Source organism: Acinetobacter sp. IK40, from assembly GCF_035615075.1.
Lineage (GTDB): Bacteria > Pseudomonadota > Gammaproteobacteria > Pseudomonadales > Moraxellaceae > Acinetobacter > Acinetobacter courvalinii.
The window spans coordinates 288,358-402,723 of the sequence record NZ_JANBOE010000002.1 but is presented as its reverse complement, the minus strand read 5'-3'; the positions used below and the strand labels follow the sequence as shown (position 1 = coordinate 402,723).

Here is a 114,366-nt window from a genome sequence, read left to right as displayed (position 1 = left end):
CCAGAAATTATTGCAGCAGGCACAGCAAAAAGATCCCGTTCTGCAGCAAAAATTATGGCTGTGTGAGGAGACGCAATGGTGGTCTTATTTGCCGGAAAAACAAGATGATCGAAGTGCGGACAATGAATGGCTGTTTGTAGAGAAGCCGACCCATCTGGCAGCTCAACGCCGTCATATTCCAGTTGAACTGTTGCAACAGCCTTATCAACTGATTCCGATGGCCAGTCTAGGACACACCATTTCAGGGCAACCTGCCGTGTTTGATTATATTTTGCAGCTGCAGCAGCTGGAAAATCATCAGGAACATGTGCTTGAGCAATTTGCCCAATTATGTGCCTGCTTCTTTGAGGTGAATTTACGTCTGTTCCGTCTCGGCTTGATGGGTGAAATTCATGGTCAGAACCTGTGTCTGGTGCTTAAACATGGTCAATTTGATGGCCTGATGTTCAGAGATCACGATTCATTGCGTATTTACCTGCCGTGGCTGCTGCACAATGGTCTGGATGATCCAGATTATTTAAGCCCGCATGATTTTAGAAATACGCTTTATCACGACTCGGTTGAAGCCTTGCTGTTTTATATCCAGACGCTGGGGATTCAGATCAATTTAGGTTGCATAGTCGAGGCGTTAGCAAAATATTATCAGATTGCAGTAGATCAACTCTGGCTTGTCTTGGCTGAACAATTACAGCAGGTGCTAAACAGTCTGGATATTGAACCTGAAATTCTCAGTCAGTTACAGGCCTTACTGTTTGAGTCACCAAACTGGCCTTATAAACAGCTGATCCGGCCTTTGCTTGAGCAGGATACCCGTATTGGCAGTATGCCGTCAGGAATCGGGGAGACCCGAAACCCGCTTTGGCATGTTTTAGCTCGATCTGCATAAACTGTAATGAAGATGTGTCGCCATTTTAAAGCAGAGTTGGAAACTTCTTTTTCAGTGCTGCAACAGCATCTGAAACTGGAAATACATTGTTCCAATAAGCAGTCAATCACACTTGCTGACCTGTTCGACGACTCGATCTGTCGGCAGGTGCTGCAGGATTTTGCGACACGTATTCATGCCAAAAACCAGAGATGTGCTACCTCATTATTTATCAAATACTGGGCCACGCTCTGGGTGTTGCCTTTTTTATACTGTCAGGCGGCATCGCTTCCTTTTGTGAAATGGCAACCTTCGATCTTTATCGTAGAGCTACCTGAAACATGGAACTGGGAGCGACGAATCCAACTGGCTGATTCGGCGGGTTACGCCTGTCACAGCATGTCTCTGCCGGAGCTTGATGCCATGTTGCTACAGTTCAATGGCCTGTTACAGCAGATTGCCCGCGTGGGGCGTGTGTCGTATGCCTTGCTCTGGGAAAATATTGCTGTGCGCATGCTGCAGTTTTATCGTTCCTTAGCAGCGCAGCAAGATTTAGACAATGACATGCGTATCTGGTTGCAACAGCAACAACAGCGGTTAAAAGCAAAATCGGCACAAAGTTTTAACCTGCCGGAAAATCCCTTTCTCAAGTTATGCAATAACTGGCATCCCGAATACAACACCTATATGCGACAAAAGTGCTGCTTCTATTTTCAACTGGAGGAAGCAGGTGGGGAGCTATGCCGAAATTGTCCCTTGCAGCTGAAAAAAACAACAGAGATGAAATCATGAATCAAGTTATCCAGCCCGAATGGCTGGTTCAAGCCTATAAAAACATTGCCACCTCGACCATAGGGCATGTACTGGATTTGGGACATGTCCCACAGATTTTTCCGATGTCTCCACAACAGCATCTGGTAGGTCTGGTCAGAACCGTGCGCTTGCAATCCAAGAATGCCAGTCAGTTGCGACAGGTATTGCTGAGCTGCCGGGCCAATGAAGTACTTCTCATTGACGCCAGATGTGACTTGCAACGGGCATGCTGGGGAGAGCAGAGAAGTGTCGCTGCGATTCATTGTGGTTTGGCTGGTGTCGTGGTGTTGGGTGCGGTCACGGATCGTCAGGCACTACTGCAGCTCAAATTGCCGGTTTTCGCTCAATCCGTGAGTTGTCTCACCACACGAAATGAAGGGGAAAGTTTGGTCGAAATGGATATCGGCATCGAGCTCAATCAGTTTACGGTGCAATCCGGTGACTTGCTGATTGGTGATGCAGATGGAGTTTTTATCTTAAAATCAGACATGGCGGAAGCCTATCTGGAACAGTTCCAGCAACTGGAGCAGGCAGAAAAAAACAGGAAAAACATTTTTTTTAAACAAGAGAAGAAAGAAGATTATTATTTTTAATAAAAATCATTCTCATTAAAAATTAAATTTAGTATGATGACGTGCCTTTTGGATATTTTTGAGTGATAGAAGGGCTCTGGAGAAAAGAGAAAATGAAAGTCAATAATGAGTTTAGGGCAAAACAAGTACTGTTTAAAATGACACCATGTTGCCTTGCTGTTCTGGCCATGTTTGCACAGCATGCCCATGCTGAAACTGCTGTATCGGGGGATATTGCAGTAAGCGCAGCGCCCACACAGAAGCCTGTTGCACAATTAGAAAAGATTGTCGTCACAGCAACGCGTACACCAAAAAATATTGCAGAAATTGCCGGTACGGTTCAGACCATTGACCGTCAGCAGATTACGCAACAGGCAACCGCGGGACGTAAGGTTGCCGATGTTTTGGCACAGCTGGTACCGTCTTTGGCACCCAGCAGTGGGACCACCAGTAATTATGGTCAAACCATGCGTGGCCGCAATGTACTGGTCATGATTGATGGGGTATCACAAACCGGTTCACGTGATGTCTCCCGTCAGTTGAACAGTATTAGCCCAAGCATGATTGAGCGGATTGAAGTAATCTCTGGTGCAACCAGTATCTATGGTTCTGGCGCAACGGGCGGCATTATCAATATTATTACCAAACGTGCAGATACTTCAAAGCCACTCAGCTTTGAAAGTAAAGTGGGAATTACCTCTTCAGATACTTTCCGTGGGGATGGATTGGCGTATGAAGTTGGACAATCGGTGTCGTTTAAACAGGGCAATGTTGATGGTTTCCTCGGGGCAAACTTTACCAGTCGTGGTTCTCAGTTTGATGGCGATGGTGACCGCATTTCTCTGAGTCCTTGGCAAGGGAGTACCATGGACAGCGATACGATTGATGTCAACGGACGTTTGAATGTTAATCTGACCGATCAGCAAAGCCTGAGCTTTGGTGCACAATACTATAAAGATAAGCAAGATACAGATTACGGCCCGGACTATTCATATTTGCCGACCACGGGCACAAGTAATGATATGGGTACACCAAGCTATAAAGCCATTAAAGGTTTAAAGCTGAGTAATCCGCTATTTACTGAACGCTATGCAGTGAATTCACAATATCAGAATCAAGATTTCCTAGGTCAGGTATTGAATGTGGAAGCCTACTATCGAAATGAAAAATCAAGATTTTTCCCGTATGGCTTAACCACTAAATCAGTTAAGACGGTAAACCAGTCGCAATCTGAAATCGAAGTTGCAGGCCTGCGTTCGACCATGCAATCAGACTTTAATATTGCCGATCGAGCGCTGAAATTAACCTATGGCCTTGATTATGACTGGGAAAAAGACAAGCAATATATTGATATTCTGGCAACCGAATATCCTTATTTAGTCTATACCCCAACAGGTCAGCGTAAAGGTTATGGGCCAAACACCGAGATCCAGAATATTGGTGCTTTTGCCCAAGGTGACTATGCTATTAATGATCAGTTGAATATTCAGGCCGGTGTTCGTTATCAATATATTCAAGCAGATACTGACGCATATATTCCAAGCCGTGAGTCGAACATGGTGCCAGCAGGTTCGACCCATGATGATAAACCGCTATTTAATTTAGGTGCGGTGTATAAACTGAATGATGCACAGCAAGTCTATGCAAACTTCTCACAAGGTTTTAGCTTCCCAGATGTGCAACGCATGCTGCGTGATGTATCGACCTTTACGGTTTCAACTTCGAACTTGCAACCAATTACGGTGAACAGTTATGAGTTGGGCTGGCGTTTAAATCAGGATGATGGTTTAAATCTGGGTTTAACAGGTTTCTATAATAGCTCTGATAAAACTGTTCAGTTTAATAACCGGGCAGCTAAAATTGTCGATACGGACCAGCGTGTTTATGGAGCGGAGGTCTCTGTAAGTTATCCATTCATGGATAATTACAAAGTGGGCGGAACACTGGGCTATACCCGTGGTCAATATAAAGATGCTGCAAACCAGTGGCATGAACTTAATTCATTTGCAGTCGCGCCAGTAAAAGGGACTTTATTTGCTGAATGGGACAACGATGAAGGTTATGGTTTGCGTGTACAGATGCAGGCCATTAAAGGCAGCAACAAGGCTTATAATGATGATCGTGACTTAGCTGCGCGTGCCAATGCCAGTCAAGACGATGCATTTAAAGCAGCTGTGAAGGCCGATGCCAATACCGCGGCAAAAATTAAGGGCTACGCCACTATGGATGTTTTGGGACATGTGCCTGCCGGAAAAGGTCGTGTAGATTTTGGGGTATATAATGTGTGGGGTCTGCAATACAACACGGTATTTGCCCAGCAGGCAGCGGTTTCAAATGGTAACCCATTATTGGCCATTCCTGCGGAAGGCCGGACCTATGGTTTAAGTTATACCATCAGCTATTAATTGGAACATCGGAAGAAATATCTGTGCATATGCAGATATTTCTTCATTTTATTTTGGCTTTTACAGATCAAGGCAATACCGATGCGCCGTACAGAACAACAAGAACCTTTTAACTTAACTTATCGCAGCGTTTTTTTTATCTGCCTGGCTGCCTATTGTTATAGTTCCTGGCTCAGTCTGGTTTTAACGGATTGGCTCCCTTTTGCCAAAGCTGAAAATGTCTATTTTGCAGTTTTTCTCAGTTTCATCTTTTTTATCTTTTACGTGATATTGACCAGTGCAATCGTGTCTAGACGCTGGTTCTGGATCATCAATAGCTCAGGCATCTTATTACTGGCAAGCTACTGGCTCATGCGCAAGTGGGGAGTCGGTTAAGATGAATTTTCGTCAAATACAGGCCATTCTGCATCGCTGGTTTGGCATTATGGTGTTATGGGGCATCTTTTTTATTTTCTTAACCGGGTCGATTGCCTATTTTCGTACAGAAATTAATGTCTGGGCACAACCTGAGGCGCTCAGCCAGATTCAGAGCCTACCCACTCCCCAGACTTCGGCACAAACGGCATTTAACTATCTTAACCAGCACGCCGCTGATGCAAAAAGATGGCGTGTGACCGTTGCCAGTGAACGTATGCCGGTCAATCTGCTCCAATGGCAGGACCAGACAGGCAAACACCAACAGCTACAAAATCCCGTAACAGGGCAGTTACTCCAACCCGTACGCCAGTCCTTGGCCGGCGATTTCTTTTTTAAATTGCATTACACCTTATATCCTCTGCCGAGCAAGATCGGCAGTTTCATTGTGGCGATTGTCGCCCTGATCTTATTAATCAGTTTGATTACGGGGGTGATCACGCATAAAAAGATCATTAAAGAATTTTTTGTGTTTCGTGCCTTTAAAGGCCAGCGTTCCTTGCTTGATCTGCATCATATAACAGGAGTGATTACATTTCCTTTTTATCTGGTGATGGCATTTACCGGGCTACTGATTTTATTTTATCTGGTCTTGCCGTGGGGGCTATCCAAACACTATGCACAAGACGGTATACCCCAGTTCTATAATGAGATGCAGTTTGTAAAGATGGCAAAACCGCAACCGTCCTCGTCTCAGCACAACATGCAGCCATTTGAACGCTTTATTCAACAATTGCCCGCGCAGGCACAAACAGGCGCAATACTCGATAAATTTGAAGTACAGAAACCGAATACGCCAGAGGCGATGATCACCTTTGATTATAATTATAAAAATATTATCACCTTAAATACGCCACAATATATTTTTGCAGCCCATACTGCCGAGCCACTGGCTCAACCCCGAAACTTATCTGCCATTGCTCAACTGGCTTCATCTTCTTACGGAATTCATCTGGGTTATTTCGCCTCGTACTGGATGCGTTTGATCCTGTCGGTGATGGGAATTATGGGATGTGTAATGTTGGCCGCAGGTGCCTTGCTGTGGCAGAAAAAACGCATGAAAGAAGCGCATGCTTTTAGCTATAAGCTGGTCCAGCATCTCAACTTTTTTACCTTCCTTGGGCTGCCGCTGGCCTGCGCCAGTTATCTATTGGCAGGACGATTGTTGCCTGCAGCATTTGAACCGAGAGAGAGTTATGAAGTCTCTGCCTTTTATCTCACCTGGTTGTTGAGCTTGCTTATCAGTTTGCTGCTGCGTACCCGAACGGCTATGTTACTGGTATTGGCAATGACAGCAGCGGTTCTCTTCTTGATTCCTATCAGTAGTTTTGTGAGGGTACCAGAGGCTGCTTTATGGCAGAGTCTCAGCCATTCGCGTTGGTCACTGGCTGGGGTAGATTTGGTGCTGCTCGTGATGGGTGGGCTTTATCTCGGTGCAATTCATTTTTATCTGTCCAGATTTAAACCTGCAGGAGCCTCAACATGAGTTTTGCAGCACTTTGCTCGGCCTTGGTTGCTTTTATACAAGGCTGCATGCTGAGTCAGTATGGACAGAAGCAACTGCAATATGCATGGTTGAATGCAAGCAGGAGAAAGTTGTTGGGTTTTTCGGCCATCATTTTTCTAGCATGTTCTTTGGGACTGAACTGTTGGTCTGAAGGCAGCTCAATTGGGCCACTCAGCTGGGTATTTGTGATCTTACCCGCAGCCTTCTTTTTGCAGGTGCTGGGTTTTTATCTGTTTAGAAAATACTTTGTACAGATCTGGTGCTGTGCAATGCTGGCTGCGCTTATTTTTAGCTTAACTGGCAATTAAATATGTAGCGTATTCAATGGCTAAGGGTTGTTTTAACGATTTTTTACCAGATTCCGTTCATTAACAAAAAACAAGAAAAACAACAGTTGTTGTCTTAATAAAATTGATTATCATTATCATCTAATATTAAAGGCAAGGAATATCTGCATGCTTACATTGTCACAAAAACTTCCTGATTATTTTGAGTATTATGAAGACGGGACACAATATTACTTACGCCAAGTTCAATATCCGCAGGATATTCCTTTATTGCATCAATGGATGCATGAACCCCATGTGATTCCACAGTGGCAACTGAACAAGACTGAACTTGAGCTGCAGGTCTACTTTGACAAAATGTTGGCCGATGACCATCAACGCTTACTGATTGTCGGTGTCGATGGTAAAGATGTGGGTTATACCGAAATTTATGAAGGGAAGCGTGATCGTTTAGGTCGTTACTATGAAGGTGATGATAATGATCTGGGCTGGCATTTACTGTTCGGTGATAAGTCGGTTTTTGGTAAAGGCTTTTTAAGACCAACCATCCGTTTATTGAGTTTCTATATTTTTGAAAATTCGCCTGCACACAAAATTGTAGGGGAGCCAGACCACACGGTAAAACCTTATGCAGCGGTTGTTGCTGATCTTTGTTATGAAAGTCAGCGTCTCATCCCGATGCCTGAAAAAACAGCCATGCTCTATTACTGTTTTAGAGAAACGTTTTACGACAAGTTTGGCGAGTATTATACCAATTCACAACAGCATAGCCAGCAGCAGACTCAAGATTTAAGCCTGACTTAAACTGAATTTAAGCTTTAAATTGAAGATAAGCCTCAACGGATGTTGAGGTTTTTTTATGTAGAAAACATCATTTTAAAAATAAACAATATATTGATATATAAAATTAAAAAGTATTTTTGATGAATAAAACAACATATTGTTATTTGCTGAATTTACGAATATCATAACTAAATTACGAATAAAGTAATAATGGATTGAAAAATTATAGTTAAAGCAACATGGAGAAGGAATCACCATGAAAGAAGTTGCATTAAATGATTTGATTGACCAGCAACGTGTCGGACCTTATCAAAAATTTATTCTATTTACCTGCTTATTGCTGATGATCATGGATGGCTATGACATTCAGGCCATGGCCTATGCCGCGCCGATGATTATCGAGGCGTGGGGTGTCGAAAAAACCATGTTGGGTGTGGTGTTTAGCGCCAGTTTGTTTGGATTGTTTGTGGGTTCATTTGTTTTAAGTTCACTGTCGGACCGTTATGGTCGCCGTCCGATCTTGTTGATCTCAACGTTAGTATTCTCTGTACTGATGTTATGGACACCCCATGTTGCCAATATTGAACAACTTGCGGTCATACGTTTTATTACGGGCATTTTCTTAGGCGGCATCATGCCGAATGCCATGGCCTATAGCTCTGAAATTGTGCCCAATAAATATCGTATTTTGACCATGATGGTAATTTCTTGTGGTTATACAGTCGGTGCCATGCTGGGTGGAGGAATTTCTGCTTTACTTACGCCCATAGGCGGATGGCAGGCCATTTTTTATTTTGGCGGTATTATACCGTTATTCATTTTCTTTATCATGCTGTTTAAGTTACCGGAATCACTGTATTTCTTAGGTGAAAATAAAAAGAATGAGCAAACGATTCTATTCTGGCTGAAGAAGTTTTATCCGGCATTGGAACTCAACACAGCAACTCAAATAATTGGCAATAGCGGCCCTAAAATCAAAAAATCACCTTTGGAATTATTTAAAAATAAGCGTGCTTTTTTTACCTACTCGATCTGGGTGATCAGTATCTTGAATATGATCAGTCTGTATTTCCTTGCCAACTGGTTACCGACCTTATCCAAAGAGTCAGGACTCTCCTTGAATCATGCCCTGATGATTGGTTCAACCTTGCAACTGGGCGGGACCATTGGCAGTATTGTAATGGGCTTAAAAATTGACAAGATCGGTTTTTATAAGGTTTTAGTTCCTGCCTTTCTGGTCGCCACTGTCAGTGTGGCTTTGATTGGTTATTCGGTTACTCATATTGCCTTGCTCTATGTGGTTATTTTTATTGCCGGCTTTGCCATTGTCGGCGGACAACCCGCCATTAATGCCTTGTCTGCCAGCTATTATCCAGTTTCATTGCGCACTACAGGTGTGGGCTGGAGTATTGGCATTGCCCGATTAGGCTCAGTGATCGGGCCTTTATTCGGTGGATATCTGGCTAAATCACTGATCATCACTCATTTATTTGTGATTGCAGCAGTTCCATCTGTCTGTGTGATTGTGATGTTACTGGTTCAAGCCAAATATCGGGTAGAGGTCTGAATTTTGAGGCCGCCAGGTGCGCTTTTTATTTCCCAACTGAATCCAGTTATTTGGAGCAGGATTAAATCTTCATCACTCATAAGTAATATTCGACGTTCTGTATCTCATGGTTGAGTGGTGATTGTTTTGGTGGATGTCATCTTATAAAACAAGTTGAATAAAAAACGATCACTATTTTGTAGCAGATGCAAGTAATCTTTACAAATTTAGTCAACAATACGCCGAAAAAAAATAACTTTAGGTTGATTTTTGATCAAATTTATTTCATTTGTTTACCATCGCCAATTTGTCATGTTTTTTTGGTTAACCTAAGGAACGCAAGAACAAAACAAAGGAGTAAAGATGCTGATTTTTCACGATTATCCTGTTCAGGGAGCACTTTTTGATATGGATGGCACAATGTTTGATACTGAGCGATTACGCTTTCAGACATTAAAACAGGCCTCTCAAGAGCTCATTGGACAGGAATTTTCCGATGAATATTTAATGCAGTGTCTTGGACTCAGTGCACAAACAGCCGAACAGCTTGCCCAGCGCTTTTATGGGGAGGATGTTCCGTATAAAGCCATCCGAAAACGAGCAGATGAACTTGAACTAGAATCGGTTCGTCATAATGGTGTACCCATTAAGAAAGGTCTGATTCAGGTACTGGAACGACTACGCAAATCTGGCCTGCGTATGGCTGTAGCAACATCCAGTCGCCGGGCAATTGCCGAAGAATATCTGATCAATGCCAATGTCTATAAATTTTTTGATCTGCTGGTCTGTGGTGATGAAGTCGAAAAAGGCAAACCGCATCCTGAAATTTTTATCAAAGCCGCACAAAAATTAAATTTGCAACCGCAACAATGTCTGATGTTTGAGGATTCGGAAAACGGGATCTGTTCAGCCTGTGATGCGGGCGGCATCACGATTTTATTTAAAGACATCAAAGAACCGAATGACAGCATGCTGGCCAAGGCAAATTTCTATTATCAGGATATGTATGAATGCCTGAATGCGCTGGACCAGTATATTCCTGAAATGGGCATGCCGCAGTTGCAAGAACCATTTCCGCAAAGTATCAATCAACTCACTGTCGGGATTCATGGTTTTGGCGCCATTGGTGGCGGTTATATCGCACAGGTATTGTCACATTGGGATGGGTTTACCCGACCCCAGCGTATTCTCGCTTCGACCAGAAACCGATTATATCTGGAATCGGTCAACAGCTTCGGTAGTTACAGTATTCGTTATGGACAGTCCTCCTATGATGAACGGATTGAAAATCTGACGGTGATTGATGCTGACAATGAACAGCACATGCTGGAGATGTATATGCATTCCAGCCTGATCGCGCTGTGTTTGCCTGAACAGGCCATTGCATCCGAAGCTAGAACAATTGCGAGGGGATTATTGGCACGCTTCATGTCGCAGGATACGCAGCAGCATGAGCCGATTACCTTTTTGATTATTCTGAATAAAGTCTGTGCAAAATATCTGGTCCTGAAAAATATCCGTGAAGCTTTGCTTGAAATCACCGATGAGGATATCGCAGAGCACATTCTTAGTGAGCACTATTTTTGCGATACCGTGGTCAACCGAATGGTTGCCAAGCTTTCCGATCAAGCCTTATATCGTCAGCTGAATATCAAGCATCGTTTATTCAAACAATACCAATCTGACCTGAATGAAGAAGCCATCGAGCTTTCAGATGAAACCGCACTGACCGAGAAACAGGAACAGCAAATGACTGACTGTTTATCGGATATGCGTGGACAGTTTCAGGCGGGGCAGTTTTTGCAGAATATGGATCTGATTCTGTTCCATAGCGAAACCGATATGCCGATTTATGTGGAAAACCGTAGTCCGATCTTGAGTAAAATGCGGCAAATGATTCTGGTGGAGCAAATTTCTGATATCCAGATCATTAAAAACCGTTTGTGGAACGGCTGCCATGCCATGACCGCCTGGTATGCCAGCATGCATGGTCATGACATGATCGGGATTGCACTGGCTGATGCCAAGATCAAGAAATATGTGGAACAGCTGGTTGAGGAAGTCAAACTTGGTTTAGCCAATATTGTGCCCAATCAGGCCAAAGAGCTGGACCGGATGGCGGAAAGCTTTCTGCATTCCTGTCGCTCAGCCTATAAAGATACTTGTGAACGGGTGGCACGCGATCCGCTTAGAAAACTAAGCTTTAATGAACGCGTATTCGGTAGTCTGGAAAATCATATCCAGCAGCAATTGCCTTATCAAAAGATTGTGCAAGGTGCAATCTATGGATATGTCTATGCCTTAAAACAGCTAGAAATTGAGGAGCTGGAGATTGTGCAGCATATTGGTAAAAATATTGAAATGATGGATATTAATACCAGTCAAAAGAAAGCAGTATTAGATATGCTGTATCAAGGTATTCAGGCAGAATTGCATGACGATACCTTTCGCTATGATCTAAATGAAAACCAAGCCAAGTCTGCGCTGGTTTAGCATTGCAATCCATAGACAAGCCAAGATCGTGAGCGCTAACACAGCTTTAAACCTATAAAGTTGTGTTAGCTTTACGGCGCTAGCTTTGTCAAGTTGAACGTTGGGCCAGATCATTTAACTGACCGCGTATGCAGATATGCTTGATTGACGTTATTCCTAATAAAAACTGTGACAATATTGAAAGAGATGCACAAGTATTCCATTTTTTCCTAAGCTTATGTTTTAATCCTAAAATCTATATTCTTGACTGCATATTGTTGTGTTATTGCAATCCGCTACCCAAATGTGTCCGACCATAGTTCGGGATTATCCGGAATGGCATCTGGGACGTTCAGACTATGCACTTTGGTATATTGAAGTTGATCAGCCTGAGCTGATTCAATATTTAGATGAAATTCAAACCCGGTTTTCAGACCTGCTTCTGCCGAAACAACAACGTCAATATCATATTACCTTATTCGTCTGCGGTTTCTTGCAGCCTGCTGTTAAACAATACAATGACGATTTTCAGATACAACAATTACAACAGCAGATTAAACTGCTTGAAGCATTACCGCTCACAGCTTTTCAGCTGGAAATTACACACATTGATAGCTTTAGCAGTGCCTTGTTCTTACAGATCCAAGATCAGCAGGGCGTACTGGGCCAAATTCGTCAACAATTTGCTCAAGTCTCAGCAGAGATCGCAGCACTTGAATATTGTCCGCATATCACTTTAGGTTTGTATCGTGAAGCGTGGCCGAGTGATAGAGTATTGCAGCGGATACAACAACTTCCGCTCAAAAGCATCAAGATTCAGGTCAAAAAACTGACTTTCGGCTATTATAAGGCACAGATTTTACAAGGATTACTGTATCCTTATCAGCAAATTGAACTAGGTTAGATATGTTGCAACTGATTTTAGGTGGGGCACGCTCAGGTAAAAGCCGTTTGGCAGAACAAATCGCCAAGGATTCGGGGTTATCCGTCATTTATATGGCGACGGCGCAAGCCTTAGATGAAGAAATGCAGCAGCGTATTAAGCATCATCAACAACAACGTCCAGCTCATTGGCAAGTGCTTGAAGAACCGATTTATCTTGCCGACCGGCTTTTGCAATTGGACCAGCCCAATCAGCTGATTTTGGTGGATTGTCTGACTTTATGGTTGACCAATCTATTGTTGGCTGAAGATCACGCCTTGCAGCAGCTACAGATGCAAAAATTATTCGAGGTCTTACCGCAACTCCACTCGCAAATTGTTCTGGTCAGTAATGAAACCGGGCTTGGGGTTGTACCAATGGGGGAAATCAGCCGTCGTTTTGTCGATGAAGCAGGGCGCTTGCATCAGACTCTGGGTCAACTCGCCCACAAAGTCATGTTTTGTGTCGCAGGCTTTCCAATGATTTTAAAAGATGAGAAATAACATGACTGAACAAGTGCAATGGTTTTTAGTAGCAGTACAACAACCAGATTTAGATGCCAAACAACAAGCTGAACAACGTCAACTGCAATTGACCAAACCTACAGGGGCTTTGGGGCAACTTGAGCAGCTAGCCATTCAATTGGCGAGCTTACAGGGCACGGGACATCCTCAGATTCAACAGCCTTGGATTACGATTTTTGCAGGCGATCATGGGGTGGTTGCAGAAAATATTTCGGCTTATCCGCAAGCGGTAACCCGTCAGATGCTGCAAAATTTTGCCTCAGGTGGTGCAGCCATCAGTGTTATTGCCAAACATCATCATGCACATTTACAAGTGGTGGATTGTGGTACGGTGGGTGAAGCCTATGAATATGTTGGTGTTGAACGGCATTGTATTCGTGCAGGCACAGCCAATTTTGCCCAACAAGCTGCAATGACGGAACAGGAATGCTTAGCAGCCTTGCAACTGGGTAAAGACAGTGTGGATCGCGCCAAAGCTCAAGCTGCCGATATTTTTATTGCAGGTGAAATGGGGATTGGAAATACCTGTTCAGCTTCAGCACTGGCGTGTTTATTGTTGAATGAAGATGCTGCCCAACTGACGGGTGTGGGTACAGGCATTACGAATCAGCAACTACAACATAAGATCAATGTGATTGATCAAGCGGTGAAGCGGCATCAAGTAAATGTTACCGGCGATGCTTTAAAAATCTTGGCTGCAGTTGGTGGTCTGGAAATTGCTGCAATGACGGGGGCTTATATCCGTTGTGCACAACTTGGTTTGCCAATCGTGGTGGATGGTTTTATCAGCTCGGTTGCCGCTTTATGCGCGGTACGCATCCAACCGCAAAGTCGAGCATGGATGTTATTTGGACATCAATCGGCTGAATATGGTCATCAGCGTGTGCTAAAAGCCTTAGAAGCTCAGCCTATTTTAAATATGAATTTGCGTCTTGGCGAAGGCAGTGGTGCAGGAGCCGCACTGTCGATGCTGCAGCTGGCTTGTGTGTTGCATAACCAAATGGCGACCTTTGCTGAAGCTGCTGTGACCGGTGATAAAGTTGCACCTTGATTTACTGCGGCATGGTGAAACCACGCTGAGCCATACCTTGCGTGGGCATCTCGATGATGCCTTGACTGAACAGGGTTGGTTGCAAATGCAATCCACCATTCAGCAGTATCTTGATGCTCAGGTACACTGGGATGTGATCATCAGCTCGCCCTTGCAACGCTGCCAAAACTTTGCGGCAGCATTAGCCGAACAACTCGAATTGCCCTTATTACTCAAGGCTGAAATCAAGGAAATGTATTTTGGTGATTGGGAGGGCGTTTCTACCCAAACTATTTATGAAAATGGGCCTGAGTTATTAGCAAATTTCTGGCAATTTCCAACGCAATATCATGCCCCTAATGGAGAGTCATTGCATCAATTCCAGCAACGTGTCCTGCATGGTTTTAATGAAATTTATGTTCAAATGCAGCAACACAACTGGAACAAGGCATTGATTGTGACACACGGCGGGGTGATTAAGTTGCTGACTTGTCTGGCCCGTCAGCAAAAGCTGGATGATCTATTAACCATGCCCGCAGAGTTAGGCAAATTGTATGCTTTAAATCTAACTCAGGTTGATGCTCAACTTCATTTTTCTGAACGGACAGCAACTTAGTAGTCATAAAATCTTATTTTATTTCCAGTATTTGCTTGGTTGATGTAATCGAACTGTCATTGCCACTGCCTATGATACAGGACAATTTCTTGAGCAATAAATCGATCATCTATGAAGATATTATTAAAAAGCAGTATGTTATGCGCGAGTATTTTATTGGCAGCCTGCAATAACGATGACCAGCAACACTACCCGACATCCCCTGAAACCAGTAGCCCATTAAAATATTATCAAACTAAAAACCCTTATCAGCCTCAGCAAGACCTAAACAAATACCAAGCGACTCCACCAGGCTTTCAGCCAGTATTTACAGAACTGGTGGCTCGTCATGGCTCACGCGGTTTATCCAGCATGAAATATGATTTAGCACTCTATAACTTGTGGAAACAGGCCAAAGCTGAACAGGCACTCACGCCTTTGGGCGAAAAGCTGGGTGCAGATTTAGAAAGCATGATGAAAGCCAATATTCTGCTGGGTTATGGGGTAGAGGGCATTCGTCAGTTTGGCTATGGTAACGAATCCATGACCGGTATTCAGGAGCATCGTGGCATTGCAGATCGCTTATTAAAACGCTTACCCGATCTATTTAAAGCTGCCTCGACCCAACCAGCTTCAATTTTAGTGCAAAGTTCAGGCGTAGACCGTGCGGTGGACAGTGCAAAGTTCTTTACTGCTGAACTGATTCAACAGCAACCACAATTAAAGACTCACATTACCCCAATTTCATACACCAGTTTAGCCAGTAGCAACGTGCCATCGATTGAAGATGGCGGGATGGACCGTTTTAAGCTTTATTTTCATAGTTTGAATAAAGAACAAGATTTAGTACAGCCTTTATCAGCACAACAACAGGCCATTTACGATGCCAGTCAGGCGTATCAGCATTTTGAAGAAGATGATACAGATCTGGCCAATAAACTGGATGAACTTGCGAAAAATAGTCACGCTGAACAAGTGGCAAAGAGCGTATTGAATCCACTGTTCAAAGCAGAATTCATTCAAAAACTGGGGAACACAGGCTATATATTTAGCAATAACGGTTCATATAGCGTCACTTCACCTAAAGGTGAAATCATCACTGAAAAAGGTAAGGGCAAAAATAGTATTGCCAGTGCTGTGGATGCTGCAGCCTATGTATATGAGTTATATTCAATATCAGGCGGTATGAAAACTGAACTAAAAGGTGTTGATTTTGATCAGTATATGCCTGTAGATGCAGCAAAATTTTATGCTGAATATAATGATGCCAATGATTTTTATAGCAAAGGGCCAAGTTTTACTGAATCGAAAAACGTCACCAGTGCAATGGCTCAAGGTCTAAAGCAGGACCTATTTAAACAGGTTGATGCGATTGTGGATCAGCAGCAAGCACATCGTGCGGTATTACGTTTTGCGCATGCCGAAATCATCATTCCATTGGCGACTAGTTTAGAGTTGCACAACATGATGCAGCCTTTACCTTTACGTCAAACCTATAGCTACAATAACAACACTTGGCGAGGTGAGGTGGTGTCACCTATGGCAGCGAATTTACAATGGGATATTTATCAAGACAAGCAAGGCACAACCTTGGTGAAGATGTTCTATAACGAGAAAGAAACCTTATTTAAGTCGAGTTGTAACTACGCACGTTATAGCAACAACAGTTTTTATTATGATTATTTGAAGCTTAAACAATGTTATCAAATTCAATAATCTAAGATATTCGGTCTTTTCATTTGGGAATCGCTTGCTATTCCCAATTTTATTTCTTCATAATTCAGGCATGAAAACCCGTTGTCATTGAGAGGTTGCATGACACCTTTTTGGATTGCCTTGCAGTTTTTGACTGTTTTACCCATTGAACTCAAAACGATGCCAAGCGCAAAGCAGAATGGTCAGGCCATGCTGTTTTATCCTTTGGTGGGTGTATTACTTGGTCTCATTTTGTTTGCATTTGCCATGTTACTGGTAAAGCTTCCGATCATCTTGAGTGCAGCCCTGATTCTCGTACTCTGGATTTGGCTGACAGGTGGCTTACATCTGGATGGTTTAGCGGATACCGCAGACGCATGGGTCGGTGGATTTGGTGATCCTGAACGAACCTTGAATATCATGAAAGACCCTGCATGTGGCCCAATCGGGGTGCTGAGTTTAGTTGTGGTCTGCTTGCTAAAATTTGTGGCCTTATACGTTTTGCTTGAACAACACATGGCTGCTTTTTTAATTGTCTTGCCCATGCTTGGGCGCAGTGTGCCGCTGTTTTTATTCCTCACCACACCTTATATCCGTGCTCAAGGCTTAGGCCGTTCAATGACAGATTTCATGCCAAAAAAGCGACTTTGGATGGTTTTTGTCATTACAATTGCATTACTTTGTATGTTTAAGCAGCTTGGACTAATTGCTTTAGTGGTTTTTTTAGTGATGCTCTTTTATATGCGATCATTATTTATTAAACGAATCGGCGGGATTACTGGGGATACTGTAGGCGCTGCCATTGAGCTGGCTGAAACGGGCGTGCTCCTCAGTGCTGTGATTGCCTCGTTCTATATGATTTAAAAAATTAATTGCCTGAGGTGGCGTGATCCTCCTTAAAAGAAGGATCACTTGAATAATGTTAGCGTTTACGCAATTGAACCAGGAAGCCCAACACAGTGAGTAAGGCAACCAGTGCTGCAAGCGTGCCCAAGATGATATCTCGAAGCGTCTTATCTATCGGCAACCAAGTCCATTTATGCAAATAAGCAAAACTAAAGCCTTCCAAAGCATCCTGTTGCGTGACCTGAGCTGCAATCATGCCGCTGCTCGGTTCAATATACAGTCTGAGTTGATTCTCTAACTGAGTTTCAACCTTGATCACGGGTAAGCGTTTGTTGATAAACCCATATTCTCCTCCAAAACTTGTCACCCATGAGGCTTGTTGAACTTGTTCTGGTTGTAAAGCTAAATAGCTAGCAGCTAATTGTTTGCTTTGATTAAGAATATCAAGCGCTTTACCATTATCTACATCGACAAACTGAATCGCGGGAGCTGCTATATGAGATGCGTGATGATCATGCACTTTGCTTGCCGCGGTCATGCTGCCTTGTAAAGGGCTTTGTCCAATGGCTTGAATCATCCATGCAGCACGGGTATGTGTCTGGCTAAAGATGGTTGGAACCAGATCCAGACGCTGAATGGGCTGCTGAGTGACCTGCTGCCATGCTTCGGTACTTAAATCGGCAGTATGAAACACAGGTTGAATATTTTTTATATCAGGCTTTTTTTGCCAAATATGATAGAAACCACTGAGCACCCAAAGCAGAATAAACACGCTTAAACTGATACCTAAATAGCGATGTAGAAAACGGATCGGTTTTTGCCCTAGACGGTGATTACGCCGATTATGAATCTTAAAGAATAGGCCAATGCCCATAACAAGCATGCACAGTATGCCAATCAAGGCGATCTGCATGAGGACAGCTTGGCCCGTCCAGGCCTGATCACCCCAGGTCCAGGTATGACCTAAGCGGAAGATTTTTGCCATCCACATCTTTTGATCATTAGACAGCGTGGCCAGTCGTGCTTGTGCAGGATCAACATAAGCACGTAAACCATTTTGAAAATCAACACGCCAAACAGGCAGTAAACGATTGACACTTGGATAATCATCACTGAATGCGGTGATGATTTGGCTGGATACAATTTCCTGTTGAGAGAGTCCCGTGTACCAGCGTGCCAAACGCTCGGCATCTTGTTGTTCCGCATTACTTAGCAATTGGCCGGTCTGACTGTCATAGTATTCCGCCACCTTTTGATTGGGCTGTAATATGCGATAGACAGTATGCTGAGCTTCTAATTCAATTACCTGTAAGGCTGAAAATTGCGCGATTTGATGTTGCTTCAGAACATCCGTTGCTGCTAAGGCGTGTGTTAAATTCAGTTGTTGGGATGGTGGCATTCGTTTTACAGGCTGGGGTTGTGTTGCACTCATGATTGGATGCAACACACCTGTTAAAGACCAGAGTAAAACGAGAACGCCCAACACCATCCCAAAACTACGGTGCAATGACAGTAGTTTTTTCAGTTGTTTGGCATTCATTGCTTATTTCCCAAAATGGTAACTTAAACCTAATAAATAGGTTCGTGGTGCAGCGGGGGTATAACTGACTTGGTTATTACTAAATGAGGTACTTTCCGCATAATGCTGATCTGTGGCATTGAGAATTTGCCCATAGATTTCATAAGCATTTTTACGGTAATTGGCACGTAGGTTCAGCAAAGTATGACCATCGTACTTTTCCGTGTTGGCATCATTGATCCAGTAAGCGCCGACATAAACCGCTTCTGCAGAAAGTAATAGCTCAGGTATTGGCTTGATCTGATATTCAAGCGTACCAAATGTTTTCGGCGCACTCGGCATGGTGTTGCCGCTATAATCTAAAACACTCGACGGTTGAAACTGCTGATACTCATGTTTGGCCACACTGCCTGAGAGCTTTAAGCGCTGATCATATAAATCACTGAGCTTCCAGGTTCCTCCAATTTCAATTCCCTGATGTAAGGTTTTACCTGTGTTGCGTGGTTCGCGTGTGTTATCTGGCTTGGTATAGCTCATCACTTCATCTTCACCTTCTAAGCGATATAACGTGATTTCACCGTCTAAGCGATCATCCAGTAATTTAAAGCGCAGACCTGCATCGATATTATTAAATGTGGCTTCTTTCAAGTCCGGTGTCACCAGATTCGCACCATATAAACTGCTGACTTCGGGTGGTACAAAACCTTGTGACCAATTGCTATAAAGGTCAATCGCAGGCGTCAGGTTCCAGACAAAACCGAGTTGAGGACTGGCTTTATGAAAATCGCGTTTCTCATTCGGTGCGCCTGTGGTTTTTGACGGAGTTAATTTGTTTTCATAGTCATAACTGATCCAGTCATAGCGTGCACCACCGACGAGATTTAAAGTCGGTAACACTTGCCAATTGGCTTGTGCATAGACCGCCTGATTATTGACGTCTACATTAAAGTCACGTAAGCGCTGGCGTTGTTGATAACCGGTATAGACCAAGCTATTCGGGTCACGAAATACTTGGATATCATTGGTTCTGGCTTGGTTGGGAGAATGGTCAATCATTGCCCCAACAATCAGTTTGACCTGATCCAATGTTGCTGAATGCTGCGCATTTAAACCATAGGACTGAAAAGCGTTATAGGTGGTTTGTCCGCTATAAGTACCCGTCGGTTTGCCATTTTTAACATCGGTACGGATGTTATAACTTGGATTCTGTTCGGTAGTATTGTCTCGATAATACAAGGTGACTTGGCTTTGTTGCTGATTATTCCATTGATGGTTAATTTGAGAAGAAAGCCGCGTGGCATCCACTTCACGATAGGTAAAGGTTTGGTAGCTGTATCCTGGACGTTTGCGGTAATCATCCAGATTTAAGCTACCGGTCATATCCGCTTTTAAATGATTATAGCTGAAGATATTTTTGATTTGGGTGGCATCAGAGATGCGCCAGTCATGTCTGAGCGTCACACTCTGTTTATTGCTTTCAGCATGATCTTGCCAGCTATTACCACGATCACTGGCATAGGCTGAAACTCTTAAACCATGCTCGCCCCAGTCGCTATCAAAGGTATTGGATGCACCGATATCGACACGGCGATATCCTTCAGAACTGGCACTAATCCCAAGGTCGGCCGTGGGCGTAGCACTTGGAGCTTTGGTCAGAAAATTAAGGGTTCCGCCAATCGCATTGCTGCCATATAAGCTACTGGCAGGGCCGCGTAAAATTTCGATGCTATCAATGCCCGCCAGATTCACTTCATACAAGGCATTGTGGTTAAACACACCCACAGGGCGAATCGAGACACCATCTTCTAGATATTGATAAACGGCTGCTGTGGTCATCGGTTGGCGAATGGACATCATATGCTGTTCATTGCCCAAGTCGTTCATTAACACACCTGGAGTTTGATTCAGCACCTGTCCAATAAAGGTTGCATGTTTATCTTCGATGTCCTTGCTGTTAATTTTACTAATCGCAGCAGGGGTATTATTAATCGATTCACCTTCACGACTTGCGGTGACCACAATGGTGGCTAAGGTTTTGGTCGTATCAGGCAGTGCAGTTTCAGCAAAAGCAGCGGAACTATAGCCAACAGACAGGCACGCAGCCGTTAATACAGACAAACGGAATTGAGTATTCATGTTGAACTCTATAAAAAGCAAGAACTAAGGACGTACCAACGTTATTTACGGGGTACGAAGTAAAATTTGCGATTTATAAAGCGAGTGGCGGGGCTTGTTTGATTGGAAAAATATAGAAGATGCGGGTGATGTGCAGATCTTCTGTCCAAGAATGGCACAGGCAGCGAACGCGACTGAACCAAGCCAGTAGAAATATAATAATGAATGCAATCAGCGGGACGATCGCAGCAGCATCGAGGCCATGGGAACATAAAGGACAATACTTCATGATCTGGCTTGCAAGTGCAAAAACTTGCTGTGCATATTCACTCAGTTGGGCATGTTTGGCATGCTGGAGCTGCGGTCCGTGATGCATGTCATGCATGCCGTGTTGATGATGACCGGAATGGGTTTGAGACATCAACGAGACATGTTGAATTTCAGTGACCTGGCAATGGCTTGGCATTGCATAAAGTGCAGGTACGACGCCTGTATGGACCATCGTTGGTAAGAAGATATGCCAGAGTAAACATAGCAAAGTCACCGCGCCAAAATAGGCACGCCACTTAAGCAAATGTTGACGAAAACTGGACTTCATATCAGCGATACGTCGTAGGAGAAATGTGGCAGCAGTATAATGAAAATAAGAGGTTAGTTCAAAACATATCCGTGTAGTTCAAAACAAAAAACAGGCTCATAAGAGCCTGTTTTACATCTATTTAAAGATTAACGATTAGGTAAAACATCTTTTAATGCTTCATGCATTTCGAGTAGGGCTTTTTCTGTAGTTTCCCAGTCAATACAGCCATCAGTCACTGATTTACCATATTCAAGGTCAGATAGGTTTTCAGGAATATCCTGACGACCACCTTTTAAGTGACTCTCCACCATGATCCCAACAATTGATTTATTGCCATCAAGGATTTGTTCTGTAATGTTTTTCAACACCAAAGGTTGTAAGTACGGGTCTTTATTTGAATTGGCATGGCTGGTATCAATCATGATCTTGTTGCTGACTTTGGCTTTTGCCAACGCAGCTTCAGCTTCTGCAACTGAAGTGGCATCATAGTTCGGCTTGCCGTTACCGCCACGTAATACCACGTGTGCGTACGGGTTACCTTTGGTATTGATAATTGCAACCTGACCATTTTCATTCAGGCCCAAGAAGCTGTGACCATGTTTAACTGACTGCATCGCATTGGTTGCAACGGTTAAGCCGCCATCAGTACCATTTTTGAAGCCGACAGGAGATGAAAGGCCAGAAGACATTTCACGGTGAGTCTGGCTTTCAGTGGTACGTGCACCAATTGCAGACCATGAAATCAAGTCTTGATAATATTGTGGTGAGTTCGGATCAAGTGCTTCCGTCGCGCAAGGTAATCCTTTTTCATTCAAATCAATCAATAAGCCGCGACCAATATGCAAGCCTTTTTCAATATTGAAAGAGTCATTCATGTCAGGGTCATTGATTAAACCTTTCCAACCTACTGTGGTACGCGGTTTTTCAAAATAAACACGCATCACCAGATATAAAGTGTCTTTTACTTTTTCGCTAAGAACCTTAAGGCGATCAGCATATTCATGTGCAGCTTTAGGATCGTGGATTGAGCATGGGCCAATCACGACAAATAAACGTTTGTCATTGCCATCTAAAATGTTGCGTACAGTTGCACGTCCTTGTAACACAGTTTGAGACGCAGCCTCAGATAATGGAAGATCAGCTTTCAATTCTGCTGGTGTAATCAGCGTTTGAATGCTTTTAATGTTTACATCATCGATATCGGGCTGAGAAACTGGATTTGACTGTAGAGTATTCATTGCTGTCACAAATTCAATCGAAAAAAGAGGTTATTTTGTCTGCGAATATAGCATGAAATGCCGACCGGTTAACTAGCAATAACGATAATTTATGCAGAAAGCAGCGGCATTTGTTCGCTTAAACAATTGTTGTTGAATGACTTGTCTGCTGTACAACGACAGCCTGATGCATCTCAACTGGCTTCGGTTTGGCTTTTACCGGGTTCACAATAAAGTTCACGCCCAAAGCAAATAAGGTAATCCCTAAAATTTTACGAATCAGTCTTTCTGGCATACGTGAGCTGATTAAAGTCCCGACAATAATGGCCGGGATAGAACCGACCAATAACCACATCAACAGGCTAAAGTCGACATTACCTGAAGACATGTGGCTAAGGCCTGCAACTGCTGTCAGTAATACCGCATGAACCACGTCTGAACCAATGATACGGATCATGGGTAAATTCGGGAACATGAGGACCAATGCCATGATACCAAAGGCACCGGCACCCACAGATGACAGGGTAACAAAGATACCTAATACGATTCCCATAATGACAATGTAATGACGTTTGTGTTGCAAAGCATGTTGCTCGCTTTCCATATTCGCTTGCTCACGGTTACGGAAACGGTCAAACAGCTTTTCAATTTTTGTACGGAAAACAATTGAAATACCCGTCAACGTCAACATAAAGCCCAAGACCATGGTCAGCACAGCTTTATAATGCGTTGATTGGCTTAAGTAATGTTCGAGTACCCAAGACGTCGCAAATGATGCAGGAATACTGCCTAAGGCAAGCCAGAGGACAATAGGCCAGACAATATTCAGTTTTTTGGCATGAACAACTGAACCGCAGAATTTAGAGATTGAGGCATAAAGTAGATCGGTACCAATGGCAATATGAGGTTCGATCTTAAACAGACTGATCAGGATAGGGGTCATGAGTGAACCACCGCCGACACCTGTGATACCGACACAGAAGCCAACCAATACCCCAGCCATAATAAATTCTATAGGACCAAACATCGACAATATGCCTAATTATGCAAAAATCAGCATATCTTATGCTTTTTTGAGATAACTCGTTGTGATGAATAATGATTTGCTTATGCAAAAAAAAGCTAAAGAAACCTAATTTTCTGGTTTTTTAAGCCATCTTTATGCTGATCAGCTTGCATTCTGAACTGCGAGTGGTTTATTTTGAGACTTATACACGGATTGTATGTTTGATCATTTCGCTTATGTCTATTTTCCTTCGAAGTCTCATTTCATTGCTGATTGCTATGGGTTTGATCACCAATAGCTATGCGATGGCTGTGTCTATGAATGAGGTGAATCAACCTGTCGTAGAGCACGTCATTGCAAATCACGATGCAATGTCAGATTGTGGAATGTCTAGGATGACGGAGCATGACCGGATGGACAGTGGCAAAATGGATACATCACACTGTCAAAAGAGTCTGTGCTGTGTTGCTGCAACATTTGAATACAGCCATCATTCCATTGAACGAAGCATACAATCCATTAAAACAGCAAATTCAGCCTATGTAGATCAATTGACTTTAGGCATTTATCAGTTACCTTATCGCCCTCCAAATCATGTCCTGTTTTTATAAATTCAAATTTCTTATTGTTATTTCAAGGACATGACCATGTTTAATATTAAAACCGTATTGCTTTCAACACTATTATTGGCCATGACTGTACCTGCTTTTGCTGCAAGTGATTGCTGTAAAGAAAAACAGGCCACCACAAAAAAAAATTGCTGTGAAAAGATGAAATGTTGTGATGACAAAGATAAAACGGCTGCTCAGGAAGACCATAGCCATCACGGGCATTAATTTTTAGCCATAAAGCTATCCTTGGCAAAAGTTAAGGATAGCTGTTGTATCAAGATTATTTGAATTTTTTAGCCGGCTTAAGCTCATTAACCCACAACACCAATAAAAAAGTGACGGGGGTCGCGAAGATCCACCAACTGATAAATCCAATGGAACTGCCATAGGTGAGGCAGAGTAAACTACCTGCAATCAAAAAGCAGGCATAAGCTAAGACTCTCAACTGGGTTTTATAGCGAATGAAAACCTGTTGTTTGGCTTTAGTGATTTGCTTAGCGCTACATTTATACAGCAATAACATCCCGATCAGGGTCAATACAAGGCTCAACAGAATCATGCGTTGACCTCTTGTTGTTTCGCTAACTTAGTTTTGATTTTCTGGGCAGATTTGGCTTGAATCGGCTGAATATTTCTAAAAATAAACATGGCAAATAGGGCACAGACCAGTAGGAATAAATCAATCCGTAGAAATAGCCAGTAACTTGGCCAATCCGTAATGAGCTGGTGATTGATTAGATAAATCAGGTTATAGATCGGTAGAAGCAAGGCCACTAATCCAAAGATGAAAATCTGTGATTTCCATAAATATTGCTTTTGGGTGAATAAGGCGATGATAAAGCTTAATCCCCATACGCTAAAAAACGTATAAATTTCATAATTGGGTGAGGTGTCGCTCACCTGTACAAAGCGATTGGCAAATAGATAGCCCAGCATTGCGGTTGGAAGACCGACAAAAGCTGCAATATTTAAGCGGTCCACCAGATAGTAGCCCAAATGGAATTGATCAGATTTATTTTGAATCTGACGTTTTAAGCTCCATAACAATAGGCCAGACGCAATCATCAAACAACCTAAAATGCCTGAACAGAAGAAAGCAAAGCGTAATAACGGTTGTGCAAACGTCGCCATATGCAGCCCATAAACACCCGCATTTAAGGTTGCAACCGCACTTTCATTTCGGGTATTGGCCAATATCTTACCCTGTCCATCAAAGGTAATTTGTGCCTGATTCAAGGTAATCGAACGATCTTCCAATTGTTTAAAGGTAATGATGGCCTGGTCTGTATTAGGATTTTTGACCTCAATGGATGCTAAGGCTTGATCTCCCCATTGTTGTTTAACTTGTTCTAATACAGTGCCAATCGGCAACATCTCCGCCTTTTGCGGTTCAGCTTGATGAGGCGTGCTTTTTTCCGTGGTTCGAATCTCGGTAAAGTATTGAAAAGGATTGTCTGGATAAAGTTTCTGCATGCCCCACGGCAGATACAGATAAAAGAAAATCGCCAATCCGGTAAAGGTAATGGTCAGGAAAAAGGGCAGTGCCAGTACCGAACACACATTATGAAAGTCCAGCCAGGAACGCTGCGATTTAAAGGTTCTGAGGGTAAAGAAATCGGTAAAGATCTTTTTATGGGTAATGATGCCAGAGACCAAAGCGATCAGCATAATAAAGGCAGCAAGACAGGCAATCAGCCGTCCAACCATGATAGGAACGCCATACAGTTGAAAATGGAAGTTATAAAAGAAATCCCCGCCTTGGGTAGCCGACAATTTTAACTCTTGCCCTGTATTGGCATCCAGACTACGGCTTTCATAAGCCCCACTGGCTTGTTGCCAATACATTTTATTGACCGGTTCTTCATGATTGGCCACCTTGAGATACCATGATTTGGCATCCCCCGCATGCGTTTGCAGATAATTGGCCGCTGTAGTGATAGCGGTATCCTGATTGACTTGAACCTGCGCCAGTTGCGGTTGCATCCACAAATTAATCTGGTGACGATAGTACGAACTTGCTCCCATTAAAAAAATAGCAAACAAAAGCCAGCCAAAAATCAGACCCGTCCACGCATGTAACCATGCCATTGATTGGCGAACACCTTTATTTTGCATTTTTAATTTAAACCCACAGATAAGCCAAACATTGCGCCGGTCAACACCAGACTGGTCAAGCTGAGTTTCCACAGCGAATGTGCGCAAAAACTCAGAATGATAAAGCCCAGATAAAACAGAATCGAAATAAATGCGGCTAGATAGATTGCTTCTGCCTTGTCTAATATATGGCTAAATAATGAACCGAGTCCGAGGCTTAAATACATCATGCACAGATAACCCACTACAAAGCTCAGTACAAAGCGATAAAAAATGCTCAGTCGGTAGACAAGCGAAACAGATGCAGATTTAGCCATAACGGGTCTTGAAGCAAAAGGAGAGAGAAATAAATCACATATGGAAATGATTCTTGTTTATATTAAGTCTTCGTTCCATCTCAATCAATTCTTCATTCATCGTAAATCTAGATTGTGTTTTTAATAATAAATGTCATCTTAGATCGGAATTGATTTTCACCAATCATGAACAATTTGCATGGTTTGGGGTGATTCGATGTAAAATCATTCTGTTAGAATCATTTAAACATTTCTGTGGGGCGTGGGTCTTGTTAAAGCAAAAACTAAAAATTGGTATCGTGGTGGGGGAAGTTTCTGGAGATACTCTAGGCGTGAAACTCATGCGCAGTTTTCGCGAACAAGGCATCGATGTCGAATTTGAAGGGATTGGCGGTCCACAAATGATTGCGGAAGGTTTCCATAGCTATTATCCCATGGAAATCCTGTCGGTCATGGGAATTGTGGAAGTTCTCAAAGACCTGAAAAAATTATTTGCTGTGCGTGATGGTCTGGTCGAACGCTGGAGCGAGCATCCGGTTGATATATTTATTGGTATTGATGCGCCAGATTTTAATTTACGTTTGTCCAAAACCATTAAAGAAAAGAATTTACCGATAAAAACTGTGCAATATGTCAGTCCATCGGTATGGGCATGGCGGCAAGGCCGTGTACATGGCATTAAACGCAGTATTGATCTGGTCCTTTGTTTATTTCCATTTGAAAAAACCTTTTATGAAAATTATGAGGTTGCCGCTGCATTCGTCGGGCATCCTTTGGCGAAACAATTACCGTTAAAAAATCCAATTGCAGAAGCCAAACATCAACTGGGATTATCGGCACATATTACTCACATTGCGTTATTACCGGGTAGCCGCCGTGGTGAAATTGAACGATTACTGCCGCTATTGACGGGTGCTGCAGAAATCCTGCATCGCAAGCATCCTGAGCTCGAGTTTTTAATTCCTGCAATTAATGATGCGCGCAAGCATCAGATTGAACAGGGCATTCAAAATCTGGATGCGAGCCTGAAAGCTAAAATTCATGTGCTGGAAAATAGCGACGCAGAATCCAAGATTGGCCGTATGGTCATGAATGCCAGTGATATCGTGGCATTGGCTTCTGGTACGGCAACACTTGAAGCAATGCTATTGCATCGTCCAATGGTGACTTTTTATAAGTTGAACTGGCTGACCTATATCATTGCCAAATTGCTGGTCAAGATTCCCTATTATTCTTTGCCCAATATTATTGCCGGCAAAAAAGTGATTGAGGAGCTGATTCAGGCCGACGCAACACCTCAGCATTTAGCCACTGAAATTGAACGTCTTATGGATCATGAAACGGCGCATATTCAGATGATGCAACATTTAAGCATGCATAAGCAGTTGATCTCGGGGAATACCGAGGATCCGGTACAGGCAATTTTGAACTGTTTAAAAACTGGATAAACAAAAAAGGTGGCAATTAAGCCACCTTTTTATGATTCGGATTATGCGCGAAGAATGAGCTCATAGCCTGTGTACTTACGGATATTGATCACCCCAATATCCATTAATAAATACTGGCCTTTAATGCCTTGCAACACACCACGAATTTTAGGCGTTTTATCCAGATTCAGCGATTTAATCTTTTCAGGATAAGCTTCGACTGGATAAATAAATTCCTGCTGTTTTTCGTTCTCCAAAAACTCCAGATTTTCATTGAACTCAAGATTCTGGTTAAACTCCTCACGAATACTTTGAATCTTAGGTGCAAACTCTTCCAGAATCTGATCACGTTTTTCAATCAGGTTTAAGGGTTCAGCTTCACCTTTAAGGAGTTTACGCCAGTCGGTTTTATCTGCAATCTGGGTACCAAACAAGGTTTCCAGATGCCCTGACAGACGGCGCGACCCGACTTTTAAAATCGGTAGCGCCTGAGTTGCACCTTGATCCAGCCAGCGGGTCGGCATATTCACGATACGGGTGATGCCGATTTTCAAGGCGCTGGAGTTGGCTAAATAGACAATATGCGGCTGGAAGCAAACGCTATGGGCAAACTCATCTTCACGGCAGGTGCCCAAGTGATAATGGCAGGTTTCTGGCTTCATAATGCACAGGTCGCATTCGGCCTTGGTTTTAAAACATTTAAAACAATGTCCTTGTGAATAAGACTTCGGTGTTTTTGAGCCGCACGAGGTACAAAAGATATTCCCGGTCCATTCGATCTCGATTTCCTGTCCTAACACAAATGGCAGGTCAGTTTCTGTACGATCTAATATAAATTTATATTCAACATTTGCCTTGCTTGTTGATTGATCAGTTACACTATGCGTTTTGAGCGCTGCATGCATTTTATGACAAATGCCTTGTAGTTCCATGAATAAACTCTCATCTTTCTCAATCAAGGGTTGCAGTTATGGCTGAACAAAATGTCATCACTTCTATGCTAGACGATTTATCTCAAGAACAGCCCATTCATACTGCACTTTGTATCGGTCAGCAGATTGACCAAAATGCTTCAATTCAATGGCATTATTTTAACGTAACTGACTTTTTAAGTCTGCCATTTACGCAACGTTATGATTTAGGTTTTGTATTATTTGATACAGAAGAAATGCAAAATCTGACTGAAACGCAAAAAGCACAGCTGTTGGTGAAGTTACGTGACCTGATGGCAAAGCGAATCGTGGTGGTGAGCAAGCGTGAAGATGAAAAGCTGTTACGTTCGCTCGGGTTTACCCAGTTGATTGATAAGACGACGCATGACAGTGACTTTGCACTGTGGCAGTTTAATATTTTGACTTATAAGCATGTGCCGGACTGGTTCAATTCCAAATTCTGGGCCAATCCGGAAAACTGGGATAAATTCCGCTGGTAAATGCTTCATGCTGCGCTTTTAATCAGATCATTATTTCAGGGCAAAGCCTTGCAAAATTTAACAATTTATCTTTGTGCTGTATTTTCAAAGCAGCGTATGCTTTTGGGATAAATAATTCCAAAAGGAACGTTTAGGTTATGACAGATTTAACCAATATTGTTGAAATTTTAGCGAAGCAAGCTTTAGGCGGTGGTCAGCAACAGTCAGGTCAGGCTGGTGGTTTAGGTGGGATTTTAGGTTCGGTACTGGGTCAACTGGGTGGACAACAGCAGAATACGCAAAATCAGCAAGGTGGCTTAGGCGGTATTTTAGGTTCGGTGCTGGGTCAATTGGGCGGTGCCTCAGGTTCAACCCAAAGCAATGCAACCGGTGGCGGTAGTACAGCGCAAACTTTATTGATTGCCGTGTTACCTCTGGTTTTAGCCTGGATTCAAAAACAAGGTGGCTTACAAGGTGCCTTGGATAAGCTGAAAAATGCCGGTTTAAGTAATCAGGTACAAAGCTGGGTCGATCCACAACAGCAAAATGCCGAAGATGTTCCTGCGCAGAATATTCAAAGCTTATTTGATGATCAGGATGTTGAGCAGGTTGCTCAGCAAACCCAAGCGCCTAAACAGGCGATTTACGGTGCGATCGCTTCGGTTCTACCACAAGTGATTGATTCATTGACGCCTCAGGGCAGCAATACCAATCCTCAAGAAGCCAATCAGGATATTCAGCAAGTGCTGAATCTGGTCAGTGGTTTTTTAAAGAAATAATTTTTCCTTCAAAAAAAGCCTGCTTGATCTAAGCAGGCTTTTTTGTGGCGCAATGTTGATGAGTTCAGCTTCTATATCCACTGAAAATGGCTTAGTTTGAAATAAATGATGAATGACATTGTTGCTTTGAGCTTTCAGTCGTGAATGTGGGGCCATACACCGAGCTTGGTTCAGGGAACAGTTTGAGCAGTAAAGTATAAAGGAGTGCTGCGAGTACAATACTAATGGGTAGACTGAGATCCAGACCGTTAAATAAATGCCCCCAGATCCCGATAAACTGATCCGGTAAATGCACAAAGCATAAGCCAATCAGGGCACTTGGAATCCATGCAATGATGCCACGCCAGTTCCAGCCATGATGAAACCAATAGGCACCGCCTTTTATACCAGTTGCAAATACATGTAAATCATCATTTTTATAATACCCTCGACGCGATATAAATCCGATAATCATAATGATGATCCATGGACTGGTACACACCACAATCAGGGTGGCAAAAGTCATGACGCTTTGAGTCAGATTCGCTGCAAAACGGCCTATAAAAATAAACAGGATCGAGAGCAAGCCCACACAGATGGTCGCTTTAACACGGCTGAGGGTTTTTGGAAAAATACTCGACATATCCAAACCTGTACCATAGAGCGCCGTGGTGCCTGTAGATAAACCGCCAATCAGCGCAATCAGACATAAGGGGATAAAATACCAGGCCGGTGCAATCTGAATCAGCCCGCCAATGTAATTATTCTGCTGCATAAACATCGGTGCATGAGTTGCGACAATGGTGGCTGTCATAAGACCAAATAAAAAGGGAATAAGGGTTGCAAGCTGAGAAGCAAAAACTGCGACCATGATTTTGTGTGAAGATGTATCTTTCGGGATATAACGGGACCAGCCACCCAAAAAAGTTCCAAAGGAAATGGGATTGCTGAATGCAATCAATGACGCCCCAATAAAGGCAGCCCAAAATCCAGCTTGTCCCAATTGGATTTTTCCTGCATAGGCTGAATCGAATTGTTGAGAAAAAGCAAAAATACCTAAAAAGAACAATAGGCTTGAGGCAATCACCGCAATTCGGTTTACCAGTAGCATAAAACGGAAACCATAGATACAGATCACCAGTACCAGTAAGGCAAAGCCGCTATATACCAGTGCGTAAAGCCAGTTGCTTTGAGAAGAATGATCGAATAAGCGTTGCGTGGCCCCAATCAGCGCGTCACCGGAGCTCCAGACCGACAGTGAAAAAAATGCAATCGCGGTAAGTAAGGACAGGAAAGAACCGACAATTCTGCCGTGAACACCAAAATGCGCAGCTGAGGCTACGGCATTATTGGTTCCGGTACGCGCACCAAAAATTCCCATGGGTGCTAAGATACATGCACCAAATACAACGCCACATAAAATTGCCAATAAACCTGCCTGAAATGAAAGACCCAGCATAATCGGAAAACTTCCTAATACACAGGTCGAGAAGGTATTGGCACCGCCAAAACTCAGGCGGAACAGATCGAATGGTGTCGCCGTACGGGCATATGCGGGTATTTCTTCGATACCAAAACTTTCAATGTGTGTGATTGATTTAGAATTCTGTTTGTTCATATTGTTTTTCCTGCTTTATCTAAGGAACTTCCCTGGTCCTAAAATTTATAATTTAGGCGGCATCTCTTGAAACCTGCTGTTCCTGAGTCGCTAAAGAGCTATGCATTTGCTTCTTCCTGAGATGTGTAATGCCACAAATACCAATCAGAGAAAGCAAGGATAAAAAACTAAATAAAAGCGCCAAGGGTAACCATTCACCTGCATAACGTTGTGCAAGCAACGTTCCAATTAAGGGTGTAGTGCCACTTGTGATCGCTGCAATCATTTGATAGGAAATGGAAATACCGGAATAGCGTACTTGTGCAGGAAAAGCTTCAGCCATAAAACCTGCCACAACGGAATAGAGGGAAGACAGCGCAATCACGGCCAGGGTAATGCCTAAAACGATCAAATAAATATTTTTAGTGCTGACCAGCATGAACATGGGATAAGGAACGGCGATACATAAAATGGCCGCCCAGAATAAAAAACGATGCGAACCAATTTTGCTGGCATACCATGCAGCCACTGGCATCGCAATAAATTCAAATACAGTTACCCAAAATAAGGCATCCAGAATGGTTGGGCGACTGATGCCTACATATTGGGTGACATAGGTCATCATAAAGGTATTGGTAAAAAAGAAACCCGCGGTGCCGATCGTGATTGAGAGCCCTGCAAAAAGTACCTGAGGCCAGTAATGTTTGAGTAACTCTTTAATAGGGAACTTTACAATTTCCTGTTTTTCCTGAATTTGTTTAAATTCTGGTGACTCTTCAACACCTAAACGTATTGCAAGGCCGATCAACATAAAGACGAAACTGAGCAGGAAGGGAATACGCCAGCCCCAAGTGAATAAGTCCTGTTCATCTAATGAAGTAATGGCCCGAAAAACTAGCAGACAAAGGATCAGGCCCGCTGGACTACCCATTTGAGCAAAAGAAGCAAAAAAGGTTTTCTTGTGTGCAGGTGCATGCTCACTGGCCATTAATACTGCGCCGCCCCATTCACCACCTACGGAAAGTCCTTGTAAAAAGCGCAGTACAATTAACAGTACCGGTGCCCATATTCCAATATGGTGATAACTCGGAATCAAGCCGATTCCTGTAGTGGCCAAACCCATTAACAGCATGGTAAATAGCAGCATCTTTTTACGGCCCACTTTGTCGCCCAAATGTCCGAAAATGACCGCGGCCACAGGTCGGGCAATAAACCCAACCGCAAAAGTGGCAAATGCAGCCAGCGTACCGGTTACCGGGTCAGTTTCAGGAAAAAACACCAGACCCAGAACCAGTGCGGCGGCAGTGGCATAAACATAAAAGTCATAAAATTCGATGGTTGTACCCACGAAAGCTGCAGCAGCAGCCCGTTTTGATTGATCTATTTTCATCCTCTAAAATCCTTGAGTCTGTCTTTATCTGATTCCTATCTTTTGCGAATACAATTACTTATGTGTAGTAACTCCGGGTAGAACACATAACATTTCATACAGGAGATTGGCACCTAATAGAGAGGTATTGCCCGTCGTGTCATAAGGTGGAGAGACTTCAACCAGATCACATCCCACCAGATTTAAACCTTGGCAACCGCGGACAATTTCCATGGCCTGAATGGTGGTCAAGCCGCCAATTTCTGGTGTGCCTGTACCAGGTGCCCATGCAGGATCAATTCCGTCAATATCAAAGGAGAGATAGACCGGCCCGCCATCGACTTGCTGTCTGACTTCTTCCATCAACGGTGCAAGTGATTTGTGCCAGCATTCTTCGGCCTGTACCACGCGAAAACCTTGACGTCGGCTCCAGTTAAAATCATCTGCACTATAGCCTTGAGCCCGTAAGCCAATCTGGACAACGCGCTGGCAATCGAGTAAGCCTTCTTCGGCTGCACGGCGGAAGGTGGTGCCATGCGCGACTTTTTCGCCAAACATTTCATCATTGACATCGGCATGCGCATCAATATGAACGAGGCCAACAGGGCCATGCTTTTTATAGATAGATCTAAGAATGGGTAAGGTCAGGGTATGATCGCCGCCAAGTGTCAGGGGGATAATCGGATGTGCCAGAATACGATCATAATGTGCTTCAATAATGCGTACGGCTTCAGCCAAATTAAAGGTATTAATCGGAACGTCCCCAAGATCGGCGACATTCAACGACTCGAAAGGCGCAGCACCAGTTGCCATGTTATAAGGACGAATCATCACGGACTCAGCACGGATTTGACGTGGGCCAAAACGGGTACCGGACCGTAATGAGGTACCAATATCTAAAGGGATTCCGATAAAAGCTGCATCAAGGTCTGCAAGTTCTGCTTCATTGTCTACCACGGGCAGACGGAGCATGGAGGCAATCCCCCCGAAACGAGGCATTTCATTTCCACCAAGCGGTTGATTTAACGTCTTGTTCATGTATTTCTCCTTTTTCTTATTTATTCACCACCCGCAAACCGGGTTAAATCCTATTTTTAAAAAACTTAGTTCAGATTTTTCTAAACTAATCTGATCATGGATGTTTTAAAATAAGGCGAGGAAATAAGGAAAAATATGATGGAAGACGTGGCCTATTCTGATATTAAATTAATTCGGATTTTTGTCAGTGTGGTAAGGAATAAAGGCTTTGCCAATGCCCAGCAGGAGTTAAATCTTTCCACCTCTGCGATTAGTACCTATATGACTCAACTCGAACAAGTCGTAGGTTTTAAGTTATGTGAACGGGGACGTGGCGGCTTTTCATTAACAGAAAAAGGACAGATGTTTTTACAGGAGGCTAAGCGTATCCTGCATGAACTGGAGAACTTTTCCCGACACACGGCCCAGATTAAGGGAGAGTTAACCGGGACGCTACGAATCGGCATGTTGGATTGTATGGTAACCGATCAGAATATTCCTCTGGATCAGATGATTAGCCAGTTTTCAAAGCAATATCCGCAGATCTATATCAAAATCCAGGTGCAGTCGCCGTATGAATTGCAAATGGGGATTCTGGAAAACCGTTTTGACGTTGCGATTGGTTCATTCTTTATGAAAATGAATGGGGTCATGTATCAGCCTCTGCATCAAGAACAACAATGGTTATTTTGCAGTGATCAACATCCCATGTTCGCACAACAGAACCTGACTGCGGACGTTATCCGGCAGGGCAAAATGGTCAGTCGGGGATACTGGAGTCATACCGAATTGGCAAAACAGGGATTTAAGCATTCATTTGCGACAGTTGACTCCATGGAGGCTCAACTTATTTTAATTTTATCTGGACAATATATTGGTTATTTACCGGAACATTTTGCCCAGCACTGGGTGGAACAAAAACGTTTAAAAGTTTTACTACCCGCAAAGTTTGGTTATAACGCACCATTCTCGCTTATTTTTAGACGCGGTAGAACACAGGAGCAAGTGATTCAGAATTTTCGTAAAGTGGTAAAAAACTTTTTTAATGATCAGCCGGTCCGGTCCAAAAAATAAAAGGGCAGATCCATTGATTGCCCTTTTATTTTTATTGAAGAACTAACTTCAGATTAGAAGTTATATTCCATACCTAAACCGATGGTTGTTTTCTTATCATCTTTTACTAACCAATCACGTTTTTGTTGACCTACCACACCGTAGAAACGTGTTTGTTTGTTGATTTGATAGTCAGCACCTACACCATAAAGATCTTGTTTACGATCATCACGGCCATTAACTTCAGTTGTAGAAGAAATATATTCTGCTTTTAACTTCACCGGTGTTGAAGGGATGGTATAGGCTGCTGTTACACCATAGGCATCTTCTTGTAAGCCCTTGTATGAAACAGCTGGTGAGCCTACCATCACTGTATCATCTGTTGGTTGAGCTGTTTGCCATAATGCACCAAACACAAGACCTTCAACGCCAGCTGGTGTCAGGTCGACAGAACCTGTAACACGGATTGCATCAGAATAAACACTGTTGTCGCCGCTTAAGTCACTATAAGCATTGTATTTAGAAGCAACACCAAAGTTACCTGCAACTGCTGCTGCTAGACCCCAGTCTTTATTTTCATAAGTTAAAGAGGTTGACACACCATCGCCAAATCCATCACGGCTGCCTTTTTGGCCCTTAACATCGTTCTTAACAGCTGATGATTCTTCACCTTGCTGGAACATGATGTTAAATCCTAAACCACCCAGCAGTTTTTTATCTGTTTCAAAACCAATCACGTTCTTTAAACGATCTTCACCCACAAGAACTTTGGTCATATCCAATTCATTGTGATCGTTAAAAATATCCTGATTATTGCCGGCAGCAGTTTTGAAGTATGAGTCAAACTGACCTACTTTTAAGGTACCGATCCCATCAGATTTAAGACCTATAAAACGGTTACGGTTGCTGAACACATCACCGTCACCATCTGCACTTACTTGCCATTCAATCAAGTACACTGCAGAAAGTTTATCAGTCAGTTTTTCTTCACCTTTTACACCAATACGAGAAGCGTTTGAGTTTACTTTAGTTACGCTTTCGTCTTTAAAGCCATTTTTATCAATTTGATCCAAAGTCACATTGAGCTTACCATACAATGTTGGTGCTGCTTGCGCTGCGTTCATGGCTAAAGTTGCTACAGTAGCAGCAAGAAGCAATTTTTTCATTGATATTTCTCCAAAACACTTTTTTGTAAATGGCCGATGCCTTAGTTACTGTTATAAGCTTGCTTGTGTACATAAAGTTACACAGCTCACTGACTTGTATGCAGTATCGGTAAACTTTGTGACAGAGAAGTGAAAGAAAAATGACAGTTTGATGACGATTCATATTTGGTAATAATTATATTTCTTATTTATTTTTAAAGAGTTAGAAAATAAAAAAACGGAGTAATAACTCCGCTTTTGACTAAACTGACATTTAAAGCTCAGCTTTGATCTTTTCAGCAAATGCCTTGATTTTTTCCTGATCACCCATTTGTGCCGCATGGCGACCCAGCTCATGCACAGAACTTGGAATCAGGTGAAAGTGAACATGGGGCACGGTTTGACCCGCTGCAGCGCCAGACAGTTGCATCAGTACAATACCTTCAACATTCAGGGCTTTTTCAATCGCTCGTGCAACTTTTTGTACAACTTGAATGGTATAAGCCGCTGCTTCTGCAGGCAAGTCGAGTAGGGTAACTGCAGGAGTTTTTGGAATAACTAAAGCATGACCATCAGCTTGAGGCATGATATCCATGAATGCGAGTACCTGATCATCTTCATAGATTTTGATTGCAGGTAATTCACCACGCAAGATACGTGCGAAAATATTTTGGTCATCGTATGCCATGATTCATCCTTAAATAGGGAGTAGGTGCTTTAATATTGAAAATGCAGACTCTTGTTTAGAGTAAAGCGGAGTGCTTACACTCCGCGCAAACTTGCTTATTTACAGTTCAGTTCTTTTTGACGCGCTTTGATGTCATCTAGACGTTGCTGCTCTTTATCAGAGAATTTTGGCTTAGTGGTATGGCAGTTCTCGTTACCATATTTCGCTTTTGCATCAGCATCTTTAAAACAGAATCCTTTAGATGCATAGATGAGGTTATAGTCATCTTGTAACTTTTTACATTCTTGTTCTGGGGTTGCAGCGTGTACACTAACACCAGTAAGGGTAATTAGGCCTGCAAAAACTGCAACTGTTAACTTATTCATGAGGTGTTCCTCTAATCAAAAAGGTATAAACCAATGCTGTATGAGAATAGATTCATATGGCTCTTGGTCGCTACGTATATACCAATATAAGGTTTCTTAATAAAATTTCAATAAAACTCTATTATTTGAGTGTAATTTTACTCCACAATTTATCCTTATATTGATAAAAATCCTTTAATATCAATGGTTTTTATAAAATACCATATAAAATAAACAATTATGAGGATATTAATCGAACACTATTGCGCTTAACTGAGTGCTATATAGCTATTTTTGTTGAACTATTTAGATATTTACCCAGACACTGATGTATTAACAAATCTAATCCTAAATATTCAATGAATTATTTATTCAGATCACGATGAAAGGCTATAAAATCATTCAATCTATAGTCTCCAATCATCTGAAAAAATGATCTATCCGTGGATAAACTATTTGGATGACTTTACTAGGCATGAATTTAAAATATAAATCAACAAAAGAAAATTAATCTTAAAAAATGGCCTGAAAGGTCAATAAAAACTGAATTACCGAACACATTAATATCGAAATGAGAAGTTGCTGAATATTCAATCAAGAGATTATATCCGTTGTTATTTTGAACAGTGCTCATCTGACATGATGATGATACTCCCAAAGGCTGCGAGTACAGCCTTTGAAAGGAAAATGGTTAGGCAAGGAAGAGATACGTTACTGCCTTGATCGGGCTTAAGTCGCATTATATTGCGCATTACGAAAGTTGATACGCTGTTCTTTGCTGTAGCGCATTGTTTGGCTGTCAGCATTGCGTTTGATGGCACGATGGTAGTTGATAATCCTTTTCAGATTACTCTTGAGCCATTTCATGGCCAGTTCATTTGAGTGAATCGGGCGGGGCTGACTGTCTATAGTATCTTTGACCAGCACCGTATTCCAATCAAAAGGCGCAGCCTGAATACCTCCAAAAAACCCGGTATCAAATTCAGGAGTGTAGTTCAAAGAAACTTTGAGCAGATAAATTTTGGGCCCTAATCGGACATTGTAAAACCCATTTACATCTTTGCCCATATATTGGGCGAAAGGGGTTGTATAGAGTTGCTTTTGCATCACATGCTCCACAAAATAAATTTTGAGCGGTGTGAGTTTGAAAAATGATTGCTTAAAGAAAAATAAAGTAGGGAGAGAGGAATATATTTCAGAACTCACCTTATTGATATGGTGATGGGCTGGTCATATTTACAGCACTTTGTAGTGATAGTGCGTCATAACTTGTCGGTTAGATTTTATCCAGTTGATAGTAAAATTGTCGGGCTAAAACATTGAATTTGGAGTTACACATGGTCTAGGTCAATAGAAAGAAATTAAATTTTATCTAATTGAAATAAAAACAAAAACATTTCATATTTTGGGATTAAACAAATCTTATATGTCTATTTTTAGGCTATAATGATGCTATGCTCATTAAAATTAGTACGCTATTAAACATTCAATTTCATCAAGAAATTAAAAATGCTGACATATATTAAAAATAACCTTCCTGTTTTTATACTGCTAGTCATTGTTGTTGCTGGGTTGGGTTCTCCTTTTTTCACCGGAAGATGGATTCTGGCTCCCAGATTAGTGGAAGTGGATAGCGAGTGCTATGGTGTAGATGTTCCGCAAACGATTGAGTATTCTAAAGTACTTCATTTTTGTTCATGTATTCATACCATTGCCATTGAAGATAAAGCAGAAAAGTATCGATACTGCACTCATTCCATAGAAAAATAATACAATAGCGCTTAGGCAATGAAATAATTGGCTTGATGGTTTATCATAAGCTAAGTATTTATTTAAATTAGAGTTTATCTATGTATATTGTATTTATTATTTTAACGATATTTCTGGTCCTAGGCTGGATAGCGAAGATGACTAGAAAAAAATAAGCTTTGCTAGGAATCGACTAGGCAGTCAAAGTTTATATTGTGTAGCTGGGCTTTAAAGTTGCAGGCTTATTTGCATATTTTTGTTGATATGCGTCACACTTTGCTCTATATTCGCTGTGTTGTTTCATTATAACTAAACAACAATAACCCTCATTCAGCGCAAAAGAATAAAGGGCAAGCCTACTCCTCTGGAGTGGGCTTTTTTATTGATCAAAATAGACTAGAATATGGGGATGAAAAGATCCCGCCTTAAACCGACACCCGTCACCTCAAACTGGACCACCGAACAGGACTGTTTTCTGATTGAAAATAATGGCTTGCCTATGGAGAAATTAATTTTAGATTTACCTTTTTCGGAGGACGAAATTTGGGCACGTAAAGCAGTGCTGGGATTGGTCCGTAGACAGAGACAAATGCAAAGAATCTAAAATAAATAATTAATTTATCAGTATTTTTTTATTGTATATGCTATAACAGCTCTTTATCAGGGGATGGATATGGCAATTATCACATTAAGAGATATCGAGACAAATAATAACCTCCGGGTCAAGTCAGTGATTGATCCAGGGATCAAGTTTGACGCCAGTGGTAAATTTGAAATTATTAATAATATCAAATGGATGTTTGAATATACAGAACTTGAAGTGCCCACAGAATTTCATGATACTTTGAATCACGCCAAACTCGACCAATATGTAGGTTTGCAATATGTGATAATCAAGATTGAAACAAATTAATTACTGTGTTTTTCAACTTCTGCAAGGTGTATTTTTAACCGGGATAACCAAAAAGTCAGCTTGTTTATCAAATTATGCATTCGCTAAATTAGCCGCAAGCTTAGGGCCAAGGAAGTAATTTTATAAATCAGCAAGGCGAATGGTCGATATATACAATTTTCTATCCACCTGTGAATGTAACAAACTTATAGCAAATACAGTAAATCAGGCGCGCAGGCGCCTTTTTTATCGCTTAAACATACATTCTGAAGCATTGGTTACACAAATGATGTGTGTTCACTGTTGAAATCTCCTGATCAATTATTCAAGCATGACAGGGTGAGTATTAATAAAGGGTAGAGGTCATGATTGATGAAAATAAGCCTTTGAATTTTGATGACGATAATGAAGCGCTGGATTTTGAAGATGAAGAATTCATTGATGATAAAAAAGAGGATGAGTTATACAACAGCATTACCAAAGATGGTTCGAGTGTAGATCCGGCAGATGACGGTGAAAAACATATTCGTCCTGAAGATGGTGATCCGATTGAAATTGAGGAATAAACGGGTCCGCTTCGGCGGGTTTTTATTGGGTTATTTACCTCGCTAAGCTGTTGTTCATGTTGGGCGTGAACGGTAATGATAAAATTTTTAGTATTGAGCTGAAGCAAAAGATGGCGTCAAAGCGTGGAAAATGCAGCATGAAAACAATTTTTGATTATTTAAAAAAGATTTTTGATTACAGGTCAGTCCAACATCGTCATCACAATCCAAGTCAGGGTTCCAATATTGCTACAGCAGTGGATGTTGATGCATCAATTGGTGTGGCGGTCGATCTGGATCATTCGGAAAGATCTGTAAGTCAGGTGGGCGTTGATTTAATTACCGGTTTTGAAGACTTGAAATTAGCAGCCTATGATGATGGAACCGGGACATGGACCATTGGTTTTGGTACAACAGTTTATCCTGACGGCATTCGGGTCAAACCTGGTGATCATTGCAATAGAGAACAGGCAAAACTGTTTTTCCAGCATGATTTAAAACGTTTTCAGACTAGTGTAAATAATGCGGTGTTGGTCCCTTTATCTCAAAATCAATTTGATGCATTGGTTTCCCTCAGTTATAACATTGGCCAAAATGCGTTTAAGAACTCTACACTGCTCAAGTGTTTAAATACCGGAGATTATCAAGCCGCAGCAGAGCAGTTTCTCGTCTGGAATAAAGGCGGAGGACAAATTCTTAAGGGACTGGTACGCCGCCGTGAGGTGGAAAGGGCGCTTTTCCTAAAAGGATAAAATCAATTTTAGATCACCGATGTCAAACGTTCATATGGACTCTATGACTTCTCCCAAACCATGATATATTCCTTTGAATCTGTGGCTGTATCTAAGCTTTCATTTAAAATCCTGAACCCGTGGGCTTGATAGAATTTCACACTATTTTTATTGTCTTGATATACATTTAATTGCAGACGGTTTCTTATTTGTTGGGCGTATTGAATCAGTTGTCTGCCTATACCTTTGGCCTGATATTCAGGGGAGACAAAAATTGCGGCGACGGTATGGTCTAGCAATGCAATAAAACCATAAATATTGTGAATATCTTCAGCTAGATAAACTTCGGACATGGGCAGATAGTTGTCTTGCATTCTGGAACTATTACTTTGCCAATAATCTGCAGGAATAAAATGATGCGCCTTAATGGAAGCGGCTAGCCATATTTCTGTTAATACGCCGAAATCATGCGCGCTTGCTTTGCGAATCTTATACAACGTATTGCCTCTGCTAAAAGATATAAAAGGCTTTTTAGCATAACATAGCTTGAAAAATGCAATTTAATGGCATTAAAAAAGCCCTAAAAAAGGGCTTTATCAAATAAGCATTAATTGGTGGTGATTTTCATCAGTACCACACCAAATACGATTGAAGCTGCTGCCAGAAGACGTAACAAGCCCATCGGTTCATTTAAAAAGAATATTCCAATCAGGAATGCACCAACTGCACCAATTCCGACCCAAACGGTATAGGCTGTACCCAAAGGCAAGGTTTTCATTGCCACGGCGAGCAGTCCAAAACTCAGGATCATAAAAACAATGGTAACGATGCTTGGCGTGAGTTTGGTAAATCCTTCGGACATTTTCATGGAATATGCCCAGATGATTTCAAAGATACCCGCCAAAATAAGATAAGCCCAAGCCATTACAGACACCTCTTTAATAATATTTTTAGGTCGTCCTAAAGCTTGAAAAATGAAAAAAGAGGTCGTCCTCTTTGTTTTATATATAAGCACTTCTCAGAAAATGCTGCAAGTAATTTTGAATTAAAAAAGTGTTTCGATCCGTTAAATGGCATTCCTGATCAAGAATGCCATCTTGCTAAAAAAGTAGATTTATTTAAGACACATAGGCTTGTACATCGTACTCGGGTTCGCCGGCCAGAACCGCCACAAATTTCTCTACAGTTTCAGCCGTTAACAGGTAAGGATTAAACTCTTCTAAATGATATTTCATGAAAAAATCAGTAATATTTTGATTAATCGGTGAAAATTTCATAGACCATTGGGAGAAAAATTTATCTTCACATTCAATGTAGTAGAGAATTTCACAATTGACATGACGTTCATCTTTGACAATGCTGTTATAAAACAGGTCATCAATAGCTGTTTTTGCACCTTCCAGACATTGTACGAAATAACCATGACCATAATATAAAACGCCCGTAATATTATGGCGATAATTAAAGTCTACAGCCTCATCAAGGATTTCAATCAAAGTTGTTTTTAAGTTTGAGTCAATATTCTTAATTTTACTCACGTATAAAAGTCTGACAGACTCCATGACTGATATGCTCGTTTGTTAAGGATGAATACCTCTTATATAGAAAAAACAATGATTTGTATATTCTGTTGTGTAATGAACCGCAGTCTTTTGTAAGGATAAATTGACAAGCAAACACAGGTCTGAGCCGTTTTAAATTTCTAATGGGTTTTAAAGTTTCAGTGTCTTAAATGAAGCATTTTATAAAGAGTGGTTATAAGTTGTGCTTGAAATGAGGTGCTAGAAATTGTGATTTTTATAGTAATTGGTGGGATTCATGACAAAATTATGGCTTGCAGGAGTATTGGGACTAGGACTGGCTGGGTGTACCTCAATAGATTATGACGCTAATACCAAACCACCGATTGTGCCTAAAAATGAGGCACATAACACTTCCAAAGTGCCTGAGCACGGAATAATGACAGATCAGGACATACACAATGTACCAGAGCAGGCGGAATATAAGAGCAAGTACAGCATTAGTTTCTAAATCAAGATAGCCCAAAATCAAAACCTAATCTCCTTGAATCATAGGGTTTGAGGAGAGGCTGAGGTGTTCTTTGGATTAGTGGGTTGGTTGTTTTTTATAAGGTAAATTATTCAATGCATTGAATGTTCTCTATTTTAAAATGTTTAAGGTATTCTCTAGATTGTAGAAAAATAGGTTTTGCATCTGGTTGTTGTAAAAGTTTTGGGTAAAGGGAGAGGTATACAGCTAGAATTTTTTTTGCATCTGCTAAATAGTCACATTCAGCTTGAAATCTTTCTTGTTTACTTTTCGCTGCAATAATTCTTGATTCGTGTAGAGACTTAAACTTATCAACACGGGTTTTCATTCTCTTATCAAACTCGTTATTTGATACTCTTTCTCCATCTTTAAATAAGACAGACTCAATTTCCAGCCCATTCCATCCTAAAGTATTCTTAGCTTGTGCATACACTTTTTGTTGAGCATAGAGGGTGTTGGAAAAGATTAAACAAGAGAGGGTAATACTAACTCTAATTAAAATATTTATGGAATACAGCATTTTATATTCACTATCCTGTATCTGAATTTTTATGAAAACCTTTCATAAATAATGGGTGGGTATAAAATTTTATTATTTAATCATAACCTTAGAGATAAATATAATGAAAGAATTCTGTAAAAATAGTTTAGGTTATAAAAAAACTACTATTTCAACTCAACAGAATAATGCAGACGCTTTGATTGTGATTGATGTACAACGGGCATTTGTCACCGGTGCAGAAGCTGTTCCTGCATCTGAGTCATTGATTGCTGCCCTGGATCTTCTAATTGCTAAAGCGAGAGCTACAAATGCCCCCGTGATCTTTCTACAAAATGATGGGGACGTTGGATCGGTAGATGAGCCTTATCAAGCGGGTTGGGAATTATTTTTTGCGCCTCGGCCTAATGAATATGTGGTTCGAAAAAGTGAGGACAATGGTTTTGATGGAACATCACTCCAGCATATTCTGGATGAGTTGAAAATTCAGTCATTAGCCATGTGTGGTGTTTTATCAGAAATGTGTGTGGCTGCAACAGCCCGTGCTGCTTTAGCCAGAGGCTATTCGGTATTGTTGCCCCATGATGCCCATGCCACCTATGATGTGCCGGCTGGGCCCGGATCAGAAGCTGTTCCTGCTGCTATGGCGGCCAGAGCAGCGGAGTGGTCGCTGGGTGATGAAATCCGGATTTGTGCCTCGGTGGATGAGGTTGGTTTTATTAAAGGATGACTGAAACTAACTTTCTGTTTCACATAATACTTCTTGATGAATATCTATACTTTGAGCTGCAACCCAAGATGTTTTTTCACCTTTGTAGGGCTCAAGCTTATATAAAAATTTATCTCTATCTAATAATTCAATTTTATATATTTCTAATGACCATTTATCAATTGGATATTTATTAATACTATAAGGTTGGCATTTCGGTATATTATCAAGATTTTGAAATGAACAAATAATCGAATTTTCTGAAAAATCATGACAATAGTTCCAAAAGCCAGATTTCCCAGTCGGATAAATATGATGCGTATTTATCCATTGATTCTTTTGTTCGGGAGCTAAGTTTTTATTATTTAAATATAAGCTTCTTTCTACGGAATTGGAGTACTTAAATTCTGAAATACAAATTGCATCATCCAAGAAGCATGGTGTGGAAAATGAGGGAAATTTATATATCAAAAAACCTAAAGCTAATCCAAACAAAGACAGTATTATTTTTTTCATATTTTACCGTTTACCGATTCGGTTATTAGATTCAAATTCATTTTTAAAAACCGCTCAAAAGAGCGGTTTTAACTTTTCTTTTTTACTCTGAATTTTTCTCTTATTTCAGCGTAATTTTACTCCATGACTCATATAATTTTGCTGCTGCGGAGAAGTCGCTATTTGGCTCCGCAGTTAAATTTGCAGTTTGAATCAGGCTCTGAGTTAAAGCGAGCAGAGGTGCCGGTAATTTGGCATCCTTGACCAGATCCAGTGCAATACCAGTATCCTTTGCCAGTAATGGCAGACCAAAGGTCACTGGAAATTCACGGCTCAGGACACGTTGCGGGAAAATATTTTCGGTCACAAAGCTTTTACCGCTAGAAGCATTTACGCAGTTCAGTGCTGCATCCAGGTTCACACCATGCGCTTTTAAGGTACTGAAACCTTCGGTCACTGACCATAAATTTACGGCAAGCAGCATATTGTTAATGGCTTTTACCGCAAAACCAGCGCCAGGTTCACCGACGTGCTGAATCAATTTACCTAATGCTGCCATTGCAGGATAAGCACGTTCAAAAGCCTCCACATCGCCACCGACCATAAAGGTCAAGGTTGCATTTTCAGCACCGACTGTTTGACCACTGACAGGTGCATCCAGAAAATCAACATTTTGTGCTTTCAATTTTTCCACCAGACGGCGGGCTGAATCTGGTACGCCACTGGTGCAATCAATCCAGATTGAACCTGATTTAATCGCAACGCCTTCAATCAACTGCTCAACGTCATCGCTGGTGGGTAAGCAGGAAAATATAATGTCAGCCTGTACTGCCTGAGCAAGTTCTACTGCGGTGGTGCCATATTCTGCTGCATGTTGTTCTGCCTTGCTAAAATTTCGGTTCCAGACCAGAACTTTCTCAAAATATTTAGGAAGATGCGCCGCCATACGATAGCCCATAGCGCCTAAACCGATGAATGCAACAGATTGAGTCATACTTTACCTTTTTATTTGCGTCGATCGTTCGGCTAACCATGTGGTTAAAGTTGGCCAGAACTCAATTGAACTGTTTTGACTGGACATTAAACCTAAGTGTCCACCCGGGATAAGAGTAAACGTGACATCCTGACTGCTTGTCAACTGGGTCAGCGGAAAGGCAGACTCGGAAGTTACCAATTGATCACCTTTGCCTGCACCGACAAGAAGTGAGCAATTAATATTTTTAAGTTCGATGGTTTTGTTCTTGAGACGAATCGCGCCATGTTTTAAAGGATTTTGCAGCCAGACATTAAATAACATGTCCTGATTTACGCCGCCCGGGTAATCAATCATATTATTCAAGAAGTGACTGAGTGTGGCATCTTCCTGTACCAGTTTCAAATTATCCAGATTTTTCAACAACTGAATATTACCATCAATCCAGCCTTTAGGGTCCAATAGCTTGAATCCTAAAGAATTAAGGAAGCCTGGTGAATGGATCATCAGTTTGGGCAAACGGTTATAGATATAGTCTTTGATGGTTGGGTTACGGTTGGTGAGATAAGCCAAGGTTTTATACAGCTTGCCGATATAACCTGAAGCGTAACTGTCGATTGGGCTACCCAAAACCACCAGATTTTTCACCACACTTGGTTGATGGCGTGCGGTATAAAGCGTGACAAAGATGCCTGCCATACTCCAGCCATGCAGTGAAATTTTTTCCGATTGGGCATGCTGTTGAATAGCTTCAATACATTTTGGAATAAACTTATCAATAAAAGATAGAAAGTTAATCTGATAGTTTTTATAAGTAAGCTTACCCCAATCAATCAGATAGACATCAAAACCGCTGTCCTGAAAATGTTTGACCAATGAACGGTAAGGATACAGGTCATAGATATCCATATTAATCGCTAAGGGGGCAACAAAAACCAGTGGTTCCTTATAACGCTTATTCTCGGAAGCGTAGAAACGGACACGGGTTTGTTTAAATTGGGCAATCACTTGATACGGCGTTGATTGAGACAAAACCAGTTTGTCGGCATCGAATACACGCATAGCCAGATGTTTAAAATTTATTTTTTGCTGTTCCACAAGCGATTTCATCTTATAAAGTCTCGTCATGAGTCAAGATTGCACGAAGTCTAAGCGATAATTTCATCTTACGCCTTGACCTTAAATACCTTAGGCGATCAAAATATTGGCATATTTCCTCATTATGATCATAAGGCATACAAAACGATGAATCCAAGCGATGATTTAGAATACCAATTAGAAACACTGGCAATTCGCACAGGGCATGATCGTACCTCGGAAGGTGAACATAGTGAGCCGATCTTTTTAACCTCATCATTTGTGTGTGACAGTGCGGCGGATGCTGCTGCAAAATTCTCTGGACAAATTGCAGGTAATACCTATTCACGTTATACCAATCCCACCGTTCAGGCTTTTGAAAAGCGTTTAGCGGTTTTGGATGGTGCAGAACGTGCAGTTGCGACCAGTTCAGGTATGGCAGCAGTTCATGCAATGTGTATGGCCTATTTAAAAGCGGGCGACCATGTCATTTGTTCTCGCGCAGTATTTGGTTCAATCATTGCTTTATTTGAAAAATATGTGGCGAAATTTGCGGTTGAAGTGACCTTTGTGGATCTAGACGATCTTGAGGGCTGGAAACAGGCGATTCGTCCAAATACTCGTATCTTATTTATTGAAACGCCGTCTAATCCATTGGCACAAGTCGGTGATATGCAGGCGATTGCCGATATTGCCCATGCCAATGGTGCTTTATTTGCCGTTGATAACTGTTTCTGTACCCCTGTATTACAACAACCGATCAAGTTTGGTGCGGATTTAGTGCTTTATTCAGCAACCAAATATATTGATGGTCAGGGCCGTGCGCTTGGTGGTGCAGTGGTCGGTAAGCATGACTTGCTTGAAGAAGTAAACGGCGTGATTCGTACTTTGGGTAATTCAATGAGTCCGTTTAATGCATGGATTTTCTTGAAAGGCCTTGAAACGCTTAGCATTCGTATGAAAGCTCATTGTGAGAGTGCGCAAAAGCTGGCTGAATGGTTACATCAGCACGAAAAAGTGGAAAAAGTCTATTACGCAGGCTTACCAGATCATCCGGGACATGAACTCGCGAAAAAACAACAAAAAGGTTTTGGCGGTGTCGTATCCTTTGTGGTCAAAGGCGAACGTGAAGGCGCATGGACGGTGATCGATAATACGCGCTTCTTGTCGATTACCAGTAATCTGGGTGACGTTAAGTCAACAATTACACATCCAGCAACCACCTCGCATGGTAGAATGTCGGCAGAAGCTAAACAAGCTGCAGGAATTGAAGAAGGTTTAATTCGTGTGTCTGTTGGTTTAGAAGACATTGATGATATTATTCGCGACTTATCACGCGGTTTAGATTTAATTTAACGAGAGAAACTTATGAACATTAATATGCTCATGCAGCAAGCTCAGCGCATGCAAAAAGATATGGAAACTAATCTTAAAAAAGCCAAAGAAGAGCTTGCAAATACTGAAGTTCATGCGGAAGCAGGCGGTGGTTTAGTTAAAGTGACCATGACGTGCCGTAATGTCGTTAAGCGTATCGAAATTAGTCCTGACCTGTTACAAGACGAAGCAGACATGATTGAAGATTTGATTGCTGCAGCAATGAATGATGCTGCACGTCAGGCAGAAGCAATTTCAGAAGAAAAACTTCAAGGTGCAAACTCAGGTATGGGCTTACCACCAGGTTTATCTGGCCTATTCTAATTGAGTATTCCTCAAGCACTCGATCAAGGTGCTTGGGGAATCTTTTTTTCTACAAATAATCGAGTTAATTAGTGTTTAGTGAACGATTTGAACAACTGGTTCAAGCATTACGTATTCTGCCGAGTGTTGGCCCAAAATCAGCACAACGTATGGCATTGCATTTATTAATGAAAAATCGCGAAGGTGCCTTTGCACTGTCTTATGCTTTACATGAAGCTTCCAGCCATATTCATGAATGTCGTATTTGTCACTCTTTAACAGAACATGATGTCTGTGATATTTGTGCCTCGGTAGAACGTGATGAGCAATTGCTGTGTGTGGTTGAATCACCAGCAGATGTTATGGCGATTGAGCAAAGTGGCAGTTTCCGCGGTAAATATCATGTTTTGGGCGGACATTTGTCACCTCTAGATGGCATTGGCCCAGAAGAAATCGGGATTCCTTACCTGATTCAGCGTTTGAGCGAAGGACAGATTCAGGAAGTCATTCTGGCGACCAACGCGACAGTAGAAGGCCAGGCAACCGCACATTATCTGGTTGAAGCGACCAAACATTTACCGATTCAGATGACCCGAATTGCACAAGGCGTACCGCAAGGTGGTGAGCTGGAATATGTCGATAGTCATACCTTAAGTCAGGCTGTACACAACCGAATGCGCATGAAATAACAGCTTTCTTGGCATTTTCTTATATTTATTTTAAATTCATGCTGTTAATTTAAACAAATAATTAAATTTTACATTTTGTCTAACATTATCGTAGATCTATTTACGATGATTTGTGGCACTATGAGCTGGCGAAAAGGATTTTCGTTTTTTGATGAAATGGAGAGAGGAGTAATTTCATGTTTTATATGTGGAATACCAATTAAATTTTTTTGTATTTTGTTTTTTAGTTAAGCAATGCCTGATCTTGGTTAGATCACTCTATTGCGTATGGTTCTATATTATTTTACTTGAGCACACATGTTTCAGTTTATCCAGCAGCAACAAGATTTAGCTGTTCTCCTTAGCCAGATGGAACAGTGTTCTGTCTATGCACTTGATACCGAATTTATCAAGGTCGATACCTTATATCCCAAACTTGGTGTTTGCCAAATCAATTTAAATGGCCAGATTCTGTTACTGGACGGTGCGGCATTGGATCTGACCCATTTCTGGCCAAAGATTTTTGCTGCTCAACAGAACATTTTCCATGCCTGCAGTGAAGATATTGACTTGATCTATCATTATGCAGATCAGAAACCCTTGAATAATGTGTTTGACACCCAGGTCGCAATGGCATTTCTGGGGCATGGATTACAGGTCAGTTATCAGAATGCATTAAAGACCTGTCTCAATATCGATATTGAAAAAGACCAGACCCGTTCAGACTGGCTGGCAAGACCACTGTCGCAGGAGCAAATGAGCTATGCGGCAAATGATGTCATCTATTTAAGCAAGCTAGCAGATACCCTCAAAACCGACCTGAAAGCGAAAGGGCTGTATCAATACGTACTGGAAGACTGCCAGAATCTCACCAAAGAGATTGCAACGGAAACACCACTGCCAGAACTTTATACCGACATTGGTAACTACCGCCATTCACGCCGTGAGTTGATGCAACTGCAGCAGTTGAGTATCTGGCGAGAGCAGATTACCAAGGCCTTAAATCAGCCACGCAGCTTTATTCTTCGCAATGGTACCATGATTGATCTGGTTGAAAAAAATCCGCGGAATACCTTTCAGCTTGCCCAGATCAAGGATATCCGGCCGAATGTGATCCGTGAGCATGGTAAAACCATTCTGGATTTATTGAAATTCTTACCGCCTGAGAATGAATGGCCTTTACGCATGGCACGGCCGGTCAAGAGTAATTCAAAAGAAGTGGCACCTAAAATCGATGCTTTAATTGCTGATGTCGTACTTCAGACCGGAATCCCGAAAGAAGTATTGTTGCGTAAGAAATGGATGAACGCCATTTATGAACATGTGGTCTTTCATCGGGATGAGCAGAGCTTGCCGAATTATCTGATGGGCTGGCGTTATGATCTGCTGACTCAACCCTTAATTGCCTTATTGCGGGAAGATATTGAGTATCTGGCTACTCAGATGAAAATTGCCCGTTAGCGTTTTGAAAAAAGAGCTAAGTGATTAGCTCTTTTTTTGGGCCTTGATGATCAGCATCATGGGCCGTCTTCGTTCATCCTGCCAGCCCATCTTTTCAATCATTTCATTGCTAGGCAGTGGTTCAATCAGGGCGGTGATTTCAAAACCTGCTTTGAGTAAAGCCATGACATGGGTTTCGATGGTGCGGTGATATTTCACCATATGGGTACCCAGGAACTGTGTTTCTCTTTGGCCTTCTGCAAAATAATGGTCCACCGGCCAATACAGTGGCTGTTTCTCATGACTATAAATCCAGTCTTGCTGCGCACGTGCGGTAAAAATCGGGTGCTCGACAGAATAATAGAGTTCGCCCTGTGGCACGAGCAGTTGAGCCGCTTTTTCAAATACAGCATCCAGGTCTTGCACGTAATGCAAGGCCAGTGAACTGATGATCAGGTCAAATGACGCTGCTTCAGCGATAAAAGTTTCAATCGCGCTATGTTGGTAAACCACATTTTTTGCTGTATTTAACTGTCGTGCTTTTTCTAGCATTTTAGTGGATAAATCAATTCCAGTCACAGAGCTCGCACCTTGTTCAGCAGCATGTTGACAATGCCAGCCATAGCCGCAGCCCAAATCCAAAACCGTTTTATTGTTTAACTCTGGTAGGTATGCTTTAAATGCCGACCATTCACCAGCAGCGTGCAAGCCATATACCGAACGAGGCATTTTTGAATATTCAGTAAAAAATACAGGATCATCATATTTGTTTTGTTGCATGACTGTTCCACTAAAAAATCAGTGTTTGATTATGACATTCTAAGACACGGCATGGAAATAAGGGCTAAGGTGACGAAAGAAAAAAGTCGACTCTGGCGTTAACAATCCTTAATGTATCCATTTTTATTTTCATGTATGCTGTCTTTGATTGTTAATAGATGTGAGTAAACATGCACTGCGATATTTATAGATCGAGCAAAAAAGATGAAATGTATATGTACATTGCTCGTCCAAATTATCCTGATGACAAGGAACAAGAGAACCCGTTTGAAGGTGTTCCAGAAAGCGTTTTACAGGCCTTCGGCAAAGCCACCTTTGTGATGCATTTAGAACTTCATAATGAGCGAAAACTTGCACGTGCCAACGTTTTACATGTTTTAGATTCATTGAATACCAAAGGCTTTTTTATTCAAATGCCGCCTGAAGGACTCATCAATCCGAATGCGGTAGAACCAGAGGGCTTACGCGGTGCTTGAAACTTTAACAGCAATCTGGTCGAACATTCTTTCGGTACTGGATCAGTTTCCTGAAGAAAATGTCGCGATCATTGTTTATGTTACGGGGACCCTCATTGCATTGTGGTGCTGGTATCGTTTGATGTCACGTCTGCCCAATCCGATTGGTGGCATCCTATGGATCGTGGCTTTTGCAGTTCTTGCAACGCCAACGATTTCAGAAGGTCCGAATTCAGCCCTTGCCCCTGCAATTTTTGGTCTGATCTTTGGTGTGCTGACCAAAGAGCATGTCTTGATCTGGTCAAATCTATCATTGATTTTATTCGTCATTGGTACAGGGCTACTGATTGGCTTCTGCTGGTCAAAATACACTGCAAATAAAACTGCACGTTCAGTTTAGATACTAAGTTAAATATAGAAAAATAAGGTTTTTAAATGTCTGCTGATACACAACACTTCACCGGTACAGATCAATATATCGCGACCGATAGCTTAAAACTTGCAGTGAAAGCTGCACGTGCCCTACAAAAACCATTGCTGGTCAAAGGGGAGCCGGGTACAGGAAAAACCTTGCTTGCAGAACAAGTGGCTGCCAGTCTGGGGTTAAAGCTGATTACCTGGCATATCAAATCGACCACCAAAGCCCAGCAAGGTTTGTATGAGTATGATGCGGTGTCGCGATTACGTGATAGCCAGTTAGGTGATGATCGTGTCTATGACATTAAAAACTATATCAAGCCAGGTAAATTGTGGGAAGCATTTACCAGCGAAGAGCGTTGTGTCTTGTTAATTGATGAAATTGACAAGGCAGATATTGAATTCCCGAATGACTTGCTGCATGAACTCGACAAAATGTCGTTTTATGTCTATGAGACAGGCGAGACCATTACTGCCACACAACGCCCGATCGTGATTATTACTTCGAATAATGAGAAGGAATTGCCAGATGCTTTCTTGCGTCGTTGTTTCTTCCACTATATCGAATTCCCTGATGAAGCGACCATGCGCGACATCATTGCAGTCCATTTTCCGAATATCTCCAATACACTGGTCAGTGAAGCGTTGCAGGTGTTCTTTAAATTACGTGAAATCCCGAATTTGAAGAAGCCACCATCAACTTCAGAGCTGATTGACTGGTTAAGCTTGTTGATGGCGGATGATATGCCGGAAGATGTATTACGTAATCATGACAAATCGAAAGCGATTCCACCATTATATGGTGCCTTGATCAAGAATGAACAAGATGTGCAATTACTTGAACGTTTAGCCTTTATGTCACGTCGTTAAGAGTACTGAGCAATGTTTGTGCGACTGTTTTACACCTTACGCAAATATGGCGTACCGGTCACGACACGTGAGCTCATTGATCTCAATCAGGCAGTAGCTTCAGGTCTTGTGTTTGCAGATCAGGACGAGTTCTATCAGTTGGCGAAAACGGTTTTAGTCAAAGATGAACGCTTCTTTGACAAGTTCGATCGTGCCATGAAAGATTACTTTGATGGCATCGAAACCTTTGATCTGGATGAATTGCTGAAACAGGTTCACAAGTTACCGAAAGACTGGTTCGATCTTGAACTGCTGGAAAAGCATCTGACGCCTGAACAACGTGCGGAATTACAAAAAGCCGGTTCTCTGGAAGAACTGATGAAAATGCTGGAAGAGCGTTTGCGTGAACAGCATAAGAAACATCAGGGCGGCAACCGTATGGTTGGCACAGGTGGTACTTCACCTTTTGGCGCCTTTGGTGATCATCCTGAAGGTGTTCGTATCGGTGGGCCAGGACGTAAACGTTCGGCGGTGAAAGTGTGGGAACAGCGTAAATACCAGAATCTGGATGATGATCAGGTACTGGGAACCCGCCAGATGCAAATCGCCTTACGTCGCTTACGTAAGTTTGCCCGTCAAGGGGCTGCTGAAGAGCTCGATGTGGATGGCACCATCCGTGAGACTGCCAAACAGGGCATTCTGGATGTACAACTGGTGCCTGAGCGTCGTAACCGCATTAAAGTGTTAATGCTGTTTGATGTTGGTGGTTCGATGGATGCCTATATTGCTGAATGTGAAAAGCTGTTCAGTGCGGCCAAATCCGAGTTTAAAACCCTCGAATACTTTTATTTCCATAACTGCCTGTATGACTATGTCTGGAAAGACAATCATCGCCGTAGTGCAACCCGCATGAATACCTGGGATCTGTTCCATACTTATGGACGTGATTATCGCGTCATTGTGGTGGGTGATGCCAGTATGGCGCCGTATGAGTTAAAGTCGGTTGGTGGTTCGGTTGAGTATATGAATGATGAAGCGGGTGAAGTATGGCTAAGACGTTTACGCCAGCATTTCGATAAAACCGCTTGGCTGAATCCTGAAATGGAAGGCTATTGGCATTACACCCAAACCATTCACTGGATTAAAGACATTTTTGAAAATCATATGTTTCCGATGACGCTGAAGGGTATCGAAGACATGACGCGCTACTTATCGCGTTAATATTTATATTAAGACGACAACTTTATAAGAACAGGAATAATGATGGAACATCAAATCAATGGGGTAGCTTTACCTAATGAAGCAGGTTTCTTTGGAAATTTTGGCGGTCAGTTCATTCCACCTCACTTAAAAGAGGCGATGGATGAGATCAATGCGGCCTATGAAGAGATTCGCCATACGGCCGAGTTTCAGGATGAGCTGAATGACCTATTCAAAAACTATGTCGGTCGGCCAAGTCCATTGTTTCATGCCAAGCGTTTATCTGAACAACTGGGTGGCGCACAAATTTATCTGAAACGTGAAGATTTAAACCATACTGGTGCGCATAAGATCAATCACTGCTTAGGTGAAGCTTTACTTGCCAAGTATATGGGTAAAACCAAAGTCATTGCCGAGACAGGTGCAGGACAGCATGGTGTGGCGCTGGCAACGGCTTGTGCCTTGGTCGGTATTCCGTGTGAAATTCATATGGGACAAGTGGATATCGAAAAAGAGCATCCCAATGTCGTAAAGATGAAAATATTGGGTGCAAAACTGGTTTCGGTGACTCAAGGAACAGCCACTTTAAAAGATGCAGTCGATAGTGCCTTTGAAGAGTATTTAAAAGATCCGAAAAACTATATCTATGCGATTGGTTCAGTAGTGGGTCCACACCCGTTTCCTAAAATGGTACGTGACTTCCAGTCAATTATTGGCAAGGAAATCAAACAACAATCCAATGCGTATTTTGGTCAGAATCCTGATTATGTAGTGGCTTGTGTCGGTGGTGGCTCAAATGCGATTGGTGCATTTACCGCATTTTTAAATGAAACTGATGTCAAACTGGTGGGTGTTGAGCCAGCAGGTCATGGTCTGGATACCGATAAGCATTCTGCAACACTGACCTTGGGTAAGCCAGGGCAGATTCATGGTATGGCGTGTTATGTACTGGAAGATGAGCATGGTGAACCGTTACCAGTGCATTCGATTGCATCAGGACTGGATTATCCAGGTGTCGGGCCACAACATAGTTACCTGAAAGAGCTGGGCCGTGTGCAATATGAAACGGCGACGGATCAAGAATGTCTTGATGCATTTATGACACTTTCACGGGTGGAAGGGATTGTACCGGCACTGGAAAGTTCACATGCCGTGGCATGGGCTTTACGTGAAGCACCTAAAATGGAGAAGAACATCAAGATTGTGGTCAATCTTTCGGGTCGTGGCGATAAAGACTCGGACTATGTGGCAGAAAAGCTAGGCCTATAAGTTCTAACTGAATATCTCATGTTAATAGACCGCTTCTTGTAGAGAGGCGGTTTTTTTATTGTTAAATCAATCTTAATCCCGTTAGAATAAAGCGTTTTGCAATTAGCACTTTTGGAGACGCCTAAGTGGAGCGACCGACAATCAGCCCTGAACATTTACAAGAAGCGGCTGAAAACCTAGTAACCATTCGAGATTTTATCCGTTTTGGGGTAACCGCAATGCGTCAATATGACGCACACTTAGGTCAAGGGACTCAGGACTATTTTGCCGAGAGTGCTGCATTGGTACTACAAACATTGTCACTTGAGTGGAAAGCGGATGCTGAAATTCTTGATGCGAAGTTACTGCCAAGTGAAAAAGCGGAATTCCTGAGCTTATTAGAACGTCGTATCAATGACCGTATTCCAACCTCATATTTATTAAACCTGGCGTATTTCTTCAATAAGCCATTTTATGTCGATGAGCGCGTGCTGATTCCACGTTCACCCATTGCCGAGTTGATTGAACAGCGTTTTGCACCATACTGCCTTGATGAGAATGGGCGTATGCTGGAAGCGTTAAACAACTTACCTGAAAATAATAATCCAAAAACACCGCAACGTATTCTGGATATGTGTACAGGTTCAGGTTGTATCGCGATTGCTTTGGCTTATGCTTATCCGGATGCCGAAGTGGATGCAACAGATATTTCCAAAGAAGCGTTGGAAGTGGCTTCAATTAATACCGAGCATCATGATAAGCAATATCAGGTGGCTTTGCTTGAATCAGATTTGTTCTCGAAGATTCCTGCTGAAAATCAATATGACCTGATCGTGAGCAATCCGCCATATGTCGATGCCGAAGATATGGCGGATTTACCGGAAGAGTTCTTGCATGAACCTGAGCTTGCGTTAGCTGCGGGTCAGGATGGCCTAGATCTAGTCCGTAAAATGTTGGCTCAAGCAGCTGATTATCTAACGGAAGATGGCTTGATTGTGATTGAAGTGGGTAATTCTGAATGGGCAATGCGCCAGAACTTCAATACCGTTGACTTCCATTGGCTGACTTTCCAGAAAGGTGGTTCTGGTATTTTTGCTTTAACTGCTGAACAATGCCGTCGTTATAAAGAATTATTTCAGCAATCCGTTCAAAATTAAGAGGCGATAAAACATGGCAGGGAATAGTATTGGGCAACTGTTTCGAGTAACAACCTGTGGTGAGTCACATGGTGTTGGCTTGATGGCAATTGTCGATGGGGTGCCACCTGGTCTTGAGCTTTGTGAAGCCGATCTGCAAAAAGATCTTGATCGCCGTAAACCGGGAACGTCAAAGTTTGCGACGCAACGAAAAGAACCGGATCAGGTTGAGATTATCTCGGGTGTGTTTGAAGGTAAAACCACAGGTACATCGATCGGTTTGTTGATCCGGAACACCGATCAGAAATCCAAAGACTACGGCAATATTGCCCAAACATTCCGTCCGGGCCATGCGGACTATACCTATACGCAAAAATACGGCTTCCGTGATTATCGTGGCGGTGGTCGTTCAAGTGCGCGTGAAACTGCCATGCGTGTTGCTGCGGGTGCGATTGCCAAAAAATATCTTGCTGAAAAGTTTGGTATTGATATTCGTGGACATGTCACACAAATTGGTAATGAAGTTGCAGAAAAACTGGATTGGGCGGAAGTTCCGAATAATCCGTTCTTCTGTGGTGATGTAGATGCCGTTCCGCGTTTTGAACAGCTGGTCACTGCTTTACGTGAGCAAGGCACCAGTTGTGGTGCCAAACTTGAAATCGTGGCTGAAAAAGTACCTGTGGGTTGGGGCGAACCTGTATTTGATCGTTTAGATGCAGATATTGCTCATGCCATGATGAGTATCAATGCGGTTAAAGGTGTTGAGATTGGTGACGGCTTTGCAGTTGCCGGGCAGTTTGGTCATGAAACCCGTGATGAGCTGACCACAGACGGTTTCCTTGCCAATCATGCTGGCGGTATCTTGGGGGGAATTTCCAGTGGGCAGACCATCCGTGTTGCGATTGCTTTAAAGCCGACTGCAAGTATTACTACGCCAGGTAAAACCATTACCATTGATCGTGAAAATACCGATGTATTGACCAAAGGTCGTCATGATCCATGTGTGGGTGTACGTGCAACGCCGATTGCTGAAGCGATGCTGGCGATTGTATTAATGGATCACTTTTTAAGACATCGTGCTCAAAATGCCGATGTGGTTGCTCCATTTAAACCCATCGAACCTTAATATAAAAAAGATTAAGCCACACAAATAATTTATTATATGTGTGGCTTACGTCTCATTATCATTCAGTTTAAAATTAAAGTAATTTAACCTGTATTTAATAATATACATCCATTATAAAGTTTCGGAAATTATATTATTAGTTGACGCAATATGATATTGATTGCGACCATTACTTTTCGCGATATATAACGCATGATCCGCTTGAGCAATAAACTCTGACAGGCTATCTCCAATTTTCGGCATCATGGTAGCAACCCCCACACTGATGGTCACATATTTGGAAACCTGACTTTTGGGATGGGCAATCCCGATATTATTAATAATTTCCATCAATCGCTTAACCTGTACCAGTGCCTGCTCACGATCCGTCATGGCAAACAGTAGCAAGAACTCTTCTCCACCATAACGCGCTGCAAGATCACCACTACGTGAGGCGATAGAGCCGAGCATGATCGCAATGCGCCGTAAACATTGATCACCCTGGATATGCCCCAGCGTATCGTTATAGAGCTTAAAGAAATCGATATCGATCATCATGATGGTGATTGGTAATCCATGGCGCGTGGCGCGTTTCCATTCATTCTCCAGCACCTCATCCAGATAGCGGCGATTGGCTAGACCGGTTAAGGCATCCTGTTGAGATAGAATCGAAAGCTGCTGCGCCTGTCGCATCAGTTCTAAACGGTTGAGTTCAATCATGCAGTTTTGCAGATAGTTTTCACGGTGTTGCCGATCGGTGGCGTAGGCGAGAGCCATGCCCAGAAAACTGCTGAAGGTATAGGTGCGGTTCAGGAAGGTCCAGTCGATGGCACCACTGAGCCAGGTACTGGCAATAATCCCGATCAAACCGCCGACCCAGCCGGCAATGATCGCCGTATAGAAGCGCATACCGACGAAACCATAGATGATCACCACGGCATACATCATGGCGGCATGGAACAGAACGTTGTTTTGTCCTTGCTCGAGTACGTTAATGATCGTAAACGAAATGGCCACGGCGCCCATGGAACCAATACAGACATAGTGATCAAACCATTTATTCATCATGGGCAGGAAAGACAGCATCCATGCCAAAGTAATAATGATTCCAACCCAGCCATAGGTTGCCATCCAGGTGATCCGCAGGTCTGTCGGTAGTACCTGATAGATACCGAAGCTTAGAAATAGATATAAACCTAAAATAATAGGGGCACGATAACGGAACTCATGTGCAGCCTCATTTCTGTACTGATCACGATAGATCACTTCTAATTCTTTAGGAAACCAAACTAAATTTAGCCCGCGAGAAATTAACAAGTCGATTTGTTCTTGTCCCAATATATTGGAAGCTTTCAACTTCATCTTATCTCTCACCACTCCCAAAAATGTTCTTATAAATGTCAAAATAGGGATTATTTTTTTACTACGTTACACTGATTTAAAAGGAATGTGTATTAGATTATAAAAAAATATTAATTTTTAAATAATAAGCATTGCCTAAAATAATGATTCAAGCTTAAATTAGATTCAAGAAATAAAAAGCTGTTACAAATTAAACGGCAATCGATTGTATCTTGCGAGTATTGAGCTACAATTTATAAAAAAGCATCGATCATGGTCAATGATTGAATTAAGTCATACGAAATAGGATGCATCGCAATGACTGCTATGAATCAATATGGAACTAAACTGGAAATCACACCTCACTCCGAATGGGCGCAACAGTTCTGGGATGACCTGTTACCTGCGAAAGAGCGAGTAAGCAAACACCCACTATTCACGGATATGGCCAATGGCTCATTAAGTCTGGAATGTTTTCGTTCGGCCTTATTGAATTTCTATCCTTTGGTGGCCCATTTTCCGTCCTATATGGCCGGATCATTGGCGAAGGCCACCTCATTTGAACTGGATGGGGTAACTGAAACCCGAGACTGGCTGATCCAGAATATCAAGGTGGAAGAACGGCATTTAAACTGGTATCAGGACTGGGCGGGGGGCTTTGGTCTGACAGTTGAAATGTTGAATCAAGTAAAGCCACCTGTGGCCATGAACGCAGTCAATCACTTTTTGTGGGATGTTAACTTCCGGGGCACACTGGCCGAAAGTATTGCAGCAACCAATCTTGCGATTGAATGGGCAACAGGCGACTGGACCATTCAGGTCTATAAAGGGATTCAGGTATACACTCAACATCCGGAAGTCAATATCAACAAGCGCTCTTTGGCGTGGTTAAGAGCACATGCGCATTATGATGATTTGCATCCCTATGAAGCGATGGAGCTGATTAAACGGCTATGCGATAAAGACCCCGTACTGCAGCAAAAGGCTTTTCTGGCTGCTCAGGAAGGTCTGGCCTATTATGAGTTGGCTTTGGATGAGTGCTATAAGTTACAGCATAAGAATTAAAGACTGTTGAGTATTCAGTTTTATAAATAATGGATATCCAGAAGTGAAACCTCCTCGGTTTTGCCTAAAACCGAGGAGGTAACAGTCATTCTTCGAGGAAAAGTCTTAAACCATCGCAGGGTCACTGACCGAATCTTCACCTGTTTCGACTCGACCTGCAAAGCGACGATAAAACTTGGCTTCCTGTGTGCAGGTTACTGCGAAGTCGTACCAGTGTCCGGTATCAGCCAAGTCCCAATGTTGAGTAGAGCTCTGTCCTGCTTTTACGGCGATTTTGAGGGCAGGGTCAGTGCGATATGCCACAGGGCTAATCACCAGTTCAATATCCTGCGTTCCTGAATTATTCAGGTCGACATAAACATTGCCATTGGCAATATCATAGCAAACCCGAATCTCGGGATTGATGCGTAAACCCTGATTACGATTCAAGTCACCTTTGAAATGTCGATGAAAGCCATTGGGTCCCAGCACCCACAGATCATATCGCCCTTGATTGTCTTTTTGCACATTCCAAACATCATCCAGACTTTTACCTGCTTCTACAATGTAGCGGCGCGGAACCCGATTTAAATTTAATGTGTCGTAGACATGAAAGACCGCACCTTGGCTGCCTGTATTTGAAAATAGCAGCTTGACCGTTCCATCGTTCAGGCAACGTGCACTGGTATGTAGTTCATAAGGCAGTGCTTTAGAACGACGAATACCGCTGGCCTGAATCGGCAGTTGTAAATTGCTCGGAATAGGTACATTAGGTAGTTTTTGTTGTGCATCACGGAGTTGATCGGCTTGCTCTCTGCTTTGCTTGCCGTTGAGTTGCGGTAACACATCTTCATTCGGCGTTTTAAAGTTAAAGGCGGAGCTGAGATCACCACAGATGGCCCGGCGATACGGGCTGATATTGGTTTCTTTAACACCAAAACGTTTTTCCAGAAACATCAATACCGAGGTATGGTCAAATACTTGAGAGTTCACAATTCCCCCACGACTCCAGGGTGAAATCACAAACAGGGGAACACGAGGACCCGGCCCATACACCCCCTTGTCTTTTTCAGGCTGGCTAGTACTACCCAGTGGAGCATCATGCACATAGTATTCATGACGCATATCGGTTTGGCTTAGCGTTGATTTACCTGCATACGTGTTATCCGCTTGCAATGTCGGTGCGGATGGAGATGGAACGTGGTCAAAATAACCATCATTTTCATCAAAATTGATCAGGAATACGGTTTTGCTCCACACTTCAGGCACGGCGGTTAATGCATCTAAGATTTCCTGAATAAACCACGAGCCTTGTACTGGGCTCGACGGTCCTGGATGTTCACAATAAATGGACGGGGCATTGATCCAAGACACCTGCGGCAATCTGCCAGTTTTGATGTCATTTTTAAAGGCATTTAAGAATTCTTCTGGGGAGTTACCCGGCAAGGTATTGGCAATGCCTTTATACAGTGGATTCTTGGCATTATCGGTTGTTGCATCATAGGCTTTGTACGGCAGTTTTTGTGCAGCCTTGTTATAAGGACGATTGGGTGCGCCACCACTGGAAACCGGATAGCCCGACTCGATATTGGCTTTTCTAAAGGTGCGGAATGCACCTAACATGTTATCGCCCCATTCATCAGGCATATTTTGATAACAAATCCAGTTGATTCCAGCTTCTTCTAAACGTTCCGCATAGGTTTTCCATGTATAACCGACATCAACCGTTTTGGGATCACCATCAATCCAGTCCCATTCATTATTCACAAATGCAGTACTGGTTGGGACTGCACCATTGGTTCCGGTCAAATGGAACGAACGATTGGCATCTGTACCTGTATGCATGGAACAATGATAAGTATCACAAATCGTAAACGCATTGGCCAAGGCAAATTGGTAAGGAATTTCCTGTTCCTTAAAATAACCCATGGCATAGTCCGTTTTATAGCTTGGCCAGTTGGACATGCGGCCATTGTCCCATGCTTTCTGGCTATCTACCCAAGTATGGTGGGTGCCGGGTGCACGTTGGGCATTATTGCTGGATCCATCTAAATGGAATGGAGTTAACAGGGCACCATTACTACGTTGTTGCTGCCAAACTGTACGACCATTCGGCAAAGGAATGGTGAGGCGATCAGCAAAGCCCCGAACCCCTTTCAGGGTGCCAAAATAATGGTCGAATGAGCGATTTTCCTGCATCAGGATCACTACATGCTCAACGTCCTGAATCGTTCCGGTTTTATTGTTGGCTGGAATCGCTAGCGCTTTTTGAATACTTGCTGGAAAAGTGGTTAAAGCGGCAGCACCAAAACCTGTTTTAAGTGTGTTTGCTAAAAATTGACGGCGGTTAATCACGCGTTTTCCTCTCATTGTTTTTATGGTTATGGTGCACAGCGCATCACAGGTTTTTTTGCATCATCAGGTGTCGCTGCGACTTGATCGTCATTTGAATCATTACAGGCGGTGAGTGCCAATAGCATGGGAACTATAGCGAGGCAGGAGAGCCATCGTTTCATTTTTTGTAACATCTGCTTTATCCAGAATAAAGATGTCAACACTCTAGGCAGTGCTGATGACAGCATGGTGTCATCCAGATGAAGATTCCTTGACGTTTCATCGCTATATGAATGAGGAAAAGAAGATGGAGCATGTGAATTTAGATGCGGGAAAATACCCACCCATCTAAAGCGATAGGGATTTGATCAATGCTAGCCATATTGATGGACAGTCAACTACTTTGACTGTCCATGGAGAGCTGAATTTTTGAATTAAAGCGGATGCATCTTGTCATCAAAATTTTCGAGTATTGGAAACTCAAGCGGCTGTAGCGCATTGAGTTGAGACAAATAGCACTCAAAATCAATTAACAGCTTTTGTCGGGCTTCGTTGCTGATATAGGGTACGTGATAAGCGATAAAGGGAGGTAACACCTCAAACCCGGCATAAGCTAAAGTCCCTCGCTGGATCGGTGCAAGATAATGTTCAATCGGCCCGTGAATGGCATTTTCACCAAACATATGCTCACGCCCCCCCAGCGTTAAACACAGCATGGCTTTTTTCCCACGCATGCCGCCATGGTTGTAAAAGCGTTTTCCCCCATAAAATAGTCCTGATACAAATACACGGTCAATCCAGCCCTTTAAGATGGCGGGAACGGAAGTCCAGTACAAAGGAAAGCTCAATATCAGTAGGTCCGCACGTTGTACTTTTTCAAGTTCAGTCTGGATATCCGGTGAAAACTGCTGATGCTTGAAGGCATGACGCTGTTCCAAAGCATAATTTAGGTAATCAGGCTGGTTTAAGCTTTCAAAATCATCTTGAGAAGCCACAGGGTTAAAATTCATGGCATACAGGTCAGAAAGTTCAACGCGATGGCCGAGTTTTTCAAATGTTTCCTGTGCTTTATTCTTTAACGCTGCGGTAAACGATAAGTTTTCTGGATGGGCATGAACAATCAGTATATTCATTGGTAAGTCACATTCATAAACACATTTTAGATAAATCAACTATGCCGAAAAGCTTAAAACTGGCATAGTTCATAAGCTGCCAATATTTACCATTTCACGCCAATTTATCCTTAAGTCACGGAACAAGAATGAATCCAGAATTACCCGGAAGCTACGTCAACTTATTGGTTGATGTCGTAGGAAAATGGAATGTTTCACCTCAGCAAATGCTGGCGGGTACAGGCATTCAGGTCCAAAAACTGGATGCACCATTTTGGTATGTTGATCTTAATATCTTTAATTACTTACTAGAGAAAGCAGCTATATTAACTAGGGAACCTGCAATCAGTTTATACCTTGCCCGAGACATGCGGGTATCTTGCTATGGCAATGTAGGAATAGCGGCGAGCACCGCACCTACCTTAGGGGATGCGATCGAGATTTTAGAGCAATTTATTGGTTTACATTGCGCCGTTTTTAAACCTCGGCTTAGGATTGACGGGGAGAGGGTGCATTTATATTTTGCTCAGCCTTTATCTCAGGAGCGATTAAATCAACATGCCACTTGTTTTCTGATATTTGGATTTGGACAAATTCTGCAAAATCTGGCTCAAGTTAATCTGGAAATTGATTATAAATTTCAGCAAGACCAGCCTGATTTTTATAAAAGAATCCATCCGGACAAGAACTTAAACGTAGCGTTCTCTGCTGAAGCGGATTGCCTGACTTTTAAGCAAGAATACTTACATTTACCCCTCAAAACTGCAGATGCCATGCTTGCACGTTTAAGCAGACAACAGTGCCTGCAGGATGCACAGAAACTGGCACAAAAAAGGATGGATAAGGATCGTCTGGATGCTGTCATTAAAGCCATGATTTATGATGAACATGAGGGCTTTTTATCGATCAAACAAGTTGCAGGGAAACTGCATATTTCAGAAAGATCATTACAACGGCAATTGGGACAGCAGCAAACAACGTTTCAAATGTTATTGGCTGAAGTGCGTAGACAGCATGCCGAGTATTTACTAAAACAGTCAAAGCTTTCTATTCAAGAGGTGGCAGATCGTTTGGGCTATGCGGATATTTCTCATTTTTCACGTGCATTTAAACGCTGGACCAATGTGACGCCTAGGTTCTATCGGGAAGTAAGCATTGGTCATTCTTCGTATTAAGAGTTAGCTCCACCAATAGCGTAGAATATGGAAAAAGATTGGTGCAGAGAAACAAATTGAATCGATACGATCTAACATGCCGCCATGACCTTGAATCAATTGTCCCCAATCTTTTACACCCCGGTCACGTTTGATGGCTGACATTACCAGCCCTCCAAAGAATCCAAAAATACATATAATCAAGCCGATCAAAGCTGCTTGCCAGTAATTAAATGGGGTGAGTGATGACATCAATACACCTAGACCCGTTGCCAGAATGATACCGCCAATCAGGCCTTCTACAGTTTTTGATGGAGAAAGTGTCGGGGCTACTTTATGTTTTCCAAAAAGTTTGCCACAAATATATTGCAATACATCAGAAGCTTGAACCACCATAATCAACCAAATCGCCAACCAAATTTTTTCACCTTTAAATTCGGGTAAATCGAGGTTTAACAGGGCAGGGACATGGGAAATACAGAATACGCTTACCATTAAACCCCACTGAATCTTGGCGCTCCTTTCCAAAAAGTGTGTAGTATCTTCGAGCTTTAGACTGGCGATGGGAATAAGTAAAAAGACATAAAGCGGAATGAAAATCGAAAATAGTCCGTACCAGTTGGTATAGACCAGATAGTATTGATAAGGAATGACAAAGTAGAACGCGATCAGCAAAGGCAGATAGTCGCCACGCCGTGTTGGTAATAAGCTAATAAATTCGCGTAGCGCAAAAAATGAAATGACACCAAACAAGATAATAAAAGCGGTTTTACCCAATAGAATGGCTACCGCCAAGACAATCAGCATGATCCACCAGGCATTGATACGGGCATTCAAGTTATCAATCACTGGGGATGGATTTGTTCCAGCTTTTTGTTTGAGAATAAAGCCAATACTTGAGGCAACGATTAAAATCACGGCAAAGATTGCAAACAGTAAATAGGTTTGTTGTAGGTTGTCCAGACTCATTGATTCTCTGCCTCTTTTAATTTTAATAATTGCTGCTGAGCATGTTTTAAAAACTGCTCTTTATCTGAGAATTGATTGAGCACTAAAGGTTTGCCGAAGATAACCGTAGAAAGTAGGGGTAAAGGAATAAATGCACCTTTGGGCATCACCCGTTTTAGATTGGAAATCCAGACAGGTACGACTTCAACATCGGGGAACTGTTGGCTGAGATGATATAGACCACTTTTAAATTCAAGTAGTTCGATATCATCATTTAAGTTCCGAGTTCCTTCTGGAAAGAAAATAATGGAATAGCCTTCCGTCAAGACATCTTTCACCGGCTGTAACGGATCTTGCTGATCACTACGATTACGTTGGATGGTCACACCGGAAAATGTATCTTGGATTAAAAAACGTCTAAATCCATCTTTTAGCCAATAATCAGACGCTGCAATTGGACGAGTTTGTCGACGAATGTGAATTGGCAAGGAAGACCATAATAAAATGAAGTCAATATGACTATTATGGTTAGCATAGTAGATACGTTGTTTAAGTTCAGGCTCACAACCTACCCACAAGCTGCGTGCACCTGTCAGTAAGCGAGCACCGCGACGGGTAAGAAATGCGATAAAACGAGCAACGGTTTGGGTGATTATATTTTTTTTCATTCAAGCTTCATCTATGCGCTAATTTATAAAAAAGGATAATAAATATAGAATATTGTATTAAGACAATAGCAACCTGTATTTTCAAGAGTCTTAAGCAACCTTTGAAGCGCTTAGACCAATCACGACCTGTTTTACTGGAGGGAACCAATTTCAAATTTAACAGCGATTGATCCAGCTGCTGAGTAAGACTTTCTATCTCCTCAGACCGGTCAACCATATGCTGTACCAGACCGCGATCAAACTCAATCCGAATAAATAGATAATGGTGAAGCGCCAATAAAGCACTAACAAGTAAAAGAGGAATTACGATCTGCATTTTCGAAAATAAAGATAATGCGATGATGGATAAAATAAAAGCTAAATATCCTGATTTTAAGAGACTTTGACTTTGCTTGAGCAATTGGTTAACTACAACAAAATTCATTTTCATTGCAGTCTCTCCTGAGCGAGCAGATCTTGGAAACGTTTAATTTCAGTAATATGTGTCTCACTCAAAACAATCCAGGGACGCGATCGTTGAATTAGAGTAATGGCTTCATCAACTCCAGAGACATAGTTTTGCTGTAATAACCATGCGATCAATACACTACAACTACGTGAATAGCCAAGCGCACAAAAGATCAGAACTTTATGTGTTCGATTGGTTTGTATCAAAGGTTGCACAAAACGGTCAAATGCTTCTGCGGCTAATAGCAATTGCGTGCTCTGCATAGGGATTAAATCTAAGCTATTCAATTTTTCATAGGGTTGTACATGCTGATTTACCGCCAATTCAGCACAGCAGTCAAATAAAGCATCGTATTCTCTGGTATGTTTCGCAGATGGGATACGACCAAGATAAACCTCTACGCCGTTGAGCTGCAGAACCAGAGAGTCTTGTGGGTGACGACGGGTCCATAATCGACTATTCAACCATGCAAATAGAAAATAGGGCGCCAATAACATCCATGAGGCAACTGTCATTTGACCGTTTCGTTGTTTTTGAAAAATATGAGGCCGAACTGTGAAATAGGCCAGGGCTACCAAGAACAGGGAAATGGCTGGATATAACATCCATAACCAAATACCTTTAAATAAAAATGCAGGTATAATACACAGCAAGGCACCGATTAGATAAAAAGTACCTAATTTTAAGTGTTTCGGTGTAAATTGCTGTACAGGATCTTTCTCATAAGGTGCTTTCACTGAGAGTGGAAATAGCCATAAACATAGCGAACCAGCCAATAAACCCAAAGGTATATCAATAAAATGATGCTGCCATGTGGTTAAGACAGATAGTCCGATCAACAACGACCAAATATGAACTAACCAACGATATTTCGGATTGATATGACGACGATAAAAATCCCACAGAATAACCAGTAAGACGATATGCAATGACGGCGCTTGGTTAAAGGGTTTATCAAAACCCATCAGCACCTCGAACCACAATCCAAAAAAACCCTGTAACTCTGCACGATCAAAACTGAATTTTAAGGGGTAAATTAAAAAGCAGCTGATAGAAATAACCTGAGCTGTAAATAGCCTAAGCACATGTTGTCTTAATTCGAACTTATTCCAGCACAATAGCAAAGATAAGCCATAAAAAAGGTCAATCGACCAATAAGGCACAATCGTCCAAGCCCAAAGAGGAATATGATGCTCCCATGAAAAAACAATACTTGGAACATCGTTTAGGCTGGATGCATATTGATTTGCAAAACCATAGGTTAAAAAGAAAAATGGAGCTAAAAAGACTAAGCAGAGTAGTCCCCATTTCCATGTACCTGATTGGCGGTCTAAAATATTATTTTGCATAAAAGTCTTTGTTTAAATTTTTTGAGCAACCGAAACTGTAAAAATTCCAAATTCATCAATACATTGATCAACTTTTTTAAAGCCCGCCTGTTCAACCAGTGCATCCATTTCAGCTTGTGAGCGTAAACGCATGACCCAGGCATCACCTTGACGATGCGAGGTGAGAGCACGTGCAATAAACTCTTGTTGTGGGTGCCAGATTTGCCCCGTGTAAATCAGGAAACCACCTTGTAACATGGCCTGATGAATACCTGAGAGTGATTGTCTTAATAAGTCATTATCACTAAACAGCTCATAAAGCCCAGATACAATGACTAAATTTGGCTTGGGCTTAACTTTGGCCAATGATGCAGTATCAAACGCATCGCCTAATTCAAATTGAGCAATATTGTCCAGTTTCCGTTCTTGAATCAATGCTGTGCCTGATTCGACATTTAACTCACTATAATCTCGCAATAATACCGATTTAGGTGGCGTTGCGAGCTCACTGACTGCATCTAAAATATATCGGCCATGACCAGCAGCAATATCCAGAATTCGCACATCCTTACGTTGTTTAGTCAAAATTTTTGCATATTTTGCCAATAACTGCTCAATATGCTGTTTACGCACGCGGATACCACGCCAACCAATTGCATTCAAATACTGCTGGTCAATGATATTGCCCAGAATATTCTTGCTTTCACCCTGATTTCGATAGACAAAATCTAAAGTGCTGCCGGAGTCATAACCCGTATCTTCGCCAATTTTCAGTCCATGTGAGAATTTACTGCCGAGTTTTAAATTACGTTTGGTTAGGTTCCAGAACAAATTCTTGATTGAAGAAGCGGGAAGTGGACTACTGAGTTGCTCGGCAGTTGCACAGCTTGAACCGATTTTATCGGCATTGAGTACATCTGGTGCTTGATAATCTTCAGCAAAACTTTGCAAGATAAAACGACGAATTTTTTCGATTGCAATATGTCGATCTTTTTCACCTAAGGTATCGTGATAAAAACCATCTAGTACATGGAACTCTTTTCGTGGATGAGGAAGCTTTTCATAAAATTGTTGTTGTGGTTTACGGAATACCACAAAGTCTGATCCGGAACATAAAACTTGAGTGGGAACAAAGATATTTTGTGCGTCATTTACGATACGTTCCGATGCTGCATATAAGCCTAAAAGCATTCTTACAGAAATGGCTTTGGCGATCTGCGGATCTGTATCGTAGGTTTTTGCACGCTCAATATCATGCGTTAACATGTTCGCTTTTACATAACTGGTAATAAAGAAATTACCTTTAAGTTTGCTTAAGACTGATAAACCTGTTTTTGCAAATGGTACATAGAGTTTAATGTCAAATGCAGGTGAAGCGAGACATAAAGCTCTGATTTTTGGCGCATAATCATGCACCCATGTTGCGGCCAAAACAGCCCCAACGCTTTGACCAATAACAGCAATATTGGTGGATTTAATTTTATAAGTAGCTTCAATGTGTTGTACAAAATATTGAATATCTTTCACACATGCAGAGAAACTCGGTGCATCACCACGTAAACCAGGTGAGTCTCCATGTCCGCGTGCATCCCATGCAAAGAAATCAAACTCTGGCAAATTAAGCTCTTTGACTAAATGTGCCATACGTCCCGAATGTTCATGGCCGCGATGGAATAAGATAATTGCTTTTTTAGTGTCATGTTCTATAGCAGCTGGCCAATATTGATAAGCTAATTGGTTATCATCATGAGTAGTAAATACATGTTTTTGTGAGACTTGCATCTGATTTTCCTTAGATTTTAATACTATTTTTAATCCGGTTATAAATTGTCAAAATCAACAGTACTGCAATAAAAAGAAGTATTCCATTGCAGAAATAAATTATTGAATTTAAATAGTTATTTTCTTTTAAATACGAACTGAAACTGACACATAGTGCAATTAAACTAAACCAAAATGCACGGTCACTTTTTCCCATAGGGCCATCATAACGGCGTTCCTGACCAATTAAAGGTGCCATAACACCCGCATATTCACTCAGAATCGCTAGAAATACAACCAGTCCCAATAGGAAGGTATTAATAAAGGCTAAGCCCAAAAAACATAGATAAAGTGCTGAATCAGAGATGACATCGCAGATTTCATTTAAATAAGCGCCAAGTTTTGTTTGTTGATTAAACTCACGTGCGAGCATGCCATCAATGGCATTAAATCCCATACGAAGGAGCATCCATACCGGAAATAACAAAAACAGGATTACAGGCTGGTGGTTGATAGACACATAGTATAGAGCTATTGCTAGCATTACAGAGATGAACATCGCTGAAAGGGTAATTTGATTGGCTGTAATTTTTTTTAAATAAAGCCATTTCACAAATGGACGAAGTAGGTTTTGAAATGCGGGTTTTAGTTGGTAAATTGAAGGCATTGTTATTGATTTAGACATATTTATATAATGAAAACATTGTGTTTAATATTTAAGTGTATGTCAACAAACATTGTAATCTAAGACCAAAAGGTAATTATAAAAGTGTTTAGATATCAGTTTGTTGAATTAATTCTACTGTATTTATATCCACCTGAAATCTAGTTCACAATTTAATTTATGTTTAATAAACAACAAATTTAATTACTTAGAGCATTAAAATTATAACTTATAAAATATTTGGTTCAGGAACCTAGCTATGAATACATATTTTCCTACTAAAAAGATCTTAAGAATAGACTAAATTTTTCTAGGAGAGTGGTGGCAGTCCACCACTCATTAAAATGCTAAAGTTAGGGTTTTGATAACTACGATTTCTGTTTGGCTTTTTGGCGTAAGACATACAAATATAAGCTTTCTACTTTTTCACGTGCCCATGGTGTGGTACGCAAGAATCGTAACGATGACTTAACACTTGGATCTATACAAAAACATCTAATTTCAATTTTACGACTTAAGCCTTCAAAGCCACCGTAATAATCCAATAACTCATCCAAAATATTAGCAAGTTTTTTGCCGTGTAGAGGGTCATTGGAGGCATTCATAATAGATCAACTATATTTGGGGAGATCATCATTATAACCTGAGCCAGTTGAAAAATGAGAGGGTTAGCATTTAAGCGTAATTAACATAGAAAATTACAGCTTATCTTCCTATTGATGTGGGCTGAAATAGTAGGAGACATTCATCTGGGCGATTCTAGTCAGCCGACTTGTAAAAATCTTCTGCCATTTGATTTGGTGTCTTAAAATCTAGACCTTTGTTTTTATGGAATGAAAACTCGAGCTCAGCAACGTGAATTATGATCGTAGAGATTCACGTTACTGAGCTGTAGCTACGAACAGGTTGTGTAGGCTTAATCAGTAGGCATAAGTGCATGTTGATCATGCACTTTTTTTTCGAGAAAAATATGCGCTATTTACGATCAATTGGCCCTTTGCGTCAACAAGATTATGAACATATGATTCAATTGTTAGAAAAACATCTTAACTATGTTCAGTCAGATCACAATGTCACAATGATCAAATCAACGATGTAAAATTGATGATTCAGAAGATCTAGCATCATCTAGCTGTACCGCCGAGAAGAGATTTTACTTTTTAAAGGTATTGGTAAGAATAAAAAACCTTTAGCATTGCTAAAGGTTTAGATACATAACGCCTAAGAGGGAAGGCTAATACCCGCGATCTCTCGAACTTACAACAGAATATTATCAAATTGATGAAGCTTTATTGTTGAAATTAAAAAAATTAATATTTATAAATATTTATTAAATATGATAAAAATAGATTTTTTAATCACTAGAAGATATGAACAATGATTGAAATTTTAACTTTGCTTGTTGCTTTATTGTCTTTAATAGTAACCTATATAGTTTATTATAATAATACAATTGGTGATGTCGTTGTTTATGCTCAGATTGATTTAGGTAGAAAATCTGTAATTAACCTCGTTATTCATAATATTGGTAAAGGAGTAGCAAAAAATATTACGTTCATTTGTCCAGATGGCGTTCCTTCACATGCATATGGTATAGCAGGTTTGACAGAACCTAAAAAAAATTATGAATCAGGTGCATTTGTTAATGGTTTACCAATTTTATTTCCCGATGAAAAATTAGTTTTCTCTTGGGGACAGTTTGGGGGGCTTAAAGAAGCATTAAATGGTAAGCCGCTTGAATTAACAGTCCTTTTTGAAAGTCGTACAGCCCTACAAGTTTTTAAACGAAAAATTAAAAACAAGCTGTCGATAGATCCTACAGCATTTGAAGGAGTAGATATTAGTACTCCGGTTTTTGAGAGTGAGGTTAAAAAATCGCTGAAAGAAATCTCTACTTCATTAAAAAAGATGGCATCATAAAATGTATTCATTTAGATTTTTTATTATAAAATGAATCATTTATTAAATTTCTGAAAGACTTAATATTCGAGAAAATATGAGCAAAAAAATTTTAGATCGCTTTGAGCAATTACTTATTGAGGCAGAAAGTATACTTAAAACAGGTTTCGTTGAGACCATGATAAGACTACCAAATTTTGAATCATTTGATTTAGAAAATCGCGCTAGATACTCTGAATGGATAATTAAGGCCCAGAATTTATTGAAGTTATCATGTGGTGATGATTCTGTACATTATCTAGCTTTTGTAGTTCAACTAAGATCTTCACCTGACAATGTAAAAAGGTTGAGAGAATTAATTCCAATATTTTCAGCTGCATACGATGATTTAAAAAATGGTTTTTTGATAACTTTCAAACAAATAGTCCAATAAGAAGTTTTTGATAGTGAACTTGAGCAAGCTAAATCGCTTTTAGATAGTGGATATAAGAATGCAACTGCTGTAATTGCTGGTACTGTTTTAGAGACAGCAATTAAAGAACTGTGTCTTAACAATGGCATTGCTTTAGATAGAAAGAAATTAACACATCTAAATGATGATCTAGCAAAGGCTAGTGTCTATAACAAACTTCAGCAAAAACAAATTACGGCTTTAGCGGATATAAGAAATAACGCAGCCCACGGAGACTATGATCAGTTCACGAGAGAAGACGTAGAACGAATGATTGATGATATAGAGAGGTTTTTACTGAATTATTCATCCTGAGTTCAACACACAGGGTTGGATCTCATTTAAACAAGCCACACAGACTTGCGTAAGATCGGCTGATACGCAAGTCGAGTAGCGTTCTGATTTCCGCATAACTTTGATTATGTTATTTAGAATACACTTTGGTGAGTTAATAAATTAACTCACCAAAGTGCCACGCCAACAATAAGTAAAGTAGATTATCTAGGGCGTGGTCTCAGATATTCTATTTAACATAATATACATTATACGAAGCGTTTTAAAAATAAGCCTTTAGGATCAAAGGCTTATGTCTTCTTACAATGGTTTAACCTGTGGAAGCTCAACTGATTTAACGATGTATTTCAGAGTTTTGCCCGAAGTCACCATTTCAAATGTAATGTCAGCTTCCAATGGAAATTTATGTTGCTTAAGCAACACTAAGTTTGTACGGTCTTGCCAGTTAAAAACCTCACACGCATTACCAACTGCATTACCTTGTGATAAATCCAACGGAACTTCACAGTACAAAGCCACATGGTCATAGTGACGGCCATCCTCAGTTTTAAAATCAACTGACTTGGCACCCAAGATTTTTACTTTGTTTTTAAATTGCATCATTGCTACATTCTCCGAGCAGTTATAAGCACATGATCCATACGCTTTGGAAAAGCCAAAGGATCAGAGCAAGTGATTAAATTGATAAGTTCTTCAGGTTCGAAGACCTCTTTAAAAATATTGATATATTTACCGTATTGGTGCTTTAAGTTCTTGATTGCAGTATCAAAATGAATCTTCGCAGTCTTCTGAATCGTTTCGATTCGAGCTGGTTGAATATCGTCAGCAAGCGACTGGAAACATGGATATGCAGCAATAAAATATTCTGACGGGGCCAAAAGCATACCGAATGGCAAGATACGGTCTACTGATTTAAATTCGACTTCAGCACGCTGCCAGTTATCATCCGGATCACCCTCAGCACGACCTTTCTCATACAAACGCATATATTTGCCTGATTCACGGCTACCGATCACAAGCGTGCGACCCTTTCCTGTCGGACGTTTCCAGTTGCCTTTATGCTCAACATTAGGCGCACGATTACCGCAGCTAAAGCCACCCAGACCGTCCTGCATATTGCCCCAATCCACATTGACGTTTTTACCCTCAAAGTCATCGTGTGCAATGTCTACGCGAGTTAATTTAGGACGTTTGGCAAGGGTTACAAGGAAATGATAAAGGCGAAGCTCCCAGCCTGGCTTTGCAAATGAACAGCCACGGCCATTTAACATAATCAAAACGGTATTTCTCTGACCACCAATGCACAAAAAGCCAAAATCTTCACCTAAAACATAACTTTGCTCATAAAAGTTAAGGCCAGAATTACGGCAGAATGAAGCAGAAAATCCAAAGATATGCTCTAAATGAGGTTCAAGAGCATCAACAGCAGACGACCAAAGATGCTCATCCTTAACAAACTCGTCATCTTTCCAGTATTTATCGCCCATCGTTTCGATGCCGATTGTGAAATTTACCCAGTCAATAACTGCAATTTCATTCGGTGCCGGTAAGCGGCATTCGATTGGTTTTACACCTTTCGAAGTTGAAACCATACGTTGGTAAGGGATTGCATATAGCGGATGCTGACCTTGGGAATTATCAAATGGAGTCTTCGTATCCACACCCTTTACCCCCATCTTATTAATGGGGTTACTAACTGCTGCATTTTTCAATCCCCCCCGCTGTACAGTGGGTATTGATTGTTTTTTAAGCGAACCCATTAGCAAATCCCCAATGATCTTAGTTTGTCGTTTTCTTCTTTTAGTGAATCGCAGTAAGCAGCAACGGTCGGATTCTTATAGCCCCACTCTGTCATTGCCATTTCAATGTGAAAAAGGACAAGCTCAGCTTCATAAGCTGGATTGCCACCGATGATTAATTGAACGCCTCGATCAAAAATAATCTTAGCTACGATCTCAAAAGCTAACTCTTTTTCCATTTTATGATTTATCACAAATGATATTTTAGAGCTTTATAACATCTAATTTGTGATTTCGCAACATATCATAAAATATAAATCAGATATGATGTCTCACTTTTTAGGAGAAGACCGATATGGCAGTTACAGTTAGACTCAGAGACGACGAAGAAGAAATGGTTAAAGAAGCCACTTTAGAAATGATGTTCGAGACTAAAATCAGAATTAAAGAATCTGACCTAATACACACACTCATAAGAAAACATCTAAAAGACGTAAAAACAGAAGATGTTATGAAATACAGAGCCGAAATACTAAAAAAAGACGACTAGTAATATATGTTGATCCCGACTATTAGGATAAAAATGAAAAAAACTATGCTTTGGAGCTTGCTAATACTAGCAAGCTCCCAATCACATTCAGAAGAATTAATTGCAAAAGCAACATATGACAATCAAAAAAAACAAATAATGTATTTAGAAGCAAACACAATGGAGCAAGAAAAACTAATGAAATGTGCACAAATAATAAGCACTAAAAAAGGCGAAGAATTACTAAAAAAACTATCAAAAGACAAAAAAGAAAAAGTAATTGAAATTAAGTTTAAATGCAAAATATGACCCCTACCCGTCAACTTCGCATAATGCAGATTGATGTTAAATCACGCTGATTTGCATGTAAGAATTATCATTGCAAATCAGCTATGTAACATAATCTGAGCTTACATTATGCGAAATCTCAGTCAAGTAATTCATCTAAAATTCTATGAACAAAAATCCAGTATATAGGGTACAACAAAACAAAAATTGCCAACCCTAAAATATCCTCAGTCATCATTAAAATTCCTTCATATCTTTAATGTAAAGCCAGAGCAGAAAACCTGTTTCAAAAATAGCCAACACCATTACTATTACGCCTAAAATATCTTGTGTAGTCATAACTTCTTTTCCCCAAAGTGTGTCCAGTAAAGCATAAACAAAAATAAAATCGTGGGTTTAAATTTTTAGCTGGTCGCTCATCGCTCCCCTTGAGTATGACGCTAAAAAATTTGAAATCCCGTCCTTATAGATTACAGCACACTCTATCATGTCGAAATGTCTAGACTACGCCTTGGGACACTCACAATACGGGTTTAAGCAGCTTTCAAACACGTTGTGTCCCAATTCCCCTGAAGACATTCCTTTGTTGATCCCTCGTCACATCATAGAGACGGTTTTTGTAATCAAAGAGGAAAAATTCATATTTTATTTGCCTAAATGACATTTTTGCTAAATCTGTAAATCATTAATTTGTGGTGAATTATTGCTAGCCTGGCTGGACATGCCAATTGACTTTTTTGCCCCCGAATAATCAAACGGACGATACCCATTTAAGTAACGTCTACAGTCTTCTTGAGAGACCTCAGGCATATAATCACCGTATTGATTAACAGCCATTAGCTTACCACCCCTTACAGTAATCACACCTGACATTCTAGGGTAATCATTGATCTGCATCGGCATTTCTTCAGGAAGCTTTACATCATATGGGCGATTAGGGTTGTAGTTTGCAACAATGGTATTCATATCATTACCTGTTCTAGCCGCAAGCTCTCCAGTGCGTTGTTCATAAGCTTTCTTATCAATTGCATCCCGACACATTTCAGCAGACCATTTAAATTGTTCCTGACAGTCCTTGATCCGGATCGCTAGATCATCAACCGGATTGGAAGCTACTGGAGAGACGTTCGGAGCTACCTTTTTGCCATTTTCATCAGTCGTTATCTGATCAACTTTATTTTTAGTATCAGCAAATAAATACCAGAATAAGGCAGCAATAATACCTAGAGTAAATAAAGCACCAATAGCAAATACCAGCAGATTCATATTAAAGTGCGTTTGACGATCTGAAGCTTTACCATCCTCAGTCGATTTATATAACTTCCAATATTTTTCCTCAATATTAAAAGTAAATGTATCTAAAGCAGTTTGTTTTAGATTCTTAGTTATATTTGTTTGTGCACGCTTAAATACAAAGCATTTAGAAACTTTCTTGGATGCAACCTCGATATAATAATGCTCTGAAACCAGCTCTCTAATATCAGGGTTAATCAGCTTTGTATTCGGTGTGATTAACCATACATCCAAATGCTTATGTCGAATCTGCGTAAAGTCTACAATTTCAGCATCACGTCTAGATGAGAAATGCTTAGAAAACTTCTCATTAAACTGTACCTCATCCATGATCAATAAGCTGTAATCTTCACAATCACGCCAATCAGGCAGCATATCTGTAATGCCATTACCTAACTCAGCATGCCCCCTGATACTCGAATAAATCTTAGCGTATGGACTACCTTTCTGAACAATTTTTTCAGCTTCCATAACTGCAAAATAAGACTTACCAGCGCCAAAGGATTCACCAGTAATTAAACGTACCTTTCCACCAATACCTGACATTTTTTATCCTGCCTTTCTTATAGCTAATTTTCCTGCATTGAGTGTCATCAGGAATAACGCGACTGAAATAAAACTACTTAGAACATGATCCACACCATAAATCCCCATAAGGGCCAATAGGTCTGGAGCAAGGCCATTCAGGCCTAGCAATTGCTGATTGAATGCGTATTTAACCGCTGCCATAGTACCGAGATAACCAACAACACTTAATCCAAGTGCTAATAATATTTTTTGAACAGCATTTTTTAATAGCCATTCGATAATAACTATTGCTACACGAGCCATTACTCACGACTCCTCAAAGCTATTAATAAATAAATTAAAGCCCCTAAATACCCGATAGCACGAATATAAGGATTAGCTTCCTGCCCAAACTCACAAATAAAGGTAAGGTCTTTTTCAAATTTAAAATAGCCTATGTCTTCAACCGTTCTGGAATATGGGCAATATTGTCCGAATCTAATATGATCTTCTCTTTGAAAATCTGTTATCTGTTCTTCTTTAATCTGAAATGGAGAATCAGTTAATCCAAGATCACTAGATGTACAATCAAAGTATTTAACTGAATTTAAATTAGTAGGGTCATAATTCGGATTTTTGCATTTACCAATGGACTCAACAGCGTCCTTGATACCATCCAGTTTTTTATTTGATTCGCCCACAGCTTCACTGGTGGCTTGTGCTGCGTCTTCGATTTTATCTAGGTGCTCATTCGATTTGTCTAACTTCTCAAGCCCCTGATTAACACCGTTAATGATCTTGTCAAGCTTCGGGTGAAAACCAGATAAAGCATTAAGTAAAGCATTTTTTAAAGATGTTATAGCATCAAGGATAGGCTTTAAATTGATAGAGCCACCTGTACCACCACCATCACCGCCTCCAGTAGGCTCAGATGCACCACCACCGCCATCGGTGTTAGGGTCATTAGGATTAGGCTTCTCAGGGTCAGGATTGTTCTTTACACAAATTTTTGAGCCATTGTATGTGGTCTCATAATAGCCACTTGGACATTGTGTATTATCAGGCGGTTGCGGACAGTAAGAACCACCGTTCATGCAATTGTTCGGATCATCAGGCTTGTCTGGATCGGGTGGATTTTTTGGAACGTTTGGACCAGATCGTACACATAATTGCTCACCATTGAACGAACCCGGAACATAGCCTGGCCCACAACCTTCCGGGGGGCGTTTGCAATAGTCAGCCCCATTACACGTATTGTTTTCTGGTGGTTTAGAGTTGTCTGGACAGAAAATTGAGCCATCTTTTGCACGTACACAGTTGTCATCAGGAGGAACGTAGCAATCACCATATGGATCCGTTTTGTCACACTTTGGCGGAGGGTCATCTTTGTATTCATTACGACAATCCTTATCGTCACCAGTGGCTTGTAAAATTGTATTATCGTAATTCGTCATCTCTACAACTGAGCCAGTACCAGTAAAAGTACAACCATCTTTGCAAAGTCGAACAGGTATATGCGTTGTACCTTTCGTTAACCAAGCAACAAGAGGAGTGCCAGCAGTAGGACATTTTTTAGCAACAAAGTCAGCAATTTTGACAGGTGTATTAAGATGATCCATATAAATAAATCTGTCATAAATCTGACATCGTGAAGCCTCACTACCAAAAACTGACTTAAAATCATCACAAACATCTTGTGCAACAGTGAAAGTACGACCTCCCTCAAAACGTTTTACACTTGTTTGATAAGGATTAGTCTTCCAGTCAGCAAATGCATCAACTGAAATAATCGATAAAAATAAAAAAACTGCAGTTTTTAATAATCGCATAAGAAATTCCGCCTACGGTGCAAAGACAATCCAAAACGCGACTAGAGTGACCATGATGAAATAGAACGTCATTTCTTACTCTCCAATGTAAAAAAGGCGGATTGCGGTGCGTGCGGTTGCGCGCTCCTCATCCGCCTTTTCTTTAATGTTGATTAGCGAAGCATTGACAACGCTTTACGGACACCCCAAGCCGTGAATGTCGGCATTGCTTTTAACGTTGCACCACCCACGATGCCAGCCAAAACAGCCGTTACTGTAAGACCTGCAGTTAAGTCAAAAGAACCATCACCATCAGCAGCCATTGCAGGTGCAATAGAAGCGATTGTGACACCAGTAGCTACAACTGCATGGTTGTAGTATTTCTTTGCTGTTTGAGCGATTTGCTTTTTATTCATCGTTTAATCCTCTCGTGTTGATGAACCTAAAGTGTGTATGACCGGTCTGGTTGACCAAGCCGTATACCAGATCAAAATCGTGGTAGACAGCAGTGCAATCACCTTTGCAGCAGGCAAATTGTTCAACTCATCCATCCACGACGTCTGATGTATTACGAGGACGCAGTAGTTGACACCGTTGATTACGGTTGTTGCTGTGCAATCATCTATCTGCATTCTCGAATCCTCTTATCCAAGGCACTTGGACATATGAAAAGCCAATAAACCCTTATGAAAAAATGAATAACATTTTGGGCATTCCGCTTGATTATCCCCTAGTATTGCTGTTATATTCATCTTAATAATTCTCATAAGTTATTGATTTTTAACATATTATACATTATACGAAGCGTTTTAAAAATAAGCCTTTAGGATCAAAGGCTTATGTCTTCTTACAATGGTTTAACCTGTGGAAGCTCAACTGATTTAACGATGTATTTCAGAGTTTTGCCCGAAGTCACCATTTCAAATGTAATGTCAGCTTCCAATGGAAATTTATGTTGCTTAAGCAACACTAAGTTTGTACGGTCTTGCCAGTTAAAAACCTCACACGCATTACCAACTGCATTACCTTGTGATAAATCCAACGGAACTTCACAGTACAAAGCCACATGGTCATAGTGACGGCCATCCTCAGTTTTAAAATCAACTGACTTGGCACCCAAGATTTTTACTTTGTTTTTAAATTGCATCATTGCTACATTCTCCGAGCAGTTATAAGCACATGATCCATACGCTTTGGAAAAGCCAAAGGATCAGAGCAAGTGATTAAATTGATAAGTTCTTCAGGTTCGAAGACCTCTTTAAAAATATTGATATATTTACCGTATTGGTGCTTTAAGTTCTTGATTGCAGTATCAAAATGAATCTTCGCAGTCTTCTGAATCGTTTCGATTCGAGCTGGTTGAATATCGTCAGCAAGCGACTGGAAACATGGATATGCAGCAATAAAATATTCTGACGGGGCCAAAAGCATATCGAATGGCAAGATACGGTCTACTGATTTAAATTCGACTTCAGCACGCTGCCAGTTATCATCCGGATCACCCTCAGCACGACCTTTCTCATACAAACGCATATATTTGCCTGATTCACGGCTACCGATCACAAGCGTGCGACCCTTTCCTGTCGGACGTTTCCAGTTGCCTTTATGCTCAACATTAGGCGCACGATTACCGCAGCTAAAGCCACCCAGACCGTCCTGCATATTGCCCCAATCCACATTGACGTTTTTACCCTCAAAGTCATCGTGTGCAATGTCTACGCGAGTTAATTTAGGACGTTTGGCAAGGGTTACAAGGAAATGATAAAGGCGAAGCTCCCAGCCTGGCTTTGCAAATGAACAGCCACGGCCATTTAACATAATCAAAACGGTATTTCTCTGACCACCAATGCACAAAAAGCCAAAATCTTCACCTAAAACATAACTTTGCTCATAAAAGTTAAGGCCAGAATTACGGCAGAATGAAGCAGAAAATCCAAAGATATGCTCTAAATGAGGTTCAAGAGCATCAACAGCAGACGACCAAAGATGCTCATCCTTAACAAACTCGTCATCTTTCCAGTATTTATCGCCCATCGTTTCGATGCCGATTGTGAAATTTACCCAGTCAATAACTGCAATTTCATTCGGTGCCGGTAAGCGGCATTCGATTGGTTTTACACCTTTCGAAGTTGAAACCATACGTTGGTAAGGGATTGCATATAGCGGATGCTGACCTTGGGAATTATCAAATGGAGTCTTCGTATCCACACCCTTTACCCCCATCTTATTAATGGGGTTACTAACTGCTGCATTTTTCAATCCCCCCCGCTGTACAGTGGGTATTGATTGTTTTTTAAGCGAACCCATTAGCAAATCCCCAATGATCTTAGTTTGTCGTTTTCTTCTTTTAGTGAATCGCAGTAAGCAGCAACGGTCGGATTCTTATAGCCCCACTCTGTCATTGCCATTTCAATGTGAAAAAGGACAAGCTCAGCTTCATAAGCTGGATTGCCACCGATGATTAATTGAACGCCTCGATCAAAAATAATCTTAGCTACGATCTCAAAAGCTAACTCTTTTTCCATTTTATGATTTATCACAAATGATATTTTAGAGCTTTATAACATCTAATTTGTGATTTCGCAACATATCATAAAATATAAATCAGATATGATGTCTCACTTTTTAGGAGAAGACCGATATGGCAGTTACAGTTAGACTCAGAGACGACGAAGAAGAAATGGTTAAAGAAGCCACTTTAGAAATGATGTTCGAGACTAAAATCAGAATTAAAGAATCTGACCTAATACACACACTCATAAGAAAACATCTAAAAGACGTAAAAACAGAAGATGTTATGAAATACAGAGCCGAAATACTAAAAAAAGACGACTAGTAATATATGTTGATCCCGACTATTAGGATAAAAATGAAAAAAACTATGCTTTGGAGCTTGCTAATACTAGCAAGCTCCCAATCACATTCAGAAGAATTAATTGCAAAAGCAACATATGACAATCAAAAAAAACAAATAATGTATTTAGAAGCAAACACAATGGAGCAAGAAAAACTAATGAAATGTGCACAAATAATAAGCACTAAAAAAGGCGAAGAATTACTAAAAAAACTATCAAAAGACAAAAAAGAAAAAGTAATTGAAATTAAGTTTAAATGCAAAATATGACCCCTACCCGTCAACTTCGCATAATGCAGATTGATGTTAAATCACGCTGATTTGCATGTAAGAATTATCATTGCAAATCAGCTATGTAACATAATCTGAGCTTACATTATGCGAAATAATATTGATTTATTAAGACCACGACTTGTTCCTCACCAAACACTAGTTTTGCAGCTTCTAATGTTCTTATACGCATCTAAATAAAACGGCGTAAACTTAAATGATTTAGAGTTTACACCGTGATGTAGTCTTTCCAGTTTTTCTATCTCAAGTTAAAAATTAACAGTCCATGACAGCTGTGCTGTACGTGGCGCACCTAGGAATAAATAATCATCCCCAAGAAAATTGCCGACATCGCGCCAGTATTTCTTATTGAATACGTTGTCTACATTCAATCTCAGCGTGTTGTCATAACCATAGGCATGAAAATTATACGCTGCACCAGCATCAAATACGCTATAACCTGACACCTTCACTGTACCGGTTTTATTGGCATATTTACTGCTGCTGTACTGCATACCTGCCAATAAACGTAATCCGTCAATTTGTGGCACTTGATACGATAAATGGCTGGAAAAACGTACATTTGGTACATTTTGAGTCTGATGTCCTTTATATTCAGCCACTTGAACATCTGTGAGTCGTGAACGTGTCAATGCCAGACTTGAGGTAATATCCAGATTATCACTTAAACGGCCTTGCAAGCCGAGTTCCAATCCCAGGTTGTGCTGTTCACCTTCAGCCACATAGTTATTGGCAGCATTGATATACTGATTGTCCTGTTTTAAATCAAATATTGCTGCGGTAAAAAGTAAATCCTGCCATTGATGTTTAATACCCAGTTCATATTGAGTTGAATGGATTGGCGCTAGCGTTACAGATGTATTGGCGGCAGATGCTGGCGCTTGGCCGCCATCACTTAAACCTTTGGCATAAGACACATATAAATGCGTGCGTTCCCAAGGCTGATACATCACGGCAAATTGCGGTAAGAAACGGTTAAAATCGGTCTTTCGAATGCGCGAACCATCTGCTTTGTAGGCATTTTCATCTAAATGTAGCAGTTTTCCACCTGCTAAAACTGACCAAGCTGCATTGAAATCAATCTGATCGATCAGCGTTAATGCAGTTTGCTGGCTTTTTAATGACTTATAATGGTTGGCTAAAGTTTTTTCAGATGGAATATAGTCTTTAGTATCTTCATAAATATTTCCAGATGCTTCTGGGGCTTGGAAAATAGCATCATATTGCGAATGACGTTTAGCTGTGTGTGACAATTCTGCACTGAGGTTGTGTAGCCATGCACCGGTCTTAAATTTACCGTTTATGCCTGCCTTAAATTGATTAGTGAGATAGCTGTCATCTGGGTTGCGAAAGTCATAAATATCGTAATTACCATTCGGGTCAAAACTATTACCTTGCGTCTGACAAGTTTCACTATAACAACCCCAGGCAAAGGATGAATAATCATCGACCACCACACGGCTTTGTGAAGCACTTAAATACGATGTCCAACTATCATTGATCTGATAAGTATATTTTAATCCGGTATTTAAGCTGTCACTGCTTATAGGTTGACTCCAGCTTTGATAACCCAGTAAACGATCCCATTTCACACCATCGGGTACGGCGTTGCCACCCAATAATTGATAACCTGGTACAGAACGCTGACGCTGATGCTGTGATTCAAGATCAAACTCAAGCTTGGAACGATCAGAGATATCCCAGTCTAAAGCGATGGAGCCAAATAAACGACGTCCATTGGCATGTTCAACATAAGGATGAATTTCTTCACTGGACAGATTAATCCGGTAACCCAATTGTTGCTGCTCACCCAAAAATCCACCCAGATCTGTTGCGATACGATAGCCCCCTTCACTATCTGCGCCCACGGTCACTGACCGTATATCTTTAGGGCGTTTAGTGACGTAATTGACCACACCACCGGGTGTTGACATGCCACTTTGAATCGCACTGATTCCTTTGAGGATTTCGACCTGTTGTTTATTTTCAAGCGCTACATTCTGCTCACCGCGAATCACATTACCATTGAGCAAATAACTTGAACCCAGATTCAGGGCAAAACCACGCATCATAAAGTTTGGGTAATAACCAATCGGTGCATAGCCGTCCCCTACTGCTGCATCATTCTTTACCACATCGGTGAGTGTTTTTGCATGTTGATCTGCAATACGTTCAGCCGTAATGGTACTGATTGATGCAGGTATTTCAGCCAGATGGTGTTGATTAAAACCGGTTAAATTGACTTTTGGCTGATAATACGCATTTTCTGCGGCCTGAGCATTGACTGTAATGGTGGCAAGCCGAGTGGCTTCACTTTCAGTTTCGGCCTGTGCCACTGTGGAAATCAGTCCTAGACAGGAAAAAGAACCAACTGTCAGTAACGCTGTTTGTAGACGAGAAAATGGAAAGGTTTTCACAGTATTTGCCGAGTCCTAAAAATTAATTTTACAGTCCGAATTTGCGGCACGAGTATTCACAATTTCTTTCGATTGGACAAGCATATTTTCCATCTATCTACGACTTTTTTATATTTAGCCGACAAATTGAATTTAACTAGCGATCCAAAGGTCTTACTTATATAAAATCAGTTCTGCCGTTGAAAATTCATCTCCAAGTTTGTCCATGATTTGTTCAAGCAAAGTGTTGATTTCAGGATTACTGTAGGGATGCATATTTCCGTTAATGGTTTCTCGCACATTACAATTGATTCTGTGTTTAAGTAGCTTATAGATACTTTTATTGCGACCAAACAGGATTCGTTGAATCAGGTGATGCTTTTCCAGATCAGACAGGACTCTGTAAATGGTACCTATTTTGAGACCACTCTGTTTATTGGCAATCATATAGATATCATCTGCGGTAAGACCGTTATGTTGCGCAAGGACTTCGAGTACAGAAACTCGGGCAACGGTTGGCGTTAAGCCTTTATTGGTTAATAATTTTGCGTACATAAAAAACCTGTCAATTAAAATAATAACAACAATATTTTTATAAAAATAAACAACTTGGAATTAATTAAATGTTTAAAAATCGAAGTAAAGAATGCCTTGAAAATGATTTCTCAAGGCATCTTGTTGCGGTTAATATTCAAAATTAGAAGGTATAGGTCACACCAACATAATAGTTACGTCCCAGTTCTTTTTCATTGAATTTAATTCCCGCATCTTTGCCTTTTTCTTCCAGATTGACATCGGTCAGGTTACGGATACCTGCTCGTACAGTCACTGCGGGATCTACTTTGGCAGAGAGACCAAGATTGACCAAGGTATAATCAGGTAGTTTTTTCTGGTTAATGACCTGATCACCGATATAACTTGCACCCGCAGTTAGAGTTAACCATTCAAGCGGTTTTAAATTAAGATTGGTATTGGCTTGCAGGCGTGGACGCTCATCCAGACGTTTATGTGTTTCACTGTTTTTAGCATCAAGATAAGTGGCATTGGCATCAACAGAAAGCATAGGCAATAAATCAGCCTGTGCTGCCAGCTCTACTCCTTTGATCTTGACCCGGCCTAAGTTCACCCAGGCAGCGCCCGTGGGGCTGGATTCACCATTCGGATCAACGCTATAGGTAATATCACGGCTAATCATATCCTTAATTTTATTCTGGAATATAGTGACACTACCGTTCCAGCTTGCTTTACGGATGGATGCACTCATTTCATAGTTGTCGCTGGTTTCTGGCTCGAGGTTAGGATTGCCCCATAAGGTACACCCGCCGCCACAACTGACAATGCCATAATCTTTGGTCATTTGTGCCAGAGACGGCGCCTTAAAGGCTTGCCCATAGCCTCCCTTAAGCACAATATCATGTGAGAATTGATAAACCAGATAGGCTTTTGGGCTGAAATGCTGACCAAACATCTCATGATCATCATAACGGCCAGACAAGGATAAGGTCAGCGGATCGGTGATATGAATGTCATCCTGTACAAACACTGAAGATGTGCCAACTGAGGCCTTACCGGAGTTTTGATAGCTTACGCCGTCTTTGACTTCCTGATGATTGTATTCAACACCCGCAACAATGCCGTGAAGACTGACATCAAAATTACTATAGGCACGCAAGTTGGTATTATTTTCCTTCAAAGTACGATGCTTGGGCTCATCAAAGTCTGAATCATAGTCTTTAATTTCACTATTTTCCTGTTGTGCTGAAACGGTGGTTTTCCCCCAACTCCAGTCACCACGATGTGTTAGGCCAACGGAATGTCGTTCAATCTCCTGACTGGCAAAGCCCTCATTTAAACGACCAGTAGCGGGATAGTATTGATAGTCCGTCTGACCATACGGACGTTTATCCTTGTTATATCCTAAGTCAAGATCAAGATTCTGCTGATCATTGAGTTCATAGCTCAGGGTTGAGCGTAAGTTCTGGGTTTTCTTACCTTCAATATAATAGGCTGGCGTGGCTTGTTTGCCTTGTGAGAACCACGCATCACGGTCATATTGCTCTGCTGAAACCGATAAACCCAGTTTGTCGGTCAATGCACCAGATGCAGAGGCACCCAAGCGATATTGCTGTTTTCCTGCACCGCGATCGACCAGATGATATTCTGCATTGATTGTACCCTGCCATTCATCCGTTGGCTTTTTGGTAATGATGTTAATTACACCGCCAATCGCGTCTGAACCATAGAGCGCAGACATCGGTCCTCGAATCACTTCTACCCGCTCAATACTGGACAATGGAATCGAGCTAATATCCAGATCGGCATCGCGCCATAAGGCACCTGTAGAAGAAATACGTTTGCCATTGACCAGAATCAAGGTATATACCCCGTTTGATTCACGTACCCCACGGATGGTCAGTTTCTCGCGGCCCCCGCCATTATAATTTTGTACCCCGACGGTTTTACCCAAAACTTCCGCCAGACTATTTGCCGCGGATTGTTCGATCTGTTGTTTACTGACCACTGTGATTGAAGCGGGCGCCGTATCAGGGCTCTCCTCTGCCAGACTGGCAGTGACCACGATCGTGGGTAAGCTTGTGTCTGCTTGCTCGGTCTGATGCTGTTCTGCCCATACTGCAAACGGCGTCAAGGCTGCAATTGCAAGCACTAATTTTTTCTTTACCAAGACCATGTTGTCGCATTCTCCTTATTAATAACAATTTTCATTTGTTAGTTGTTATTATTTATAAAGTTTGCGCATCATAGCCATTTATTAATCCTTATTCAATAGTTGAAATTAATAATCATTCTTATTTATAGCTTTGTTTATCATTGATCATTTAAATCGTGGAATCTTCCCTATCGTTTACCTTGTGTTTTAGTCGGTAAAAATAATGCTCTTGCGTTTTTTTATTTATCCGCTTGTTTTGTATGGGGATCGTGGTTTTTATACTGTGTTCTTAGCTTGGCACCAGTGTATCGCATTGCTAAATATGCAGTTGAGTGATACGAATATCGCGTGCTAGAGGCAAACTAAACCACGATCACGATGATGATTTATAACTTTCATTATTTTTATCGCTTAAAGCTCTTTTTCTTGTTTTAATCTGAATTTGACTGAAATCATGAACCAAAAATAAAATTGCTTTAGCCAACGACTATGACCCATTATCCAAATTTTATGAGAAACTGAATGGATTCGAATCAAATTCAAGACCTTGTTACCCATTATCCGATTGTGAAAGACCTGATTGAACTGAAAGAAACAGTCTGGTTTAACCCATCATTTACTACGCTTGAGCAAGGCTTATCCTATGTCGGGTTAACGCAAGCGGATATTGATGATGCGCGTGACCGCTTACAACGTTTTGCACCCTACCTCATGGCAGTATTTCCGGAAACCCGTATCAGCCACGGCATTATCGAATCGGAGCTAAGCGCCATTCCAGAGATGCAGCAATCGCTTGAAACGCACTTCGAGCAAAAAATTGCAGGCAAACTCTGGTTGAAAAAAGACAGCCATTTGCCTATTTCAGGATCCATTAAAGCACGTGGAGGCATTTATGAAGTGCTTTTTCGCGCGGAGCAGCTCGCGTTACAAGCCAATCTACTCAGTCTTGACGACGATTATGCCAAACTGAACAGTGCAGAATTTAGAACATTTTTTAGTCAATACAGCATCGCAGTGGGTTCAACAGGTAATCTAGGACTCTCCATTGGCATCATGAGTGCAAAACTTGGCTTTGATGTCACGGTGCATATGTCAGCTGATGCACGACAATGGAAAAAAGACAAGTTACGCGCTCATGGCGTAACCGTGATTGAGTACGAGCAAGACTATGGTATTGCGGTGCAAGAAGGTCGGAAAGCAGCGCAAAAAAATCCGAACTGCTTTTTTATTGATGACGAAAATTCTAAGACCCTGTTCCTGGGCTATGCTGTTGCGGGTGAACGCTTAAAGAAACAGCTGGATCAACAGAAGATCCGCGTGGACCAGCAACATCCCCTCTTTGTTTATTTACCTTGCGGTGTGGGTGGTGGCCCTGGGGGTGTTGCATTTGGTCTAAAAATGGCGTTTGGCGATCACGTCCATTGCATCTTTGCCGAACCTACCCATTCCCCGTGTATGTTACTCGGTGTCGCGACGGGGCTACATGATGAAATTTCGGTTCAGGATATTGGGATTGACAATATTACGGCGGCAGATGGTCTCGCTGTGGGCCGTGCCTCAGGCTTTGTCGGCCGTGCCATGCAACGATTGTTAGATGGTTTTTATACACTGGACGATCAAACCATGTATCGCTTGCTCGGAATGCTCAACCAGTCCGAAAACCTGAAACTTGAGCCTTCTGCACTGGCAGGTATGCTCGGGCCAGTTTTAGTCAGTAAGTATCAAGATTATAAGGATCTACATCAATTGACTGAGCAGCAGTTACAGCATGCCAATCATATTGTATGGGGAACAGGTGGTGGCATGGTACCTGCAGAAGAAATGCAAAATTATCTGGCAAAGGCTTAGCATACTACTGTTTTTGATCTATCAAACAGCATCCAGCCTCGTGGATAGGATGATGCTGTTTGTTTTGGCTGATCCCTTTAGATGGTGGGAGTGCAGACATAAGGCCTGTTTATTTCTGTCGGGTTGCCACCCAGCACTGCACGGAACCGATACAGACCATGGCTGCACCTTGCCAGAACGACAAGGAAAGAGAGGTTTGTAAAACAAAGGCTGCCAGTGCAGCTGAAAATACGGGAATAAAGTAAGATGCACCCGCAAGCAATGTAACATTGCCATGTAGAATCCCGACGTTCCATGCAGCATAGCCAAAGCCCATCGCGGCAGCAGCAAGCACAAGATAAATCAGGGTATGCAGATCAAACTGCATCGGTTCGGCCCCCATGAGCATATATTTGACCCATAATGCCGCTGCCGTCAGCATAAAGAAAAGCGTGACACCATTTTTGCCATTGGCAATTCTGGCGGTGACTGTACAATACGCAGCCCAGATCAACGCACCCATAAAAGCCAAAGCATAGCTCAACGGATTATCTTGAATATTGGCTGTGATACTGACGAAATCAAGTCCCCGCTCCCCTCCAAGTACCCAGCAAATTCCCATCAGGGCAATGATAAAACCAGGAATAATCAAAAAATTTGTTTTTTGGTGATTAAAGACAATTGCGCAGACCATGGTCAGTGCGGGCCATAAGTAGTTCACCATACTGACTTCAATCGCTTGCTGACTGCTATTGGCATAACCAATAGATAAGGCCAGACAAAGCTCATAGGACACAAACAGTAAGCTGCCCCAGAACAGGTAGGTGCGCGGAAATTCGCGTAGCTTGGGAAATCCGACACTCAATAATAAAAACACCGAAGCCACGCTATATATCATGGCCGCTCCACCCGTTGCGCCCAGACTTTCACTGACACCACGAATTAGCCCGACAATTGAACTCCATAACAGCACCGCCATGAGTCCTATTAGGGTTGCATTTCTTTTGCTTATCATCCACTTAATCACTTATCAATTTTCATATTCTAATCAGGAAGAGCTCAATATTGATTCTTCACTTGAATATTAGAGTTTATAAGGATTCACTTTTTAGCATGACTCGTCTGTTTTGCACAGCAATCATGCTGAATTACTTAGAAATTCTATCGATCATTTGCTATGAATTTATGGTCGCACCCGCAGTCACATTGACAATTGTGGCGGTCATTGCACTGGCATGATCAGAGGCCAGAAATGTCACCGTTTCGGCAATTTGAGCCAGCGTCGGCAATCGTTTTAACATGGTACTTTGTGCAGCGCCATTGAGCCATTCATCCAAGGTGATGCCCATCGCTTGTGCTTTTAAGCTAAATAACTCGCGCGTATAAGAGCCTGCCTGAGCCGCATCCGCAATGGCATGGGAACGTACCCCAAGCACCCGAATATTCTTTGGACCAAGTTCACTGGCGAGTGCTTTGATAAATGCTTCGCTCCCGGCACAACCGACAATATGCCCCAAATGACCCGGGATCGCCATTGCGCCAGAGGGTGCAATGACGCTAATCATTGCTCCGATCGACTTTGTACCCATATAGGGGACGACGGCTTTTGCAATATTAAATTGAGCAGTTAAAAAAGGTGTGATGCCCTGCATAAATTCATGCTGGGTGAGTTCTGAAAGTTCCTTACCTTGGTTATGCATAAAACTTGTGGCATTGATCACAACATCGATACCACCCGTTAGCTCAGCCAACTGTTTTATCGCTGTTTGGGTCGCCTGTTCATCCAGTACATTCACAATAAAGGTTTTTACTCGACCTTCTACATTATGAATATGTGCTGCAACCTGATCCAATGTGTGCTGGTGTCGGGCGCCTAAATAGACAAAAGCACCTTCTCGGGCCAAGGTATCAGCGATCGCGTGACCTACTGCGCCACTGCCTCCAAAAATCACAGCAATTTTATTTTTAACTAACATGGAAGATGCTGCCTGTATTTTTTATTGATTGTTTATTGTACGCCTTTTAATTATCTGCAAGCGATTTCGAATTCTTTCTTATTTAAAAGTTAGTTGGAGCATAAAAAACCTCTAATATGACTTAGAGGTTTTTTACGTTTAATCAGTTTTTAAGGCGTAAGAATGACCTTACGGCATTCTTGTTCCCTGTTATCGAAAATACGATAACCTTCAGCTGCATCTTCTAGCTTCATCCGATGGGTAATAATCGCTTCAGGCGCAAGTTTACCGTCCTCAATCAATTCTAAGAGTTGAGGTAAAAAATGATGGACATGGGTTTGTCCCATCTTAAATGTCAGACCTTTATCAAAAGCATCGCCAAACAGAAAACCGTGAATAGGCCCTGCATATACTCCCGGTACACTGACGACGCCTCCACGGCGCACAGCGGCAATACATTGGCGTAGTACCACACCACTTGATCCTTCAAGTTTTAGATTGGTCAACAACGTTTCAATCACACTTCCCTTTGCCTCAAATCCAATCGCATCAATCACGGCATCAACACCACGATAATTGTCGGTATGCTGAATAATGTATTCAGCAGCATCAACCGCTTCAAAATCGACAGGAATGGCGCCATAGGCTTCTGCGGCATATTTCAATCGATATTGATTATGATCAACCATGAAGATCTTTTCTGCGCCCAGCATTTTGGCGCAGGCTGCACTGAGCAGACCTACCGGTCCGGCCCCATAGATGGCTAACGTGGAACCTTTGCTGACTTTTGCATTGGTCACTGCCTGCCATGCAGTGGGTAGAATATCAGTAAGAAAAAGCACTTTTTCATCCGACAATGAACCCGGGACTTTAAATGGACCTGCATTGGCCTTAGGGACACGTACGTATTCTGCCTGACCACCGGGAATGCCACCATAGAGATGGCTATAGCCAAATAATGCAGCACCTGAAGGAATCTGCTTTTTATTGACGATCGCACCTCGTCCGCTATTGGTGGTTTCACAGGCCGCGGTCAGATTTAACTGGCAAAAGAAACATTCGCCACAGGCAATCACGAAAGGAACGATAACCCGATCCCCCTTTTTGACCTGAGTGACAGCCGAACCCACCTCTTCAACAATGCCCATGAATTCATGACCAAAAATATCACCCTGCTCGGTTTGAGGGATTTTCCCCCGATACAGATGCAAGTCTGAACCACAAATTGCAGTAGCCGTCACCCTTAAAATAATATCGTCAGCTTCCTGAATGATGGGATCTGCTACCGTTTCAACACGGACATCTTCAGCACCGTGGTAAGTAAGCGCACGCATGGTTATTCCTTTAATTTATAAGATGTCATTTGATTATGGGCAGTGTTTTTTTACCGTTTGCAATAATTGTTAGCACTCACGTAAGCCATATTATGAATATGCAAAAGGATTTAAGGGTTTGTAACTAAACATGAAAAATAAAGGCGAACATTATAGGGATGGTATTCATCTCTTTTACTTTTAAGACAATAAAAAATGCCAGTTGATCAACTGGCATTTTCAATATGAATAATGAAGTTTCGGCAGAAATGCTCTTTAAACTTTCAAATAAAGTTACAACGACGTGTTAGAAAAAATTAATCAGGGTCTGGATGACCAGCGCATTAATAATATCCACAAAAAATGCCCCCGTCAGTGGAATAATCAGGAAGGCTTTATGCGAAGGTCCATAACTATTGGTAACGGCCTGAATATTGGCAATCGCCGTAGGTGTGGCCCCGAGGTTGACGCCACATTGTCCCGCACAAAGTACTGCTGCATCGTAATTTTTACCCATAACTTTAAAGGTGACAAAAAACAGGTAGAGTGCCAGAAACAAAGTTTGAGCAATCAGAATAATCAGCAAGGGACCTGCCAGTCCTGCCAATAGCCAAAGTTGTAACGACATTAATGCCATCGACAGGAATAAGGCTAAAGAGGCGTTACCAAATACGTCAATACAGCGGTCAAACAGCTTGATATTAAAGACATATTCCAAGGTATTACGGATGAATACACCACAACCTAAAGCCCAGACAAAAGTCGGTAATTCAAACCAGTAGCCTTTGGCAAAATCAGTCATAAAGTTGGCAAAGAAAATACACAGCGCAAACATGCCCAGGGTTTTTACCGCATCGTCTGCAGTAATCAGTCGGGTTTTTTCCGGATATTCAAACGGCGCTGTTTCATTTGCAGGAGGCGCTTCAGTGCGTTGCTGTGTTGGTGCAATCTCTTCAGCCAGTTGATAGCGGCGAATCAGAAGTTTGGCTACAGGACCTCCCATCATGCCACCAATGACCAAACCAAAGGTTGCACTTGCCATACCCAACACTACGGCACCCTGAATGCCATATTCATTTTCGAATATGCTGCCCCATGCGCTTGCAGTACCATGACCACCGGTTAAGGTCACCGAACCGGTAATCAGGCCAATCAATGGATCAAGACCTAAAGCAGTTGCCAGACTTATGCCCAAAACATTCTGTAGTATTACAAATGTAATCACACAGAACATAAACATAATCAGTGTTTTTCCACCTTCTTTAAGTTTTGACAGGCTGGCACTTAAACCGACTGAAGTAAAAAACACCAGCATGAAACTACGCTGAATGTCAGTATTAAAGTTCACCGTAATATTGAGTTGTGTGAACAGAAAATACGTGACAATTGCCGCTACAAGTCCCCCGATTACAGGTTCAGGCATATTGTAGCGTTTTAAAATACTCACTTTATTTACGAGGAAATAACCGATAAACAGTACAAAGACTGCAGTGACAATCGTACCAAAGATGTCAATATCAAAATTCATTGTTCACCAAATCAAAAACCTTGAGCAATGGGGCTGACGAAGGAAAACCTTGCCGTAAAGATAAAGCGAGCGATGGTAAAGCAATTATCCTGCTTTGTTTGTTACGCTTAGTAATTATCTGGCATTTTTGAATTAAAAAAATTGATATAAATACAATGATTTAATAACTTTAAAAGTTACGAATGGGGAAACTTTTAAATCCATTCATAAAATATCCCTCTTTCTGGCAATTTCTGTAATTGCATTATCACCATGAGATAATTTTCGAAAGCGACCCTCATTTAGAAAGTCTTAAACTTATTTGCTTCACCTGATATCCGCCGTTTCAATTTTTTTTAAGTCTCATACGCTTAGCATTAACCACCAAAACTTAACGCAGAGATGCAATCAAAATACAAAAAGTGCCTCATAAATAACCTGAGTTTGATGAACACTGAATGGATGTTTATTGATCATCTTTGGGTGGAGATATGTGTGCGAATTATCGACCTATTCATAAAAGCCGGGCTCACTTATTGGATTTATTCGAACCGACATTTGATTATAAAATGGATATTTATCCCGGGGACAGTAGTCCAATCCTGATCTCATCGAATGAAAAAGTACAATGGCGCTCTGCCCGTTTTGGACTCATTCCTTTTTGGGCCGAAGACTTGAAGCTGTCTCAACATACCTATAATGCACGCGCTGAAACAGTGGCTGAAAAAAACAGTTTTAGACATGCCTGGAAGAAAAATCAATTTGCTTTGGTCCCTGTGGATGCGATTTTCGAGCCTAAATATATTGATGGTAAGGCGCATTGGTATGCTATTTATCGGCAGGACAAAAAGCCTTTTACCGTTGCTGCCCTTTATGAACATGCGAGTGTGGACGGTCAGGAAATTCTTTCCATGACCATGCTGACCATCAATGCAGATACTCATCCTTTAATGAAACAGTTTCATTCGCCAGAACATGAAAAAAGATCTGTTGTGATCATTCCTGAAGGTCATCGTCTTGACTGGCTAAATACACAATATGCACAGGCTGTAGAACTGATTCGTGAGTTTTCAGCAGATGAATTTACTGCTGCACCGAAACACCAGATCGATAACTTTTTCTTCCCTGACTGAGGATAAACTTAATTAGAATTTTGATGGTTATTTGGTTTTCATTAATGAGGCAAAATAAAAACATAATAACGCCTTTGGGGTGAAGATAATCCCATGATCGAGTTTAATTAATTTTTTTAATAATCCTCTCTTTATTAGACAATACTGTATGTTGCGTTTTGTTAAAAATGTAAATTCAAGGGAAATGCTAAAAATTAATAAGTGATTGATTTTAAATAATTATAATAAATGTAAAAATGTAAATTTTGAGCAAAAAACATCCATTTGTAGGCAATATCTTACAAGCGTGTAAGCCAAAAGCTTATACACCAACTATTTGATTTTTTTAATAATTAGCTCGGTACATTTAAGCGCTCTTTACTATTCAATAGAAAGCTGAATATTAATGAAGAGATCCCGTAAAATAAAAAAGGCATCTTTATTAATATAAGAAATCTGAATAATAGAAAAGAATCTCAAATAACGTCTCAATATGTACTAATCTTTCCTCTGGTTACAGAGGAAAGATTTTTAAATTAACTTCAGGATAGGAAATAGAATATGTTTATTGCAAAAAATATCTTTGTCTTTTTACTATCAATGCTAGCCTTATGCCTGGTGATCATTTTCTTTAATTATCTCGGCTTCAATGAAACAGTTAATCTGATACTGTCCTCGTCCTTATTTGGCATGTTCATTACCTGGTATTTTAAAGGTACGGAATTATGTCTGGCCTTATTTAGTTTTTTCTATTGCGCCATGTTGATTATTAGCCAGAGTATGGAAGTGATCCTGATGTTTGGTACTTCCATCTCTGTGTATTTGTTCATGAGCAAACTGTTACCTAAGCTTAAAAACCTGAATTTTAAACTTGGCAGTAAACAGCTAGATAGTGATTCGCTTAGAACGGATTAACACCACGATTGACCATCCCCACTTTCTTAGCGACCGGCAGCGTGGTCTGTTCTGCGAGCAGCAACTCCTCGAGAAAAGCATTCAGGCTATTTGGCTCTAGACAGCCTGGATTAAAACTATTTTCTCCCAAGTTCAGAAAGAAAGTCTCAATATTGGTATTTCGCTGTACATATTTCATTGACCAGCGCTTAAACGTATATTGGTCAATGGGATCTGTGCCGAAATGTTTGACTTCAAGATGTCTTGCATCGGTTTTTATTTTTTCAAATAAACTTTCAACGATGGCTTGCTCTCCTTCCAGACATTGAAAAAAAGCATTATCGGCATAGTACAACACCCCATAGATACAATGTTGAGTATTGAAATCCCGGGCTTCGGTAAGAATGTCGCGTAAATCTTGCAGCAAATCATCGCTATTTTCATTGCGTTTGCTGGCATAACACAGTCGTATATTCATTAAGATTTCCGCAAACTATGAAAGTTTTTGTGAAGAAGAATTTTAAAAACTATCATATATTTACAGAATCAAGAATATTTAATTTTTTTATTTTCTCATTTTATTTTTTACCGTTTGTTCAATTTTATCTTAAATACCCATTAGAGTTGTTTTAAAAAGTGCGATAAGCCTTGTGGTGCACGGCCATGCAAGCGGCTGCTGGTGGTGACCCGGACCAGATTACTCCAGGTGATCTTGCAACATTGGGTCATGAATTTTTCAATTAAGGATACATCCTCATGGCAAGGAACCGGCTCAAATCCGCCAGCCTGAAGATAGGCATCTACACTAAAGCTTAAATTTGCTCCATGAATATGTTGATGATCCATGCTGTCCTGATAATGAGCCAGATATTTTTGCTGTTGTGATACGGATAAGGGATCGAGATCATCCAGCACCACGATTCCACAAATTGCATCTGTAGGTTGATGTTGCATCTGGCACAATAACCAGTCTGGATCAACAATCGTATCTGCATCTGTACAGGCAATCCAGTTCGCACCCTGCTGAATCAGATGACGGATTCCCAGATCCCTGGCCTTGCCTACACAGGCATAATCACATTCAATCCAGTTCACCTGATGTGCCTGTACAATCGAGCGGGACTGATCCGTACAACTGTCTAAAACCACCAAGATGTCGACCTGATCTTGCGGTATATGCTGAGTTGCCTGTTGAATGGACTGCAAACAGGCCGATAAAAACATTTCTTCATTATGCGCTGGAATTACAATACCGATTTTCATATTAATCCCTGTTGTTTGGCTAGAGAAGAAGGATTCACTGTCCAGATATCAATCATGAAATCCGGATCATTCAGACTTAAATAATGAGAGAACGGTAAAGACTGTTTTAAATGATGGTGAACTTGCAAGGCATCCAGTTCAAAATCCCGAATCTCATGCCGCCAGTGGCAACACAGGATTTCCCCTTGTGGCGTCAGGCTATGTTTGAGCTGACCGATCAATTGTTGCAACTCTACAGATGATAAATAATAGGCCACTTCACTGATCACAATCAGGTCAAACTTTTGTCCAGGAAAATTTTCGGGTATTTTGTGCTGTTGAACACTGACATGATCCAGATTCTGTAAACGTTGGGCAGCCAGTTGAACCGCATGCGCAGAAACATCTACACATAACAGCTGATGGCAACGTTTCGCCAGATGGATACTTAAATGGCCGTTGGAGCAGCCGATTTCCAGTACGCTGGGATAATGTTGCTGGGTCAGGACAGCCAGACAAATCTGCCTTTTACGTGCTTCATACCAGTGTTGATCGTAGCCCCAAGGATCATTACTCTGGTGATATAACACTTCAAAATATTGACTGAAATCATTCACAAAGATAAACCTCCCACGGCATCAACAACCGGTCGATGATCGCTGGAGATAGAACGGCCGCCTGACCGGTACTTTCATCCGCCTCAATCTGGCTTTTAAATTGCATAATGGCCTGACCTTTTTTGATTAATTGCGGCTCGGTTAAACGGTAAGCACGAGCCTTTTGCCAATCGATACGGGAGTCCAGAGGCCGAGCCCAGTGCCAGGCCCAGATCAGCACGTGTAAACAGTGCTGTTCATGAGCTGAAGCAAAGGCTTGTACGGTTTTACCGACGGCTTCGTGATCGGGATGCCCATCCTGTGCATAGCTACAAATCAGGATATCTTCCGCTTGAACCAGCTTGTCCAGTTGTTGCCACAGTTGCTGCTGGTGCAAATGAACCTGTCCATCGGGTAAATTGAGTGCAATGCGTTGAGCATGTTCAGCAACACCCAAACAGTCTAAAGCCGCTAAACTTTCTTGCGGACGAATCTGATCCAGTTGTTCTGGAGTGTATTTGGTAGAGTGTGGATGACTTTGTGTACCATTGCTCACTGCGAGGATCAGCAGACGGCAATTCAGTGTGATCAGCTGTTGCATTAAGCCCCCACACCCCAGAATTTCGTCATCAGGATGCGGTGCAACAATCACGATTCTTTTGGATTGAAATTTTTCAAGATTGAGCGGCGATAACGGTTGTTGTTCAAAGCTGTGTAGCCATTGTGCTTTTGAAGTTCCTCGCCCCTCAATGATGCGATCTTCAACCAGAGGATGATTTAGAGTTCCCACGACACCTGCTCCTCTAAACATCGTTCAGCAATCTGCTCATTATCAAATGCCGCATGACTTTGCCGAATAAATACCGGTAAATCTGCCATTAACCGGGCAAAGCTTGCCTGTTCACAAAATGGCCGCGCTCCCAGTGCCTTGCCAACGCCTTCTATAACGGCCAGACAACACTGTTCGGTTTGCGCACGCAGAATACGTACTTCGCGTTCATGACTAAGCTTTGGCTGACTGTCGATCAGTTGTGCCACGTGTTGAAAATATTGTCTGGTCACGCCCAGTTGAGCTGCCAGTTGACCCAAATACATTTTTTTAAAGGGATTGGGCGTAGTCAGGCAGCTGTGTTGCAGTTCGGCCATTAAGCGGACTGCTGCCCCATACCAGCAAGCTGCGACACCGGCAGCACCATGCCAGAAACCTGGCCGATCAAGATAGGCATTGGGGCTGGCGATCATGTTGACTGGGGTGTCCTGAAAGGTGACTCTGGCTGTCTGTGTGCCTTGCATGCCTACGGCGTGCCATTGATCTAGCTCAACCTTGAGCGAGACATGATCCAAGTCAGCAACGCAAAGTTGGGATTGTCCCTGTTGATCTTTAAAGCTGATTAATGCTTTTTGAATAAACTCGGCACCAGAGCACCACGGTTTAATGCCATGACAGCGCTCATTTTCGACCTGTAACGGTGCCGGCCCACCCTCTGCAGCCCAAATAGCCCACATTTCTTTATCATTTTCTTGGGTATAACCCAGTTCATGCAGAATGCTTAAGGCATCACAATGTGATTCAAAAAGCTTGGCTAAACTTAAATCACATCCCGCAATCTGGGCAAAGATTTGCCAGCGTTGATAAGTCTGTCCTGAAGCGGGTTCTGGCAAGCGCTCTAGTGTTTGAATCAACTGCTTGAGTACTCGTGGACGTTGCTGTTGTTGCGCTTCAGCTGTGTACTGCGCAAAGCAATTTAATATGTCAAAGATTGATCTTTTTATCGATATTTTACTATTCATTGTTAAAATATTAATTCATGACAGTTTATTTAAAAGTAAATGAAAAGTTACGTTTATTTAAATAGATGAATTGTAATAAAAAGATAATTCTTCATTAGTATTGAACTATTTATTTCGTTTTGTTTCATTGTTAACTAAAAGATAGGTTTAGGTGAAACTATAAAACCATCCTGTAAGGTTTATTTAAAACCCAACAATTACCCGAAAATATGCAGTAGCTTAGTGACTACCGTGTTGTGATACTTATAGAAGAGGTTTAGAAATGAGTACTTTAAATATTCAAGATATTAAAAAACATTCTGATGTAATTGCGTCTTGTGGCACCAAAGTGGGAACAGTTGACCATCTCGAGGGTGACAGCCAACTTAAATTGACGCGTGATGAAAACGATCAGCATCACCTGATCCCGACAGCCTGGATTGGTGAAGTCAAAGATGACAAAGTCATTCTGATTAAAAACTCTGAAGAAGTTAAGCAGCAGTGGCAAGCGATATAAGCCACTCGATGATCTAAAGTATTTGAGTGTGCTTATAAAAAACCGACCGCCATAATGGATTGGCGGTCGGTTTTTTTATTGTTGATATCAATAATAAATTAGAGACGACCCGATTATGAATATAGCGTAGCCTCGCCTAATGCTCTGGTTTTAAATCTTCGGTGAAACCACATATACTGGGTTGGATACATGCTGATCTGGTTTTCAATAATCAGATTCACTTTGGTGGCATCGGCAACTTCATCCCGACTCGGAAAATTTTCTAAGCGAGGTTCAAGTAAAATGTGATATTGAGGATTACGAATATCACCTTTTCGATAGAAAAATAAAGGAATCGCGGGGACTTTGGAAATATTCATCAGACGGCGATGCGCCGTTACGGTCGCGGCCTGAACATTAAAGAACGGTGCCATTACACCTTGTTTTAGACCGAAATCCTGATCTGGGCTATACCAGATTGCCCGCCCCTGTTTCAGATTGCTAATTAAACCTTTCATATCATTTTTGGAGATTTGATTTTTATAAATGGTGGCACGTGAGCGGCTGATCAGCATATCTAACAAAGGATTGTTTTGTGGACGATACACCACATCAAGATCGAAGAAGCAACTGCTGACATAACCTCCCGCATCCAGCAAGGTAGTGTGCGAACCCAATAACAGAATACCGGTCTCTCGTGCTTGTGAAATGTGCTCCAAGCCATGAATATGAATGCGGTTTCGATACCACTTCGGGCTGTACCAGGCATTCAGGGCCTCAAACAAGCCGATCATCATATTGAAAAACACCTGCTTCGCTTCAGCTTCTCTTTGTTGCTGGCTTTTTTCAGGAAAGCAGAGCTCGAAATTTCTTAAGGTGGTTTTTCGTCTGGATTTTAAAACTTTCCAGGCCAGTTTTGATAAAGCGTCAGCGAGTCGCCATTGTACCGCCCAAGGTAATATTGCAAATAACATTAAAATAGTCAGGCAAATCCATATCGCCCAGTATCGCGGTAATAAAAATGACCAATAAAACCGGCCTGTTTCATACTTCTGCTTTAAATCCATTTGAACGCATTTCTTAAGAAAAACTAAACAGCCTAGCATATAAAAAACTTTTATGTCGGACTGCTGCTACAAATACAACAATTCATTTGCTTTAATTTATATATGTACTGCAAAATGATATGAAAATATCAATAAAATATTGATTGTATGAAATAAAATAAATTAAGTAAGATAATATACATAATTAAATTATTGTGTGAAGCAGGTCTTATTTAAGCTTTTTATATTATAAACAAGGATAATCGAGCTCGTTTTTCCTGGCGGTATTTTTTATAAAATTTAAAAAAATTCTATAACTCTATCCTCACCTATTTAACCTAAGATTGCACAGTAAAAAAGCGATTATATTTAATTAATAATCGCTTTTTATATATAACAGATCCTGCAACAATATCCGATATTATCGGGCCGGTTTCACCAGAATCTGATAGGCAATAATCCCGCCGACCAGGCCCCAAAACGCTGAACCAATTCCTAGTAAGGTGATGCCTGATGCGGTGAGAAGAAAACAGATCATCGCTGCATCGCGGCCCTGTTCGTCTACTAATGATTGATGCAGACTGTTCATCAAGGTTGTCAATAATGCCAGTCCAGCCAGAATATGGATTAATACGCTTGGTAAGCCATTAAACAATATAAAAATGGCGCCGCCAAAAATCCCGGCGATTAAGTAAAAAATACCGGCCCAAGTCGATGCAATATAACGTTTTGCCGGATTAGGATGAACATCAGGCGCCATACAAAGCGCTGCGGTAATGGCTGCGATACAGATACTAAAACCACCCCACGGCGCTAAAATAATCGCGGTTAGAGAGGTACAGACCAGCAACATAGAGGTTTTAGGTGTATAACCACTGGCCTGCAAGATCGCAATACCTGGTGCATTTTGCGATGCCAGCGAAACGATAAAAAATGGAATCCCGACACCAATCAGCGTGGTCATGGTGAACTGCGGCTGGACGAAGGTGGGCAGCGTGAACACATTACCGGTCTGGGTAAAATGCAGGTCTCCGCTGATCCCTGCCACAACAATTCCGGTAATCAGCGTTGCAATAATGGCATAGAGTGGGAACCAGCGTCGGGTCAATACAAACGCCGCCAACATGGCAAGACACAGGGTAAAATTGACCTGTAAGGCTTCGAATGTACTTAAACCAAAACGTAACAGAATGCCTGCCAGCATGGCAGAAGCAATCGAGCGTGGAATATAGTTCATCAGCTTGGCAAAAATACCTGTCGCGCCACATAACAGCATCAGACCTGAAGCAAAGATAAACACACCCACCACTTCATTGATACTGACACCAGTCAGGCTGGTGGCAAGCAAGGCAATCCCGGGTGTCGACCACGCCGTTAAAATCGGGGTACGATAATAGAGTGACAATCCGATACTGGTGATGCCCATGCCGATGCCCAGCATCATCAGCCAGCTTCCTGTTTGCGAAGCATCCAGTCCCGCCCTTTCCAGCGCCTGTAAAATAATGGCCAAAGAACTGGCATAGCCGACCAGCACTGCCACAAGCCCGGTCATAATCATGGCTGGTGAGGAAGACCTAAAAAATGCTAAGTTACGCATAGGGAATACTTTACTGAAGAATGAAGGTAGAGTGACTAAAGTATCATCGTCTGTTATAACGGACAATCATTTTTATTCAAGAAGACGTTTATTTATGCAAGATATTCCACCCAATGTTGCTGAAGCTTTAAAAAGCTTGAGAACCGAGCGCGGTTTGAGTTTAAGCCAAACTGCTGAATTGACCGGTGTCAGTAAAGCAATGCTCGGTCAAATCGAGCTGGGCAAGTCGAGTCCGACGGTAGCAACGCTCTGGAAAATCGCGACCGGATTCAATATTGCATTTTCGACTTTTCTTGAAGGTGGACAATCTCAAACCGCACCGGAAATCCATCATTTCAGAGACTTACCTGTTTTTGAACAGGATCATTCAGGCATGCGGGTCAGTCCCCTGATTGCTTTTGATGAGCAACTTCGCATGGATGTGCTAAAGATTGAATTACTGCCCGGCGCAAGCAGTGAATCCAGCCCGCATGAAGCAGGCGTGATTGAACATATCATTGTATTTGCTGGGGTATTGCAGCTACAGCTTGAAGGGGTTAATCACACGGTGGCAGCTGGAGAATCGATCCGCTTTCACGCCGATATTCCCCATACCTATGCCAATACGGGTGAACAGAGTGTGATCATGCACAATATTATTCACTATCCACACCCTGCCCCTTGAACCTTTAACAACAATGGCAAGTTTTTGTTTTATAGAATCTGAGTCAGGTCGGACAGATGTTGAATGGTATACGTGATATTCAGATCCTGTTCATTCTTGATTTGTTTGGGATTGTACCAGCAGGTTGGAATTTCACATGAAGAGGCACCCTTGATGTCTGCTTCAAGACTGTCACCAATAAAAAGAATTTCTTCTTTGGCAATCTTACTTCTGGCTAAACAGGTCTGGAAAAAACGCTGATCAGGTTTTTCATAACCGACATCATCAGATACATACAGATCAGAGAAATGTGGCAATAGACCGGCCAAGTGTAAACGTGCCTTTTGCTGAAGCAGAATGCTATTCGAGGCGGCGAAGAGTTTATATTTTTGGCTTAAATATTGAATTGCTTCTGCGGCACCCTCTTCAAGGGTATGTTCTTTGGCCAGATTGCCTTGAAAGGTATCGCGAAAATGATCGTGATTAATATCCACTTTCAAAGCAGTAAATAGTTGTTTAAAGCGGTTATTAATTACGTCCTGTACCGTAATTTCACCTAACTTCTGTCTTTCCCATAAAAGATGGTTAATGTGTTTATAAGTGGTATAGGTCAGATCATCATGATGTAAATTAAATTCTCCGAAGGATTTTACAAATGCCGAGCGATTGGCCACGCTAAAATTCAGCAAGGTATCATCAATATCAAAGAAAATCGCCTTATACATCCTACTTTTCCTATCGGTTCATCCTAAAATCGGCATTATTTTATTATACCGATACGCCAAAACACAATGTAATGCCGCATTATCGAGGTACTGCCATTAAACGGGCTAAAATAAAAAAGGAAATAGCATGGCTATTCCCTGATATTGCGGTGATAACAAAGTCTAAAAATCAAATCACAGGGTCAAGACCTTAAGCGCGTCTTTGTCTTCGGTTGAATGTGTCGGTTTACGAAGTAAGATCAGTGCCGAGATGGCAGCCAATAAAATCATCGGAATACTTGAGGCAATCACCACAATTTCACTTTGTCCGGTTCCCAGTAAATAGCCCGCCACTAATGGACCAGAAAAGGCACCGATCCTGCCAATAGCAACAGCAGCACCGACGCCGGTTCCCCGCATCTCTGTTGGATAATACTTGGCTGCCAAAGTATATAAAATCGACTGGCAACCAATCACAAACATACCGCATCCACTGGCGAATAAGGTGAAGCTAAATGCACTATTGGAATAAGCCAGTCCGATCAGTGAAATCAGAATGCCGGTATAAACACCTGCAACAATCAGGAATTTATTTAACCGGTCCAGCATAAAGCCCAAAATCAGGATGCCAATCGAACCGCCCAGATTAAAGCCAATCTGGATATAACTGGCTTGTGCTTTATTCAGACCTAATCCAGAAATGAGGGTCGGTAACCAGTTCTGGAATAGCGCTAATACCAGAAGTGTGCCGAAGAAACTCAACCATAAACTGGACGTAATCAGTATACGGGGTTTCGCAAATAGGACCGTCATCAAACTTGGGCGTGTTGCCGGACTGTTTGCTGTTTTATTTAGATAGGCTTTCGATTCAGGTAAAAAGACAATCAGAATAGGGACAAGTAATAAAGGTGCGATGCCACCGAAATAAAAGATATGCCGCCATTCATGATCGGCAGTCAGTGACAAAGCCACCACGGAAGTGAGCACTCCACCAATCGGCATACCACAATACATGGCACTCACTGCTGTGGCCTTATATTTTTCACTCACCGCCTCGGACACCATGGTAATTACAAGCGGTAATGCCCCACCCATGCCTAATCCGGTCAGAAATCTCACCAGAAGCAAGCTGTTCAGTTGTTGGGTAAAAGGTGTCAGTAATGACATCACGCCAAAAATCAGAATACAGCTAATGAATACTTTCTTACGCCCAATTGAATCGGCCAGTCTTCCTGCAAGCATGGCGCCAGGTAAAGTACCGAGCACCGCTGCACTAAACACCCAGCCCATCTCGGTACTGCTCAGTAACATTTCTGCTTTCATTCTGGGTGCAGCAACGCCCATCGACTGCAAATCAAAACCTTCGATAATGGCAAACAGAAAACAAAGTAGTAAGGTGATCACTGCTGCTTTTTTTGAGGAATGCAACGTGGCGTGCGTATCCTTGAACATGTCCATATTCCTTATGATTATTCGATTTTTTAATCTCTTGTATATTATCCTGAGTTGACATATTTTGAGAGAAAGCGAAAAAAGACTAGCAGAGCAAATGGCGTTACGCAATATGTATTAAAATTATGCAATACGTAACCTTGAGGCGGTCGAGGGTATTTGATTGAAATATAAGACCAAGACCATACTCTATGTGCTTTTATTGGCGCCGATTCCTTTATTAGTGTTTATGGCCTTGCTGTTTATCTTGCTGAATAGTGAATTTAAACCTTATTCACTATTTATGATTTTTAGTTGGACATTTTCTGGTTTATCTCGCCTATTGCATTTTAACCGTTCCTTTCTCCTTGTTATTGTCACTCGGCTTAAACCACTATCGGTGCCTGAATTTTTTTATGATTTGTCTGAGTGCATTATTGATTGCAGCCCCTTTGTTTATTGTTCTGGAATGGAGCCATACCGGCCAACTGCCAAAACAATGGGGCGTGCTCTATGATGATATCTTTGCGTTCTTTATCGCCTTGATTCCAGCAGTGTGCTACTGGTTGATATTAATTAATCTGAAATCGAATCACTCGATAAATGAGTTGGAGCGATAAAATTATGTCGAAGCAGCTAAATGCTGCATCCTCTGAGCCAGATGTTATTTCCTCAGGCCAGATAGAACATTTGGATAATACACAGGATTAGCGACCATGATCCCTGCTCCACATCCAGATCAACACCGCAGCCATACAGGCAATTAAAGGATAGACCAGCCACGGATGTGGAATGGTCCAGAGCATGATGACTGCAGCAATGCTCATACTCACGGTTGACATGTATTTGGCTTTTTTGGGAATGCGGCGGTTGTGCTGCCATTCTTTGAGCATAGGCCCGATAAAGCGATGATTAAGGAACCATTGATGCAGTTTTTCTGAGCCTCTGGCTGCAAAGAAAACTGCCAATAATATAAAATCAACCGTCGGCAGACCTGGAATAAAAATTCCAAGTATGCCGAGTGCAATACATAACCAGGCCAGACAGATAAAGAGTAATCGCCACCAGACCGAGCGTGCTAATTTGCTTGCCGGCTGTGAGGGTTGTGACACAACCTTGCTATTCACATCATGATTCATGCGATCAATATTCTCCATACCTGCTCATCCTTAAGTCACCTGCTTATTTCAATTCGTCCAGCTGGTTTAAGGCCTTTCCAAAATAGCCAAATGCATCCAAAGCACCTTGTACCACGCGATCCTGTAATGCTGGGTCAAAATCCGTATCGTCAAGTGCCTGAACAAAACGTTTCCAAACCTTGGCACGTCCTTCCGGATAAGCAGCCAGATTACGAGCAGCAAAGGTTTCAGAGAAGCCTAAGCGTTTTTGCGCTTCTTTAAATAAGAAAGCGGCGCCCAAGGTTGAACCTTCCGAGACATAAATCCAGCCTAAGGCTTCAGGTAATTTGACGGTTGCACTTTGTAGCGCTTGTCCTGCCGGTTGAATACCCAAGTCCTGCAAATCTTCAAAAGCCTGTAAAGAACGACCACGAATACCGAGGTCTGGAATAAGTCCAGCCACACCTTCCTGTTCAAAAAGATGTTCAATTTCCTGCTGGAAATAGTATTGTGACAAGGTGAATTGCGCATATTTTTCCTTGTTGGCAAATACATCGGCCTGTGCCATCAGGCGATGCATCCGTTCATGCTCTGCTGCCGTTTCTTGCTTTAAACGCTGCGAAAGGCTGTTGGCGACCATTGGTTCTGTGACTGCGTTCATGATCATTCTCCTGAAGAAAGAATATTGCTCATCGGTTAACGATCCCGACTGAGTTTAAGTTGCACTGGAAAATCGACGACAATAGCCACTGTTCGGCCATTGACTGTGTAGGGTTTGAATCTGGACTGACGGGCTGCGTTTAGAACGCGCTGATCTAAACTGGCAATACCTGAACTTTGTTTTAACTGAATATCGATTGGCTGCCCGTTTTCATTGATGTGTAAACGTAACTCCACCATGCGGGTTTGTTGTCTCAGTTCCCGATCGTCGTAGACAAACTTGCCAAAACTGAGAACCTCGACATGACTGACTTGCATAGGTGCATTACGTTCAACCTGGCTGTCAGCTGCCCGGCTAAGCTGCTGTTGTGCTGCAGGCACTTTTACGCCAGCAGAGAGGTCGTGCTTTTCTCCCGCATCTGCTTGAGGTATTTGCTGATGTGAATTAACGGCAGTAGAGGATGGTTCAGTCTGTAAATGTGATTTCGCCGTTTTATTTTCCATGGTTTGAACAGCAAGCGTTTGGGTTGGTGGGGATGCGTCAGCATGTTGTTGTTTATTCAATTGTTTGTTGGACACGCTATGCGAAGCATTATGACTGACCAGAATCTTCTGCTCGTTGCTGTCCTGTTTATCTATGCGAGGACGGGTAGATTGTGGTTTTACATGTTGCGCTGCTGGTGGTTGAGTACGCGCAATTTGAGCCGATGTATGAGGAGACTCTTGTTCTGCCGGTGACAAGGAGACGAAGTGCACCTTGAGCGCATTCACTTTGGGTGAAGTTGCCAAGCTATAAGGTTCAATAAAATGGCTGAGAAACCATATGGCTAGAAGATGCAGCACAATGACTAGCAAGCTAATGACTGATTTAGGGTATGAATGAATCAAGGCCGCTCTGGAGGCGAATGTTGAAGTCCATGCATAAGAGAGCGACTGGGATTTTGATTTCATCACGCTCTCCTAAAAACGATGTTCCAGCTTTAAGCTGATATTGTGTTTATCGTAGGAATAGAGCCAGTCGACATTACTGTCATTATGATTGTAGCGATAGGTCAAATTCGGCGTCATACTATAAAACTTAAACCGTGGCATTTGTACAACCAGGGTATAATTCTGTTCAAAATCATGGCGACGTGCAGCAAAGGTCTCGACGTAGCGGTCAAACTGCCGCCAGCGGTATGAGGTTAATAGCGTGGTATTCAAACCTGCTTTCCAGGATTTGCTCAGTCCTAGACGGATGCCTTGTTGCTGGTAAGCCGCCATATATTTTTCCTGGGTGTCATGGTCCAGTACATCCAGTCCGCTAAAAAGTGTCCATTGCTGCGGTAGAATTTTCCAGAATGTAAACATTGCCGAGCTTTCTTTACCATCTAGGTTTTTATACTTTTGATAGTCCAGATCCTTGATTTCAGCTTCAAGCTTGAAGGCTTTGTCTGGTGCTAGAAATCGCATCCATTCAGTACGTGCTCCCCATGCATTGTATAAATCATCATTGGCATAACGTTTATGTTCAAATAGCGGTGCAATGGTGATTTGATTTTTTAAATCAAAAAAACTATAGCCTGCATTGATATTCAGGGTGGATTCGTTATAGAGCGCATGATCAGCATAGAATTGCCCAAATGCTAAGCCGCGTAAAGAAATCCCATGATTGCCGTAGAGAGAAAAGCGCTTGATTAGACTGGCCTCATAGTCAACCCCTGTTGCTGATGCTGCTTTGGGACTGCCACGGGTAATTTCCTGAATTGGAGTCGCCTTGCCCTTGTCATCAATGCCATACAAGGTCCATGTTTTGCTTTGTTCAGAAGAGCTATTCAGATTTGTGGCATAGGATGGGCCAATTGCGACACTGCCTTGCCACGAATCCCGCTGATCAAGTGCTTTGACGAACAGATCAACCGTTTGATGGACTTCTGGTGGGATCATTGCACCATTGCTCTGCCCTAGCTTGTCCTGAATCGATGTAAAAAGGCGTGCTGCTTGTTTATTCTTCTGCTGTTCAAACAGCACGCGCGCTAACTCGAGTTCACAAATCAGATTATTGGGTTGTTGATTAAGACTGCTTTGAAATTTTTGTTCGGCTAATTTGAGCTTTCCCTGAGCGCGCGCCAAGGCCGCTTCGGCAAAATCGGTTAAAGCCTGATCATAGCCTTGATACTGCTGATAGTGTTTTAAGTAAATCGCAGCATTGCCCCATTGCTTTTGCATGACCGCCAGATATAGCGCTTTGGCCAGATCATCCGGATTTTGTTCTACCGCGTAAATTTGGCCATTAATACGGATACTGGGCAGTTTCTCGGTGTCACGAATGGTGCCTTGTTGTTGTAATTGATGCTGTTGCTGGAACAGATTCTGATCCAGACTTTGATTAAGGCGAAGTTGTGTCTCATCATCGGCATAGAGTGATGAAGCAGCCAGTAAAATCACACAGCACAGCAATGTTTTGTTCATAACAACCGTAAAAAATAAAAGCCTTTGTCCTTAAACAAGAAAAAGGAATCTACAGCTGTAGATTCCTTTTGCCACCATTAGTTCTTCGCACCGCCAAATGCCGTGTTATAAGACACATTGTCAAATTTCGCGATACCCGCTAAAGCAGCCGCATTTGCGCCAAAGAAATGTCCTTGAACCGCCCCGGAGTCATTTAAGCCGGCGGTACCATTTGCAATTGCAAAACCGCTAAATGCAGCAGAACCCGGATTAAAGGTCACGCCATCCAGTGTTAAGTTTGAAACGCTAGTCCCGGTACCGGTTAATGATCCTTCGAGCGTGCCTGCACCGAAGTTTGCAGTGAAATTACCAGTTAACAGATTGCTCGCTGAACCATTAATCCCTGCAACGGTATAGGTTGCCGTCCCTGCGGTAGGTACTGTGGTATTGGTATTGTCACCTGCGTAATAAACCGTATGGCTTGCGCTGGCAGGCGTATCACCTGCTTTCCACCATTCACCGAAATAAACTTCCTGTGTGCCGACTTGGCCAAAGTTAAAATTACCTAAAGCGCTATGTGAAGGCGGCATTGCAGAGACAGGAATATGAGAGATATTAAAGCTCTTGCTACCCACAGTTATATTGCTATTGCTGGTTCCTTGTGCAGCAAATGCTTGCGCTAAACCTTTGAGTGAACTAAAACCGGTGAATGCATTATAAGGTGCACCTGCCGCCTCTACTGAAACGGCAGCTGTTCCACCGCTATGACTGGCATTTGCTGCCGCACCGACTTTGATATTTGCTTCGTTGCTTGAAGCGCCTTCAATTGCTGCATGGCTGAATACCGCAGAACATGCAACCAGAGCGATGAACAGTTGAGAGATTTTCATTTATTGTTACTCCATTTTTCTAAAGCTAAGTTATTGTTTCAATAAAGATAACGATTTTGTTATCCGTGTAGTTGTATGCGCAGTTGAATTGATCACTACGCCTTATTTTGTAAATAATAATCATTCAACTCTATTATTTACGCTTATCTAATTCCCGCTGATTTAAAAGAGGAAATTAAATTCTGTGTTAAAACTTGGTGGTCCAGCTGACTTTCAAAGTACGGCCGGGTGCGGCCATGGCACTTCGCGTTAAAGGATCGATATAGAACTGGTTGGAAAGATTGTTGCCCACAAATTCAACCGTGTTATAGGTATCGATTTGATAACGGGCATAAGCATCAAAAAGCCAAGTATCATCCCAGGCCAACGGGACATTGAGGTAATAGCCTTTGTTGATCCCTGCATCATTATTTTTACGCAGCGGACTTTCATAGCCTTTGTAGAAGGTTGCACGCGCACCCAGCTCTAATCTTTCATCGAGAAAACGTGCGCCCAACAACACATGGGCACTCAGCTCGGGAGTCGACATGGTAACCAGATAGCCATTCGGAAAACCATCATCGACACAACGTTTATAGGCATCACGGAACTGAATCCCCTGATCCGTTTGCACCGTGCCGCTGTTAATCATTTTATCGATGGCACTATTGCTGTCACAGACTTGATTCTTCAGGTTATAAGCCAAGCTCAGATCGGTGAAGAAAGCGCCATTATCAAAACGGCTTTGCAGTTCCAGCCCTGAAAGCATTTGCTCATCCATATTGGTGAAAATCAGGTTCTGATTGCGCTCGATCACGTTTTTGGTTTTATTGTAGTAATACGCCAGTTTAAGGTCGGCATTTCGTGCTGAACTCAACCAGTCACGCATGTCGTAGACATATCCCACTTCATAATTAAATGCATGTTCGGGTTTGATCGCTTGATAAGGCATCAGGGCGGAAAAGCCAACCGTGCTTTCAAATAGGCTAGGTAAGCGATACTCTTCTGCATAACGGACATAGAGCCGGTTATTGTCAGTTAAATGCAGGGAGGCGCCAAGCTGAGGTGCCCAGCCACTGTCCTTTACTTTTTGCGCCGTTTCAATCGGAACCTGTTCAATCACTGCCGGGCTTAGATTGCCACTGCCGGTAATCACATATTTTTGACCTAAAGCATTCAGTCGTTCTAATACATTATCGGCCAAATTTAGCTGACCGTTGTCATCTGCTTTCCAGGTAAGCGTATTTTTCTGTGACCAGATCAGGTTATATAATGTACTTTCTGATGCAGGAACCGTTTCCAGTTTGCCATCCCAGTCTGGATTTCTGCTGGCATAACGTTGAGTAAACCGGTCCAGCATGCGTTGCTGCTGAGCGCTATAACTTTCAGGCATGGTCTGATATTCAAAACTGTATTCCTTGAGCTTGCTTTTCTTGGTAAATAACGGATTTAAGGTAGGATCAACCCCCTCTCGCAGGGATTTATTCAAGAAGTCATCAAAAGCCCAGTAGGAGCGATAACGCATCCCTGCATCAAAACTTAACCATGAAGCGGGACGATAGTTAAAATTAAAATCAAAGGTCTTTTCTTCACGGCGGCCTGCACGCGGTAAGGCTTGATATAAGGAATAGCTTGGGCCATATTCACCGTAAATATCATCAGAACTGAGTTTTTCTTTTAAGAAACTTCCCCCCAGCGTTAAATCAAGTTGTTGGGATAATCTGGCTTTGTTACTGATCGTGATGCCCTGGCGTCGGTTATCAGAATGACTGATCGCGGTATTGATAATGCGGTTGTCCCGAAAATCAATCGTGGTTGGCCAGCCACCGCGTGTATAGGTCTGGCTTTCAGTATCGGTTTGCCAGATATTGGCATAGAAATCGACCCACTGAATATTTTCAGGTTTAAACTTATATTCCAGACTATAGGCTTTAGAACGAATATTGCTGAGTGGCCATTGCGGTACCCCAATATCAGGTGTTAGCCCCCATTCAATCCGTGACGGCATAATTTCACCAAATCTATTTTTGGTGTCTCGATAGGTCAGTTTCAGTGCCTGATCATCAGTTGGGCGATAGTTGGCTTTGAATAACCACGATTCCATTTGGCTTGAGGTGTTCGGTACTTCATCGCCCGGTTTGTATGAATGTGCAAAATAAGGAATAAAATCAAGGCTATTACTGGGTTCTGCCCGTTTATAATAGCCTGCCCCATGTGTACCTGAAAAATAGTTGCCGCGTTCGCGTACTGCATAAACTGCCAATAAATCAAATTTGTCCTGCTTCATTGCCAGTGCCAGTCGGCCCGCGAGATCATCGCCAGAGAAGTTAAAGTTATCATTTCTGCTGCGGTTCTTTTTATAGATATCCGGATCGTACTTTTTCCCGTTTACATCGTTCCACGGCGTCGTATCATCATAATTTTTGCCGACTTTGCTCATGTCCGGAAGCGATGGGTCGATTGAGTTGCTTGAGCCTTCAACTTTGAGCTCGGCACCAAATGTTTTACCGGGGCGAACGATATCATCCGCTTCCAGGGTTTTGACCACCACACCGCCACCGACTGAAGTCGTGGTATTACGTTCTAAGGACGGGCCTTTAATCACTTCAATGCCCGCGATCAGGTTAGGATCGATATAATTTCGGTTATTCACGCCATTATAGCCACGCCATACCGCAATTGACTGTTCCGTTCCATCAATGGTCAAGGGGACTCGACCCACGCCCTGCACACCACGTACACTCGGGTCCAGTGCGCCGCTATTTCGGGCATCGCCACTATAAACACCGACCATCCCTTGTAATACATCAGCAGGATTGGTGCCTTTGAAGCGCTCGATATAGTCTTTGCCTGCATAGACTGAAGAGCGGTTGGCATCATACACCCTGTTGCTGCCCTGAATATCACGATTTTCCTGACCAAAGACCACAAGCGGAGTCAAGCGAACGGCTACTTCATCATTTTGAATCTGCTGAGCGCTTGTATTATTGATTAATGTCGTTGCGGGCGTAGCGATACGATGGGTATTTTGAGTCGTGTTAGGCGCCAGCGTATAGCCTTGGCCGACTTTTAGGGCATGAAATGTTGAAGAGGCTAAAATGTGTTGAAAGCCTTGTTCCA

Annotated in this window: 120 protein-coding genes and 2 pseudogenes (2 of these 122 cut by a window edge); 54 read left to right on the top strand and 68 right to left on the bottom strand. The window is 41.8% G+C overall.

Translation table 11 applies throughout. The features are described 5' to 3' along the window. The 16 genes from MSG93_RS05965 to MSG93_RS05890 all read left to right on the top strand — a co-directional run. Window positions 1–886, top strand: the 3' end of a protein-coding gene (locus MSG93_RS05965; RefSeq protein ID WP_324620946.1) for an IucA/IucC family protein. The gene continues 1,031 nt to the left of window position 1, outside the view; 886 of the gene's 1,917 nt are visible here — the last part of the coding sequence; its start codon lies off the left edge, out of view; the stop codon is at window positions 884–886. A gap of 6 nt (window positions 887–892) precedes the next feature. Then, on the top strand, window positions 893–1,657 hold the full coding sequence (locus MSG93_RS05960) for a (2Fe-2S)-binding protein (protein WP_324620945.1): 765 nt from the start codon (window positions 893–895) through the stop codon (window positions 1,655–1,657). Continuing rightward, window positions 1,654–2,271: an RraA family protein gene (locus tag MSG93_RS05955; RefSeq protein WP_324620944.1), complete on the top strand. Its 618-nt coding sequence runs from the start codon at window positions 1,654–1,656 to the stop codon at window positions 2,269–2,271. Before MSG93_RS05960 ends, MSG93_RS05955 begins: the two co-directional genes overlap by 4 nt. 92 nt (window positions 2,272–2,363) lie before the next feature. Further along, a complete protein-coding gene (locus MSG93_RS05950) occupies window positions 2,364–4,655 on the top strand; it encodes a TonB-dependent receptor (protein WP_324620943.1) in 2,292 nt (763 codons plus the stop codon). Between the two features lie 81 nt (window positions 4,656–4,736). Next, a complete protein-coding gene (locus MSG93_RS05945; RefSeq protein WP_324620942.1) occupies window positions 4,737–5,030 on the top strand; it encodes a hypothetical protein in 294 nt (97 codons plus the stop codon). A gap of 1 nt (window position 5,031) precedes the next feature. Next, window positions 5,032–6,555: a PepSY-associated TM helix domain-containing protein gene (locus MSG93_RS05940; protein ID WP_324620941.1), complete on the top strand. Its 1,524-nt coding sequence runs from the start codon at window positions 5,032–5,034 to the stop codon at window positions 6,553–6,555. Then, window positions 6,552–6,884 (top strand): hypothetical protein, encoded by a 333-nt coding sequence (locus MSG93_RS05935; protein ID WP_324620940.1) that lies wholly within the window; start codon window positions 6,552–6,554, stop codon window positions 6,882–6,884. Before MSG93_RS05940 ends, MSG93_RS05935 begins: the two co-directional genes overlap by 4 nt. A gap of 147 nt (window positions 6,885–7,031) precedes the next feature. Next, complete coding sequence (locus MSG93_RS05930) at window positions 7,032–7,667, top strand: GNAT family N-acetyltransferase (protein WP_324620939.1); 636 nt, start codon at window positions 7,032–7,034, stop codon at window positions 7,665–7,667. Between the two features lie 235 nt (window positions 7,668–7,902). Further along, entirely contained in the window at window positions 7,903–9,213 is a 1,311-nt protein-coding gene (locus tag MSG93_RS05925) for an MFS transporter (RefSeq protein WP_324620938.1), read from the top strand. Between the two features lie 342 nt (window positions 9,214–9,555). Beyond that, window positions 9,556–11,685 (top strand): bifunctional mannitol-1-phosphate dehydrogenase/phosphatase, encoded by a 2,130-nt coding sequence (gene mtlD / locus MSG93_RS05920; RefSeq protein ID WP_262753718.1) that lies wholly within the window; start codon window positions 9,556–9,558, stop codon window positions 11,683–11,685. A 259-nt stretch (window positions 11,686–11,944) separates the two neighbouring features. Beyond that, window positions 11,945–12,568 carry a 2'-5' RNA ligase family protein gene (locus tag MSG93_RS05915; RefSeq protein ID WP_324620937.1) on the top strand — a complete coding sequence of 208 codons (624 nt, stop codon included), beginning with the start codon at window positions 11,945–11,947 and terminating at the stop codon, window positions 12,566–12,568. 2 nt (window positions 12,569–12,570) lie between these two features. Next, complete coding sequence (cobU, locus tag MSG93_RS05910) at window positions 12,571–13,089, top strand: bifunctional adenosylcobinamide kinase/adenosylcobinamide-phosphate guanylyltransferase (RefSeq protein WP_324620936.1); 519 nt, start codon at window positions 12,571–12,573, stop codon at window positions 13,087–13,089. A gap of 1 nt (window position 13,090) precedes the next feature. After that, window positions 13,091–14,161: a nicotinate-nucleotide--dimethylbenzimidazole phosphoribosyltransferase gene (gene cobT / locus MSG93_RS05905; RefSeq protein ID WP_420714299.1), complete on the top strand. Its 1,071-nt coding sequence runs from the start codon at window positions 13,091–13,093 to the stop codon at window positions 14,159–14,161. After that, complete coding sequence (locus MSG93_RS05900) at window positions 14,151–14,756, top strand: histidine phosphatase family protein (protein WP_324620934.1); 606 nt, start codon at window positions 14,151–14,153, stop codon at window positions 14,754–14,756. Before cobT ends, MSG93_RS05900 begins: the two co-directional genes overlap by 11 nt. A 111-nt stretch (window positions 14,757–14,867) precedes the next feature. Beyond that, a complete protein-coding gene (locus MSG93_RS05895; RefSeq protein WP_324620933.1) occupies window positions 14,868–16,451 on the top strand; it encodes a histidine-type phosphatase in 1,584 nt (527 codons plus the stop codon). Window positions 16,452–16,550: 99 nt separating this feature from the next. Next, a complete protein-coding gene (locus MSG93_RS05890; RefSeq protein WP_324620932.1) occupies window positions 16,551–17,294 on the top strand; it encodes an adenosylcobinamide-GDP ribazoletransferase in 744 nt (247 codons plus the stop codon). Window positions 17,295–17,352: 58 nt separating this feature from the next. Here MSG93_RS05890 and MSG93_RS05885 read toward each other — a convergent pair whose 3' ends face one another. From MSG93_RS05885 to MSG93_RS05865, 5 genes are all read right to left on the bottom strand, one after another. Further along, a complete protein-coding gene (locus tag MSG93_RS05885; RefSeq protein ID WP_324620931.1) occupies window positions 17,353–18,816 on the bottom strand; it encodes a PepSY domain-containing protein in 1,464 nt (487 codons plus the stop codon). Between the two features lie 3 nt (window positions 18,817–18,819). Next, window positions 18,820–20,931, bottom strand: coding sequence for a TonB-dependent receptor (locus MSG93_RS05880; protein ID WP_324620930.1), 2,112 nt, complete (start codon window positions 20,929–20,931; stop codon window positions 18,820–18,822). 73 nt (window positions 20,932–21,004) lie between these two features. Beyond that, window positions 21,005–21,508, bottom strand: a complete 504-nt coding sequence (locus MSG93_RS05875; RefSeq protein ID WP_324620929.1) for a hypothetical protein — start codon at window positions 21,506–21,508, stop codon at window positions 21,005–21,007. A 128-nt stretch (window positions 21,509–21,636) separates the two neighbouring features. Continuing rightward, on the bottom strand, window positions 21,637–22,728 hold the full coding sequence (locus MSG93_RS05870; protein ID WP_005285707.1) for a 3-deoxy-7-phosphoheptulonate synthase: 1,092 nt from the start codon (window positions 22,726–22,728) through the stop codon (window positions 21,637–21,639). 118 nt (window positions 22,729–22,846) lie between these two features. After that, window positions 22,847–23,734: a sulfite exporter TauE/SafE family protein gene (locus MSG93_RS05865; RefSeq protein ID WP_324620928.1), complete on the bottom strand. Its 888-nt coding sequence runs from the start codon at window positions 23,732–23,734 to the stop codon at window positions 22,847–22,849. Window positions 23,735–23,949: 215 nt separating this feature from the next. On the opposite strand from MSG93_RS05865, the gene MSG93_RS05860 reads away from it, so the two are divergent. Both MSG93_RS05860 and MSG93_RS05855 read left to right on the top strand, forming a co-directional pair. Continuing rightward, window positions 23,950–24,324, top strand: a complete 375-nt coding sequence (locus tag MSG93_RS05860) for a hypothetical protein (protein ID WP_324620926.1) — start codon at window positions 23,950–23,952, stop codon at window positions 24,322–24,324. Between the two features lie 36 nt (window positions 24,325–24,360). Beyond that, window positions 24,361–24,549: a hypothetical protein gene (locus tag MSG93_RS05855; protein WP_324620925.1), complete on the top strand. Its 189-nt coding sequence runs from the start codon at window positions 24,361–24,363 to the stop codon at window positions 24,547–24,549. A 55-nt stretch (window positions 24,550–24,604) separates the two neighbouring features. Here MSG93_RS05855 and MSG93_RS05850 read toward each other — a convergent pair whose 3' ends face one another. Genes MSG93_RS05850 through MSG93_RS05840 form a run of 3 tightly spaced genes read right to left on the bottom strand, consistent with a single transcriptional unit; the run spans window position 24,605 to window position 26,735 of the window. Then, complete coding sequence (locus tag MSG93_RS05850; protein WP_324620924.1) at window positions 24,605–24,883, bottom strand: DUF1634 domain-containing protein; 279 nt, start codon at window positions 24,881–24,883, stop codon at window positions 24,605–24,607. Next, window positions 24,880–26,439 (bottom strand): PepSY-associated TM helix domain-containing protein, encoded by a 1,560-nt coding sequence (locus MSG93_RS05845; protein ID WP_324620923.1) that lies wholly within the window; start codon window positions 26,437–26,439, stop codon window positions 24,880–24,882. Before MSG93_RS05845 ends, MSG93_RS05850 begins: the two co-directional genes overlap by 4 nt. Window positions 26,440–26,441: 2 nt before the next feature. Then, window positions 26,442–26,735: a hypothetical protein gene (locus MSG93_RS05840; protein WP_199948160.1), complete on the bottom strand. Its 294-nt coding sequence runs from the start codon at window positions 26,733–26,735 to the stop codon at window positions 26,442–26,444. Between the two features lie 248 nt (window positions 26,736–26,983). Here MSG93_RS05840 and lpxB point away from each other — a divergent pair, with 248 nt between their 5' ends. Continuing rightward, the gene (gene lpxB, locus MSG93_RS05835) at window positions 26,984–28,162 is read left to right on the top strand and encodes a lipid-A-disaccharide synthase (RefSeq protein WP_262764576.1); all 1,179 of its coding nucleotides are present in this window, start codon (window positions 26,984–26,986) and stop codon (window positions 28,160–28,162) included. 41 nt (window positions 28,163–28,203) lie between these two features. Here the strand turns inward: lpxB and MSG93_RS05830 are convergent, their stop codons facing one another. Then, window positions 28,204–29,073, bottom strand: a complete 870-nt coding sequence (locus MSG93_RS05830; RefSeq protein WP_005230343.1) for a DUF2797 domain-containing protein — start codon at window positions 29,071–29,073, stop codon at window positions 28,204–28,206. Between the two features lie 38 nt (window positions 29,074–29,111). On the opposite strand from MSG93_RS05830, the gene MSG93_RS05825 reads away from it, so the two are divergent. Together MSG93_RS05825 and MSG93_RS05820 are read left to right on the top strand one after the other, a co-directional pair. Further along, window positions 29,112–29,573: a DUF6231 family protein gene (locus MSG93_RS05825; RefSeq protein ID WP_005230344.1), complete on the top strand. Its 462-nt coding sequence runs from the start codon at window positions 29,112–29,114 to the stop codon at window positions 29,571–29,573. A 137-nt stretch (window positions 29,574–29,710) separates the two neighbouring features. Next, on the top strand, window positions 29,711–30,331 hold the full coding sequence (locus MSG93_RS05820; protein ID WP_005285721.1) for a YidB family protein: 621 nt from the start codon (window positions 29,711–29,713) through the stop codon (window positions 30,329–30,331). 91 nt (window positions 30,332–30,422) lie between these two features. On the opposite strand, the gene MSG93_RS05815 is transcribed toward MSG93_RS05820, so the two are convergent. Genes MSG93_RS05815 through speB form a run of 3 tightly spaced genes read right to left on the bottom strand, consistent with a single transcriptional unit; the run spans window position 30,423 to window position 34,314 of the window. Next, a complete protein-coding gene (locus MSG93_RS05815; protein ID WP_324620922.1) occupies window positions 30,423–31,928 on the bottom strand; it encodes a purine-cytosine permease family protein in 1,506 nt (501 codons plus the stop codon). A gap of 52 nt (window positions 31,929–31,980) precedes the next feature. Further along, window positions 31,981–33,297 (bottom strand): MFS transporter, encoded by a 1,317-nt coding sequence (locus MSG93_RS05810; protein WP_324620921.1) that lies wholly within the window; start codon window positions 33,295–33,297, stop codon window positions 31,981–31,983. A 54-nt stretch (window positions 33,298–33,351) separates the two neighbouring features. Beyond that, the gene (gene speB, locus MSG93_RS05805) at window positions 33,352–34,314 is read right to left on the bottom strand and encodes an agmatinase (RefSeq protein WP_324620920.1); all 963 of its coding nucleotides are present in this window, start codon (window positions 34,312–34,314) and stop codon (window positions 33,352–33,354) included. A gap of 135 nt (window positions 34,315–34,449) precedes the next feature. Between speB and MSG93_RS05800 the strand changes: the two genes are divergently transcribed. Further along, window positions 34,450–35,367 (top strand): LysR family transcriptional regulator, encoded by a 918-nt coding sequence (locus MSG93_RS05800; protein WP_420714298.1) that lies wholly within the window; start codon window positions 34,450–34,452, stop codon window positions 35,365–35,367. A gap of 53 nt (window positions 35,368–35,420) precedes the next feature. Here MSG93_RS05800 and MSG93_RS05795 read toward each other — a convergent pair whose 3' ends face one another. The 4 genes from MSG93_RS05795 to MSG93_RS05780 all read right to left on the bottom strand — a co-directional run bounded on the left by MSG93_RS05795 (window position 35,421) and on the right by MSG93_RS05780 (window position 38,630). Continuing rightward, entirely contained in the window at window positions 35,421–36,512 is a 1,092-nt protein-coding gene (locus MSG93_RS05795) for a porin (protein WP_324620919.1), read from the bottom strand. Window positions 36,513–36,765: 253 nt separating this feature from the next. Further along, window positions 36,766–37,179 carry an HIT family protein gene (locus tag MSG93_RS05790; protein ID WP_005230351.1) on the bottom strand — a complete coding sequence of 138 codons (414 nt, stop codon included), beginning with the start codon at window positions 37,177–37,179 and terminating at the stop codon, window positions 36,766–36,768. A gap of 95 nt (window positions 37,180–37,274) precedes the next feature. After that, window positions 37,275–37,544 (bottom strand): YARHG domain-containing protein, encoded by a 270-nt coding sequence (locus tag MSG93_RS05785; protein WP_005230352.1) that lies wholly within the window; start codon window positions 37,542–37,544, stop codon window positions 37,275–37,277. Window positions 37,545–38,252: 708 nt separating this feature from the next. Continuing rightward, a complete protein-coding gene (locus MSG93_RS05780) occupies window positions 38,253–38,630 on the bottom strand; it encodes a hypothetical protein (RefSeq protein ID WP_324620918.1) in 378 nt (125 codons plus the stop codon). A gap of 402 nt (window positions 38,631–39,032) precedes the next feature. Between MSG93_RS05780 and MSG93_RS05775 the strand changes: the two genes are divergently transcribed. From MSG93_RS05775 to MSG93_RS05755, 5 genes are all read left to right on the top strand, one after another. Then, window positions 39,033–39,293, top strand: coding sequence for a hypothetical protein (locus MSG93_RS05775; protein ID WP_324620917.1), 261 nt, complete (start codon window positions 39,033–39,035; stop codon window positions 39,291–39,293). Between the two features lie 388 nt (window positions 39,294–39,681). After that, entirely contained in the window at window positions 39,682–39,876 is a 195-nt protein-coding gene (locus MSG93_RS05770) for a hypothetical protein (RefSeq protein ID WP_324620916.1), read from the top strand. Between the two features lie 69 nt (window positions 39,877–39,945). Beyond that, window positions 39,946–40,185 carry a hypothetical protein gene (locus MSG93_RS05765; RefSeq protein WP_324620915.1) on the top strand — a complete coding sequence of 80 codons (240 nt, stop codon included), beginning with the start codon at window positions 39,946–39,948 and terminating at the stop codon, window positions 40,183–40,185. Between the two features lie 344 nt (window positions 40,186–40,529). Further along, entirely contained in the window at window positions 40,530–40,730 is a 201-nt protein-coding gene (locus MSG93_RS05760) for a hypothetical protein (RefSeq protein ID WP_005230359.1), read from the top strand. A gap of 137 nt (window positions 40,731–40,867) precedes the next feature. Then, a complete protein-coding gene (locus MSG93_RS05755) occupies window positions 40,868–41,461 on the top strand; it encodes a lysozyme (RefSeq protein ID WP_324620914.1) in 594 nt (197 codons plus the stop codon). Between the two features lie 41 nt (window positions 41,462–41,502). On the opposite strand, the gene MSG93_RS05750 is transcribed toward MSG93_RS05755, so the two are convergent. The 3 genes from MSG93_RS05750 to MSG93_RS05740 all read right to left on the bottom strand — a co-directional run bounded on the left by MSG93_RS05750 (window position 41,503) and on the right by MSG93_RS05740 (window position 43,002). Beyond that, window positions 41,503–41,937: an N-acetyltransferase gene (locus MSG93_RS05750; protein WP_324620913.1), complete on the bottom strand. Its 435-nt coding sequence runs from the start codon at window positions 41,935–41,937 to the stop codon at window positions 41,503–41,505. Between the two features lie 110 nt (window positions 41,938–42,047). Beyond that, complete coding sequence (locus MSG93_RS05745; RefSeq protein ID WP_005285740.1) at window positions 42,048–42,365, bottom strand: DMT family transporter; 318 nt, start codon at window positions 42,363–42,365, stop codon at window positions 42,048–42,050. Between the two features lie 193 nt (window positions 42,366–42,558). Next, window positions 42,559–43,002: a BLUF domain-containing protein gene (locus MSG93_RS05740; protein ID WP_005285742.1), complete on the bottom strand. Its 444-nt coding sequence runs from the start codon at window positions 43,000–43,002 to the stop codon at window positions 42,559–42,561. Window positions 43,003–43,258: 256 nt separating this feature from the next. On the opposite strand from MSG93_RS05740, the gene MSG93_RS05735 reads away from it, so the two are divergent. After that, window positions 43,259–43,471: a hypothetical protein gene (locus MSG93_RS05735; protein WP_032883155.1), complete on the top strand. Its 213-nt coding sequence runs from the start codon at window positions 43,259–43,261 to the stop codon at window positions 43,469–43,471. A 106-nt stretch (window positions 43,472–43,577) separates the two neighbouring features. Here MSG93_RS05735 and MSG93_RS05730 read toward each other — a convergent pair whose 3' ends face one another. Next, on the bottom strand, window positions 43,578–44,009 hold the full coding sequence (locus tag MSG93_RS05730) for a hypothetical protein (protein ID WP_324620912.1): 432 nt from the start codon (window positions 44,007–44,009) through the stop codon (window positions 43,578–43,580). Window positions 44,010–44,112: 103 nt separating this feature from the next. Between MSG93_RS05730 and MSG93_RS05725 the strand changes: the two genes are divergently transcribed. Continuing rightward, window positions 44,113–44,718: an isochorismatase family protein gene (locus tag MSG93_RS05725; RefSeq protein ID WP_324620911.1), complete on the top strand. Its 606-nt coding sequence runs from the start codon at window positions 44,113–44,115 to the stop codon at window positions 44,716–44,718. A 6-nt stretch (window positions 44,719–44,724) separates the two neighbouring features. Here MSG93_RS05725 and MSG93_RS05720 read toward each other — a convergent pair whose 3' ends face one another. The 3 genes from MSG93_RS05720 to MSG93_RS05710 form a co-directional block, all read right to left on the bottom strand. Continuing rightward, window positions 44,725–45,213 carry a hypothetical protein gene (locus MSG93_RS05720; protein WP_324620910.1) on the bottom strand — a complete coding sequence of 163 codons (489 nt, stop codon included), beginning with the start codon at window positions 45,211–45,213 and terminating at the stop codon, window positions 44,725–44,727. Window positions 45,214–45,313: 100 nt separating this feature from the next. Then, on the bottom strand, window positions 45,314–46,186 hold the full coding sequence (locus tag MSG93_RS05715) for an NAD(P)-dependent oxidoreductase (protein WP_324620909.1): 873 nt from the start codon (window positions 46,184–46,186) through the stop codon (window positions 45,314–45,316). A gap of 3 nt (window positions 46,187–46,189) precedes the next feature. Further along, on the bottom strand, window positions 46,190–47,275 hold the full coding sequence (locus MSG93_RS05710) for an alpha/beta fold hydrolase (protein ID WP_005230371.1): 1,086 nt from the start codon (window positions 47,273–47,275) through the stop codon (window positions 46,190–46,192). Between the two features lie 135 nt (window positions 47,276–47,410). Here MSG93_RS05710 and MSG93_RS05705 point away from each other — a divergent pair, with 135 nt between their 5' ends. The 4 genes from MSG93_RS05705 (at window position 47,411) to MSG93_RS05690 (ending at window position 51,048) form a co-directional block, all read left to right on the top strand. Continuing rightward, on the top strand, window positions 47,411–48,598 hold the full coding sequence (locus MSG93_RS05705; protein ID WP_324620908.1) for an O-succinylhomoserine sulfhydrylase: 1,188 nt from the start codon (window positions 47,411–47,413) through the stop codon (window positions 48,596–48,598). Window positions 48,599–48,610: 12 nt separating this feature from the next. Continuing rightward, complete coding sequence (locus MSG93_RS05700) at window positions 48,611–48,940, top strand: YbaB/EbfC family nucleoid-associated protein (protein WP_004772118.1); 330 nt, start codon at window positions 48,611–48,613, stop codon at window positions 48,938–48,940. Window positions 48,941–49,011: 71 nt separating this feature from the next. Beyond that, window positions 49,012–49,608 carry a recombination mediator RecR gene (recR, locus tag MSG93_RS05695; RefSeq protein WP_005230374.1) on the top strand — a complete coding sequence of 199 codons (597 nt, stop codon included), beginning with the start codon at window positions 49,012–49,014 and terminating at the stop codon, window positions 49,606–49,608. A gap of 297 nt (window positions 49,609–49,905) precedes the next feature. Beyond that, a complete protein-coding gene (locus tag MSG93_RS05690; RefSeq protein ID WP_199972842.1) occupies window positions 49,906–51,048 on the top strand; it encodes a ribonuclease D in 1,143 nt (380 codons plus the stop codon). A gap of 24 nt (window positions 51,049–51,072) precedes the next feature. Here MSG93_RS05690 and MSG93_RS05685 read toward each other — a convergent pair whose 3' ends face one another. Continuing rightward, window positions 51,073–51,807 carry a class I SAM-dependent methyltransferase gene (locus MSG93_RS05685; protein ID WP_324620906.1) on the bottom strand — a complete coding sequence of 245 codons (735 nt, stop codon included), beginning with the start codon at window positions 51,805–51,807 and terminating at the stop codon, window positions 51,073–51,075. A gap of 170 nt (window positions 51,808–51,977) precedes the next feature. Here MSG93_RS05685 and MSG93_RS05680 point away from each other — a divergent pair, with 170 nt between their 5' ends. From MSG93_RS05680 to aroC, 7 genes are all read left to right on the top strand, one after another. Then, window positions 51,978–52,283, top strand: coding sequence for a YcgL domain-containing protein (locus MSG93_RS05680; protein WP_005230383.1), 306 nt, complete (start codon window positions 51,978–51,980; stop codon window positions 52,281–52,283). Beyond that, window positions 52,276–52,662 carry a hypothetical protein gene (locus MSG93_RS05675; protein ID WP_005230385.1) on the top strand — a complete coding sequence of 129 codons (387 nt, stop codon included), beginning with the start codon at window positions 52,276–52,278 and terminating at the stop codon, window positions 52,660–52,662. The genes MSG93_RS05680 and MSG93_RS05675 overlap by 8 nt, the downstream gene beginning before the upstream one ends. Before the next feature lie 35 nt (window positions 52,663–52,697). After that, the gene (locus MSG93_RS05670) at window positions 52,698–53,549 is read left to right on the top strand and encodes an AAA family ATPase (RefSeq protein WP_009515407.1); all 852 of its coding nucleotides are present in this window, start codon (window positions 52,698–52,700) and stop codon (window positions 53,547–53,549) included. A gap of 12 nt (window positions 53,550–53,561) precedes the next feature. Continuing rightward, complete coding sequence (locus tag MSG93_RS05665; protein WP_005230389.1) at window positions 53,562–54,749, top strand: vWA domain-containing protein; 1,188 nt, start codon at window positions 53,562–53,564, stop codon at window positions 54,747–54,749. Between the two features lie 42 nt (window positions 54,750–54,791). Continuing rightward, a complete protein-coding gene (trpB, locus tag MSG93_RS05660; protein ID WP_324621028.1) occupies window positions 54,792–55,997 on the top strand; it encodes a tryptophan synthase subunit beta in 1,206 nt (401 codons plus the stop codon). A 125-nt stretch (window positions 55,998–56,122) separates the two neighbouring features. Beyond that, window positions 56,123–57,133: a 50S ribosomal protein L3 N(5)-glutamine methyltransferase gene (gene prmB, locus MSG93_RS05655; RefSeq protein ID WP_009512939.1), complete on the top strand. Its 1,011-nt coding sequence runs from the start codon at window positions 56,123–56,125 to the stop codon at window positions 57,131–57,133. A 13-nt stretch (window positions 57,134–57,146) separates the two neighbouring features. Continuing rightward, complete coding sequence (aroC, locus tag MSG93_RS05650) at window positions 57,147–58,238, top strand: chorismate synthase (protein WP_005230392.1); 1,092 nt, start codon at window positions 57,147–57,149, stop codon at window positions 58,236–58,238. Between the two features lie 111 nt (window positions 58,239–58,349). Here the strand turns inward: aroC and MSG93_RS05645 are convergent, their stop codons facing one another. Beyond that, the gene (locus MSG93_RS05645) at window positions 58,350–59,579 is read right to left on the bottom strand and encodes a GGDEF domain-containing protein (protein ID WP_005230393.1); all 1,230 of its coding nucleotides are present in this window, start codon (window positions 59,577–59,579) and stop codon (window positions 58,350–58,352) included. Window positions 59,580–59,876: 297 nt separating this feature from the next. On the opposite strand from MSG93_RS05645, the gene MSG93_RS05640 reads away from it, so the two are divergent. Next, window positions 59,877–60,623 (top strand): TenA family transcriptional regulator, encoded by a 747-nt coding sequence (locus MSG93_RS05640; RefSeq protein ID WP_005285764.1) that lies wholly within the window; start codon window positions 59,877–59,879, stop codon window positions 60,621–60,623. 105 nt (window positions 60,624–60,728) lie between these two features. Here MSG93_RS05640 and MSG93_RS05635 read toward each other — a convergent pair whose 3' ends face one another. From MSG93_RS05635 to MSG93_RS05625, 3 genes are all read right to left on the bottom strand, one after another. Then, the gene (locus MSG93_RS05635; protein WP_324620904.1) at window positions 60,729–62,957 is read right to left on the bottom strand and encodes a phosphocholine-specific phospholipase C; all 2,229 of its coding nucleotides are present in this window, start codon (window positions 62,955–62,957) and stop codon (window positions 60,729–60,731) included. A 26-nt stretch (window positions 62,958–62,983) separates the two neighbouring features. Then, window positions 62,984–63,118, bottom strand: a complete 135-nt coding sequence (locus MSG93_RS05630; protein WP_265102652.1) for a hypothetical protein — start codon at window positions 63,116–63,118, stop codon at window positions 62,984–62,986. Window positions 63,119–63,370: 252 nt separating this feature from the next. Beyond that, on the bottom strand, window positions 63,371–64,069 hold the full coding sequence (locus tag MSG93_RS05625) for an NAD(P)H-dependent oxidoreductase (protein WP_324620902.1): 699 nt from the start codon (window positions 64,067–64,069) through the stop codon (window positions 63,371–63,373). A 128-nt stretch (window positions 64,070–64,197) separates the two neighbouring features. On the opposite strand from MSG93_RS05625, the gene MSG93_RS05620 reads away from it, so the two are divergent. Further along, window positions 64,198–65,223, top strand: a complete 1,026-nt coding sequence (locus MSG93_RS05620) for a helix-turn-helix domain-containing protein (RefSeq protein WP_324620900.1) — start codon at window positions 64,198–64,200, stop codon at window positions 65,221–65,223. A 3-nt stretch (window positions 65,224–65,226) separates the two neighbouring features. Here MSG93_RS05620 and MSG93_RS05615 read toward each other — a convergent pair whose 3' ends face one another. From MSG93_RS05615 to MSG93_RS05585, 7 genes are all read right to left on the bottom strand, one after another. Then, a complete protein-coding gene (locus MSG93_RS05615; RefSeq protein ID WP_324620899.1) occupies window positions 65,227–66,171 on the bottom strand; it encodes a phosphatidate cytidylyltransferase in 945 nt (314 codons plus the stop codon). Further along, on the bottom strand, window positions 66,168–66,818 hold the full coding sequence (locus tag MSG93_RS05610; RefSeq protein WP_032872528.1) for a lysophospholipid acyltransferase family protein: 651 nt from the start codon (window positions 66,816–66,818) through the stop codon (window positions 66,168–66,170). The genes MSG93_RS05615 and MSG93_RS05610 overlap by 4 nt, the downstream gene beginning before the upstream one ends. 7 nt (window positions 66,819–66,825) lie before the next feature. Beyond that, complete coding sequence (locus tag MSG93_RS05605; protein ID WP_199972849.1) at window positions 66,826–67,248, bottom strand: hypothetical protein; 423 nt, start codon at window positions 67,246–67,248, stop codon at window positions 66,826–66,828. Next, window positions 67,245–68,615 (bottom strand): phosphatase PAP2/dual specificity phosphatase family protein, encoded by a 1,371-nt coding sequence (locus MSG93_RS05600; protein ID WP_324620898.1) that lies wholly within the window; start codon window positions 68,613–68,615, stop codon window positions 67,245–67,247. The genes MSG93_RS05605 and MSG93_RS05600 overlap by 4 nt, the downstream gene beginning before the upstream one ends. Window positions 68,616–68,627: 12 nt before the next feature. After that, window positions 68,628–70,376, bottom strand: a complete 1,749-nt coding sequence (locus tag MSG93_RS05595; RefSeq protein WP_324620897.1) for a bifunctional alpha/beta hydrolase/class I SAM-dependent methyltransferase — start codon at window positions 70,374–70,376, stop codon at window positions 68,628–68,630. A 10-nt stretch (window positions 70,377–70,386) separates the two neighbouring features. Beyond that, on the bottom strand, window positions 70,387–71,022 hold the full coding sequence (locus MSG93_RS05590; RefSeq protein ID WP_324621027.1) for a CDP-alcohol phosphatidyltransferase family protein: 636 nt from the start codon (window positions 71,020–71,022) through the stop codon (window positions 70,387–70,389). Between the two features lie 365 nt (window positions 71,023–71,387). Further along, window positions 71,388–71,624, bottom strand: a complete 237-nt coding sequence (locus MSG93_RS05585; protein ID WP_004653462.1) for a VF530 family DNA-binding protein — start codon at window positions 71,622–71,624, stop codon at window positions 71,388–71,390. Between the two features lie 772 nt (window positions 71,625–72,396). Here MSG93_RS05585 and MSG93_RS05580 point away from each other — a divergent pair. Beyond that, window positions 72,397–72,939, top strand: coding sequence for a hypothetical protein (locus MSG93_RS05580; protein WP_032872539.1), 543 nt, complete (start codon window positions 72,397–72,399; stop codon window positions 72,937–72,939). Between the two features lie 76 nt (window positions 72,940–73,015). Next, window positions 73,016–73,684 (top strand): annotated as a pseudogene (locus MSG93_RS05575) (HEPN domain-containing protein). Window positions 73,685–73,963: 279 nt separating this feature from the next. Here MSG93_RS05575 and MSG93_RS05570 read toward each other — a convergent pair. Genes MSG93_RS05570 through MSG93_RS05560 form a run of 3 tightly spaced genes read right to left on the bottom strand, consistent with a single transcriptional unit; the run spans window position 73,964 to window position 75,641 of the window. Beyond that, window positions 73,964–74,266 carry a hypothetical protein gene (locus tag MSG93_RS05570; RefSeq protein ID WP_241305819.1) on the bottom strand — a complete coding sequence of 101 codons (303 nt, stop codon included), beginning with the start codon at window positions 74,264–74,266 and terminating at the stop codon, window positions 73,964–73,966. A 2-nt stretch (window positions 74,267–74,268) separates the two neighbouring features. Beyond that, window positions 74,269–75,423, bottom strand: a complete 1,155-nt coding sequence (locus tag MSG93_RS05565; RefSeq protein ID WP_324620895.1) for a replication initiation factor domain-containing protein — start codon at window positions 75,421–75,423, stop codon at window positions 74,269–74,271. Continuing rightward, on the bottom strand, window positions 75,423–75,641 hold the full coding sequence (locus MSG93_RS05560; RefSeq protein WP_005230423.1) for a hypothetical protein: 219 nt from the start codon (window positions 75,639–75,641) through the stop codon (window positions 75,423–75,425). The genes MSG93_RS05565 and MSG93_RS05560 overlap by 1 nt, the downstream gene beginning before the upstream one ends. 116 nt (window positions 75,642–75,757) lie before the next feature. Between MSG93_RS05560 and MSG93_RS05555 the strand changes: the two genes are divergently transcribed. Together MSG93_RS05555 and MSG93_RS05550 are read left to right on the top strand one after the other, a co-directional pair. Then, complete coding sequence (locus tag MSG93_RS05555; protein WP_324620888.1) at window positions 75,758–75,952, top strand: hypothetical protein; 195 nt, start codon at window positions 75,758–75,760, stop codon at window positions 75,950–75,952. Window positions 75,953–75,985: 33 nt separating this feature from the next. Then, window positions 75,986–76,240: a hypothetical protein gene (locus MSG93_RS05550; RefSeq protein WP_324620887.1), complete on the top strand. Its 255-nt coding sequence runs from the start codon at window positions 75,986–75,988 to the stop codon at window positions 76,238–76,240. A gap of 648 nt (window positions 76,241–76,888) precedes the next feature. Here MSG93_RS05550 and MSG93_RS05545 read toward each other — a convergent pair. From MSG93_RS05545 to MSG93_RS05510, 8 genes are all read right to left on the bottom strand, one after another. Then, window positions 76,889–78,058 (bottom strand): zonular occludens toxin domain-containing protein, encoded by a 1,170-nt coding sequence (locus tag MSG93_RS05545; RefSeq protein WP_324620894.1) that lies wholly within the window; start codon window positions 78,056–78,058, stop codon window positions 76,889–76,891. A 3-nt stretch (window positions 78,059–78,061) separates the two neighbouring features. After that, window positions 78,062–78,343 (bottom strand): DUF2523 family protein, encoded by a 282-nt coding sequence (locus MSG93_RS05540; RefSeq protein ID WP_032871524.1) that lies wholly within the window; start codon window positions 78,341–78,343, stop codon window positions 78,062–78,064. Continuing rightward, window positions 78,343–79,848: a hypothetical protein gene (locus tag MSG93_RS05535; RefSeq protein WP_324620892.1), complete on the bottom strand. Its 1,506-nt coding sequence runs from the start codon at window positions 79,846–79,848 to the stop codon at window positions 78,343–78,345. Before MSG93_RS05535 ends, MSG93_RS05540 begins: the two co-directional genes overlap by 1 nt. Window positions 79,849–80,000: 152 nt before the next feature. Then, window positions 80,001–80,243: a hypothetical protein gene (locus MSG93_RS05530; protein WP_324620891.1), complete on the bottom strand. Its 243-nt coding sequence runs from the start codon at window positions 80,241–80,243 to the stop codon at window positions 80,001–80,003. A 3-nt stretch (window positions 80,244–80,246) separates the two neighbouring features. Then, window positions 80,247–80,369: a hypothetical protein gene (locus tag MSG93_RS05525; RefSeq protein ID WP_324620890.1), complete on the bottom strand. Its 123-nt coding sequence runs from the start codon at window positions 80,367–80,369 to the stop codon at window positions 80,247–80,249. A 305-nt stretch (window positions 80,370–80,674) separates the two neighbouring features. Beyond that, window positions 80,675–80,977, bottom strand: a complete 303-nt coding sequence (locus MSG93_RS05520) for a hypothetical protein (protein ID WP_241305819.1) — start codon at window positions 80,975–80,977, stop codon at window positions 80,675–80,677. A 2-nt stretch (window positions 80,978–80,979) separates the two neighbouring features. After that, window positions 80,980–82,134: a replication initiation factor domain-containing protein gene (locus MSG93_RS05515; RefSeq protein ID WP_324620889.1), complete on the bottom strand. Its 1,155-nt coding sequence runs from the start codon at window positions 82,132–82,134 to the stop codon at window positions 80,980–80,982. Beyond that, window positions 82,134–82,352: a hypothetical protein gene (locus MSG93_RS05510; protein ID WP_005230423.1), complete on the bottom strand. Its 219-nt coding sequence runs from the start codon at window positions 82,350–82,352 to the stop codon at window positions 82,134–82,136. Before MSG93_RS05510 ends, MSG93_RS05515 begins: the two co-directional genes overlap by 1 nt. Before the next feature lie 116 nt (window positions 82,353–82,468). Between MSG93_RS05510 and MSG93_RS05505 the strand changes: the two genes are divergently transcribed. Beyond that, window positions 82,469–82,663 carry a hypothetical protein gene (locus MSG93_RS05505; RefSeq protein ID WP_324620888.1) on the top strand — a complete coding sequence of 65 codons (195 nt, stop codon included), beginning with the start codon at window positions 82,469–82,471 and terminating at the stop codon, window positions 82,661–82,663. Window positions 82,664–82,696: 33 nt separating this feature from the next. Then, complete coding sequence (locus MSG93_RS05500) at window positions 82,697–82,951, top strand: hypothetical protein (RefSeq protein WP_324620887.1); 255 nt, start codon at window positions 82,697–82,699, stop codon at window positions 82,949–82,951. 269 nt (window positions 82,952–83,220) lie between these two features. On the opposite strand, the gene MSG93_RS05495 is transcribed toward MSG93_RS05500, so the two are convergent. The 3 genes from MSG93_RS05495 to MSG93_RS05485 all read right to left on the bottom strand — a co-directional run bounded on the left by MSG93_RS05495 (window position 83,221) and on the right by MSG93_RS05485 (window position 88,057). Beyond that, window positions 83,221–85,389, bottom strand: coding sequence for a TonB-dependent siderophore receptor (locus MSG93_RS05495; RefSeq protein WP_324620886.1), 2,169 nt, complete (start codon window positions 85,387–85,389; stop codon window positions 83,221–83,223). A 153-nt stretch (window positions 85,390–85,542) separates the two neighbouring features. Continuing rightward, window positions 85,543–85,923, bottom strand: coding sequence for a Fur family transcriptional regulator (locus MSG93_RS05490; RefSeq protein ID WP_324620885.1), 381 nt, complete (start codon window positions 85,921–85,923; stop codon window positions 85,543–85,545). A gap of 142 nt (window positions 85,924–86,065) precedes the next feature. Next, window positions 86,066–88,057, bottom strand: coding sequence for a TonB-dependent receptor plug domain-containing protein (locus MSG93_RS05485; RefSeq protein WP_324620884.1), 1,992 nt, complete (start codon window positions 88,055–88,057; stop codon window positions 86,066–86,068). Window positions 88,058–88,558: 501 nt separating this feature from the next. On the opposite strand from MSG93_RS05485, the gene dsdA reads away from it, so the two are divergent. Beyond that, the gene (dsdA, locus tag MSG93_RS05480; RefSeq protein WP_324620882.1) at window positions 88,559–89,884 is read left to right on the top strand and encodes a D-serine ammonia-lyase; all 1,326 of its coding nucleotides are present in this window, start codon (window positions 88,559–88,561) and stop codon (window positions 89,882–89,884) included. Between the two features lie 109 nt (window positions 89,885–89,993). Here dsdA and yddG read toward each other — a convergent pair whose 3' ends face one another. From yddG to gltS, 4 genes are all read right to left on the bottom strand, one after another. Beyond that, window positions 89,994–90,878, bottom strand: coding sequence for an aromatic amino acid DMT transporter YddG (gene yddG, locus MSG93_RS05475; protein ID WP_420714297.1), 885 nt, complete (start codon window positions 90,876–90,878; stop codon window positions 89,994–89,996). A 160-nt stretch (window positions 90,879–91,038) separates the two neighbouring features. Beyond that, a complete protein-coding gene (locus MSG93_RS05470; RefSeq protein ID WP_324620881.1) occupies window positions 91,039–91,839 on the bottom strand; it encodes an SDR family NAD(P)-dependent oxidoreductase in 801 nt (266 codons plus the stop codon). 149 nt (window positions 91,840–91,988) lie between these two features. Continuing rightward, window positions 91,989–93,152 (bottom strand): zinc-dependent alcohol dehydrogenase, encoded by a 1,164-nt coding sequence (locus MSG93_RS05465; protein ID WP_005230450.1) that lies wholly within the window; start codon window positions 93,150–93,152, stop codon window positions 91,989–91,991. Between the two features lie 286 nt (window positions 93,153–93,438). Then, window positions 93,439–94,659: a sodium/glutamate symporter gene (gene gltS / locus MSG93_RS05460; RefSeq protein ID WP_005285842.1), complete on the bottom strand. Its 1,221-nt coding sequence runs from the start codon at window positions 94,657–94,659 to the stop codon at window positions 93,439–93,441. Between the two features lie 470 nt (window positions 94,660–95,129). On the opposite strand from gltS, the gene MSG93_RS05455 reads away from it, so the two are divergent. Together MSG93_RS05455 and MSG93_RS05450 are read left to right on the top strand one after the other, a co-directional pair. Next, window positions 95,130–95,771: an SOS response-associated peptidase gene (locus tag MSG93_RS05455; RefSeq protein WP_324620880.1), complete on the top strand. Its 642-nt coding sequence runs from the start codon at window positions 95,130–95,132 to the stop codon at window positions 95,769–95,771. Between the two features lie 540 nt (window positions 95,772–96,311). After that, window positions 96,312–96,665: a hypothetical protein gene (locus MSG93_RS05450; RefSeq protein WP_005285847.1), complete on the top strand. Its 354-nt coding sequence runs from the start codon at window positions 96,312–96,314 to the stop codon at window positions 96,663–96,665. Here MSG93_RS05450 and MSG93_RS05445 read toward each other — a convergent pair. From MSG93_RS05445 to MSG93_RS05425, 5 genes are all read right to left on the bottom strand, one after another. Then, window positions 96,652–97,122 carry a BLUF domain-containing protein gene (locus MSG93_RS05445; RefSeq protein ID WP_005230460.1) on the bottom strand — a complete coding sequence of 157 codons (471 nt, stop codon included), beginning with the start codon at window positions 97,120–97,122 and terminating at the stop codon, window positions 96,652–96,654. The two genes, MSG93_RS05450 and MSG93_RS05445, sit on opposite strands and share 14 nt — an antisense overlap. Before the next feature lie 140 nt (window positions 97,123–97,262). After that, entirely contained in the window at window positions 97,263–97,907 is a 645-nt protein-coding gene (locus tag MSG93_RS05440) for a glycosyltransferase (protein WP_324620879.1), read from the bottom strand. Further along, window positions 97,904–98,503: a class I SAM-dependent methyltransferase gene (locus MSG93_RS05435; protein WP_324620878.1), complete on the bottom strand. Its 600-nt coding sequence runs from the start codon at window positions 98,501–98,503 to the stop codon at window positions 97,904–97,906. Before MSG93_RS05435 ends, MSG93_RS05440 begins: the two co-directional genes overlap by 4 nt. Beyond that, window positions 98,496–99,272 carry a PIG-L family deacetylase gene (locus MSG93_RS05430; protein WP_324620877.1) on the bottom strand — a complete coding sequence of 259 codons (777 nt, stop codon included), beginning with the start codon at window positions 99,270–99,272 and terminating at the stop codon, window positions 98,496–98,498. Before MSG93_RS05430 ends, MSG93_RS05435 begins: the two co-directional genes overlap by 8 nt. Beyond that, window positions 99,260–100,273: an acyl-CoA dehydrogenase gene (locus MSG93_RS05425; RefSeq protein ID WP_324620876.1), complete on the bottom strand. Its 1,014-nt coding sequence runs from the start codon at window positions 100,271–100,273 to the stop codon at window positions 99,260–99,262. Before MSG93_RS05425 ends, MSG93_RS05430 begins: the two co-directional genes overlap by 13 nt. A gap of 262 nt (window positions 100,274–100,535) precedes the next feature. Between MSG93_RS05425 and MSG93_RS05420 the strand changes: the two genes are divergently transcribed. Continuing rightward, a complete protein-coding gene (locus tag MSG93_RS05420; protein WP_005230470.1) occupies window positions 100,536–100,769 on the top strand; it encodes a DUF2171 domain-containing protein in 234 nt (77 codons plus the stop codon). A gap of 113 nt (window positions 100,770–100,882) precedes the next feature. On the opposite strand, the gene MSG93_RS05415 is transcribed toward MSG93_RS05420, so the two are convergent. Both MSG93_RS05415 and MSG93_RS05410 read right to left on the bottom strand, forming a co-directional pair. Then, window positions 100,883–101,815: a lauroyl acyltransferase gene (locus tag MSG93_RS05415; protein ID WP_324620875.1), complete on the bottom strand. Its 933-nt coding sequence runs from the start codon at window positions 101,813–101,815 to the stop codon at window positions 100,883–100,885. Between the two features lie 400 nt (window positions 101,816–102,215). Further along, window positions 102,216–103,391, bottom strand: coding sequence for a benzoate/H(+) symporter BenE family transporter (locus MSG93_RS05410; RefSeq protein WP_324620874.1), 1,176 nt, complete (start codon window positions 103,389–103,391; stop codon window positions 102,216–102,218). Window positions 103,392–103,485: 94 nt separating this feature from the next. Here MSG93_RS05410 and MSG93_RS05405 point away from each other — a divergent pair, with 94 nt between their 5' ends. Then, on the top strand, window positions 103,486–104,055 hold the full coding sequence (locus MSG93_RS05405) for an XRE family transcriptional regulator (protein WP_324620873.1): 570 nt from the start codon (window positions 103,486–103,488) through the stop codon (window positions 104,053–104,055). 29 nt (window positions 104,056–104,084) lie between these two features. On the opposite strand, the gene MSG93_RS05400 is transcribed toward MSG93_RS05405, so the two are convergent. Both MSG93_RS05400 and mhpT read right to left on the bottom strand, forming a co-directional pair. Then, window positions 104,085–104,759 carry a YjjG family noncanonical pyrimidine nucleotidase gene (locus MSG93_RS05400; protein WP_324620872.1) on the bottom strand — a complete coding sequence of 225 codons (675 nt, stop codon included), beginning with the start codon at window positions 104,757–104,759 and terminating at the stop codon, window positions 104,085–104,087. A 174-nt stretch (window positions 104,760–104,933) separates the two neighbouring features. Further along, window positions 104,934–106,190, bottom strand: coding sequence for a 3-(3-hydroxy-phenyl)propionate transporter MhpT (mhpT, locus tag MSG93_RS05395; RefSeq protein WP_324620871.1), 1,257 nt, complete (start codon window positions 106,188–106,190; stop codon window positions 104,934–104,936). Window positions 106,191–106,353: 163 nt separating this feature from the next. Here mhpT and MSG93_RS05390 point away from each other — a divergent pair. Further along, window positions 106,354–106,789: pseudogene (locus tag MSG93_RS05390) on the top strand (hypothetical protein). An 87-nt stretch (window positions 106,790–106,876) separates the two neighbouring features. Here MSG93_RS05390 and MSG93_RS05385 read toward each other — a convergent pair. From MSG93_RS05385 to MSG93_RS05360, 6 genes are all read right to left on the bottom strand, one after another. Then, window positions 106,877–107,326, bottom strand: a complete 450-nt coding sequence (locus MSG93_RS05385; RefSeq protein WP_005230506.1) for a YbaN family protein — start codon at window positions 107,324–107,326, stop codon at window positions 106,877–106,879. 25 nt (window positions 107,327–107,351) lie between these two features. Next, window positions 107,352–107,951, bottom strand: coding sequence for a biliverdin-producing heme oxygenase (locus MSG93_RS05380; protein WP_324621025.1), 600 nt, complete (start codon window positions 107,949–107,951; stop codon window positions 107,352–107,354). Between the two features lie 32 nt (window positions 107,952–107,983). Next, window positions 107,984–108,898: a TonB family protein gene (locus MSG93_RS05375; RefSeq protein ID WP_324620870.1), complete on the bottom strand. Its 915-nt coding sequence runs from the start codon at window positions 108,896–108,898 to the stop codon at window positions 107,984–107,986. 9 nt (window positions 108,899–108,907) lie between these two features. Continuing rightward, window positions 108,908–110,398: a surface lipoprotein assembly modifier gene (locus MSG93_RS05370; RefSeq protein WP_420714296.1), complete on the bottom strand. Its 1,491-nt coding sequence runs from the start codon at window positions 110,396–110,398 to the stop codon at window positions 108,908–108,910. 77 nt (window positions 110,399–110,475) lie between these two features. Further along, window positions 110,476–111,267: a Slam-dependent surface lipoprotein gene (locus tag MSG93_RS05365; RefSeq protein ID WP_032872591.1), complete on the bottom strand. Its 792-nt coding sequence runs from the start codon at window positions 111,265–111,267 to the stop codon at window positions 110,476–110,478. 187 nt (window positions 111,268–111,454) lie between these two features. Next, on the bottom strand, window positions 111,455–114,366 hold the 3' portion of the coding sequence (locus MSG93_RS05360; RefSeq protein WP_324620869.1) for a TonB-dependent receptor. The gene runs 250 nt beyond the window's last position; only the last 2,912 of its 3,162 coding nucleotides appear in the window; the start codon falls outside the window, past its right edge; the stop codon is at window positions 111,455–111,457.

Excerpts from the sequence above, each read along its gene's own strand:
- MSG93_RS05960 (WP_324620945.1), top strand. The coding sequence starts at position 893 with ATGAAGATGTGTCGCCATTTTAAAGCAGAGTTGGAAACTTCTTTTTCA.
- MSG93_RS05955 (WP_324620944.1), top strand. The coding sequence starts at position 1,654 with ATGAATCAAGTTATCCAGCCCGAATGGCTGGTTCAAGCCTATAAAAAC.
- MSG93_RS05950 (WP_324620943.1), top strand. The coding sequence starts at position 2,364 with ATGAAAGTCAATAATGAGTTTAGGGCAAAACAAGTACTGTTTAAAATG.
- MSG93_RS05945 (WP_324620942.1), top strand. The coding sequence starts at position 4,737 with ATGCGCCGTACAGAACAACAAGAACCTTTTAACTTAACTTATCGCAGC.
- MSG93_RS05940 (WP_324620941.1), top strand. The coding sequence starts at position 5,032 with ATGAATTTTCGTCAAATACAGGCCATTCTGCATCGCTGGTTTGGCATT.
- MSG93_RS05935 (WP_324620940.1), top strand. The coding sequence starts at position 6,552 with ATGAGTTTTGCAGCACTTTGCTCGGCCTTGGTTGCTTTTATACAAGGC.
- MSG93_RS05930 (WP_324620939.1), top strand. The coding sequence starts at position 7,032 with ATGCTTACATTGTCACAAAAACTTCCTGATTATTTTGAGTATTATGAA.
- MSG93_RS05925 (WP_324620938.1), top strand. The coding sequence starts at position 7,903 with ATGAAAGAAGTTGCATTAAATGATTTGATTGACCAGCAACGTGTCGGA.
- mtlD (WP_262753718.1), top strand. The coding sequence starts at position 9,556 with ATGCTGATTTTTCACGATTATCCTGTTCAGGGAGCACTTTTTGATATG.
- cobU (WP_324620936.1), top strand. The coding sequence starts at position 12,571 with ATGTTGCAACTGATTTTAGGTGGGGCACGCTCAGGTAAAAGCCGTTTG.
- cobT (WP_420714299.1), top strand. The coding sequence starts at position 13,091 with ATGACTGAACAAGTGCAATGGTTTTTAGTAGCAGTACAACAACCAGAT.
- MSG93_RS05895 (WP_324620933.1), top strand. The coding sequence starts at position 14,868 with ATGAAGATATTATTAAAAAGCAGTATGTTATGCGCGAGTATTTTATTG.
- MSG93_RS05890 (WP_324620932.1), top strand. The coding sequence starts at position 16,551 with ATGACACCTTTTTGGATTGCCTTGCAGTTTTTGACTGTTTTACCCATT.
- MSG93_RS05885 (WP_324620931.1), bottom strand. The coding sequence starts at position 18,816 with ATGAATGCCAAACAACTGAAAAAACTACTGTCATTGCACCGTAGTTTT.
- MSG93_RS05880 (WP_324620930.1), bottom strand. The coding sequence starts at position 20,931 with ATGAATACTCAATTCCGTTTGTCTGTATTAACGGCTGCGTGCCTGTCT.
- MSG93_RS05875 (WP_324620929.1), bottom strand. The coding sequence starts at position 21,508 with ATGAAGTCCAGTTTTCGTCAACATTTGCTTAAGTGGCGTGCCTATTTT.
- MSG93_RS05870 (WP_005285707.1), bottom strand. The coding sequence starts at position 22,728 with ATGAATACTCTACAGTCAAATCCAGTTTCTCAGCCCGATATCGATGAT.
- MSG93_RS05865 (WP_324620928.1), bottom strand. The coding sequence starts at position 23,734 with ATGTTTGGTCCTATAGAATTTATTATGGCTGGGGTATTGGTTGGCTTC.
- MSG93_RS05860 (WP_324620926.1), top strand. The coding sequence starts at position 23,950 with ATGTCTATTTTCCTTCGAAGTCTCATTTCATTGCTGATTGCTATGGGT.
- MSG93_RS05855 (WP_324620925.1), top strand. The coding sequence starts at position 24,361 with ATGTTTAATATTAAAACCGTATTGCTTTCAACACTATTATTGGCCATG.
- MSG93_RS05850 (WP_324620924.1), bottom strand. The coding sequence starts at position 24,883 with ATGATTCTGTTGAGCCTTGTATTGACCCTGATCGGGATGTTATTGCTG.
- MSG93_RS05845 (WP_324620923.1), bottom strand. The coding sequence starts at position 26,439 with ATGCAAAATAAAGGTGTTCGCCAATCAATGGCATGGTTACATGCGTGG.
- MSG93_RS05840 (WP_199948160.1), bottom strand. The coding sequence starts at position 26,735 with ATGGCTAAATCTGCATCTGTTTCGCTTGTCTACCGACTGAGCATTTTT.
- MSG93_RS05830 (WP_005230343.1), bottom strand. The coding sequence starts at position 29,073 with ATGGAACTACAAGGCATTTGTCATAAAATGCATGCAGCGCTCAAAACG.
- MSG93_RS05825 (WP_005230344.1), top strand. The coding sequence starts at position 29,112 with ATGGCTGAACAAAATGTCATCACTTCTATGCTAGACGATTTATCTCAA.
- MSG93_RS05820 (WP_005285721.1), top strand. The coding sequence starts at position 29,711 with ATGACAGATTTAACCAATATTGTTGAAATTTTAGCGAAGCAAGCTTTA.
- MSG93_RS05815 (WP_324620922.1), bottom strand. The coding sequence starts at position 31,928 with ATGAACAAACAGAATTCTAAATCAATCACACACATTGAAAGTTTTGGT.
- MSG93_RS05810 (WP_324620921.1), bottom strand. The coding sequence starts at position 33,297 with ATGAAAATAGATCAATCAAAACGGGCTGCTGCTGCAGCTTTCGTGGGT.
- speB (WP_324620920.1), bottom strand. The coding sequence starts at position 34,314 with ATGAACAAGACGTTAAATCAACCGCTTGGTGGAAATGAAATGCCTCGT.
- MSG93_RS05800 (WP_420714298.1), top strand. The coding sequence starts at position 34,450 with ATGATGGAAGACGTGGCCTATTCTGATATTAAATTAATTCGGATTTTT.
- MSG93_RS05795 (WP_324620919.1), bottom strand. The coding sequence starts at position 36,512 with ATGAAAAAATTGCTTCTTGCTGCTACTGTAGCAACTTTAGCCATGAAC.
- MSG93_RS05790 (WP_005230351.1), bottom strand. The coding sequence starts at position 37,179 with ATGGCATACGATGACCAAAATATTTTCGCACGTATCTTGCGTGGTGAA.
- MSG93_RS05785 (WP_005230352.1), bottom strand. The coding sequence starts at position 37,544 with ATGAATAAGTTAACAGTTGCAGTTTTTGCAGGCCTAATTACCCTTACT.
- MSG93_RS05780 (WP_324620918.1), bottom strand. The coding sequence starts at position 38,630 with ATGCAAAAGCAACTCTATACAACCCCTTTCGCCCAATATATGGGCAAA.
- MSG93_RS05775 (WP_324620917.1), top strand. The coding sequence starts at position 39,033 with ATGCTGACATATATTAAAAATAACCTTCCTGTTTTTATACTGCTAGTC.
- MSG93_RS05770 (WP_324620916.1), top strand. The coding sequence starts at position 39,682 with ATGAAAAGATCCCGCCTTAAACCGACACCCGTCACCTCAAACTGGACC.
- MSG93_RS05765 (WP_324620915.1), top strand. The coding sequence starts at position 39,946 with ATGGCAATTATCACATTAAGAGATATCGAGACAAATAATAACCTCCGG.
- MSG93_RS05760 (WP_005230359.1), top strand. The coding sequence starts at position 40,530 with ATGATTGATGAAAATAAGCCTTTGAATTTTGATGACGATAATGAAGCG.
- MSG93_RS05755 (WP_324620914.1), top strand. The coding sequence starts at position 40,868 with ATGAAAACAATTTTTGATTATTTAAAAAAGATTTTTGATTACAGGTCA.
- MSG93_RS05745 (WP_005285740.1), bottom strand. The coding sequence starts at position 42,365 with ATGGCTTGGGCTTATCTTATTTTGGCGGGTATCTTTGAAATCATCTGG.
- MSG93_RS05740 (WP_005285742.1), bottom strand. The coding sequence starts at position 43,002 with ATGGAGTCTGTCAGACTTTTATACGTGAGTAAAATTAAGAATATTGAC.
- MSG93_RS05735 (WP_032883155.1), top strand. The coding sequence starts at position 43,259 with ATGACAAAATTATGGCTTGCAGGAGTATTGGGACTAGGACTGGCTGGG.
- MSG93_RS05730 (WP_324620912.1), bottom strand. The coding sequence starts at position 44,009 with ATGCTGTATTCCATAAATATTTTAATTAGAGTTAGTATTACCCTCTCT.
- MSG93_RS05725 (WP_324620911.1), top strand. The coding sequence starts at position 44,113 with ATGAAAGAATTCTGTAAAAATAGTTTAGGTTATAAAAAAACTACTATT.
- MSG93_RS05720 (WP_324620910.1), bottom strand. The coding sequence starts at position 45,213 with ATGAAAAAAATAATACTGTCTTTGTTTGGATTAGCTTTAGGTTTTTTG.
- MSG93_RS05715 (WP_324620909.1), bottom strand. The coding sequence starts at position 46,186 with ATGACTCAATCTGTTGCATTCATCGGTTTAGGCGCTATGGGCTATCGT.
- MSG93_RS05710 (WP_005230371.1), bottom strand. The coding sequence starts at position 47,275 with ATGAAATCGCTTGTGGAACAGCAAAAAATAAATTTTAAACATCTGGCT.
- MSG93_RS05705 (WP_324620908.1), top strand. The coding sequence starts at position 47,411 with ATGAATCCAAGCGATGATTTAGAATACCAATTAGAAACACTGGCAATT.
- MSG93_RS05700 (WP_004772118.1), top strand. The coding sequence starts at position 48,611 with ATGAACATTAATATGCTCATGCAGCAAGCTCAGCGCATGCAAAAAGAT.
- MSG93_RS05690 (WP_199972842.1), top strand. The coding sequence starts at position 49,906 with ATGTTTCAGTTTATCCAGCAGCAACAAGATTTAGCTGTTCTCCTTAGC.
- MSG93_RS05685 (WP_324620906.1), bottom strand. The coding sequence starts at position 51,807 with ATGCAACAAAACAAATATGATGATCCTGTATTTTTTACTGAATATTCA.
- MSG93_RS05680 (WP_005230383.1), top strand. The coding sequence starts at position 51,978 with ATGCACTGCGATATTTATAGATCGAGCAAAAAAGATGAAATGTATATG.
- MSG93_RS05670 (WP_009515407.1), top strand. The coding sequence starts at position 52,698 with ATGTCTGCTGATACACAACACTTCACCGGTACAGATCAATATATCGCG.
- MSG93_RS05665 (WP_005230389.1), top strand. The coding sequence starts at position 53,562 with ATGTTTGTGCGACTGTTTTACACCTTACGCAAATATGGCGTACCGGTC.
- trpB (WP_324621028.1), top strand. The coding sequence starts at position 54,792 with ATGGAACATCAAATCAATGGGGTAGCTTTACCTAATGAAGCAGGTTTC.
- aroC (WP_005230392.1), top strand. The coding sequence starts at position 57,147 with ATGGCAGGGAATAGTATTGGGCAACTGTTTCGAGTAACAACCTGTGGT.
- MSG93_RS05645 (WP_005230393.1), bottom strand. The coding sequence starts at position 59,579 with ATGAAGTTGAAAGCTTCCAATATATTGGGACAAGAACAAATCGACTTG.
- MSG93_RS05640 (WP_005285764.1), top strand. The coding sequence starts at position 59,877 with ATGACTGCTATGAATCAATATGGAACTAAACTGGAAATCACACCTCAC.
- MSG93_RS05630 (WP_265102652.1), bottom strand. The coding sequence starts at position 63,118 with ATGAAACGATGGCTCTCCTGCCTCGCTATAGTTCCCATGCTATTGGCA.
- MSG93_RS05625 (WP_324620902.1), bottom strand. The coding sequence starts at position 64,069 with ATGAATATACTGATTGTTCATGCCCATCCAGAAAACTTATCGTTTACC.
- MSG93_RS05620 (WP_324620900.1), top strand. The coding sequence starts at position 64,198 with ATGAATCCAGAATTACCCGGAAGCTACGTCAACTTATTGGTTGATGTC.
- MSG93_RS05615 (WP_324620899.1), bottom strand. The coding sequence starts at position 66,171 with ATGAGTCTGGACAACCTACAACAAACCTATTTACTGTTTGCAATCTTT.
- MSG93_RS05610 (WP_032872528.1), bottom strand. The coding sequence starts at position 66,818 with ATGAAAAAAAATATAATCACCCAAACCGTTGCTCGTTTTATCGCATTT.
- MSG93_RS05605 (WP_199972849.1), bottom strand. The coding sequence starts at position 67,248 with ATGAAAATGAATTTTGTTGTAGTTAACCAATTGCTCAAGCAAAGTCAA.
- MSG93_RS05600 (WP_324620898.1), bottom strand. The coding sequence starts at position 68,615 with ATGCAAAATAATATTTTAGACCGCCAATCAGGTACATGGAAATGGGGA.
- MSG93_RS05595 (WP_324620897.1), bottom strand. The coding sequence starts at position 70,376 with ATGCAAGTCTCACAAAAACATGTATTTACTACTCATGATGATAACCAA.
- MSG93_RS05590 (WP_324621027.1), bottom strand. The coding sequence starts at position 71,022 with ATGCCTTCAATTTACCAACTAAAACCCGCATTTCAAAACCTACTTCGT.
- MSG93_RS05585 (WP_004653462.1), bottom strand. The coding sequence starts at position 71,624 with ATGAATGCCTCCAATGACCCTCTACACGGCAAAAAACTTGCTAATATT.
- MSG93_RS05580 (WP_032872539.1), top strand. The coding sequence starts at position 72,397 with ATGATTGAAATTTTAACTTTGCTTGTTGCTTTATTGTCTTTAATAGTA.
- MSG93_RS05570 (WP_241305819.1), bottom strand. The coding sequence starts at position 74,266 with ATGATGCAATTTAAAAACAAAGTAAAAATCTTGGGTGCCAAGTCAGTT.
- MSG93_RS05565 (WP_324620895.1), bottom strand. The coding sequence starts at position 75,423 with ATGGGTTCGCTTAAAAAACAATCAATACCCACTGTACAGCGGGGGGGA.
- MSG93_RS05560 (WP_005230423.1), bottom strand. The coding sequence starts at position 75,641 with ATGGAAAAAGAGTTAGCTTTTGAGATCGTAGCTAAGATTATTTTTGAT.
- MSG93_RS05555 (WP_324620888.1), top strand. The coding sequence starts at position 75,758 with ATGGCAGTTACAGTTAGACTCAGAGACGACGAAGAAGAAATGGTTAAA.
- MSG93_RS05550 (WP_324620887.1), top strand. The coding sequence starts at position 75,986 with ATGAAAAAAACTATGCTTTGGAGCTTGCTAATACTAGCAAGCTCCCAA.
- MSG93_RS05545 (WP_324620894.1), bottom strand. The coding sequence starts at position 78,058 with ATGTCAGGTATTGGTGGAAAGGTACGTTTAATTACTGGTGAATCCTTT.
- MSG93_RS05540 (WP_032871524.1), bottom strand. The coding sequence starts at position 78,343 with ATGGCTCGTGTAGCAATAGTTATTATCGAATGGCTATTAAAAAATGCT.
- MSG93_RS05535 (WP_324620892.1), bottom strand. The coding sequence starts at position 79,848 with ATGCGATTATTAAAAACTGCAGTTTTTTTATTTTTATCGATTATTTCA.
- MSG93_RS05530 (WP_324620891.1), bottom strand. The coding sequence starts at position 80,243 with ATGAATAAAAAGCAAATCGCTCAAACAGCAAAGAAATACTACAACCAT.
- MSG93_RS05520 (WP_241305819.1), bottom strand. The coding sequence starts at position 80,977 with ATGATGCAATTTAAAAACAAAGTAAAAATCTTGGGTGCCAAGTCAGTT.
- MSG93_RS05515 (WP_324620889.1), bottom strand. The coding sequence starts at position 82,134 with ATGGGTTCGCTTAAAAAACAATCAATACCCACTGTACAGCGGGGGGGA.
- MSG93_RS05510 (WP_005230423.1), bottom strand. The coding sequence starts at position 82,352 with ATGGAAAAAGAGTTAGCTTTTGAGATCGTAGCTAAGATTATTTTTGAT.
- MSG93_RS05505 (WP_324620888.1), top strand. The coding sequence starts at position 82,469 with ATGGCAGTTACAGTTAGACTCAGAGACGACGAAGAAGAAATGGTTAAA.
- MSG93_RS05500 (WP_324620887.1), top strand. The coding sequence starts at position 82,697 with ATGAAAAAAACTATGCTTTGGAGCTTGCTAATACTAGCAAGCTCCCAA.
- MSG93_RS05490 (WP_324620885.1), bottom strand. The coding sequence starts at position 85,923 with ATGTACGCAAAATTATTAACCAATAAAGGCTTAACGCCAACCGTTGCC.
- MSG93_RS05485 (WP_324620884.1), bottom strand. The coding sequence starts at position 88,057 with ATGGTCTTGGTAAAGAAAAAATTAGTGCTTGCAATTGCAGCCTTGACG.
- dsdA (WP_324620882.1), top strand. The coding sequence starts at position 88,559 with ATGGATTCGAATCAAATTCAAGACCTTGTTACCCATTATCCGATTGTG.
- yddG (WP_420714297.1), bottom strand. The coding sequence starts at position 90,878 with ATGATAAGCAAAAGAAATGCAACCCTAATAGGACTCATGGCGGTGCTG.
- MSG93_RS05470 (WP_324620881.1), bottom strand. The coding sequence starts at position 91,839 with ATGTTAGTTAAAAATAAAATTGCTGTGATTTTTGGAGGCAGTGGCGCA.
- MSG93_RS05465 (WP_005230450.1), bottom strand. The coding sequence starts at position 93,152 with ATGCGTGCGCTTACTTACCACGGTGCTGAAGATGTCCGTGTTGAAACG.
- gltS (WP_005285842.1), bottom strand. The coding sequence starts at position 94,659 with ATGAATTTTGATATTGACATCTTTGGTACGATTGTCACTGCAGTCTTT.
- MSG93_RS05455 (WP_324620880.1), top strand. The coding sequence starts at position 95,130 with ATGTGTGCGAATTATCGACCTATTCATAAAAGCCGGGCTCACTTATTG.
- MSG93_RS05450 (WP_005285847.1), top strand. The coding sequence starts at position 96,312 with ATGTTTATTGCAAAAAATATCTTTGTCTTTTTACTATCAATGCTAGCC.
- MSG93_RS05445 (WP_005230460.1), bottom strand. The coding sequence starts at position 97,122 with ATGAATATACGACTGTGTTATGCCAGCAAACGCAATGAAAATAGCGAT.
- MSG93_RS05440 (WP_324620879.1), bottom strand. The coding sequence starts at position 97,907 with ATGAAAATCGGTATTGTAATTCCAGCGCATAATGAAGAAATGTTTTTA.
- MSG93_RS05425 (WP_324620876.1), bottom strand. The coding sequence starts at position 100,273 with ATGAATAGTAAAATATCGATAAAAAGATCAATCTTTGACATATTAAAT.
- MSG93_RS05420 (WP_005230470.1), top strand. The coding sequence starts at position 100,536 with ATGAGTACTTTAAATATTCAAGATATTAAAAAACATTCTGATGTAATT.
- MSG93_RS05415 (WP_324620875.1), bottom strand. The coding sequence starts at position 101,815 with ATGGATTTAAAGCAGAAGTATGAAACAGGCCGGTTTTATTGGTCATTT.
- MSG93_RS05410 (WP_324620874.1), bottom strand. The coding sequence starts at position 103,391 with ATGCGTAACTTAGCATTTTTTAGGTCTTCCTCACCAGCCATGATTATG.
- MSG93_RS05405 (WP_324620873.1), top strand. The coding sequence starts at position 103,486 with ATGCAAGATATTCCACCCAATGTTGCTGAAGCTTTAAAAAGCTTGAGA.
- MSG93_RS05400 (WP_324620872.1), bottom strand. The coding sequence starts at position 104,759 with ATGTATAAGGCGATTTTCTTTGATATTGATGATACCTTGCTGAATTTT.
- mhpT (WP_324620871.1), bottom strand. The coding sequence starts at position 106,190 with ATGTTCAAGGATACGCACGCCACGTTGCATTCCTCAAAAAAAGCAGCA.
- MSG93_RS05385 (WP_005230506.1), bottom strand. The coding sequence starts at position 107,326 with ATGGAGAATATTGATCGCATGAATCATGATGTGAATAGCAAGGTTGTG.
- MSG93_RS05375 (WP_324620870.1), bottom strand. The coding sequence starts at position 108,898 with ATGAAATCAAAATCCCAGTCGCTCTCTTATGCATGGACTTCAACATTC.
- MSG93_RS05370 (WP_420714296.1), bottom strand. The coding sequence starts at position 110,398 with ATGAACAAAACATTGCTGTGCTGTGTGATTTTACTGGCTGCTTCATCA.
- MSG93_RS05365 (WP_032872591.1), bottom strand. The coding sequence starts at position 111,267 with ATGAAAATCTCTCAACTGTTCATCGCTCTGGTTGCATGTTCTGCGGTA.